Here is an 83,933-nt window from a genome sequence, read left to right on the forward strand (position 1 = left end):
CTGGAAACAGTGCCCCCTGGCAGCGATCTTCACCTTGGATATAGCGCATAAGAAAAATGCCCGCATCTTGCGATGCGGGCATTTTCTTGAACCGGAGAGCAGATTGCTAGGTTTTCACACAATCTGTGAAGGTGCCGTTTTTTTGCCTGCGGTTAGCGCAGCTCTGCCGGTCTATTGCCCAACGAAATAATAATCCTGCTTGCCCACCAGCATTTGTTTCAACACTTTCAAGGGCGCTGCCGGTTCAGTCTTACTGGCAACAAGCGCCACATGATTGGGCGACGCCGCGAGGAATTGATTGAGCTCATCTTCGGTCTGCAGACTCTTGAGCAGGCTCTGGGTGTAGAACACGGTAGCACCGGCTGTACGCTCGTTGGCCTGGAACAGCGCGACCTCTTGCCCGTTGGCCTGCATTGTCTGAATTTGCGTGGTCAGGGGCAGGAAGGACAGTTTGCGGTCAGCATGGGGCGCAGCCCACTGCGCCGCTGCCAGGTAGGCGCAGATCACCAGGCTCAACACGCCGATTGCCAACCCTCTACGGTGCCGGGCAAGCCTGCCAACGAACGTCGAGGCGCTGGCCTGCTCGCGCAGACGTTCGAACAACACTGCGGCATATTCGGCCGCCAGCACGGCAGCGGCCGGTGTCAGTGACATCAGGTACACCGTGCGTTTGCTGGACGCAAAGGTCAGCAACGTGAACTGTGCCAGCAACCAAAGGGTGAAGAACAACAGGTAGCGATTGCGCATCAGGCTTTTGCGAAAGTGCCAAAGGCCCAGATACACCAGAATGTTCCACGGCAGAAAAGCTTCGGGCAGCTTGGCCAGATAGTAGTAGAACGGTTCGTAGTGTCCGGCTTCCTCGAACGAGCCGCCGAAGCGCCCGATGCTGTTGGTCCACAGCACTTCTCCCAGCGCCTGCAAGCCGCCCTGTTGGTAGAGGAGGCAAAGCCAGATCGCCAAGGGGATCAGCCCGAGCAACGTCAGCAGGCCGGGGCGCAACCAGTCCGAGAGTTTGAGTCGTTTCTCGATCAAGCTTTCGGCCACCAGGTAGGAGAAGATCACCACCCCCGGCATGGCCAGCCCCAGAACACCCTTGCTCAAGGTCGCGATAGCGATGCCCAGTGCGAACAGCAACCAGGCAGCGCTGGCCGACTGTTGCTGCGCCTGTCGCCGGCTAGCCTGAAAAAACGCCAGCAATGCCATCGTCACACCAAGGCTGAGCAGCGCATCTTCGCCGACAGCCCGAACGTTGCTCCAATAACTGGCCATGGTCGCCAGCATGATGGCCGCGACCCAGGCGATGGTCGTCGGCCGGCCGAACTTGCGCAGCAGGGTGTACAGCAGCATCACGCTAAACAGTCCGGCGAAAACCGAGGCCAGCCGCACCGCCCAAGGCGTGCCACCAAACACACGGATGGCGCCGGCGTCGAGCCAGAGACTCAGTGGCGGTTTTTCCAAAAATGGCTCGCCAAACAACCGGGGTGTCACCCAGTCGTTATCCAGATGCATTTCCATCGCGATACCGGCGACTCGGGCTTCGGTGGAGCCTTGCAACTGGTGATTGCCAAGGGCGAAGAAGAACAGCAAGCAGACAAGCAGGAACAAGAGTGGGGCAGGGCGAGACATACGCTTCTGGCTACCAGTTGAAGGGATCGGGCCGAAGAACACTCAGGCAGTCCCAAAAGTATACGGAGCCAAGTCTTAACAAAACGTGAACGACTGGTGTGATGCTAAGGCAGGTGGTCGGCGGCAAAGTCGGCTTCTGAGCGGGCTTGCAGGCGTCCCTTGCGGCAAGCACGCTGAAAGCGCTCGAAGTCTCGCTCGTTCTGCTCGGTATAGGCCTGGGCATATTTGAACAACGCATCTGCAAGGGCGTCGCTCTTACCGATATAGCCGCTGATCTGCGCTGCGTCTCCTGAGGCTTTGGCATGCGCTCGGGCCAGGGCTCGGCCGCAGAGGCGGCCGTAGGCGGCGAACGTCTCACCGTCGAAAGTCTCCAGTTCTGCAGAGATTTTCATATCCCGTAACTGGCGCACATAGAAGTGGCGTCCATTCGGGTCTGTGGTCCAGCCGAGGAAAAGGTCACTGGCCGACTGCATCAAGCGCTGACCTTCAACCACTCGCTGGCCGTTATGACGCAGCCGCGACTTTGCTTTTACGTAGTCCGCAAGTACCGAGCGACGGGCCTCCTTGAACTGCAAAAACAGCGGTCGCTCCTGATCGTCGGTCAAAAGTGCGACCAGACAGCGCGTACCGATACTGCCCACACCAACCACTTTGAATGCCATGTCATGAACCTGAAAACGCGCCAACAGGTCACGACGATCCCCCTGCAGCGTGGCTCGGTAGTCGTGCATGAAGTTGTCGTAGAGCGGTCGCCAATCCTTCAAGCACGCCCAGTCATCATCGGCATCCAGCAGTGTCGTTTTGTTGTGCAGATGGAAGATTTCCGGGAGGTCATCACGAACCATCAAGTGACCCTGTTCATCGCGTTCGCTGATATTTGGCAGTAGCACGGCGTGGGTGCGTCGTTCGGCTTTTTCGATGGCGCGTTGCACGTGTTCCAGTGTGGTGCTGTTGGCACGGGCCTGGTCCAGCAGGTCGTCGTAATTGATGGAGTCGTACCAGACTTCCAGAGCACTTTGCTCAGCACAGTGGGCCATGGCCTGCTGATAGGCAGTGACCACGTGGCGACAGACACTTTCCTCTACGGTTGCGCCATGACGCAGATCGCGAGCCGCGATCAGAAAACTCGCCACCAAACGTTTGAGGTCCCATTCCCAAGGGCCTGGGTGGGTCTCGTCGAAGTCATTGACGCTGAACAGCAGGTTACGTTCCGGTGTTGCAAAACCACCAAAATTCATCAGGTGGCAATCGCCGCAAATCGGTGTCATCAGGCCCATGTCCTTCGTACCCGCAAGGTCATGGGCCTGCAGCAGTGCGTTGCCGCGATAGAACGTGAAAGGCGAGACCAGCATGCGTCCATAGCGCAGTTCGACCAGCGACTTGATTCGCCCTTCACTGGACGCTTCGATCAAGGGCAGCGGATCGCGATCGATATCTCCAGGCGTGGCCTGGGAAGTGCGGGGGCATTGCTTGCGAGCATCCTTGCCAAGCTTCAGACGATCTTTGAGGGTGGTCATGAGGTCCCTTTCGATGGCGTTTTTTGACTGAACTAAGAGCAGTGTAGGGTTCGCCTGAAAGCTAGCAGGAATCCTGATGTTAGCCAGCCATCCGAAACATGCTCATGCCGGGTCGGTTGCGTTTGGAGTGCCCGAAAATTTCTACCGCCTGGGCTGATGGGCGGAGGCTAAATGGTACTAATCTGTACCCTCTGTAACACTTTTGAGGTTTCTGCCGAGGCGTGAGGAGGGGTGTGTTTTCACTGCTGATTTCGCTGCTGTTGGCATTCCTGATCGGCTGGGTCTCGCAGCGCATGGGAATGTGCCTTGTCAATGCCAGCGCTCTGCTGCTCAATCGCCGCCCCACCTTGTTTGTTTCGCTGGTTTTCTGTGGTTTGTTCGGCCTGTTATTAGCCCCTGCCTACGGCCTTTTGGGCGTTAGCCAGCCACTGTTCACGCCGCAAGTCGCCCATCCGTTGCTGATTGGTGGCGGGCTCTTGTTTGGTATCGCTTCTGTGCTCAATGACGGCTGCAGCGTCGGTACCCTGACCAAGCTCGCCTGCGGCAACATCAATAAGGCCTTTACGGTTGTGGGGTGGGTGCTGGGGATTGTGCTGTGGTACACGCTGAACATGCTGCCTGAACACAAAATCATCTTGATGCCGTCAATTTCCAGTAGCCACTATTTGCTGACAATCGGCGTGGTGCTGATGGCTTTGCTTTTTCTTGTGTCTGTTCATGGCGACAAACATCTGGTTCTCTCCAGCATGCTCCTTGGCACACTGACCGGTGCTCTGTACACCTTCGAACCGCAGTGGACGCCCAGCGTGTTTTTCTACAACGTGTCGCAGATGTTCTGGATGCCCGAACAAAGCTTTATCAGCGGTCGTCGAATAGCCATATTCGTGATGCTGCTGGTGGGTATGTGCAGTTTTACCCTGTACCGCAACACCTTCAGCTACCAGCCGTTTGATCTTTCGAAGGCAAGCACTCATTTACTGTCCGGCATCTTGATGGGCATCGGCGCTTCAATGATGCTCGGAGGCAATGATTCGCAGATTCTGCTGGTTTTTCCCACGCTGAACCTCACATCAACCCTTCCTATTGCGTCTATTGCAATCGGCATTGTGCTGTCATTGCTGCTGAAGCGGCGCTTGGCCCGTTTGTAGTGTGTGCGAAAGGGGGTTAGTCGGTTGACGGTTCAACAGGCGAAAAAAAGCCCGCGGGAGAGCGGGCAAACCTTAGTGCTTTGAATGAGCGGTCGGGAATGTACACGGCAGGGACAGCCGAGGCGGTGAAGAAAAATTCATCTGACTCACTCAACGGAGTCGACATGTTCTACCGGGTAGCCGCCGACGGGCTGGTGCTGTTCCATCTGTTGTTCATTCTCTTCGTGCTGTGCGGCGGACTGCTGGTGCTCAAATGGCACCGCTTGTGGTGGTGGCACCTGCCTGCTGTAGCGTGGGGGGCGGCGGTCGAGGGCTTCCATTGGTCCTGTCCGCTGACAGGATGGGAAAACCAACTGCGTCTGACCGCAGGAGAAGCAGGCCATGGCGACAGTTTCATCGAGCATTATCTGTGGCCGCTGATTTATCCGACCGGGCTGACACCCGGCATACAGATATGGCTGGGCATTCTGGTGCTTTTGATCAATGTGCTCGTCTACCTGTTGCTGCTGAGGCAGTGGAAGTCGGGGCAGAGCGCCTAGACGGAGCACGTGGCGAAATTCTCCACAGTTCAAGGACTACTCAGCTGCTCGAATCGTCCGACGGTTTATCCGTCACGGTTAACGGGTCAATGCCCCAGTCCCCGTGCAAATACCAGTCATCGCCGATCATCTCGGCCGGATGCATCGTGCGATCGGAACCATTGCCACACGCCAGAGAACTCGCCGGACAGTACCTGTCGCAGCCCCAGCAGATACGCTCGGGATGCTTCGGGTGTATGGGGAAATTCTTGGCCATGCCGATCTCCAGGTAACGTGTAGGAGTGGCTCCAGCCTACAGAGCCTGTGCGGACATGCAGTTGATGCTGGTCAAGAATGGAGAATTTGCCGAGCCGGGTTAGACCACTACAGCCTGTCCCAAAATTACACTCTGGTTATAGAGACTGCCCCATAGGCTGAGCACGCACGGCTCAGCCCGGTTTCCTCGCCCCAATCAAGCACAAGGCAGAGCGATTGCTGGTCCATATTTTGCCTGCTGTGCCCATGGCTCAGTCGGTCACATCAGAGAGCGGTGGTTGATGTGATTTAGCCATCGCGGCTTTTGGCCGCCAAAGGATGAGCTACCATGGTTAAACCGCAATTTCCCAGGGAGAAAGCCATGCAGCGTTTGGCCAAGCCATCGGACTACATACTCCAGGATATGCAGGGCAAAAAAGTTTATATCCTTCCGTGGGAGCGAAGGTTTTGCCCGGGTAATCCTACGGATGAGCCCGAGCAAGGCACGCTGCTCTACAACAAATACATCCTGAGTTTCATTCATGGTGTGGTACCGCTCTCGCCAGGAGAACGGGTGATCAACATTGCGGAATGGTGTTTGGCAATGGCCGGAGAGCCCGCCAGGGCCTTGGCAGACGATTTGTCTGCGGCCTATCTAAGTCGGTACCGGTTTTTGCTCGAAGACTTATCAAAGCATGATGATGAGTCGAGGGAGTATCGAGGGCATTTAGCGTTTTGGTCTGACGAAATCAAAAAACTGCCGGCGAATACAGTGATGGCTTTGCGCGCCCGGGCTGCAGGCCTCGTGATGCGCTAACCCTTGTCGGTTAGCGAAATAAACTGGGGCAGGCCACGATTAATGGGGGGTTGACTCGATCATCCAACCAGAAACGTGGCCTGTACCCAATGTTCACCTTCATCATTAGAATCAGGCTGACTTGCTTATGACAGTAGCTCTTTCAGTGCTTCAGGTATCGCGATAACTTCTTTGGTCTCGGGTGAAATGCACACATGCGTCACATGTGCATTGAACGATAGCGCTTCATTCTTCAAAAAGCCCTCGACCAAAAATGTAAAAGAATGAACCCCGATGTTTTCGACGCTTACTTTTAGTGTTATTTCATCATCCCACGTTAGTGGTCGTAGAAATTCTAATGAAAACGCCCGCACGGGGGGCAATACATTAAACCCCATAAGGGTTCTTAGTCCCGGCCCCGCTAGCCAGACGTCAAGGGCGCTGTCTATCGCTTCGACTGCAAAGTAAGAGAATTTTGGTGTGTATACAACTCCCGCAGGATCGCAGTCGCCAAACAAAACTTTCCTCTTGATAAATACCGGGTTGGGCATCGCTCTAAACCTATTTATTTTTGGCGGAAGGGGACGATTATACAGGTTCGCTGCATACCAAAACCTCTAGCCCGTGTGTCCCGCATCCAACTCGGTGATCCAGGTAAAGGGTTTAAATGGATTTAAAACGGTGACGAACTTCGCGCCGGGAGATTAGTTTCAGACTTTAAATAACTGGGGGCAGAGCACCATTAATTAGCTCTCGGCATGATTACCTGTTTGCCCTTCATGCCTATAAGTCAGCTTTCCATCGCACCTCACCCCTCGTGTGCTTGAAGTGATGCTCCCAAAGTTTGACCCCCAAGCCGCCTGTCCGATCCAGCGAAAAACCACCGTCTAAGAAACCAGAAGCCATTCAGGATGAGACTGCTGCGTCTTACCGTCGGGAAGCGTGAAGTTCAATCTCTCGCCATCTGCCGGAATGCGTAAGCGTGATTCAATACCTGCGTGTCGTGCCGCATTGGCCAATGTATTGCGGGTCACAGGGCAATGGCTGAGCGCTTCCAGATGGTTGGCGATTACGAGACCCGGCGCCAGCCTGGTGAACTCGAGAGCTTCATCGACGCCCATGATGATGTCGCCTCCCAGATCGAATCGAGCACCGCCGGCAGGAATGACGCAAAGGTGTGGCCGATGCCGCGCCACGAACTCCCTGACGGTTGACGAAAGTACCGTATCTCCGGTGAGGTAGAGACTGGGTTCGCCCGGTATTTCGATCAAATACCCAACACCATGCTCCATCAGTTTACCTACCAGCCCACGTCCATGGGTGCTATGGACGGTTCGGATCTGGCCGCCGAAAAATGGATTCGGTTGCTCATGATTTTTCGGCAAAGATTTGACGTTCAATCCGCGATCGGTCAGGTAGTTGGCATCGTGTGGTGTGCAGATCACCGGGATTTGGGTCTCTCGTAACCACGTTATTGCTGCTCGATCGAGATGGTCGAAATGGCCTTTCTGGCAGTGGGTTATCAAGCAATGGGTTACCGATCCGAGCGCCTGCTCTGTCGATTCGGGTAATTCGACAATGGGGTTACGTTGTCTTGCGCGGAATACACGCAAGGGTGGCAGTCTGTTTTTAGGCGCGAGCATAGGATCGATCAGAATTCGATGAAGGCCGAATTCCACAATGATTGTCGCGTTGCGAAGTTGATGGATTTTCATGGCATAGCCTCTTGGAAGAGGCTTGATTGTGTCTCTGCGTTTAACGTCGGAGAATGGCGCATTCAGACATAATCAGTTCATTTTATGCCATGACCAAAATACTTCGAATCGGCTTGCTGCTTTTCCCGCGCTGCATGCCTGCAGGGTTGTTTGCATTTTCAGACCTGCTTAACGCAGCCAATCGGCAAGCGGGCCGTACGCTTTTTGAAACTCGCTTTGTCGCGTTGCAGACAGGGTTGATCGAGTGCGCTCAAGGCGTTTCGTTGCACGTGAGCGAAACACTTGAGCATGCTGAACTGGACGCGATTCTGGTGCCCGGTTTCTGGGCTGAATCTGCATCGCAGGTAGATGCGATGATCGACGAAAGCGGGGCCCTGATATCGGCGTTGGCGAGACGTGCCAACACGTTGATGCTCTGGAGTTATTGCAGTGGCGTAAGTCTCTTGGCGGCAAGCGGTGGGCTCAACGAGCAGTCTGCAACCGTGACGTGGTGGCTGGCAGAGACGATGTCCCGGCGCTTTAAAAAGGTGAAGTGGCAGACTGAGCAAAACTGCATTGTTAACGAACGTACCGCCACGGCATCTGGTGTGAATGGCCACCAGCCCATCGCCCAGGCATTGGTAGAGCGCTATGTCAGCACGGACGCGTTGCATCATCTGATTAAGTTAATGGTGCTCCCACGCCCCGTGCAGACCCATGGCATCTTTCAAGCCATGAGCATGATCGAGCAGCCCTCTGTGTTGTTGCGCAAGTTGCATGGGCTGGTCGAGCAACTGCCAGCGCAAGAGATAACAGTGCAGCGGTTGGCTGAACGACTCGGCATGGCTCAACGCACCCTCGCGCGCCAGGTGATGGGCCAAACCGGGGTTTCGATTGCAACCTATGCGCGCCGTATCAAACTGAATCAGGCCAGTGAGCGTCTCATTCTCACATCATCGTCGGTCAGCGCTATCTGCGCCGAGTTGGGATTCAGCAGCGATTCGAACATGCGGCGCATGTTCAAGGAACTGACGACATTGACGCCCCTGGAGTACAGGCAGCGGTTTGGGCGCTTATGAAGTTCTGTCACCTCTAATATGGGGCACCGGATGTATCACCCGTTCGACCATGAGGATGGTTAAGCTACCTTGTCAGAATGCAGTGTTTGGCTATCCATGGAAATTCGGACTGCGTCATGACGCCAGAACTCGCGATCGCAATCAAGAATCTGTCCATGTTGGTCATAGTTGACGCGAATGATCATTAACAGCGGACTGCCTTCTGGCAGATTGAGATAATTCGCCACGCTGGCTTGCGCTGCGGTCGGGTAAATATCAAAAGTGGCGCGGCCGCAATGGATGTCATAGTGTTTTCGGTAAATCAATGTCAGCGACTGAGTCAGATCCAGTTTCAATATATCCGGGAAAAACTCTGGTTTCAGATAATGTTCTACAAACATCACGGGGCGCCCATCGACTGAACGTAGGCGGCGTATACAGTGCAACATGCTTAACGGCAGCACCGCCAACTTCAGGCATAACTCCGGGCTCGCCAATTCCGTACTGGTCGAAATCACCTGTGTGAGCGCCTTGCGCCCCTGACTTTCGACCATCTGGTGGAACAGCGAATTTGTGAAGGGGTTGTACACCAGTCGGGGTGGGGTAACAAACCAGCCACGCCTGCTTTCCCGATAGATCGATCCTTCCGCTTCCATTCTTTGCAGGGCTTCTCTGAGCGTGATGCGGGTTGTGGAAAACAGCTCGCTCAGCTCTCGCTCGGGGGGGAGCTTGCTACCGGACGCCAGCGTGCCATCGATGATTTGCGTTGCCAAGGCTTGATAGATGGTGGCAGCTTGGGTGGTGATTTTTTCTGTCACGGTGATGGTCTGGATGATTTTTGAGCGCTGATATTATCCCAGTTCATGATTTCATTACCTTTACGACACTCAACTGACCCTCTTCGGGCACACCTCGCCCACTACCCCTCTGACGTTTGATCACCCGGAGCGGGTGCTCGACCTTCGTCCGCGTGTATGAGCGTGGCATCGACAGACGTTCCCTGGCGCAACGACAGCCCTTAGTGCAGCTCGATCAACGCCTGCAGGCCGCTCCAGGGCAGCACCTGTTCCATCTCGGTCAGGTGCTTAACGCATATTTCATCGGATTCGGGGACTGAGTCGGAACGTCCCAAGTGTCACATTTCGGTCATTTTTTATGGGTAGCATCCAGTTTCCGCCTCAATCTGGTCTATACCACAGGGCAATCCCATGAAAAAAATGCTGATTACGAGTTTGCTTGCAAGTGCCTTGTCGATTGCAGTTTCTAGTGCGTACGCGCAGCCGGACCTGGATGTTTTAGTTGCCGCAGCCAAAAAAGAAGGCGCGGTTAATAGCCTGGGGATGCCGGATAACTGGGCGAACTGGAAAGATACGTGGGCCCAGATCACGCAAAAATATGGCCTGGTACATCTGGATACCGACATGAGTTCGGGACAGGAAATCGCCAAATTCGAAGCTGAAAAATCGAACGCATCAGGCGACATTGGCGACGTTGGCCAATCTTTCGGCCCGATTGCCGTCAGGAAGGGCGTTACCCAGGCCTACAAGCCGACCAACTGGGACGATATTCCGGCTTGGGCCAAAGACGAAGACGGTCATTGGATAGTGGCTTACAGCGGGACCATTTCTTTCATCAGCAACAACAAGCTGGTCAAGAATCCGCCTAAGACATGGGGCGATTTGCTCAAAGGCAACTATAAGGTGACCGTAGGCGAAGTGGGCGTATCGGCGCAAGCCAATAGCGCTCTGCTGGCAGCGGCGATTGCCAATGGCGGCAACGAAAAAAATCTGCAACCTGCGTATCAGTTATTTGCCGAGCTGGCTAAACAAGGGCGGCTTTCCATGACCGATGCGAATATCGCCAACATGGAAAAAGGTGAAGTGGAAGTTGCGCTGTTATGGGACTTCACGTCATTAAGCTACCGCGACAAGATTGATCCATCCCAGTTCACGGTATCCATTCCCATGGACGGTAGCGTGAGCGCCGGCTATTCAACCCTCATCAACAAATACGCGCAGCATCCGAACGCCGCCAAACTGGCGCGTGAATACATTTTCAGCGATGCCGGCCAGATTAACCTGGCGCGTGGTTATGCGCGTCCGATTCGCACCAACGTCGTCCTGCCGAAGGATGTAACAGACAAGATGCTGTCGGCTGAGCAATACAGTAACGCCAAACCGATCCAGGATTTCGCCGCTTGGGAGACGACCACCAAGGCCATACCACGGCAGTGGCAAGAACAAGTCATGATTTATAACAAGTAATTCCACCCGCGTTAGTTTGCTTCTAAAAACCTACTGCGCGACTTAGGTCGTTCGCTAAGGTTTTTAGAGATGACCATTAGAACAGAGAGCAGGGCAATGGCCGCACTAAGGTTTTACTGCGGCCGTATCTCGCGCTCACTTATCAAAAACCATGTAACACGGAATTGCTAGCTGTATGACATCTGCATCGAAACCGCTGGCAATGCCAGTGACTATCAACACCCGGCATTACCCACGCTTTCGCCACTGGCGGGCGGCGCTGGTCCTGCTGCCTTTGTTATGTGTATTGGCGCTGTTTTCACTGGCACCGACAGCATGGCTGCTGATCAACAGCGTGCAGGTTGATGGCACATGGTCGCTGGCAAATTTCAGTGAGATCCTGCATTCCCCGTTTTATCGGCAGGCCTTTGGCAACAGCCTTTGGGTTTCCGTCTGCTCCAGCCTGATTGGATTAGCCGTCGCGCTGGTGGCCGCCGCTTCGTTGAAACGGGTGGATTGCGTTGTCCGCGACATGACGGTGGCATTCACCAATATGACCAGCAATCTAAGTGGGGTGTCATTGGCATTCGCCTTCATTATCGTGATGGGGACCAATGGCGCCGTGACATTGCTCTTGCGGCGATGGGGTTGGCTGACTGATTTTAATCTATACACGCAAACTGGGCTGACGCTGATTTACAGCTATTTCCAGATACCGCTAGCGGTACTGTTGCTCTATCCAGCCTTTGATGCGCTGCAAGACGATTGGCAAGAGGCGGCCTCTTTGCTGGGTGCCAGCCGTGCCAGTTACTGGCGCCTGGTTGCGTTGCCGGTGCTGCTGCCGGCGGTATTCGGCACTTTCATATTGTTGTTGGCTAATGCCATGGGGGCGTATGCCAGTGCGTATGCACTGATGACCTCTAACTACAACCTGGTCACCATCCGCATTTCCAGCCTGGTAGCTGGGGACATTTCTCTGGAACCGAATCTGGCGGCAGCACTGTCCGTGCTTCTGGTGGCGATGCTGGTGTTCGTGGCGATGGTCAACCAGTTCTTAATGAAGAGAAGCTACCATGCACACTAACCGTTATCACCAGTTCGTGCTGTATGGCTTGATGGCTCTACTCAGTATCCCTGTTCTGGCGACCCTGATTTATTCATTTTCCCAGCACTGGGGTGCAACGATATTACCCGACGGACTGACGTTCGACTGGTATCTCAAGTTGTGGCAAGAGCCACGCTTCTTGACCGCATTTAGTCACTCCCTGTTGATTGCACTGGGCACATTGGTCTTCAGCACAGTGGTTATCGTCCCTGCCACATTTGTCGTGTTCTATTATTTTCCGCACTTGGATCGTTGGATGAACATCCTGATTTTGATCCAGTTCGCGGTGCCACCTGTGGTGTCGTCGGTGGGCTTGTTGCAGATTTATGCCGACGGCCCGCTACCGCTGATCGGTACGCCGTGGGTACTGATAGGGTGTTATTTCACGATTGTTCTGCCGTTCATGTACCGGGCACTCGCCAACGGTCTGCAAGGGCTGAACGTGCGCGACCTGATGGATGCGGCGCATTTGCTAGGGGCAAGTACTCCCGCTGCTTTTTTACGGGTGGTCTTGCCGAATATCCGCAAAGGATTGATGGCCGCCTTGTTTCTCTCGTTCTCCTTCCTACTGGGCGAGTTCGTGTTCGCCAACATACTGGTTGGCAGCCGTTACGAAACCTTGAACGTCTATCTCTATTCCGTGCGCTCCACCAGCGGCCATTTTGTGAGTGCCGTGGTGATGAGTTATTTCATATTTACGCTGGGCGTGACCTGGGTTGCCACCCGCTTGAGTCGATAGGACTGTGCGATGAATTATCTTGAAATATCCAACTTGTCGAAGTACTTCGGCAAAGGCCCGGGCAAGACCCGCGTGTTTGACGACATCCATTTCAATATCAAGGAAGGCGAACTGGTGACCTTGCTCGGCCCCAGTGGCTGCGGCAAGTCGACCTTGTTGCGCTGTATCGCCGGTTTAACTGACGTCGATAGCGGCCAGATCCATGTGGCAGGAAATAACATTACCCATTTTGCTCCGCAAAAACGTGGCATCGGCATGGTATTCCAGAGTTATGCGTTGTTTCCGAATCTGACAGTGATGGGCAATATTGCCTTCGGCCTGAAAATGCAGGGCGTCTCTGTCGATGAAACTTTCCAGCGCGTGACCGACGCGGTGCGCCTGGTTGAATTGCAGGGGCACGAGAACAAATTCGTGAGTCAGCTCTCCGGCGGTCAGCGTCAGCGTGTCGCCCTGGCGCGGGCATTGGTGGTGCGGCCACGCATCTTGCTGCTGGATGAACCGCTGTCGGCACTGGATGCGCGCATCCGCAAGAACTTGCAGGAAGAGATCAGACGGATCCAGTCGCAGCTGAAACTGACGACCATTTTCGTGACCCACGATCAGGAAGAAGCGCTGATGCTGTCCGACCGCATCATTGTCATGGATGGCGGTCGCATCGTGCAGGAAGGCAGCGCCGAGACAATCTACACCCGTCCAGCCAATGGTTTTGTAGCGCGCTTTATGGGCAGCTACAACCTGCTGGATGCCAGCCAGGCGGAACAACTGCTTGGCCTGCACATACAAGGACAACTGGCAATCCGGCCGGAAGCGATCCATGTGGCGCAAGCCGGACGCAGCTATGGCCCACATCTGGGCACGCCATGCCGCGCCACGGTACGTCACCATCAACTGCTCGGCAACGTCATTCGTTACCACGTCGATGCGCAAGGCTGCTCATTGATGGTCGATATGCTCAATCGCAGTTCAGAATCCTTGCTACCGCCAGGCGCGCGGCTCGACCTGCTGTTCAATCGTGAAGAACTGCAGGAGGTCGCATGACGATTTTGGCTATTTTTGACATGGACGAGACCATTATCGATTGCGATAGCTCCAGTCTCTGGCTGCGCTATCTGGTGCAGCGCGGTGTGGCAGCAGCCGACATGCTGGTCACCGAGCAGGCGATGATGCAAGCCTATCATCTGGGCGAACTGTCCATGGCGCAGTACATGGACTTTACGCTCCAACCGTTGTCTGGAGTGGCCGTCAGCGAAGTGGAGCGATGGGCTGATGACTTTGTCGCCAGCATGATTTCCACCCGCATATTTCCAGCCGCGCGTCGGCAAATTGAGTGGCATCGCCAACAGGGAAACACGCTATTAATCATCTCGGCTACGGCTGACTTTATCGTCCGCCGTATCGCTGCCATGCTGGGCGTGAGCGAGGTGATCGCCATTGAGCTTGAACAGGTAGCAGGCAACTTCACCGGCGCGACTAAAGGGGTGCTCAGTTTTCGGGAAGGCAAGGTAGAGCGCTTGCAGGCGTGGCTGCAGGACCATGGCAACAGCTTGCAGGGCAGCTATGGCTACAGTGACTCGGTGAATGATTTGCCGCTATTGCACGCGGTCCAGCATGCGTGTGTCGTCAACCCCGCGCCAGCGCTAAAACAGGTATCCGACCAGCATCAATGGCGACAGTATGACTGGCAGTTGGCGCAACATGAGCACAGCGTTACGGGGCAGACCCAGGGGGCGGTATGCCGTTGATCCAGTTGCGTTTCGATGCATTATTGCGCCACAACGCAGCGGGACTGCCGGTACCTCAGCTAACCCCGGCGCTGGCGATCAAACTGCTTGAACGACTCGATAGCATGCGCTTGTTCGCCCATGCTTACCCCCAGCTGATGAAGCTGACCTATGGTACATACCGACCGATTGACCTGTTGGATTTCGCCTATCGTCATGAACTCGACGGCATCAGCATTCATCTACTGGATGGCGAAGAGCGCAGTCTTCAGCAGATGAGCGACGATCAACTGCGCATTGTCAGCCAAAGGGCCAAGGCGCTGGGGTTGGACATCCACCTGGAAATCAGTAGTACCCAAAAGGCGGATGTGGATCGGGTGGTTGAGGTGGCGCATGTTATGGGGGTGCAGAACATCCGCGTCTACTCGCGCTATGGAGGACGGCTTTCCGACGTTTTAGACACCATCGAATCGGACTTGCACTACCTCGCCAAACAAGCCGAACGGTATGACCTCTACATTGACTTTGAACAGCATGAAGAGCTGAAAAGTAGCGAGATTGTCACGCTGCTTGAGCGCATCAATCATCCGCGCCTGCACGCGCTGTTCGATTTCGGCAATATGATCAATGCCGCCGAACAACCGTTAACGGCTCTGAAAACCTTGGCTTCGCATATCCGGCAAGTGCACATGAAAGGTGTGCGTGTCGTTCCCGAGGAAAATGGAGTCGGTCACTATGGCGTGCTACAGGGCAGTGCCGAGGACGACCTGCCCAATGCCCGCATGTTGTTCGAGCTGTTGATGCTCGGAGAGAATGGACCCCAGGTCATCGCCTTTATCCTGGAGCAGGAAAACCACTATGTCGCCCCCGCATTCCGTCAAGTGGACGAGGACGAAGACCCCATTATTCCTTACCGAGAGATGAGTCAAACCTCACTGCCCGAAGGTTTTACGCTGGAGCAGATGATGGCCGAGGAGGAGCGTTGGGCAATCAACCAGATCGTTTATGTACGCGGTCTGCTGCAAGAGTTCAGATTGCTGGCAGAACTTGCGCTTCAGCAGGAGGGGGAGTCAGCGTCGCCCTGCCGGAATTTGCCATGAGCCGCCGTGGGGCTGCACTTCAGCGACCTCCCAAGCCATAGGGAAAATGCAGGAAATCGGGGACACCACGATTTATTTCGCATCTGCTTGATCGCTCAGGCCAGGGATCGTGGTCCGCCCCCTAATTACCTAAAATATCCTTCAACCCAAAAAATGGGCGACCCTGAGGTCACCCGTTTTTTATGACGCAATCTGTGCCTGCAATCGTCGCCCGATAACGTCCAGCAAATCACAGCCGTCACGCAACGGAATCGCCAGCACTCGAGCGAAGTCATGCAGCACCACCGCGTCGCTGCTGATTTCCTCGCGCATGGCGAGATTCTCCAGCAATTGAGTCACGGCGCTGATGCGGTAAGCGGCAGCGTCGTGCAACACGTCAAGGGGCGCTTCGGTGTCGATCAGCAGAGAGTGGAAATTGCTGTCGATGCCGGTGATGGGTATGTAGCGAGCCATGGCTAAACCTCTATTGGATAAACGAGCGTGACCACTTAGTGGCCGGATATTGGAGTGACCGCGGACGCCGTCGAATCGGACGTGTCGAGATGGTCCAACGCTCGGTTCACCAACAGCTCGCCCAGGACGATCAATTGCTGAATCGCCAGAGCCTTGTTGCGGCGCGAGCCTTCGAGCTCGAAGGCCAGGTCAGTGATCATCGCACTGAGCGAGGCGAGCGTTTCGGAGGCGTGGACCCATAAGGTTTCGGTGTCGACGTCGGGGGCAATGGTGAAGATATGGCTTATAGGGTTGGCGGGATTTGGGTTACGCAAAGGGTCACAGAGGGCACGTTGAGCGACCGTGGAGCGCTGAGCAGGATCGAGGGGATCTGAGGTGGAAAGGCTTGGGGTTTCGGGGGGATCGGGAGTGATCTTTTTCATGAGTGAAACTCCTTGATTAGTGGAGTCACCAGACATCGCTGCTAAACGAAAAGGGTGGCGACTGTACGCGGGTTAGCAGACCAGGAATCAAGGAACCCGGCGCACCCGAAGGTGCCCCCCGCACAGCCGCCATAATACGAAACAGCGGACACAAAAAAAGTGCCAACTGATCGAATAGCGGCACCTGCGTGCCTTGATATTAACCGAGCTGCTAAACCCGGTCGCTGATTTTGCAGCGACCCGCGAAGATTATCTTCGTGGGTCATCCTGCGCAAGTTCACCCAAGGCGCTATAGGTTGCAGGAAACGTCTGAAGCTCACAGATTACGATTAATTAGGTACCGGCATGATCATCCAATTATGGTCTGCATCCAGATGCCTCGACGCTTGCTTTCCATCACACCTCACTCGACTCCATCGTGTGCTTGAAGTGATGCTGCCAAAACTTGACCTCCAACCCGCCCGTCCGATCCAGCGACGAGCCCATCGTCAAATCCGTAATCAACGTCGGCTGCAACCCCGCATCAACCAGCGAAAACCCAGCCGCCAGACAGCATGTTTCAGTCTGAAGGCCGCACACGAGAACGCGATCCACGTTCAGGCTTTTCAGGTACTCGATGGTTTCAGGGGAGGGCACGTAGCCGTGTTTGATGAAGATGAGATCGGCTTGAACCAGTCAGTCGTCCTCTGGAGTGGGATGCCAGCCGTACGGGCCTCTTCGCGGGCAAGCCCCGCTCCTGCACGGGGATCACCTAAACCCCAGATGCAACAAAGCCCGCACAAGGCGGGCTTTGTTGATGCTTCGTTTGGTGGGCCGGGGTAATTTGAATCAGTTCAATAAGTTATTGACTTATAACATTAAATACAGTTTTAATTTTTAGTTGGAATACCAATTGGAATACTGCACTCCACTTGGCCACCCGTTTGCATTCGATCTGACCAGCACCCTTCATAACCATGTTTGGCAGTGAACTACCCATAGCTGCCGGCGGCGACAGGCAGAGATCGGCCAGAAGCTGTCGTTGGCGGAGAGCTTCTTTGGCACTGTTCACAATCAAATTTGTCTAGGAAAATATCCCTCCATTAACATGGCTGGGTTGACTGGTTGCGATAAGCGGGCCCGGGAACCCATAGAACCAGGGGGCTCGTAGTGGTCGACCAAACAGCAACCAACCGCCGAAAATGGGTCATATATAACGGAGACGCGGGCCCGAATTATTCCTTGCCCCACCTCTTCGGGAGTACCCGTTGTTTTTCTGGATGGCCCGCAAGGGCGTATGGCTTTCTAAGCTGCAAGTGCTGTTGTGCATCACCTATCGGCCGCCAGGAGGACAGGGTAGCGACCGCTTTTGGCTGATTGCTGATTATTTCCCTGTCAGAAATTAGCCAGAAGTTTGAACGATATGCTGGCGACTGTCTGAACAATTCGGGACTGGCTTTGTCAAAGAAGACGAGTTAGCTAAAGTACCTGATGGTGATGGAAAAGTTGTAGACTTCTAGGTTGGCGACGGTTATGCGAATATTTTGATCGATGCCAAAAGTGTTTAAATGGCGCAAAGCGGCATGGCGACTCTCAAACGAGGGAACGTGCGCAGAGCAACCAAAAAACGTCGATTATTAAAGCGGTTGAACAAGGCCATGAAGTTGCCACTCTACTCTCGCGGTTGGAGGGCAACCATTCGGTGATCCATTGGCCTTCGTCGAATTACTCCGTATAAACCTGACCGCATCGTTTATATTCCGTTGCCTCGAACGTTTTCTGCGCCTTCATATGTTCCTTATTATTGTCCTCAAGCTCGATCCTAAATCCGTGGTAAAGCCCGTGCTCATGGCGGTGGAATTGATACCACGCCTCATTCCGGTAGCCATATACTCGGTTACCAACCATGACGCCATTGCTAAGCACCTCTTGGGCCTCTGGCGGAGTCAGGTCCATGACACTGGCTATGCTTCCTTTGTTCATGGTTGGTTTTTTTTGGTGCTTGGGATTGTGCTCGAACACCCATACTTGCGCTCGGATTACCTCCTCGTCGCACACGTTGGCGATTTTCTTCTGTCCGAAGAGAGAGCTATTGACGGTAAAACTCTGACGGGTGGAAACTGCCGATTTTACGGCCGAAATGACTAGGGCCCCACAGGGCGCTTGTACAGCTGAATCAAAGCATGTTGTTTTTAAGCATTGCCCATTTTCATCAGTGATCGTGTGTTCGGGCAGTTCGTGATACAGCTTGTCAACAGGCCGGCGTAATAGCGTCGCCAGAATATATTGCGCGACTTCACCATACTGATGGTTATTGAGATAGCACGAGAGCAAGGTATGAACTGTGACGTCGGGCATAATTACTCTGCTCGGCAAATCTCGCGTTCGATAGGCTTTTCCGCCATGAGCTAGACTTATGGATGCGTCTACGGCCGTGGCAAGCATTTTGAGCAGTGATATTGATTCCACTTCATTTATAGCCTGACCTGCAATTGAAGCATCGTTGATGTATACCTTCATTAAAACAGCCTCAGCAAATCCTTCGGGGCTTGATCTAGGAAGCCTTCGTCCATATCAGACAATGCACCATCGTACTCAACGATAATTTCAGTAACTTCGCGACCATTAGCTGTTGCCCGTACCGAATTGATAGTCACTAAACCATCTGGGACTTTATTTTCTCTGATAAACACCCGAATGCCATTGATTATATGGTCACTATGCGTCTCAAGAATTACCTGAATGCCACAAACCGCCGCTTGGGTCAGGAACCCGGCTAATACGGACTGAGCGGCAGGGTGGAGGTGTACCTCCGGATTTTCGACTAGCAGAAAACCACCCTCACTCGTGCACAAAGCCGCCACAATGATGGGCATGACATAACTGATGCCGAACCCGGTGTTTACCGGCCGTACTGCTTGAGCGGTGCCCTGCGAGGCAAAGGTGTTAGAGACTTTATCCAAGCCTGTGTGCGAAGACACAACGATGTTGAAGTCGGGGCTAATCGTCTTCATCGCTTCTTTAAAGGCGATTTCAAGATTGATCTCTCGTTGCTCGTGCTCGCCATCCCCTATACCAGCACACACTTTTTTAGCCAAGCGTTGATTAGGAGCCGCACGGCCGCCACGGCGCATCAATTCTGCCACGGCGAATTGACCATATATGCCCACATCGAATATTTTCGAGTCGTAGTTGACGTCGTAGCTAATTTGTGGAGCTAAGCGGAGTGCACTGAGGTAGTTAAAGTCAGCATTGAACAACGGATGATCCAAAGAAGTAGGTGAGTCAAGCTCAATATGATAGGCCTCCATGTCGACTCCCTTGAGATCCGCAGAAAACACTGTGTCATCCACTTCTATTTCTAGTGCTTCACCCTTTGGGGTATGGTTGATAAGGTCTTTTGCGTGCCCCACAGAAAACAATTCGCCCATCATAGCTAAAACCTGTCCCGTCGACTGCTCAGGCTTGAAGCTTTGTCTGAGCAATAAAAGGCACTGTAGTGCTGTTGACTTGCCGGCCGAGTTGGCACCGGCAAACACCGTCATGGGGGAAAAGTTAAAATGGGTGTCGGAGAAGCATTTGACGTTCTTGACGTGCAGTGTTTTGAGCATCCTGACCTCAAAGCAAGTCATTAAAGAGCCTGCGGGTAGTGGGGTGTCTTAAGTAAGATTTTTCTTGACCTTGGTAAAGGTTCAAGCTGAAGGATTGTTTGTTGAGCACTTGAACACAGGCATAGAGCAGGGTATCGACGTGGATATGTTCGTCTGAGAATTCGTAGTGTTTATGTCGCGCTTTAGAAAAGCCGAAATTAACCCACAGAGGGTAGGAGGTTTTGTCGGTAATTTTAACGAGACAATCTTTGACCTCCATGTTCAGGGGGTCGTGTAACTGAGTGTTGTCATTGACAAAAAGCATGGCTTCATCGAGCAGGGATTCAATATCTCTTGACGACGGCAGCAAATGTCCACGCTTGAGCAGCACCATTGCCACAATTAATAAATATACGCGATCAACTTCGAAGGGGCGCTTGAACGAAATTTGAGTGTAGGAAGTATCGCTGTCTTGAAATCTAACTAATGATCTACATTCCTCCGTCAAATTGCGAAGAAATTTTCCGACCCTGGGGAATGCATAATTTCTTGCTATTTGAGCGATGAAGTTACGCTTTTCCAAGTTCAGCAGTTTGAAGAATTCGTATTTCAGTAGGGGGGCCGTATCATAGCTGATAATGCGCGCTTCGATAACGGTCCGATTAAGGAAGGCGCTAGCGAAACTAAATGGTAATTCACTGTAGTAACGGTTTTCTACGTCTGGGATTATTCTGCACCCAGTTAATGGGAATTTGTCTTTGGAAAAATCCATTAAGCACTCAAGAAGATGCGCACCTTCAAGTATGGTTAGTTCACTATAATGATTCTCTTCAAGCCAGATTTCCGGCACCGGTATTCCCAACAAAACGCTTTCGACTAGTTGGACTTTTAACGCCTTTGTCCAAGTACGGATATATTTGAACTCTGGATTTATGATTATTTCTTTTTCGTTGATTGAATGGATCACGTGACGGAGTGTAAAAGTCCGTGGGGTATACCTGAATCCCCCTTCTAAGTATCTGGCGTCGTTCATATGGTGGTCCAGCGCAAAATTTATGGCCGAGCATAACACGCCGAAATCAGCGCTTCCACGGCGTCCACGAGATGGATGCTTTTCTAGATTTGTGAAGGTCTACAGTCGCCAAAACAGTTTGCAGTTTCCCACGAGATTCAACAACACCTCTCCTTCGTTCATTTACTGCCGTCTGAGATTTGACGCGAAAGGAACGGACAAGCACGGCTACGGGCACAATTGCCAGGCGCCTGGTTAGGCTTGAGAGCATATTATTGCGTTAGATAGCCGCTCGGCGTTGTTGCGCAATTCAATGAGCTTTTCGTTTAACTCAACATCACCGGGGTTTCAGAAAAGATGCCATTGACATAGCGTTGACCCAGAATAAGATCATTTAGTGACTCAAAGGCCAGCAGCACTCGATCATGATGGGCTGCTATTGGCCGATTCTGTTGAAAAAGTAGCTCCCCTGACTGGCCTGCGGCAAAATCTCTTCATTGGCCGGAGGGGGATCACACAGCATGATGGGACAGTTATCGAGTGGGCAGGATCGGCTGTTTTACTCGTTCAACCTTGAAGATCACATTCCAGCCAATCACCTTCTGCGCAGCATTGATCGGTGTCTCGATCTGAGCGACCTGCGCCATTACCTCGCCGATTTCTATAGCCCGATTGGACGTCCGTCGATTGATCCTGAACTGATGATCCGCATGCTGATCGTCGGCTACTGCTACGGCATCCGCTCCGAACGGCGGTTGTGCGAAGAGGCCCATTTGAACCTGGCGTATCGCTGGTTCTGCCGGTTGAGCCTTGAAGATGAAGTCCCCAACCACTCGACCTTTTCCAAAAATCGACACGGTCGTTTTCGAGACAGTGATCTGTTTCGCTGGTTGTTCAATGAAGTGCTGCGTCGCTGCATGGACGCCGGTCTGGTCAAGGGCGAAGGCTTTGCCGTGGACGCCAGCATCATCAAAGCGGATGCGAGTCGGCAGCGCGGCGTACCGGGAGATGAACAGGTCAACTGGAGCGATCCATCCCTGACCACTCGCGCCGTGCGTGAGTATCTTGAGGCGCTCGATGAAGAGGCTCTGGCCGAAACGCTACCGAAGCGCCTGTCGCTGACGGATCCTCAGGCCCGTTGGACCGCTGCTCTAGGCGGCCCAGCTTTCTACGCTTACTCCACGAATTATCTGATCGATACCGAGCACGGCGTGATCATGGATGTGGAACCCACACCGGCTCATCGAACCGCAGAAGTCGAGAGCACCAAGACGATGATCGAACGGGTCGAAGCGCAGTTCGACATCAAGCCGGAGCGCCTCATTGGCGATACCGCTTACGGTACCGCGCCGATGCTGGCCTGGATGGTGGAGGAAAAAGACATCGAGCCGCATGTGCCGGTGTGGGACAAAACCGAGCGCAAGAACGACAGCTTTTCGAGTAACGATTTCCACTGGAATGAAGAGGCTGAGGAATACCGCTGCCCGGCCGGCAACCCATTGCGCAGCGAATGGCGAGCCTTCAAGAATGAGCGTTCACACGTCACCAAAGCCAACACCATCATCTTCCGATCCCGGCAGACCGATTGCGCTACGTGTCCGATGAAAGCCAAGTGCTGCCCGAACACTGCGTTCCGCAAGATCGCTCGCAGCGTCCATGAAGCCGCTCGCGATGTGGCTCGGCGCATTGCAGCAACACCGGCATATCAGCGCTCTCGCCACGAACGTAAAAAGGTCGAAATGTTGTTTGCCCACCTCAAGCGCATCCTGAAATTGGATCGCTTGCGACTACGTGGCATGAGCGGCGCGACCGATGAGTTCACACTGGCGGCTGCGGTACAGAACCTGCGTCGACTGGCCAAACTTACATCCCAAGGGCCGCCTGCCCCGGGATAGGTGCGCCTGCACTAAGCCAAAAACCTCAAATTAACCCAATAACAAAGCAACAATGGTCAACGAAGGGCCGAGAAACCACTCAATGTGGTGAGTAGGTTCTCTGGTGGTGGCCGTGCCTGAGTTCAGGTGATCTGAAAATCCGACTTTTTCAACAGAATCGGCCGATCTCTGCCTTCCACGACCGGCTGAAACCGACCCTAGGTAGTCATTCGGTTAATGGGCTGTTGAACAAGATGCGCCAACGTTGATCCAGCCCTCGACGAAGCTGTTAGCGCTACAGCCATTGGTAGGAAGCCCCGTGGACAAGCTGCCGTCGGGCCTTGTTCGAAAGCCATGGAAATCCAGACGCAAGACAAGCATCTGCAAGTGAGCAGCCATCGGCAAAGTCCTTGCTCGCAAGCCAGCCTCCTCTCTCTATTGCTGTACCCCAGGCGCGTCGCAGTTTTTCGAGGTCATTTGCGTCGAGTGATGGTGCAGATGATACAGACTCATAAAACTCCCAAGGCTGCTCCCAGCGATCAAACGCCTCTATTGCTGAAACCAGCTTGCGATACGAGTCCATAGCGGCACCTAAAGGTTAGCGAAGTGGGCATACGTGGGCGCCCGATTGAATGATTCGCTGCCGACCATTTCTCGCCAGCCTTGTCGCACAAATTACTGTTTCGCCATTGGCCTGTCCACGGGCCGCTTTTGGCCGTTTTCTTCCTGTCACGACTATTCAGTTTGGGTTGTTTTTTGCCATTGCGGCGGTGTTTTTCGAGCAGGTTTATCCGCAAGAGAATATCCACGCTGAGATAGATGAAGGCGGGCAAGTGAGACTGGGGGCTGCCTACCTACGACTAGTCGAGCTACCAATCAGCAATTGCCAGTCATTCCCTAATCGCTTCCAGACCAATAGAGCGGTGAGCCGATAGTAATACTGGGTGGCCTCGGAGTGATCTCTCAGGTGCTGAGTAAGAAACCAGCGCACATGCTTAAACTGCCAGGTCCAGGGATTATCTCGCTGCCATCGCTGTTGAATGGCCATTTGCATGACCCGAGCTTGCCGTAGATGGCGTTGCTGAGTGGCCTTCGAGCCGGTCAGTACGCCGCTCAGGAACAGCGCCATATCGAACGGTTTGGTCACGCTCGACCTCCAATGTAGGCCGAAACCACATCGATCCGGTTATGCCCCAGCTCAACGCTGATCTGTTGTCGCGCCTGTTGATCAAGGTAGCGGTCAATGCGATAGCAGTGACCACCATTGACCGGTGCGGCATGGCCAGTGAGTTGCTCGTAACGTTCGGAGGCGTAGGCCGCTCGCAGTTCATGAAAGCCCTTCAGCCCTTGTTCATGCAGCACTTCGCGGGCGGGGAGTACGGTCTGTTGCAGGAATGCGGCGTAGCTTTCGCCTCGTGCCAGCAAGTTGCGGCTGCGGGGCGGCGACGCATTTCGGGCGAGCTGTAGCGCCACCTTCACCTCTTCATTAGCATTGATCCATCGCGGCGCTGATGCCCCTGAGCGGCCGCCTTTGGTGCCGTCCTGGATGTTGATGCGACCGAAGTGCTCGGCTTCACGGTGGAGACGTGGCAGATCAGCGAGGATCGCTTCGCGCAGGCGCATACCGGTAGCTCGGGCCAACAGGACTATCGCGGCCACCCGCTCGTGTTGCTGTTCGCCAAGCGCCTCGAGTACTCGCCGCACCTGCTGGTGGTCTTGGCCATCCGGCGCGTGGGTGCGTACGCTCGAGCGCTGCTGTCCCAACGCCTGACTCGGGCTGGCGATTCTCACGTCTTGATCACCGCGCAGCGCGGCGAGGGTGCGGTTGACGCTGCTCAGGCGGTTCTGCGCGGTCGCGATGCAGAGTTCGCCTTGCTGGATCTGCTGGCGAAGGTAAGCGGCGTAGTCTTGCAGCGTCCATCGATCGATCTGACGCGCATCGTTGAAACCGGGGCCGTCCTCTGACCGACACCAACGCACGAACGCTTGCCAGCGATCGCTATGCGCTTTGACCGTAGCGAAGTGGCCGCCGGCAAACAGATCCTTGAGCGCTTGTGGGCCGGCGTAGCTCAGCTGGCGGCCATAGCCAAAGTTGCGACCCTCACGCCGACTGACCAAGGCCATCGTCATCACCGTTTTCGTTCGTTTGCAGAAAGAGCAGCAGGGCTTTCCAGTGAGGGCTGAGCCTGTCCATCTGCCGCCAGTGCGTCGGGCGGATCAGGAGGGCGTTCTCCTGGTGTTGCAGCAGTGCTCCTTCCTCACGCAGTTGCTCGATCAGTCGGGCGAGGTAGGCAGGGTCCAAGGGTGGTGTGGCGACAGCGGCGACAGTGGCGACAGCCCGCGTCGTTTCTGGCCTGGTGCGTGGCGACAGGGTGGCGACAGCGGCGGCGACACGCCGCGATTCTGGCTGCGGTTGATGTTGCGCCTGGTAGCGGCGCACCGCGTCATTGAGGCGAAACATGGCGGACCTCGAAAGTTTTTCCGTCGCGGCTGCTCAGCCAGCGATGAGTGATCAGTACGACCAATAAAGAGGCGGTATGGTCAGCGCTCTTGCGGGCAAAACGAGGGCCGTTGCGATTGACGTCGCGGATGGTGAAGTGGGTCCAGCCTTTCTGCACCAGCCAGCGCAGCAGCCGATCTGCTTCCTCGCGTCGGCTATTGACCGGCTCCTGTTCGGTCAGGCGCTGAATCTCGGCCAGGTAGTAATCCATCAACGTGGAGGCGCGTTGGATGTGTGCTTCATCCAACTGACTGGCCTCTTCAACCATGGCCAGTACACCTGCGATGCGCAGCACATTCGCCGCCGCCTTGCTCGCGACAGGCTGGACGCCGGCCAGCTCGCCGAACTCGCCCGACTGGCACTCGATGGTGTCGTGAATATCGATCCAGGCCCGTCGGGCCCGGGGAGTCAGCTCCAGCGTGGTGGGATTGAGTGAGCCATCCTGGTGAAGCAACCAGGGCTTTTGCAGCAGGGCGGTGATCCGCTGCTGGTAGCGCTGGACTTTGGCATCCCGGCTCAAGTCGATCGCCCTATAGAGCCGCTGGCCGGCCAGGCGCTCGGGCCAACTGATCAGACAACGGCCCAGGATGCCTTGGCCATTGATCACCGGGTTTTTGAAAAGTTGGTTGGCCAGGTAGGGTTGCAGCATCAGATGCAGGCTGAGGCGGCGGTCATAGGCCCGCAGGCTTTCTCCGGCCATGGACCGCGCCCGGTCGATCGGGCTGCCATCCCACAGCATCGACAAGGTGGTGATTGCCTTGAGCAGATTCTCTTTGCTCATGGTGCTGCTACCCAAGAATTGGCCACCTTCATCATTGAACAAACCCATGCTGGGCAAGCCATGGCACAGGCTTTTGACCAGGGCCTCGATGGTCGGTTCGGCAATGATCAGTCTTGGCGGTACCGGTTCGGACTGCTCACCGCCTTCCGCCTCCGCGTGTTTCTTTGCGGTTTTGGGCTTGGCCATGATGTTGCTGGCGGCGCGATAGGCTTTGAGCTTTTCCGCATACTGGGTCCACTGCTGTCGCTCCCAGTCGCGCGCCGCCTTCAGTGCCAGATGGTCCACCGCGCTTTTGCGATCACCCGAGGACGCCACCGTCAGTAGGTAAAGGGACAGCGGATAGGTTCGACCGTCGAGTTGGACATTGGCATGACTCTGGCTCACCAGGGCAGTAGTAGCCAGTACCGATTGAGCGGCCATGGCGCAGGGCACGCCGATCACCTCGGCCAGTCGTTCGACCGCAGGGCCCAACAGATCCCCTAGGGCTTCGACCGGGTACGGCAGTGGCGCCTGCTGGTATTCCAGCAAGGGTTGTGGTGGCTCGAACGCTTCACACAGTTGCATCGCCATTCTCCTGAGATGATCGACTTCGTCCTCACTCATCCCGCCACGGTTGCTGAGTGTTATCAGGGATCAAGGTCCCTGCGACCTGTGAGGTTTGTCCACTGACGCGGGACTGGCGGCTCTTTACGACCGAGAGCTTGGGCATCTCATGATCTGGCCTCCTGAACACCGATAGCGGTGGGCGGGTGGAGGCTGCACTGGCTGACGAGACCGGTGCCGCGAGATCCTGAGTCAGGTGAAGGCAGTGAGGCGATGACCGGGGCGTGCCTGACTGTCAGTCAGGTGCAGTCCATTCCTTGGGCTGCGGCACCATCATCGGCATCGCTGTGGCGAGTGAGCATTCGGTGTTTGTCACGCCGATTGTCACGAGGGGGAAAGCCGCAAAGCCCCATGCGAGCGGGGCTGCAGCAATGTGAGATGCGCCCGTCTCTTTAGGGGGCAAAGAGACGGGCAAAAGGTTGGCGCAAGAAATGGCCAAGCGGATAAGTTGCTGCAGAACAGCCAGGAGGGGGCATGAGTTGCCGCAGTGGGCATTCTGGAAGAAGTGGCATCCATCACATCGCTGTGACCGTGCGAGCCGCCGGACGCTAATCGCACTTGGGGAGAACCACCACGATGTGGCGTAGCCTCAAAGGTTCTGGCTACCTGGGTGCTGTCGAGGACAGTGCTTGTAAGGCTCTGGTGTAACGCTCGCTCTGCTCGCGGTCAACCGTATTTTTGGGACCACTGTTGCGCCAATCGGTAGCGCTGGAAGACCTTGGAAATCGCTGGCATTGCATGACCGGGTGGTCGTTCGTCGGTTTTTAATGTGAGCCCACGCGAGTGGGAATGCGGAGCCTTCCCGCTCGCGTGGGCTTGGCCGAGAAAGTCCCAAGAGAGAGGGTTGCAGCGGCGACAGTCGCCACTTCTGTCGCCATGCTGCAGACCAGGTATTACGTAGGTTGTCGCCGGTGTCGCCGCTGTCGCCAAATCAACCTTCACTCCATCTGGGGAGTCATTTTCGGTTACCGGCGGCGTCCGGTGAGCGCTCACCGTATCGGCACGACATTGCAGTTCCTGGTGTCGTTGATGGCAGTTGCCGACAGACTGCCCGTTGCTGCTTTTTGGATGTGCTCACTCCACCAAGTCATCATCGTACGTCGGCGCTCGATGTAGTCCGCTCGGTTGTAAGCGCTTCGGACTTCGTCCTTGTCGACATGCGCCAGCGCGACTTCGATCTGCTCCGAATCCCAGCCATACTCGTTCCGGATGGTGCTGGCTATGGCGCGCATGCCGCGGTTGACCAACCGGCCCTCGAAACCCATGCGTTTCAAGGCTATATTGGCGGTTTAGCTATTGCTGCTCTGGCAATCTACGAGTGGAACAGTTGTCAGTCGAATGCCGACAGCTCAAGTCTGAAAGTAGTTTCCCTCTGCGTGTCCTTGAACACTGCAGTAAACGGCGCACCGCCCGGAACCAAAAGCTGGCGTGACTTCAGGCAAAAGGGCAGCACCCATAATCGCAGACCCTTTATTTTAGGGAACTCGAATACTGATAGTGGCCGGTCGAATGCGGCCGTCTTGGGGTAAATCAGCACCACATCCCCCGTTCCATTCAGGTAGCTCTGGCCGTAAGCCTGCAACTGGTAGAAGTCGCCTTGCGCGAGGCCGTACTTGCTCGTGCCATTGGCCTTCAGTCCATCCAGCAGTTTCCACTTTGCGTCAAGGACCAGCAGATCCTTGTTGGTATCCCGGATCAAAAGATCTGGCTTTAGACAAAACCAGTTCTGCTCTCGATGGCGAACCATGTGATGACTGCGTGCTTGGGTTTTCAGGACAAGCGGCCGCACCAGTTGTTTCGCGAGATGCTTGGATACAAACGCTTCGAATACTGCCTCCATCGGGAACAGCAGCGACGGAGCATTGTTACCGCCGCTGCCTGTCAGGGGAGACTGATCGTCTAGGATCAACTTCGCCCAAGCCAACGCATCGCCGTAGTAACCCATGCCCCGATCGAGACGCACCTGCTGGAAATCGATCCGTGGCTGCGCTGATACTGGGACTTCTGCAAACACGAACTCCAACTCACGGGCCAGTTGCTGATGAGCCTGAGACGCCGACAGCATCAGCACTCGTCGCAAGGCGGCGTGTAGCAAGCGGTTTTCCGGGCGATCGATCGAAAACTCGTCGTGCTCTGTAAAGAATCGGTCCGCCCTATGTAGGTTTTGCCGCAGATGCGATGCCATCATCAGCTTGCCGCGAAGTGCAAACAGGTTGTCCTGCCGACAGGAGTAGTTGCTGCGCAACCCTCGTTTGACGATGTGCCCCACCGCAAGCAGAAATTCGGCAATAAAAACCTCCAGCAAGGGCATTCGTGCCGCCGAGAGCTTGGCGCTGTCTGTTTGAACGTGGCGGAAGCCTTGAAGACAGCAGAGCATCTCGATTAGAAGCTGGCGTGCCTCGATCGCACCGCCGCCTATCGCTTTGCCGACCTTGGGCAGCACCTCTATCTGGTAACCGTCCGGTGCACGGATCACTCCGACAAAACTGGTGACCTGAACGACACGATGCCCATGCCGCTGAGTCAGGCGCAGCCATTGCGCACCACTTTCATTGGTGGCCCGCAGGCATTGGCGCTCAAGCCATCCGTATACCTGGTCCGGGATTGTGTGCAAACCCTCGGAAGACGCGTCCCCAGATGTTCCTGCTATCAGTACGTCAAATTCGTAGATCGAGATACCACTCACGCGCCCCCCCACGATTTAGGTCGACAACGTATGGTAGATGCCAATGTAGGCGTCCGTATTAGAGAACGCAGCCTCCTGCACCGCGTAATGGCGCTTGGTGGAGTAGCTGTCCATGCCATGGTCGTTGCCGAACAGACGAGCTAAATCGTCCTCCTGATCTTGACCCTCTACAACAAAACGTGCGGCGGGGGATTTCTGGTTGTCCGCCAATACAAGACGGATCTTTTGCCAGTCCTCAAAAAAGTACTCTTCGAGCAGGGGCAGAATGCGGGTGCTGAACACTTGTTGCAATGCTACAAATCGTTCGTCCCCATCAGGCACTTGCGCCAACGGTGTGAAGTACGCATGGCCGATACAATGGTCGCGGTCGTAGAGCACCTCGATGCGCTGGTTTATGGCATCAAGCATGCGAGGCACATCGACCACCTGCTCGCCCAGGCTGACCCGAAGGCCTGCGAGCGGCGCACCTGGCTCATCGCGAGCGTCCGGCATCACCGACACAAACTCGAAACGGCGACGCAGCGCGGTATCCAGCAACGCAAGGGATCGGTCTGCCGTGTTCATTGTGCCGATAATGTCGACATTGGCTGGCACCGAAAAACTTTCGCCGGAATACGGCAAAGACACAGAAACGGCGTTCATAGCTCCTTCGCGTTTATCAGATTCGATCAAGGTGATCAGCTCGCCAAAGATTTTGCTGATGTTGCCTCGGTTGATCTCGTCAATCACCATCGCGAATTTCTGATCCGGTGCCAATCGTGCCTTCCTGCACAAATCCTTGAAGGCGCCCGCGCGGATCTCGTATTGGATTTCACCGGACTCTGCATTGCCATCGAGAACCGGTCGGAGCCCCTCCACGAACTCTTCGTAACCGTAAGATTGGTGGAAGGTGACGAAACTGTAGCGTTTGATGTATTCGGCTGAGGGTGGACCGGCATCGTACTCGTCCACTAGCCTTTTCAGGTCGGCTGCTGCGTCCTCCCAATCCCCAGCAAGTATCCAGGACGAATCCGGTAGTTTGTCGAACACTGCCGGCGCCATCCGTTTGCTCATCTTGACGGTTTTAGATGATTCAATCGTGTGGTACTGCAGGGCGCCCCAAACGGTGTTTCGCACATTCTTGTTCGCACTCTTTACGGCAGCAATAGCTTTCATGAACGGGTGATCAAGCAGTGTGTCGACACTCGCTTTCCCCCCCAGATGGTAGAGAGCCGCCGCAGCTGCTTCCCACCAGGTAAGGCTCACTGTTTTTTCGCCCACAAACTGATTTTGCCACTCTTCCTTGGATACGGAAGTCATGGCCTGCTCATACTCTCGCTTAAGCAGCTTCGATAACTCGTAGGTCTTCCCCGTGCCGGGTGGACCGTAGTAGATACGATTAATCGGGAACCTTACTGCATCAGAATCGAGCGTTTCGTCTTCGTCGGAATCATCGCCGTGCTCCACTGGATCGTCACGCAGTTGATCTGGCCACAGTCCCGGTCGCTCCGTTTCAAGTACCGTCCAGTCGTCGAGTAAGCCACGATCGGCTGAAAGGGCTGCTTCAATCTTCGAGACGAGTTCCTCCGTCAACGGTTCGCGGTGGAGCTTGGGTAGCGCACCCACCTCCCGTGTCCATGAGAGCTTCCGGGTCCGAGTGCCCCGAATGACGCCAAGCACACCGACCGCGCGCTCACTTCCGGGGTTTTTGCGGCCAAAGCGCACTTGGACGCCTTTGTTCATGTGCCACCAGTCCAGACCTGCCATGTGGACAGCTCGCGCTAATCGACAGAACAGCGCCTTGTCTTGTGGCGACCACGAGGCGCGGAAAGTCTGGAATGCAGGTTTACTATCGAAGTGCTTGAGGAGATCCTCGTCACTCAGTGTCATGCCCAGGTCCAGCTTGGTTACTACCTCGTCGTAGCGCAGCTTGAAGCTGCGGATCGCTTCAATACTCCACGTAATGAGCTGGTCCAGCGATTTTCCCAGACCATCGCCTGCGGGCAGTTTGGTAACAAAGGGGGATGAGTTGTTATAGGTGCCGCGCAGCGTTAGATAGGCTCTTCGCGTCCCATCCGATTCGTCCAGTCCGACGGTATCGATCTTGACCACGAAGCCGTCGTTGGCATCGATGCCTACGGTGTAGGCCAACTCCTTCGGCGCTTCGGGCGAAGGGTAGATTTTTGCCCAATTGTAGCCAGCGAAATTATTGCCTTGGTTGGTAGGCCGTTTGCGAATCTCTACGCGGCCCACAGGAAACAACTCAGCCTTAAGCTTGTTGGCCCACTCCTCTGTTACCTCATAGGCCTTTTTCAGATCATCGTAGGCGCGGTTTTGCTCGGGGTTTGATTCGTCACGCTTTTGTCCCATCCATTTGTTCAGCAGCTTGAAGTGGTCAGTGGTGAAATAGCCCGCCATGGTTCTCAGATCCCTTCGACATCAATTCCGTGTTCAGCCAACCAAGTCTTTCGCTGCGCGAAATCAGGCATGGCGCGCTCCACGCGTAACCAGAACGCGGGAGTGTGGTGCGGCTCGTGCAGGTGAGCCATTTCGTGTACCACCACGTATTCAGCAATACGTGTCGGTAATAGGATCGCCTTCCAGTGGAAGTACAGCCAGTCGCCCTTGCCACAGGAACCCCACCGATAACCCAGGTCTTGCACCTTCACGCCCGCTGGCCGCACCTCCATCCGCGATTGGCAGTCGGCCACTCGGCTCGATAGCCAGACCTTCGCACGTGTGCTGTACCATTGGATGAAGTGCGCGCGCGCGGTGGGTATGGCGTCACGGCGCATACAGAAGCGACCACCCGCGAGCTTCAGCGGCACATTCTGCTCCTCTACCACCTTCAACCGGTGGCTGCGCCCGAGGTACAGGAAACCCTCGCCGCCGACGAACTCCTTGTGCGGAATCTGGCGCTGCAAACGTTCCTTCTCAGCCATCTTGGTGTAGATCCAGAAGCGCTTCTCCAAGACAAATTCGCGCAGCTGAGCTTCGCTAACCTCCGGCGGAGCAGACAGAACCAAGTTACCACTGCGTTCTACCGTAATCTCCATCGTTCTGCGACGTTCGCTGCGTCGGATGGAGAACAACAAGTCGCCCACTTGGAGTACTGGTGATCTCGTAGATACGAGCATTGGATTACACCTACACCAGCTTGTCGTGGTTGGCGCGGGCCTGCTCCATCAGCTTGTCGGCCAGCACCCCGGCTTTGTCCGCATCCACCAGAGGCGGACGAAGGCGCATTAGATGGTCGAATAACTGGCCGTTCAGCTCGTCCTGTGCGGCGCGTTTGTGCGGACTCCAGATATTGCGGTTGCTCTGCAGTTCCTGAGCCAGAGATTCGACCAGCTCAACCGTCACATCCTTCAGGCGCAGCAACTCGGCTGCAGTTGGCGTCTGGCCAACACAAACGACATCAAGGACTGTGCGGAGGAACGGCGCGTAGTGTTCGGGCAAGTCGCTCGGCGTATCGGCACTTCCCACCTTGCCAGTGCGCAATTCGTCGATAATCTTCTGCAGTTGCGAGATCACCTCGTTCCACTTTTCACCTAGTGTTTTGAGAATGTCGTTCAAGTGCTCGGAGAGCTTGCGGTACAGCACCGGGTCTTCATCGGTGTGCTTACGGATGTGCGAGCGAATCGCGTGCTCCATCTCGGAAGCCTTGGCGCGGTCGTTTACGGCACGCGCAAGGTGTGTATCGAACTCCGCATCGGTCAGCTGAATCGGCGGGATCTTTGGGTCGATGCCCAGCGAGATCACATGGTCGTCGATCAGCTTACGAACCTTGGCACCCACATCCTTACCCAGTACCGGCGTGTCCTTGTAGCGATTGCGGGCGCGGGCATGGATGTACGCCAGGCGCTTGGCGTCTCCGGAATAAGGCAACCCCTCCGGTCGCGGCAGCACCGTGTCCAGTGACCCCAAGAAAGCCTTGAGCTTGACGACGAACTCGGCGCGCAACTTCTCGCTGCCCAATGCTTCAACGCAGGCTTCAGTGTCGTCCAGCGACTCTATACCGTGCTGGCGGAACAGGTCCACCACACGGAGGTGCCTGTCGCGCAGCACCGGCACTTCGTCTTTTAGACTGGCCAGCGCACCGTCCACGTCCTCATCAGCGTAGGCTGCCAGCGCCTCCTTCAAATGCTGTGCCACGCCGTAGTAATCCACCACGATGCCGCAGCGCTTGCCGAAGCCGGTACGGTTGACGCGGGCAATCGCCTGCAGCAACTCCGCCTCGCGGATCGGACGGTCGAGGTACATCACGCCTTCGATCGGCGCATCAAAGCCGGTGAGCAGCATCGACTTCACGACAAGGAAGGCCAGCGGGTCGGTCTTCTCCGGCTTGCCATTGAACAGCGGCTTCTTGAAGCGCTTGGTCAGTTGCTCATGCGCCGCACCGTCTGTCCATTGCTTCCACGCTGGGTCGTCATTGTTGCTGCCCGAAATGATGGGCGCGAATTCAATGTGCGCCAGTATGTCGCGGTACCGCCAGGCCTGCACCACCGCCTGCACGCTCAAAGGGCGTTGGCACAGGGCCTCGTCATCCAGGGCCTTGTCGTTGGGCGAGAGCACCTGCGCCTCGGCCAATAACTCATCGCGGGCTGACCGTAGCGCTTCAAAATAACGAATCGCCGCCAACCGACTGTACGCCACCACCTGCGCCTTGTAGCCGTTAGGCAGGATGTTGGTCACGTAGTGACGAATGATGTCGCGGGCCTTGTCGGCGATCAGCGCCGGGGCATCAAAGATGTGGCCTTTAGTGGCGTACTTTTTCTTGATCGCCTCCAGCTCTTCCGGGGAGTGCTGGCGGAACAGGTCTTCGAACAGTTCGTCCAGGCTGGCGCCGTCCTTGATCGCTCCGTTGGCAGTGCGGCCCTCGTAGAGCACCGGGACCGTCGCGCCGTCGGCCTCGGCTTCCTTGATGGTGTAGCGGTCAATGAACTCGCCAAAGATCTCATGGGTGCGCTTCTTGTCACCCATAATGATTGGAGTGCCGGTAAAGCCGATGCGCGCGCAGTTGGGCAGGCCCGCCAGCAGGTTGGCTTGCAGGTCGCCAGCCTGGGTGCGGTGCGCCTCGTCCACCAGCACTAGGATGCTGTCGTCTTCGTTCAGTACCTCAAATTTTTCTTCAGCCTTGTAGATGGCCTTGGACTCTTCCACTTTCGGTAAATCGTCCGCTGTCAGCGGCGCATCACCGGCGCTATCTGGGTCACGGTATTTCTGGATCGTGGCAAAGATCAGCCCCGGGCCCTTCCGCCGTGCCAGCGCTTTTATGCCCGCAGTGCTCTCTGCTACGTCCACCGCTTCGCCTGTCAGCGTGGCGGTCGCGGATAACTGGCCCTGCAAGTCTTTCCGGTCCGTGACAACGACTACCTTGAAGCGACGTAGTCGCGCGTCCGTACGCATCTTGCGAATCAGGAACACCATTGTCAGACTTTTGCCGGAGCCCTGAGTGTGCCAAATGATACCGCCGCGCTTGTCGTGTTCGCCGTGCTGCAGCCGCGTCTGTCCGGTCTTGAGGCGGGCAATTGCCCTGTTTACTGCCCGGTACTGCTGGTAGCGGCATACCGTTTTGATGGTCTGGCCGCCTGTCTGCATGAACAACATGAAGTTCTTCACAACATCCAGTAGATGCGAAGGCGAAAGCAATCCGGCGATCAAGCGCTCTTGCTCGGATAGAGCCGCCTTGCCTAGCGCCTGAGCCACCTCAATCTCGCTACCTGCGCCATCAGGGCCGACCACCGTCTTCCACTGAGCATAATGCTCAAAGGCTGCACCCACGCACCCCACGCGCGCCTCGTCATAACTGGTTGCCACCAGCAGCTGGTTGGTGGCAAATAACGCCTCGTTGCCCTCATTGTCGTCCACTTCAAGCGCAGCTTTGCGCTGGTTGGTGTAGCGCCGCAGTTGGTCCACCGCCTCGGTCAGCGGCTCGGGGACGGACGGGCTCTTACACTCCACCACCACCAGCGGGATGCCGTTCACCAGCAGCACCAGGTCGGGCACGATGAAGGCCTTGCCGCTGTTGAAGCCGGGCGGGCAATCGACGCGGTATTGGTTGATCACCGTGAAGCGGTTGTTGGCCGGGGATTCCCAGTCGATATAGCGAATCGTCTGACCCCGCCCGCCGTCCCATCCGGGCAGACCCTCCACCGTCAAGCCTCGGATCAACAAGGTGGTGGCCTTCTCGTTGGCTTCCATCAGCTTATGTGCGCCCAGGCGGGTGATGGCCGCCACGGCTTCGGATAACCGCGCATCGTCCAGCCAGGGGGCTCCATCAGCGCCGGAATTCAGCGCGCGCAACTGCTCGCGTAGCAACCCTTCCTGAATCACCTCGGCAAAACTGGTTCGACCCGTGACTGCTGGATCGTCGAGACTGCCTGCGTTATAGGCCCAACCGAGTGCCTGCAACTGGGCTACGAACGGTTTTTCGACGTCATCGAGTTCCCAGTTCATCAGGCGCTCCCTTTTTGTTGTGCAGCTTCGGCCAGCAATGGTGTGACGCGGACTCGGCCAGTGAGGAGATCGTCCATCAGGCCAGCCTTCAGCTCTCGCAGTTTGGCGGACTCGGAAGTCGCGTTCTGTAAGCGGTTGTCGATCTCATCCAAGCGCGTAGCAATCAGATCCTGTTCGGCACGAAGTGGCTTTGCCGTCACCAAACCCCGGATCGTTGGCAGGTTAATGCCTGCTTTTGCACCCGCATCGTTCAGCTTGCTGATGTAGGTTTGTGCAATTGGCCCAGCCAAGTAATGACCAATGAATCGCGAATTAACAACATCAAGGTCTGGGCGTACCAGAGCAATGTGCTGGTTGATGTACGCCTCGCCCAAACCATCAGGAACGACGCCGACGATACCCAGATCGGCCGTGATAGAAATTAGGATGTCGCCGGACTCTAGCCGTGTCCTCTGTCCATCCGCATTCCGAGGGGGGCGCACGTAGATCGTCGATTCGTAGCGAAAGTTGATGTGTTCACGCGTCAAGTTACCAATGCGAACGAACAGCGCACCGCTGTCAGCATAGAAGCGCGCCCAATCGCGCGAACCGCTGGTGACCGTCTTGGACAACGACTCAAGCGTGACCACATCCCACTCCTTCGGAATCCACCCAAGCGGCGACTCCTTGTAGAGATGCGGCGCCTCGGCCTGGGCCGGGCGCTGTTCGCCGTTGGCGGTTATTCCGCGCGTCAACAGGTCGTGCTGCAGCCCCTGCTTGACGGCCTTGAGCTTGGCGATGATCGCCTCGGTTTCGTAAATGGCAGTATCGAGGGCATCTATAACCAGTCCCATTGCTCGTTGGTCATCGATATGGGGGGTGGGTAGTCGACTCACACGCAACGGTGTGCGGTTTAACTCTAGTTGATTGGTTGAGCCAGCAAAGCAAAACCGCTCTAGATGCCTTTGAAGTGCTGGCATGCGGAGCACAGAGTTCAGCCACCGAGAATCAGCAAGGTCGGCCCGTGGCCGCATCACAGTGACGTGCCCATCAACAATAAAAGTACCGGGCGCATTGAAAACAACGGATCGACCAATAGTTCCAGTACCCGTCGAATTCAAAAGAACATCACCAGATTCTGGTCGAAGCACATTGCGCATTGCGCGGTGCGAATGGGGCCGTGCGAAGTTGGGAGCGAATCCTGTGGAAGCAACACAGCGCTGGCCGATCGCCAAGACTTCGCTGTATTCAACGTAGACTGGTGCCGTTCCGCGCGAAATCAAACTACATAGGCTATCGACCGATTGTATCGGCCAATCTGCTTCGTTTGGGATGTCGACGTTTAGTTCGGGTTCAGACATATCGCAACTCCTTCAAGAACCCCTGCAGTGCCTTTTCAGCTTTGTCACGCTTGCCCTCGATCTCGGTCAGCGTCACGCGGTACTTGTCCCACCAGTTCTCGTACGCAGTCACGATCTGCCTGCGCTGCGCAGCCATGTAGCGCTCAATAATGGCCTGCATGTCGTTGTGCAGAATTGTCAGCAGCAGGTCGTCGGCGGCTTCCGGTGTCAGCCCCTCAACCGCGGCGCCAATGTGTTGTTTGAAGTTGTCATTCTTGGCCTTGAGTTGTTTTTTTACGGAGGTAAGGTCCTTTCTCCAGGCTTTGAGCTGAGCTTCATCCACGACGCGTTCTTCGTCGGCTTCGTCATCTGCAGCCTCAGCGGCTTCGCCATCTCCCCCTTCTGCATCCTTGGGGCTGGTGGCCTTGATCTGGCTGTCCAGCTCGGCCTTTCTGGCCTCCAGTTCGGTGATGGTCTCGACGAAATCGCTCATCAGAAACTTGACCAGCTTGTGCTCCAGCGGGCTTTCTTTGCTGGCCTTATCTTCCAGCGCAGTGACGATGCTAGTGCGCCAGGCGTCGGCCACGCCCTTGGCGCCGCGCGCCATCAGGGTGAGGAAGTCGTACTTGGTCTGGTACCAGAAACCGGCAACGATGCCGCGCACCTGGAAGGGGTCGAGCAGACCGATAGCCTCCAGGCTTTGGCTGAAACTGGCCAGCAGGTCGTTGCGCAAAGCTACCAGGCTGGCGGCCTCGTCCATTTGCCCGGACAATGCAGTGATGCGTGCGCTGTGGGCTTGCCACCACTCCTCGAAGGCAGTGCGGATGGCCGTTTCCTTCGCAACCAGACCGGCATTGCATTCGATGGTCGGTTTGAGAGCCTGTCGTTTGTCGAGCACAGGCGCGAAGTCTAGATACTTGGCCTCACGCTCCACCAGCAGGTCCATCGGATTCAGGCCGTGGGCGCTGAACAATCCGGCTTTGTCGGCCACCTCGGCCTTTGGGATGCCGCCGACCAAATGGGCGCGCACGTCATGTGGCTCGGGCGGTGGGGAATTGTCGGCATAGCGGCGAATATTGAGGTTGTAGTCGTTTGCCTTGAGTGTGGCGTTGTCGACGATGGCCGAGAAACCGTCGATGGCACGAAACTCGTCGAAGGTGGTGACTATCTTTTCGATGTGCTCTGGCAGCAGGTAATTCTGTGCTCGGCCTTCGAAGAGTTCGCGGTCGGCATTAATAAACAATACCTTGCCTCGGCGTTCGGTGGGTTTGCCGCTGACGCGGTTGGCACCTTTCTGCACCCGCTGGCGCAATACCAGAATACAGGCCGGGATACCGGTGCCGTAGAACAGATTGGGGGCGACGCCGATGACGGCTTCGAGCAAGTCGTCCTCAATGATGCCTTTTCTGATGATTCTTTCTTCACCACCCCGGAACAGTACGCCGTGGGGCAGAACAGTGGCCACCATGCCACCGTCGCGCGTGACGGCCAGCATGTGTTGCAGGAACATCATGTCGGCCTTCTTGGCACCCAGCGGCACCTGGCCATAAGAGAAGCGCTCGGCTTCAAACTTGGGCTTCCAGGCGGGCTTGCCGTCAGCATCCTTTTCGGTATTGCCCCAGTGGATGGAAAACGGTGGATTGGTGAGCACGCGGTCGAAGTGCTTCAACTCGCCACCCTCAACGTGCTGGGGCTCGGCTAGGGTGTCCTCGTTATGCAGATCGGCGTTGCTGATGCCGTGCAGCAGCATGTTCATCTTGGCGATGGACCACACTGTGCCGTTGAACTCCTGGCCGAACAGGTTCGCCTTGCGGCCATCTTCGCCGTGCTCGTCGATGTATTCCTTTGCAGCGATCAGCATGCCGCCGGAACCACAGCAGGGATCGTAGATGTCGTGTTTGAGCTCGGGTTTGATGAGCCGCACCATCATCCGCACCACCGAGCGCGGCGTATAGAACTCGCCACCTTTTTTGCCCGCCGAATCGGCGAATTCGCCAATCAGGTATTCGTAAGCGGCACCCAGCAAGTCAGGGAACTCGAAGTCTTCGTTGCGCAGGCGAAACACACCAAAGTGCGTGATGAGCTGGCGTAGCTTGATGTCGGCGATCTTGCTCTGACCGACCTTGCGTGTGAAATCGATATGTTCAAGTACGTCGTACAGGCTGGTATTGGCTGTCTCGATACCGGTCAGCGCCTTATTCAGGAAGTCGCCGACGTTCTGATGTGCGTCGTTGAGCAAGAATTCGTAGCGTGACTGCGGAGGCACCCAGAACGAGCCCTCTATTTTGTACCAGCGCGAGATCTCGGAAGAGACCTGCGCCTGAACCTTGCTTTTACCACCTTCCATTTCAAGGCGAATCACTTCCTCGCGACGTTGCTCAAACATATCCGAGCAGCGCTTGAGGAACAGCATCCCGAAGATGTATTCCTTGAATTCTGAGGCATCCATCTTGCCGCGCAGAATGTCAGCGGCCTTAAACAGGTGGCGCTATAGTTGGGGTAGGGTCAAAGGCATTGGTCGATATCCAGACAGATCGTTGCTAGCCATCACACTGAGGCCATTTTCAGGTCGACAGTGTATTCGCAAAGGCGATTGCAATTCATGCCTAAACGAGACCTTGAGAAAAGTCACCATTTTCTCTGATGCGTCATTTTTCGGCCATACGCGCGTGAGGTGAGTCTTTAGCGTATCGGCACGACGTTGGCGTCCCTGATTTGATTGATCGCAGATGCCGACAGGCTACCCGTTGCGGCCTTCTGAATATGCTCACTCCACCAGGCCATCATCGGGCGTCTTCGCTCAATGTAGTCCGCACGGTTATAGGCGCTTCGGACTTCGTCTTTGTCGACATGGGCAAGAGCGACTTCGATCAGCTCGGGATCCCAGCCATGCTCATTCAGGATGGTGCTGGCCATTGAGCGCATGCCGTGGCTGACCAAGCGGTCCTGGAAGCCCATGCGTTTCAACGCCATATTGGCGGTCTGGCTGTTAGCGTGGGTGCGCGGGTTTCTATCTGCCGGGAACACATATTCCCTGTGACCGCTGTGGGACTTGAGAGTCTCCAGCAGCGCGAGTGCCTGGTCGGACAACGGGATGGTGTGCGGCCGACGTTTTTTCATGCGCTCCGGCGGGATGGTCCAGATGCGCTTGTCGAAGTCGATGTCTGCCCATCGGGTGGTCGCCGCTTCGGCAGGGCGGGTCATGGTGTGCAGCTGCCATTCGATCAGGCAACGGGTCGTCCGCTTGATGCTGGCGTTCGCGATTTCCATCATGAGCTCCGGAAGCTCATCAGGTGGTAGCGCGGCCATATTCTCTTTCTTAGGTTTCTTGAACACCGCTCGAATGCCGCTGAGAGGGTTGGCAAAGATCATTCCGGAGTTGACCCCGTAGGTCATGATTTCGTTAAGGCGCTGGCTCACTCGCTTAACCGTCTCAAGGCTGCCTTTGGCCTCAATCGGGCGAAGGAGCTTGATGACCATCGGGGCATTCACTTCCGATAACGGCGTTGATTTCATGCTTGGAAATACATGCAGTGTGAGCGAGCGCCAGATGTCTTCGGCATACGCTGGCGTGACGGAATCCTTCTTCAACTCGAACCAGGCGGTGGCCACGTTCTCGAAGGTGTGTTCCGTTTCCGCTCGTTTGGCTTCCTGCAGCTCATTGCGCTGAGCTTTTGGGTCGATGCCCTGTGCAAGCAGCTCTCTGGCCTCAACGGTTTTCTTCCTCGCTTGCGCAAGAGAAACCTCGGGATAAGAGCCGAGTGCCATGTTGATTCGATTCTTGGTGACGGGATGCCGGTAGTTGAAATTCCACTGCATCGAGCGATTGACCCTGACTCGCAGCTGGAGCCCGTCGCCATCCGTGAGGACGTAATCCTTGTCTTTCGGTTTGACCGCCTTGAGCTGGCGGTCGGAGAGGCGGGTGGTTTGAGCGCACATGAGAAGTACTCCATGACACCTTTTGGTATTCCCAAGATTAGCGCCGGGTAGCCGGGAATACCATTGGGAATACCAAACCGCGTGGAACTCAAAAAACCTGGAAAGCCCCCCGCAGCCCTGAAGCCCCCGTATTTACTGGAATTCAGGCACAAAAAAAGACGTCCGTGGACGTCTTTAGATGATGAAGTGGTGGAGCCGGGGGGATTTGAACCCCCGTCCGCCAGTACTCCGCTGTCGGTACTACATGCGTAGCCGTGTCTATTAAGTTAACCCTCAGCGACCCGACGGGCAGGGTGCTTTGGGCGAGTTGTGTAAGTTTTAGCCGCTTCGTCCACAACGTACTGCACGGCGATTCTGTTCTATATGACAATCACTTCGGGTTTACAGACATCCCCTAGTGATTGCTGGCGCCGAAGCGACCAGGAGGGGGGCTAAGGCAGCTTACGCTGCGAGAGCTTGCCCCTCGTAGTTTTCGTCATTGGCAACTATAAGTAGTTGCAACAGTGGATTTACGAGTTCTGTTACCAACTCGGCATGCACCTAGAGTTTCGCAACCGGCGTCGAATCCTAAACGGCCCCGAACCTGCTGTGCATAACCAGCAGGTATTCGCAGTGTACGCCAATGCGCGCGGCGAGTCGACCTTCTGTCGGTGCTTGCACGTGAGGGGCGCGCTGAATTGGCTCTGGCCCGGCGTTATTGGCTATTCATGTGACTTTGAATGTCCTGAAGCGCCTGCTGCGTCAGGGAAACACACTCTTTGTCATTGTTTGCGTTGTGGGCGGCCTTGGCTTGTTCGGTTTTGGTGATGACGACACCTTTGGTGGCAGCGTCCAACGTGGCAGCACTGGCCAGCTTGTTATTGACTGCTTGAAGGTTCATCACACATTGATCACTGTCGCTTGAAGCAAACGCGGGGGAGGCCAGCATTGTTGCGATGATGAGCAGTCCAGCCAGGGCGGAACGCTTCATGGGTGTCTCCTTGAACAGATGGGCTTTGAGCCACGCTCATTGGGGCTTTACAAATGGACTGTGACGGCGCACAAGGGTTCTGTTTTTGCGTGCTTTGACGCGAAAGAATTTTACAGGGAACGGGTGCTAAAAAGGGGCGAAAACGCCCCTTTATTCGTGCCGCCGTTTCAGACTGCTCTGGCTTGGGTGACCCGGTCCACGAGGTAGACCAGCCCGTGGTAATCGATCCCTCCGTGCTGAGTCAGACCAATTTCGCAGGTGCGACTGGTGGAGATACCTTCACTGCAATGCTGCACTGCATCCTTGAGTGTACGCAGCGAATGAGCATTCAGCTCAGGCGTGGTGAACCCCTTGTCACCGGCAAAGCCACAGCAGTGTATGCCCTCGGGAATGACCACGTTGTTGCTGCAACGGCGGGCCAGATCAATCAGTGCCTGGCTTTCCCCAAGGTGCTGAGTACTGCAGGTGACATGCACCGCGATCGGCTCTTCCTGGGGCGTGAAATCGAGTCTGTCCATCAAGTGCGTGCGGATAAAGCGCACCGGGTCGTACAGGTCCAGCCGCGCTTCGCCGAGGTCTTGTACCAGGCGCAAGGTGCAGGGGCTGGTGTCGCAGTAGATCGGATCAAGGCCGCCGCGACTGGCATGCAGCAATGCGCCGATCAGTTCCTGGCGCTTGTGTTCGGCCTGTTCCGCATAGCCTTTGGAGGCGAACGGTTGACCGCAGCAAAGGCTGTCCTGATTGTCCGGGAACACCACTTGGTAACCGGCCTTTTCCAGCAGGCTGCGGGTCTTGTCGTAGAGCGACATCTGCTCCTTGTCGCCCGCGGCGGGTCCCATGACTCGCGATACACAGGCCGCCAGATAGACCACCCGAGGACGTTGATCCGTCACCGCTGGACTGAAGCGAATCGCCCGCTCCGGTTGCGGCATGGCGTTGGTCCATTGCGGGACTTTGCCTTTGGACAGCCTGGTCAGCGCAGCAGAAATCTTCGCCAGCCGCGGCGCACCCAGCAACATGCGCGCACCGTTGGCGGCATGCAGGGTGAAGCGCGCGCCTTGTAGTGCGGTTTCAAAGTGCGCGCCCAGCCAGTCAGCGGTTTTTGTATGAGAGGCCGTGCGGCTGCGCAGCTTCTTCACCAGTTCGCCGGTGTTGATTCCCACTGGGCAACGTTGAGCACACAGACCGGTGGCTGCGCAGGTGTCGACGCCCTGATATTGGTAGGCTTCTTCCAGCTCCAAGGTATCAATGCCGGCGCGTTTTTTCGCCTGGATATCGCGCCAGATCACGATGCGCTGGCGTGGGCTCAGGGTCAGGCCTTTTGACGGGCAGACCGGTTCACAGAAGCCGCATTCGATGCACTTATCCACAATCTCGTCGGCGGCGGGTAGCGGCTTCAAGTGCTTGAGGTGGATTTGCGGATCTTCGCTGAGGACCACGTCCGGGTTGAGAATCCCGTTCGGATCGAGCAAACGCTTGAGCTGCCACATCAGTTGGTAAGCGTCGCTGCCCCATTCCAGTTCAACGAACGGCGCCATGTTGCGACCGGTGCCGTGTTCGGCTTTCAGCGAACCACCAAACTCCACGGCCACCAGTTGCGCGACGTCGTCCATGAAGGCCTGGTAGCGCGCAACTTCTTCGGCGCTGTTGAAGCCCTGGGTGAAGACAAAGTGCAGATTGCCTTCCAGCGCATGGCCGAACAGGATCGCTTCGTCGTAGTGATGTTTGTCGAACAGCTCGATCAAACGGTTCACGCCGATGGCCAGTTGTTCCACCGGGAAGGTCACGTCTTCGATGATTACCGTGGTGCCGGTTTTGCGCACCGCGCCGACGGCGGGGAAGGTGTCTTTGCGGATCGCCCAGAGCTTGGCGTTTTCTACAGGGTCTTCGGTGAAGTCGACCTGCTTTTCCACTGGGAACGAGACCAGCGAAGCCATGATCTGCGCCAGTTGCTCCTGCAGCAGATTTGATGTGGCGGCGCGAGATTCGATGAGCAAGGCGCACGCGTTGGCGGACAATTGCTGAACGAACGCCGGCATCCCCGGTTTGTCCTGCACCGAGCGCATGCTGCGGCGGTCGAGCAGTTCAACCGCCGAGACCGGTTGGTTTTTCAGTACGGTGACGGCGTTGCAGCAGGTCTCGACATCGGGGAACACGATCAGCGCCGAGGCTTTGTTCGGATGGTCGATGACGGTGTCGTAAGTCACTGCGCTGATGAAGCCGAGCGTGCCTTCGGAGCCCACCAGCAAGTGGCTGAGAATATCCAGTGGCTCGTCGAAGTCCACCAGGGCATTGAGCGACAGACCGGTGGTGTTTTTCAGACGATATTTGTGGCGGATCTTCGCGGCCAGTTCGGTGTTGGCGCGGGTCTCGCGGCTGAGGGTTGCCAGTCGTTCCAGCAGGTCAGCGTGAGTGTCACGGAAGTCCGCGACGCTGCTGGCGTCTTCGGTATCGACGCGGCTGCCATCGGCCAGCACCAGACGAATGCCGGCAAGAGTGTGATAGGTGTTTTGCGCAGTGCCGCAGCACATACCGCTGGCGTTGTTGGCGACGATGCCGCCTATTTTGCAGGCATTGATCGATGCCGGGTCCGGGCCGATCTTGCGCCCGAACGGTGCCAGCCAGGCATTCGCCTGAGCACCGATGACGCCCGGTTGCAGACGGATCTGCGTGCCTAGGCCACGAATTTCGCGACCGTTCCAGTTATCGCCAAGGACGATCAGCACCGAGTCGCTGATGGCCTGACCTGAGAGGCTGGTGCCCGCTGCGCGGAAGGTCACCGGGACCTGATCACGTTGCGCCAGTTTGAGCAGGGTGACCACTTCGTCTTCGGACTCGACGCGGATCACCAGTTTGGGAATCAATCGGTAGAAACTGGCGTCGGTGCCGAATGCGAGGGTCGAGAGTGGGTCGTCGAAGCGTCGATCCTGAGGAATCAGTTGCTGTGCATCACGCACAAAAGCGGCCGGTAGACTCATTGGTCCTCCAGGATCAGCACCACCAGGTCTTTCGGGCCGTGGGCGCCGTAAGCCAGGACTTGTTCGATGTCGGCAGTTTTCGACGGGCCGGATACCAACAAGGCATTGGTTGGCATGCCTTGGGCCCATTCGAATTGCTGCTGCACCTGATAGAAGTTGTCATGGATTTCGCTGGCCTTGAGCAGGGCGAAATGCACGGGGGGCACCAGGCTCATCAAGCGCGGTTCTTCGCGGGTCGGCCAGATGATCAGGCTGCCGGTGGCGGCGATCGCACCGAGGGTAGTGGTGAGGCTGGCCGGGGTGTCGTTGAACAATTCGGCTTTCCATTCTTCCACGGGGCGGTCGTAGGCTTTGAGTGTCGGCAGCGTAGGATTGTGTACCCAGTGCTCGGTTACGCGTTTGCCGTGAGGCGTCGTCGGTGCGATCAACAGGCTCGGCAGTTGGCGGTCATTCAGCAGTTGCGCGAGCAATTCTGGCCACGCCTGTTCGGACGTCAGATGAATTTCGGTGTGTACCGCTTCCATCTGTTTGCGCAGTTGGGCGATGCGTTGTTCCGGTGGATAAGTCCATGGCTCGGTCACCAGCGCTTCGTCGAAGTTGTCGGCCACCGGCGTGGTGCCGGTCAGGCTTTTGCGCAATTTGTTGAGGATGTTCTGCTTGGCGCTCATCAACGATCTCCCTGTTTGGCCAAGTGCTCGCGGGCCATGTCATGCAGTGAACGGGCGGCAGGTTTCGGTGCGCTGTGGTTTTGCGTCCAGGGGCCGACGTTGCTTGGCGTAAGGGCGCGCAAGCGGGTAGCGAAGAAAACGAACAGCCGATACAACGTCGGCGAGGCGTTGAGTCGGGCCCAGGCGTTCCAGATGAAACGCTCTTTGCGCGAATACTTACTGCCCTGGCCGCGCATCACTTGATGGGGGCTGTCAGGCGCTTTGACGTTTTCTTCGCGCAGGCGACGAAGTAACGCCGGGATCGGAATTTTTACCGGGCAGACTTCACCGCAGGCACCGCACAACGATGAGGCGCTCGGATGATCAGGGACTTTCGCCAGACCGACCATGTGCGGGGTGATGATTTTGCCGATCGGGCCAGGGTAGACCTCGCCATAGGCATGGCCGCCGATGCGGGTGTAGACCGGGCAATGGTTCATGCAGGCGCCGCAGCGGATGCAGTTCAAGGTCTGGCGCAGTTCACTGTCGGCAAAGGCCTGACTGCGGCCGTTGTCCAGCAGCACCAAATGCACTTCTTGCGGACCGTCGAGCTCATGAGCTTTGCGCGGGCCGGAGATCATGTTGACGTAAGTGGTGATCGGCTGGCCGAGGGCCGAGCGGGTCAGCAGCGAGAGCAGCGGCACCACGTCGCGCAGGTTCTCGACGACTTTCTCGATACCGGTAACGGCAATGTGCACAGGCGGTACGGTGGTGGACATGCGACCGTTGCCTTCGTTCTCCACCAGCAGCAGGGTGCCGGTTTCGGCCACGGCAAAGTTGACGCCGGAGACGCCGATGTCCGCTTCGAAGAATTTTTGCCGCAAGACTTTGCGACCGATCTGAATGAGTTGGTCTACGTCCTTGGTGTACTCCACGCCAAGTTTGTCGTGGAACAAGGACGCGACCTGACCGGCATTCTTGTGGATCGCCGGCATAATGATGTGTGAAGGCTTCTCGTGGTCGAGCTGGACGATATATTCGCCCATGTCCGACTCCAGGCATTCAATGCCTTGAGCTTCGAGGACATGGTTCATCTCCATCTCTTCGCTGACCATCGATTTGCCCTTGATCACTTGCCGCCCCTCGTGAGCGCGGATGATCGAGAGGACGATGCCATTGGCTTCGTCCACCGTTTCCGCCCAGTGCACTGTCACACCGTTGCGGATCAGGTTCTGTTCAAGTTGCTCGAGCAGGTCGGGCAACTTGGATAACGCACGAGCGCGGACGGCATTGCCGAGCGTTCGTAAATGTTCTCTTTCGTGAGCATCGCTGAACGACGCTGCACGTTTGCTCATCAGTGAATCCATCGCGCTGCGAAAGTTGTTTCGCAATTGCGTGTCGGCCAAAGCCTCGTGAGCCCGGGTGCGAAAATCATCCGACACGGAAGTGGTCGGTATCAGCTCCGGCGTGCTCATTTTGCACCTCCGGTACGCTGCCAGAGGAAGCTGGCCAGGTGTTGGCCGCGTAACGCTTCTTTCTGTTTCTCCAGTGAGCCGTTGATGTTCATCAAGCAACCGCAGTCGGCACTCAACACCTGGTGCGCGCCGGATTCCTTCAGCGCACGGGTCTTGTCCGCAACCATCGCACCGGAGATGTCTGGCATTCGGACGCTGAAAGTCCCGCCAAAGCCACAGCATTCACTTTCGTGGCTGTGTTCTACCCGCTCCACGTTGCTCAGTTGCGACAACAACTCACGTCCATGCAGATGGGTGTTCATTTCCCGTCGTGCCGAGCACGAGGTGTGCAGCGCCACTTTTACCGGTTGGCCGCTGTCCTTGAGCCGCACCTTGCAGACGAACAGCAAGAATTCTGCTAACTCGTAGGTCCGCGCCGCCAGGGCCTGAACCTGTTTCAACGTCTCCGGTTCGTCCTTGAACAAGTCGGCGTAGTGTTCACGCAACATTCCTGCGCATGAACCGGATGGCACCACTACCGGGTAATCCCCGGCGAACAGCGCCAGTTGTGAGCGCGCCACCTGCCGTGCCTGCTCGGTGTAACCCGAGGTGTAGGCCGGTTGCCCGCAGCAGCTTTGCCCTTGCGGATACTCGACACGAATGCCTTCGTGCTCGATCAGGTGAATCGCGTCCATCCCGGCTTCGGGATAGAACAAGTCAACCACACAGGTACCGAACAGATAGACCCTTTGCGGTTTCTCGCTCGGATACTGACGTGGTTCGGGCACTGGCGGTGCGACGCGGGTCGCGTTGGGCACGGCGTTGTAAAAAAGCTCGCTCATCAGGCGTGTCTCCGGGTGGTCCCGGTTATCCGTCTGGCGCAGCCGCTGAAATATAGAACCTGAAGCTTTCAGCCGCCTTGCAGACCGGGTTGTGAATAGCTGGCGCCGAAATCGTGGTCCGGCGCCGGTTTTTACCGTAACGCGTGTGGCGCTTAGTGCACCAGCATGCCGGTGAACCAGTAGGCCTGAGCCAGGGTGATCAGACCGACGATCGTGGCAAAGAATAGGCTGTGCTTGAGCGTGAAGCGGAACAGGTCGGATTCCTTGCCCACCAGGCCGGTCGCGGCACAGGCCACGGCGATCGATTGCGGCGAAATCATCTTGCCGGTCACGCCACCGCTGGTGTTCGCCGCGACCAGCAAGACGTCGCTGACGCCGATCTGGTGTGCGGTAGTCGCTTGCAGCGAGCTGAACAGTGCGTTGGACGAAGTGTCCGAACCGGTCAGAAATACGCCCAGCCAGCCGAGGAATGGCGAGAAGAACGGGAACGCAGCGCCGGTCGCGGCCAGCACCAAGGCCATGGTCGAAGACATGCCCGAGTAGTTGGTGACGAAGGCGAAGGCCAGCACCATACCGATGGACAGAATCGGCCAGCGCAGTTCGTAAAAGGTCTCCTTCAAAGTGGTCAGACCAGTTTTAATGTTGATCTTCAGGATCAGCATCGAGATCAGCGCGGAGAAGAAAATCGCCGTGCCGGTCGCGGAAATCGGATCGAGTTTGAACACCGCCGGCATCGCCGTCGGGGCAGTCACGATCGGTGCGATCTTGATCACCATTTGATCCAGATGCGGAATAGCGAAGTTGAACACCCAGCTATACATCGAACCACCTGCAGCGAACATGGCCTTGAACGGTTTCAGCGTCCAGATCGTGACCAGCACGGTGAGGATTAGAAACGGCGACCAGGCTTTGAAAATTTCCCCCAGGCTGTAAGGCGAAGCCACGGTGGTGCGCTTCTGGCCGAAACCACCGGCGCTGGCCACCACGGAAGCCGAAACGGCGCCGGTAATGTGTGCGCCTGCGGCGCGTTTCGGCTGCCAGACTTTCAGGAACAGGGTCAGGGACACCAGGCTGACCAGCGCCGAGGTGATGTCCGGCAGTTCGGGGCCGATGAAGTTCGAGGTGAAGTATTGGGTTACGGCGAAGCTCAAGCCCGCCACCAATGCCGCCGGCCAGGTTTCCTTGACGCCGCGCAGGCCGTCCATCATGAACACCAGCCAGAACGGAACAAACACCGACAACAGTGGCAGTTGGCGACCGGCCATGGCGCCGATCTTGAAGGCATCGATACCGGTCACTTGCCCGGCCACGATGATCGGAATCCCCAGTGCGCCGAATGCGACGGGCGCGGTGTTGGCGATCAGGCACAGGCCGGCGGCATACAGAGGGTTGAAGCCCAGGCCAACCAGCAGCGCAGCGGTAATGGCGACCGGCGCGCCGAACCCGGCGGCACCTTCAAGAAAGGCGCCAAAGCAGAAGCCGATCAGCAGCACTTGCAGGCGTTGGTCGTCGGTAATCGACAGCACTGAGCTGCGGATCACTTCGAACTGGCCGCTTTTGACCGTCAGTTTGTAGAGGAACACCGCAGCGACGATGATCCAGGCGATGGGCCACAGACCGTAGGCAAATCCGTAGCCAGCGGCTGCGAACGCCATGTCGACCGGCATCTGGAAGGCAAAGATCGCCACCAGGATAGCCAGCACCAGGGTAATGCTCCCGGCGACGTGTCCTTTGAGGCGGAACACGGCCAAGGCCAGGAAGAAAAATACGATGGGGATGACTGCCGCGAGAGCGGACAAGCCGAGACTGCCGAGCGGGCTGTAGAGCTGTTGCCAGGTTTGCATATGGGGTGGCCCCTAATTGTTGTTGGTCAGGCACTGGTCAGCGTTCTTGGTTAATTGGTAATACCAATTTACAATCGCTGTGGGCTAGGTTAAAAGCCTTATGAGCGATGTGTCAATTTGTCGCCCTAAAACTTTTGTCGAATGCGCTGCGCAAATGTTGTCTGATCGGGTCAATCAAGCGCTGTCTGGTAGGTGCTGGCGCGGCGCCAATAGGCCAGAATAGAGAGCCCGGCGAGTCGTCGGGATCGTGGAGAATGAGTTATGGGGTTTGATCAAATTCGTCAGCGCCGTTTGTCTGACGATATTGTCGAGCAGCTCGAGGGGATGATCCTCGAGGGCACGCTGAAGTCTGGCGAGCGGCTTCCGGCCGAGCGAGCGCTGGCCGAACAATTTGGTGTGTCCCGTCCTTCATTGCGTGAGGCGATCCAGAAACTGGCGGCCAAAGGGCTGCTGGTCAGTCGTCAGGGCGGTGGGAATTATGTGGTGGAGTCCCTGGGTTCGACCTTCAGCGATCCGCTGCTTCATCTGTTGGAAAGTAACCCCGAAGCGCAACGCGATTTGCTTGAGTTCCGGCATACCCTCGAAGCGTCCTGTGCTTATTACGCGGCATTGCGTGCGACCGAAGTCGATCGAGAACGATTGACTGCTGCGTTTGACGAATTGCAGGACTGCTATTCGCGCGCTGATGAAGTGAGCCGGCTGGAGGAGGGCGCGGCGGATGCGAAATTCCACCTGGCGATTGCCGAGGCCAGTCATAACGCGGTGTTGCTGCACACCATTCGCGGCCTGTTCGATTTGCTCAAACGTAACGTGGTGACCAACATCGGTGGCATGTACAAGCAGCGCACCGAAACCCGCGACATGCTGATCAGTCAGCACCGGGAATTGTATCTGGCGATTATCGAAGGGCGTGCGGAACAGGCGCGAGAAGTCTCCAGCCGACACATTCTGTATGTGCAGGAAGTGCTGGAAGAAGTGCGTCAGGAAGTGCAGCGCATGGCTCGGGCGGAGCGGCGCAAGGGGATGTAGAGCGAGAGTGGAGTTTACTGTGGCGAGGGAGCTTGCTCCCGCTGGGTCGCGAAGCGGCCCTAAAATCGTTCATCGCGATTCTTCAGGCAGAATGCATCCACAGGTTTACGACTACTGCGTAGCCGAGCGGGAGCAAGCTCCCTCGTCACAAAAGCTCGTTCATTCAGCAGGCAGGAAGATTAATCTTCCTTGCCTTTGCTCCGTACCGCACGCTGCAACTCACGATCGGAATCGCGTTCGCGCTCGGTGTGACGCTTGTCGTATTCCTTCTTGCCCTTGCCCAGAGCGATCTCGCACTTGATCAAGTGCTTGCTCCAGTAGAGCGCGAGGCAGACGCAGGCGTAACCCTTTTGCTGAACGGCGGCAAACAGCTTCTCCAGCTCGCGCTGGTTGAGCAGCAGTTTGCGACTGCGCGTAGGGTCGGCAATGACATGCGTACTGGCGGTGGTCAGGGGGGAGATATGGCTACCCAGCAGCCAGGCCTCGCCATCCTTGAGCAGCACATAACTGTCGACCAGTTGTGCCTTGCCCGCACGCAAACTCTTTACTTCCCAGCCGGCCAGGACCAGACCAGCCTCGAAACGAGTTTCGATGAAGTAATCGTGACGCGCCTTTTTATTTTGCGCGATGGTCCCTGTTGGGTGTTTCTTTTGCTTAGCCATAGGGGCGGCATTATAGGGAGTTGCACGCTTGTCGGCTACGGTGAAGCTGCGTGCTTGAGCACGTTGAGTGAATCCCGGACAATGCGCCCTCTTTTTTGATCGGTTGGGCGTGTTGACGATGTCGACAGACAAGGTTTCTGTCCACGGCGGATGGGCTAGCCGCTGGGTCTTTATACTCGCTGCGACCGGCTCGGCTGTGGGTTTGGGTAGTATCTGGAAATTCCCCTACATGGTCGGCGTCTATGGCGGCGGCGCGTTCGTGTTGGTGTTCCTGGCCTGTATCGCGCTGGTCGGCGTGCCAGTGATGCTGGCCGAAACCCTGATCGGTCGACGCGCCCGGCAAAGCCCGGCCAACGCCTTGAAGGCGCTGGCGCTAGAGGCCGGGCATTCTGGAAAGTGGTCCTGGGGCGCTTTTGCCGGGATGATCACGGCGTTGCTGATCCTGTCTTTCTATAGTGTGGTGGGCGGCTGGTCACTGGATTACATCATCGATATGGGGCGTGGCGACTTTCAGGGTGTCGCGGCGGACCAGGTTGGTGCGTATTTCGGTGGGGTGATTGCCGATCCTTGGCGCCTGACACTTTGGCACACGATTTTCATGCTGCTTTCGGCAGTGGTGATCGCAAAAGGTGTGGTCGCCGGGCTTGAGCGCAGCTTGCGGATCATGATGCCGCTGCTGTTCGTGATGATGGTGATCCTGTTGGGCTACAGCCTGACCACAGGGCACTTCATGGAGGGCGTGCATTTCATGTTCGACTTCCACCCGGACAAGTTGCTCGATGGCTTGCTGCCTGCCATGGGGCATGCGTTTTTCTCGCTGAGCGTCGGTGTCGGCTCGATCATGATCTATGGCGCTTATATGCCGAAGAACTCGTCAATCTCCGGGACTATTGTTGGCGTGGCGCTACTGGATACCTTTGTCTCGTTGCTGGCAGGTCTGGCCTTGTTTCCGATTGTATTCGCTGCAGGTCTGAACCCGAGTGAGGGGCCCGGGTTAATGTTCGTCAGCCTGCCATTCGCTTTTGGTAACGTGGCGTTCGGTCAACTGATGGGCGTTGTTTTCTTCATCCTGGTAGCAATCGCGGCCTGGAGTTCGGCGATTTCCCTGCTGGAGCCGATGGTGGCGTACCTGGTTGAACGGACTAAAATCCGCCGCGGCTGGGTGACTTTCTGGCTGGCGTTTATCTGCTGGTTCGTTGGATTGGGGACGGTGTTCTCCTTCAATATCTGGCAACAGGCCAAATTTTTCGTGAACGATGGCGCAGGTTTTCATCTCTACCAATGGGGTGCGGCAAGCGGTCTGGACTTCTTTGGCGTGATTGATTTCTTCACCTCGCGCATCATGCTGCCCCTAGGTGGTTTGTGTTTTGTGGTGTTTGCAGGTTGGGTGATGGGGCGTGACGCTGTGCGTGATGAGCTGTCGATCCGCAGTCCGTTTCTGTTCGCTCTGACCTTGTTCTTGATGCGCTATGTGGCGCCAATCGGCATTCTCGTAGTGTTTGCCGCCCAGCTGTGGAAGTGACGCTTACATGACGACCCATATTCAACGCTCCGCCCTGCTGCCTTATCCGGCGCAAGCGCTCTATGACTTGGTCAATGATGTCGCGCGTTACCCGGAATTTTTGCCTTGGTGCTCTTCAGCCGAGGTTCTGGAGGCCAGTGACGAGCACATGCGCGCCAGCCTTGCCGTTGCCAAAGGCGGGCTTAGTCAGCATTTCGTAACGAGCAACACCCTGGTCCCGGGGCATTCGATTGAAATGAACCTGGAAGAAGGCCCGTTCAATCAGTTGCATGGGGTCTGGGTATTCAAGCCGTTGGGGGAAAAGGCCTGCAAGATCAGTCTTGATCTGGCCTTTGACTATGCTGGCCCGATTGTCCGGGCAACCTTGGGGCCGTTGTTCAATCAAGCCGCCAATACCCTGGTCGATGCGTTCTGTCAGCGCGCCAAGCAGCTGCATGGTTGAGTCATTGATTGAGGTCGAAGTGGTGTATGCCGCTGTTGATCGTCAGGTATTACTCAAACTCGCGGTGCCAGCGGGCTCTACGTTGCGGGCGACCCTGCTGCGTTCGGGGATCGGTGCGCAGTTTCCCGAGCTGGATCTGATGAATTGTCCGCTGGGGATTTTTGGCAAAGTGGTGACTGATCCAGACAGTCGTGCGGTGCAGGCGGGGGATCGAATAGAGGTTTATCGTCCGCTTCTGGCTGATCCCAAAGAAGTCCGTCGATTGCGCGCAGCTAAAGCCGCGCAAGCCAAAGCACGGGATCAATAGTCCTTACTAAATGGCAGGCAACAAAAAGCCCGGACATGCCGGGCTTTTTGTTGTGTCGCAAATTATTGCGGCGAGGTTCCCAGTGGTTCTGGAGTCGGGACCGGAGTGGTTTCTACCTGGTCCACTTCCTTTTGGATCTTATCCAGCAGCGAGCCCGGCTTGACCGGTTTCTCTGGTTTTGGTTTCTCGACGTTTTCCGCAGGTGCAGGAGCAGTCACCTTGGTGCCGTTGTCCTTGCCAAGAATGGCTTCGTCACGGCTTACGCCAGGCCTGAAGTCACCCGACAGGCTGACGAGTTGGTCATTGGAATTGAAGATAATGCTGATACGTTCCTGTTGGCGTTCACCGCCGCCTGGTTGCAGGCTATATAAGTAATCCCAGCGATCGGCGTGGAACGTGTCGGTCAGCAGAGGGTTGCCCATGATAAACCGTACTTGCCGGCGGGTCATTCCCGGGCGTAACTGGTCTATCATGTCCTGCGTGACGACATTGCCCTGCTGGATGTCGATTTTGTAAACCCCGGGGAATGAACAACCGGCGAGTGCGAGCAGTCCCACGAGGGTGAAACTGGTTAGCAGGAGCTTGGTGTTTTGCATCGGTGGGCGACTTCCACTATCTTGGCTGGGACAACGTAAACCCCGATCATACCCGCATTAAGAGAAGCTGCGAAGCAGCATCCGCGAGAAAGCTGACCATGGTTGAAAATAGCGAACTACGTAAAGCCGGCCTTAAAGTGACCCTTCCACGGGTCAAAATTCTACAAATGCTCGATTCCGCCGAGCAGCGACACATGAGCGCCGAAGATGTTTACAAGGCGCTGATGGAAGCTGGTGAGGATGTTGGTTTGGCCACGGTTTACCGTGTTCTGACTCAGTTCGAAGCAGCTGGACTGGTGGTCCGTCATAATTTCGACGGCGGTCACGCGGTATTCGAGCTGGATGACGGCAAGCATCACGACCATATGGTCAACGTTGAGACCAGCGAAGTGATCGAATTCTTCGACGAAGAGATCGAGAAGCTTCAAAAGGCGATCGTTGAGAAGCATGGCTTCGAGATGGTGGATCACAATTTGGTGTTGTACGTACGCAAGAAAAAGTAAGCATGTCGCGCGGGGAACCGCGAAACGATCGAAGGCGACCCTAGGGTCGCCTTCGTGCTTTCCGCCGCCTTAAATTTTGGCGGTGACAACCATCTTTTTAGCGTGCGCCAAGGATTCCTTGGTGAGATCGATACCGCCCAGCATGCGCGCCACTTCCTCGACCCGTTCGGTTTTACCCAGCTTGGATACCGCAGTGTGAGTGGCATCGCTGCCGCGTACTTTGTGCACGAAAAGGTGTTGATGGCCTTGGGCGGCCACTTGCGGCAAGTGGGTGACTGTCAAAACCTGTCCGCGTTCGCCCAGCCGTCGCAGCAATTGACCAACAATTTCGGCGGTCGGTCCGCCAATGCCTACGTCCACTTCGTCGAATACCAGCGTTGGCACGCGAGAGGTTTGCGCGGTAATCACCTGGATTGCCAGGCTGATCCGTGAAAGCTCACCGCCTGACGCCACTTTGGCCAGCGCTTTGAGTGGTTGTCCGGGGTTGGCGCTGACCAGCAGTTCCACTTGTTCCAGGCCATTGGGCAGCAGTTCATTGCTGGTGTTGGGACGCAGCTCAATGGTGAAGCGCCCGCCGGGCATACCTAGACGCTGGATTTCTATTTCGACGGCACTGGCCAGGCTGCTCGCCGCTTGGTAGCGCAAATCGCTCAGCTCCCTGGCCTTCTCCTGATAATGCCGAGCGAATGAGGCCAACTCGTCGCCCAGTCGTTCAATGGATTCGTCATTGGCGTTCAGCGTTTCAACTTCATCCAGCAGCTTTTGCTGCATATCCGCGACTTCGGTGGGCTGGATACGGTGTTTGCGGGCTAGTGTGTAAATCGCATCGAGGCGTTCCTCAAGTTGCTGAAGGCGTGCCGGGTCGGCGTCAAAGTGATCGAGAAACCGATTCAGTTCGCCAACGGCTTCTTCAACCTGAATCTGCGCGCTCGTCAGCAAATTGGTGGCTTCGCCCAGGGCGCCCGCGGAATTGTTCACGCTCGATAGGCGGTTGAGGCTGGCCGTCAGGGCGTTAAGGACATTTCCTGAATCGCTTTCGCTGCACTGCTCGACAACTTGTCGGCAAATGCCCAGCAGGGTTTCTGCGTTGGTCAGGTTTTTGTGCTCTTGTTCCAGCTGCTCCAGCTCATTCTCACCAAGGCCGAGGTTTTCCAGCTCTTCGAGTTGATAGCTGAGTAGTTGATGTCGAGCGCGCTGTTCATCGCCGGAGTTGGAAAGATGCTCCAGCTCTTGGCGGGTCTGGCGCCAGCGCTGGGCGGCGAGTTGTACCTGGCGGGCCAGGTCCGTGGCGCCAGCATATTCGTCGAGCAGGCGGCGATGGGTATCGGTTTTCAGCAGGGACTGGTGTTCGTGCTGGCTGTGAATATCGATCAGCAATTCGCCGAGGGCTTTGAGGTCACCGAGCGGGCAGGGGGTGCCGTTGATATAGCCACGTGAGCGTCCCTCGGCAGTTATTACCCGGCGCAGAATGCACGGGCCGTCGTTGTCGAGGTCGCGCTCGGCCAGCCAGGCGCTGGCTTCTGGAATGTCCACCAGATCGAAGGTGGCCAGAATATCGGCCTTGTCCGCGCCAGGGCGAACTACGCCGCTGTCGGCGCGATCACCGAGGGTCAGGCCCAGAGCGTCGAGCATGATCGACTTGCCGGCGCCGGTTTCGCCTGTGATTACGCTCATCCCGCGATCCAGCTCCAGATCGAGATGTTCAACAATGGCGTAGTTATGTACAGACAGGTGCACCAGCATAGAGGCCGCTCCCAGGCTTTAGGTCTGGTTATTTATACAGTGTTTTGTTTCTGGCTGACAATGCCTTCCCTTAGCTCGATTTGCTTGAATAGTGATATTTTTTAGCTCACCCAGGAATGATGATGCCCGGGTGTTTTGAAGGGTTAATGGTTTTTGCCGCTCTGCCAGCCCTTGAACCTGAAAATTGCGACCCCATATACCGGGGCAGAAGCGCGAGTCGAGCTCGCGGACGAAATTGAAAGGAGAAATCTATGGCTGACGAACAGACGCTGGATACGCAAAATCTAGACGCCGATCAGGCTCCCGAGGCTTCGGGTGATGACCTGGTGGCTCGTGTGCAACTGCTCGAAGAGCAACTGGCTGGCGCCCATGATCAGGCTTTGCGTGTTGCGGCCGATCTGCAAAACGTCCGCCGTCGTGCCGAGCAGGACGTAGAAAAAGCCCACAAGTTCGCGCTGGAAAAATTTGCCAGCGATCTACTGCCGATCATCGACAGTCTGGAGCGTGGTCTGGAGTTGTCCAACCCGGACGACGAAAGCATCCGCCCGATGCGCGAAGGGATCGAGCTGACCCTGAAAATGTTCCAGGACACCCTGAAACGTTATCAGCTGGAGGCGATCGATCCTGAAGGTGAACCCTTCAATGCCTCGCAGCACCAGGCGATGGCCATGCAGGAAAGCGCCGACGTTGAGCCAAACAGCGTGCTCAAGGTGTTTCAAAAGGGTTATCAGCTTCATGGTCGCTTGCTGCGTCCGGCCATGGTTGTGGTCAGCAAGGCACCTGCGGCGGTTTCGCCTTCGATTGACGAGCAAGCTTGAAATTAGCCGCAAGGCCCCCATTTAGAAGTCAAGTGTTTAAGTGCTACCGCAGTTAGCCACCACTGCTGCGGCAACCAAATCCAAAGTTTAGGGAGAGTTAACATGGGCAAAATTATCGGTATCGACCTGGGGACCACTAACTCCTGTGTCTCCGTTCTTGAAAACGGCAAAGCTAAAGTCATCGAAAACGCCGAAGGCGCACGTACCACTCCTTCGATCATTGCCTATGCCAACGACGGTGAAATCCTGGTTGGCCAATCGGCCAAGCGTCAGGCTGTGACCAATCCGCACAACACCCTGTATGCGGTGAAGCGTTTGATCGGTCGTCGTTTCGAAGAAGAAGTCGTACAGAAAGACATTCAGATGGTCCCTTACAAGATCGTCAAGGCTGACAATGGTGACGCATGGGTCGAAGTCAACGGCCAGAAAATGTCTCCTCCTCAGATTTCGGCTGAAATTCTGAAGAAAATGAAGAAGACCGCCGAAGACTACCTCGGTGAGACCGTGACCGAAGCTGTGATCACCGTTCCGGCCTACTTCAACGACAGTCAGCGTCAGGCCACCAAAGACGCGGGTCGCATCGCGGGCCTGGACGTAAAACGTATCATCAACGAGCCGACTGCAGCCGCTCTGGCTTACGGTATGGACAAAGCCAAGGGCGATCACACTGTGATCGTTTATGACCTGGGTGGTGGTACTTTCGACGTTTCCGTGATCGAAATCGCTGAAGTTGATGGCGAGCACCAGTTCGAAGTGCTGTCCACCAACGGTGATACTTTCCTCGGCGGTGAAGACTTCGACATTCGTCTGATCGACTACCTCGTTGACGAATTCAAGAAAGAAAGCGGTATGAACCTCAAGGGTGACCCGCTGGCAATGCAGCGCCTGAAAGAAGCTGCTGAGAAGGCCAAGATCGAGCTGTCCTCCAGCCTGCAGACTGACGTCAACCTGCCGTACATCACTGCAGATGCGACCGGTCCTAAGCACTTGAACGTGAAAATCTCTCGCGCCAAGCTGGAAGCGCTGGTTGAAGACCTGGTTCAGCGCACTATCGAGCCTTGCCGTATTGCACTCAAGGATTCTGGTATCGACGTTGGCGCGATCAACGATGTAATCCTGGTCGGCGGTCAGACCCGTATGCCACTGGTTCAGAAGCTGGTAACCGAGTTCTTCGGTAAAGAAGCTCGTAAAGACGTTAACCCGGACGAAGCTGTAGCCATGGGTGCTGCTATTCAGGGTGCGGTCTTGGCTGGTGATGTGAAAGACGTTCTTCTGCTCGACGTCAGCCCGCTGACTCTGGGTATCGAAACCATGGGCGGCGTGATGACTGCGCTGATCGAGAAAAACACCACGATTCCTACCAAGAAATCCCAAGTGTTCTCGACTGCCGATGACAACCAGGGCGCAGTGACTATTCATGTACTGCAAGGTGAGCGTAAGCAAGCTGTGCAGAACAAGTCTTTGGGCAAGTTCGACCTGGCCGAGATTCCACCGGCTCCACGTGGCGTGCCGCAAATCGAAGTGACCTTCGACATTGATGCCAACGGCATCCTGCACGTAGGCGCCAAAGACAAGGCTACCGGCAAGACTCAGTCGATCGTGATCAAGGCCAACTCCGGTCTGTCCGAGGAAGAAATTCAGCAGATGATTCGCGATGCTGAAGTCAACGCTGACGAAGATCGCAAGTTCGAAGAGCTGGCCACTGCCCGTAACCAGGGTGATGCGCTGGTTCACTCGACTCGCAAAATGATCGCAGACGCTGGCGACAAAGTGACTGCTGAAGAGAAGACCGCGATCGAAGCTGCTCTGGTTGCACTTGAGGCCGCTGTTAAAGGCGACGACAAGGCTGCCATTGAAGCCAAGGTTGAAGAGCTGTCCAAGCTGTCGGCTCCAGTCGCTCAGAAAATGTACGCCGAGCAAGGTAATCCGGCAGACGCGGCGGCCAAGCCAGCTGAATCGGCTGAAAAGGCTGACGACGTTGTCGACGCTGAGTTTGAAGAAGTCAAAGACCACAAGTAAGTTAACTTTGGTCGGCCGGTTGACTGCGATTAAGCGGTGACTGGTAGGATGTCGCCGCGCGGGAGCTTGCTCCCGCGTTGGCGTGTCTGGAGTAAGTGATTTTTTACAGCATGCGACAACGTTCGGGTGCTGGCGGTACGGTCGGGATGCTCCTGCTTTTCGGTCGACATTACCGCGCACGCTGGCCAGGTTTCTGGCTGCAAATCAAAGACCAGGATCGTTGAATTGACGTGAGTTGGGTCCGGGCCTGTATTGGGGCTCAACGAGTTTGGCGAGGCTCAGGAGGGGTTTGCCGAACGTCCTTAAGAGTGCAAAGACTTATGGCAAAGCGTGACTATTACGAAGTGTTGGGTGTGGAGCGCGGCTCCAGCGAGACGGACCTGAAGAAGGCTTACCGTCGTCTGGCGATGAAGCACCACCCGGACCGTAATCCCGATGACAAAGCATCGGAAGATATGTTCAAAGAGGCCAACGAGGCCTATGAAGTGCTGTCCGATTCCAATAAGCGCGCTGCTTACGACCAGTACGGTCATGCAGGCGTCGACCCAAGCATGGGCGGCGGCGGTGCTGGTTTTGGTGGGCAGAACTTCTCGGACATCTTTGGTGATGTTTTCAGCGATTTCTTCGGTGGAGGTCGCGGTGGTTCTCGTGGCGGCGCTCAGCGCGGTAGCGACTTGCGTTACACGCTGGAGCTAAACCTGGAAGAAGCGGTGCGCGGCACGACCGTGAATATCCGTGTTCCGACACTGGTCAACTGCAAGCCTTGCGATGGTTCCGGCGCCAAGAAAGGCTCCGCGCCGATCACTTGCTCGACCTGTGGCGGTATTGGTCAGGTGCGGATGCAGCAGGGGTTCTTCTCGGTGCAGCAAACCTGCCCGCGTTGCCATGGCCAGGGCAAGGTCATTGCCGATCCATGCGACTCCTGCCATGGTCAAGGTCGTGTCGAAGAGTCCAAAACCCTGTCGGTAAAAGTGCCGTCTGGCGTTGACACGGGCGACCGTATTCGTCTGTCTGGCGAAGGTGAGGCGGGTGCTCAGGGTGGGCCGACTGGCGACCTGTACGTGGTCATCAATGTGCGCGAGCACGCGATCTTCCAGCGCGATGGCAAACATTTGTTCTGCGAAGTGCCGATCAGCTTCGTTGATGCGGCTCTGGGTGGCGAGCTGGAGATTCCGACCCTCGATGGCCGGGTCAAGCTGAAGATTCCTGAGGGTACGCAGACCGGTAAGCAGTTCCGGGTTCGCGGTAAGGGCGTCGCGCCGGTTCGTGGCGGTGGTGCAGGCGACTTGATGTGCCGCGTTGCGGTCGAGACGCCGGTCAACCTGAGTCGCCGTCAGCGTGAGTTGATGGAAGAGTTGCGCAGCTCCCTGGCAGATGACAATACTCATTCGCCAAAAACGACTGGTTGGTTCGAAGGCGTGAAGCGTTTCTTCGGCGACTTGTAAGGAGACAGGTATGCGACGTATAGCTGTGATGGGCGCTGCAGGGCGCATGGGCAAGACTTTGATCGAAGCCGTGCAGCAGACGCCGGGTGCGGGTCTGACGGCGGCTGTGGATCGTCCTGACAGCACGTTGGTCGGCGCCGATGCCGGTGAGCTGGCTGCGCTGGGTCGTATCGGTGTGCCGTTGTCGGGGGATCTGGAGCGAGTGGTCGACGAGTTCGACGTGCTGATCGATTTCACGCACCCAACCGTGACCCTGAAGAATCTGGCGTTCTGCCGCAAGGCAGGCAAGGCCATGATCATCGGCACCACAGGTTTCACTGTCGAAGAGAAACAGCTGCTGGCTGAGGCCGGTAAAGACATTCCGATCGTCTTTGCCGCCAACTTCAGCGTTGGCGTCAATCTTTGTCTGAAGCTACTCGACACTGCTGCGCGGGTGTTGGGTGATGACGTCGATATTGAAATCACTGAAGCGCATCACCGGCATAAGGTCGATGCTCCGTCCGGCACTGCGATGCGCATGGGCGAAGTGATTGCCGGCGCTTTGGGACGTGATCTCAAGGAAGTGGCGGTTTACGGTCGCGAAGGTCAGACGGGCGCTCGTGATCGGCAGACCATTGGTTTCGCCACCATTCGTGCGGGCGATATTGTCGGTGATCACACCGTGCTGTTCGCTGCTGATGGCGAGCGCGTCGAGATCACTCACAAGGCTTCCAGTCGCATGACGTTCGCCAAGGGTGCGGTACGTGCTGCGTTGTGGCTGGAGGGGCGTGAAGCCGGCCTGTACGATATGCAGGATGTGCTTGATCTGCGCTGAGATACATCCAAAACGGGGTTCGGGTAAGTGCTTGAGCCCTGTTTTATCCCGCTAAGCGATGTTCTGTCGCATTCCTCTGCCTTTAGGGCTCATTAGCGGTAGACCAAAAAAGCCTTTTTCTGTAAGCTACAGCTTTAGTGTGTCCACTAAAAGCGCGCAGATAATTCGACGAAGAAGCGGGGTGACGTGTCTATACGTCATTCCGCTTTTTTGCAACCTGCGATCGCCCTTTCAGGCTTTATTTACGGGAGGTCTTCTTGACTAAGCCAGCCATACTCGCCCTTGCTGATGGCAGCATTTTTCGCGGCGAAGCCATTGGAGCCGACGGTCAAACCGTTGGTGAGGTGGTGTTCAACACCGCCATGACCGGCTATCAGGAAATCCTTACCGATCCTTCCTATGCCCAACAGATCGTTACCCTGACCTACCCGCACATCGGCAACACCGGCACCACGCCGGAAGATGCCGAGTCTGATCGTGTCTGGTCGGCCGGCCTGGTTATTCGCGACCTGCCTCTGGTTGCGAGCAACTGGCGTAACACGATGTCCCTGTCCGATTACCTGAAAGCCAACAAAGTTGTGGCGATCGCTGGTATCGACACTCGCCGCCTGACACGCATCCTGCGTGAGAAAGGCGCGCAGAACGGCTGCATCATGGCCGGCGACAACATTTCCGATGAAGCAGCGATTGCCGCCGCGCGCGGTTTTCCTGGCCTCAAAGGTATGGATCTGGCGAAAGTCGTCAGCACCAAAGAAAGCTACGAGTGGCGCTCCACTGTCTGGGACTTGAAAACCGACAGTCACGCGACCATCGAAGCGTCTGAGCTGCCATACCATGTGGTTGCCTACGATTACGGCGTCAAGCTGAATATCTTGCGCATGCTGGTTGAGCGCGGTTGCCGTCTGACCGTTGTTCCGGCGCAAACCCCAGCCAGCGAAGTACTGGCCCTCAAGCCGGACGGCGTGTTCTTGTCCAACGGCCCTGGTGATCCGGAGCCTTGCGACTACGCGATCCAGGCGATCAAGGACATTCTCGAGACCGAGATTCCGGTATTCGGCATCTGCCTCGGCCACCAGCTGCTGGCCTTGGCCTCCGGCGCCAAGACCCTGAAAATGGGTCATGGCCACCATGGTGCCAACCACCCGGTTCAGGATCTGGACTCCGGCGTCGTGATGATCACCAGCCAGAACCACGGTTTTGCGGTGGATGAGTCGACTCTGCCGGGCAACGTCCGGGCGATTCACAAATCGTTGTTCGACGGTACCCTGCAAGGCATCGAGCGCACCGACAAGAGCGCGTTCAGCTTCCAGGGTCACCCTGAAGCCAGCCCTGGCCCGAACGACGTAGCGCCACTGTTTGATCGCTTCATCAACGAAATGGCCAAGCGACGCTAATCGCTCGCCCTGATGTGGCGAAGCCTGAGGGCGGTCCCGAAACCGGTGGCCCCCTCAAGGCTTCAGAGATTGAACAAGACGGCTTGCCGACTGACCTCCGGATTTGAGTGACAACTAATGCCAAAACGTACAGACATAAAAAGCATCCTGATTCTCGGTGCTGGCCCGATCGTTATCGGCCAGGCCTGTGAATTCGACTACTCCGGCGCCCAGGCCTGCAAAGCCCTGCGCGAGGAGGGTTATCGCGTTATCCTGGTGAACTCCAACCCAGCGACCATCATGACCGACCCGGACATGGCCGACGCGACCTACATCGAGCCGATCAAGTGGCAGACCGTTGCCAAAATCATCGAAAAAGAACGTCCTGACGCGCTGCTGCCTACCATGGGCGGCCAGACCGCTCTGAACTGCGCCCTGGACCTGGAGCGCGAAGGCGTTCTGGAGAAGTTCGGTGTGGAAATGATCGGCGCCAACGCCGACACCATCGACAAGGCTGAAGACCGTTCGCGTTTCGACAAGGCGATGAAGTCCATCGGTCTGGACTGCCCGCGTTCGGGTATCGCCCACAGCATGGAAGAGGCCAATGCGGTTCTCGAGAAGCTTGGCTTCCCGTGCATCATCCGTCCGTCCTTTACCATGGGCGGCACGGGTGGCGGTATCGCTTATAACCGTGAAGAGTTCGAAGAGATCTGCGCCCGTGGTCTGGACCTGTCGCCGACCAAAGAGCTGCTGATCGACGAATCGCTGATCGGCTGGAAAGAATACGAGATGGAGGTTGTCCGCGATAAGAAGGACAACTGCATCATCGTTTGCTCGATCGAAAACTTTGACCCAATGGGCGTGCACACCGGTGACTCGATTACTGTTGCTCCGGCACAAACCCTGACGGACAAGGAATACCAGATCATGCGTAACGCCTCATTGGCGGTACTGCGTGAGATCGGCGTTGAAACCGGTGGCTCCAACGTTCAGTTCGGTATCTGCCCGGACACTGGCCGTATGGTCGTGATCGAAATGAACCCGCGTGTATCCCGCTCCTCGGCACTGGCTTCGAAAGCCACTGGTTTCCCGATTGCGCGTATCGCTGCCAAGCTGGCGATCGGCTACACCCTGGACGAACTACAGAACGAAATCACCGGCGGCGCTACTCCTGCGTCCTTCGAGCCGTCCATCGACTACGTTGTGACCAAGCTGCCGCGCTTTGCTTTCGAAAAATTCCCGAAGGCGGATGCACGCCTGACGACTCAGATGAAGTCGGTTGGTGAAGTTATGGCCATTGGCCGGACTTTCCAGGAATCCCTGCAAAAAGCCCTTCGCGGTCTGGAAGTGGGCGTAAGCGGTCTTGATCCAAAGCTCGACCTGAGCAACCCGGAAAGCATGGCCGTGCTCAAGCGCGAGCTGACTGTGCCTGGTGCTGAGCGTATCTGGTACGTGGCTGACGCGTTCCGCGCGGGCATGACCGTTGAAGATATATTCGGCATGAATATGATTGACCCTTGGTTCCTGGTGCAGATCGAAGATCTGATCAAGGACGAAGAGAAGATCAAGACCATGGCTCTGTCTTCAATTGATCGCGATGCGATGTATCGCCTCAAGCGCAAGGGTTTCTCGGATGCGCGTCTGGCTGTGCTGCTGGGCGTTACCGAGAAAAACCTGCGTCGCCACCGTCACAAGCTGGAAGTGTTCCCGGTTTACAAGCGCGTTGATACTTGCGCAGCCGAGTTTGCTACCGACACTGCTTACATGTACTCGACCTACGAGGAAGAGTGCGAAGCCAACCCTTCGGATCGTGACAAGATCATGATTTTGGGCGGTGGTCCGAACCGTATTGGCCAAGGTATCGAGTTCGACTACTGCTGCGTTCACGCTGCGCTGGCGCTGCGTGCCGATGGTTACGAAACCATCATGGTCAACTGCAATCCGGAAACTGTTTCCACTGACTACGACACCTCGGACCGTCTGTACTTCGAGTCCGTAACCTTGGAAGACGTGCTGGAAATCGTTCGTGTCGAGAAGCCAAAAGGCGTGATCGTCCAGTACGGCGGCCAAACTCCGCTGAAGCTGGCTCGTGCTCTGGAAGAAGCTGGCGTGCCGATCATTGGTACCAGCCCTGACGCTATCGACCGTGCAGAGGACCGTGAGCGCTTCCAGCAAATGGTTGAGCGTCTGAATCTGCGTCAGCCGCCAAACGCTACTGTGCGCAGCGAAGACGAAGCCATTCGTGCCGCAGGTAAGATTGGTTACCCGCTGGTTGTTCGTCCTTCCTACGTGTTGGGCGGCCGCGCGATGGAAATCGTTTACGAAGAGGACGAGCTCAAGCGTTACCTGCGCGACGCAGTGAAAGTGTCCAACGACAGCCCGGTGCTGCTGGATCACTTCCTCAACTGTGCCATCGAGATGGATGTCGACGCAGTTTGCGACGGCACTGACGTGGTGATCGGCGCGATCATGCAGCACATCGAACAAGCTGGCGTGCATTCCGGTGACTCCGCTTGCTCGCTGCCGCCATACTCGTTGCCGGCTCACATCCAGGACGAAATGCGCGAGCAGGTCAAAAAGATGGCCCTCGAACTCGGCGTTGTCGGTTTGATGAACGTGCAGTTGGCGCTGCAAGGCGAAGATATCTACGTCATCGAAGTCAACCCGCGCGCTTCGCGTACCGTTCCATTCGTATCGAAGTGCATCGGTGTTTCCCTGGCGATGATCGCGGCTCGCGTCATGGCCGGTAAAACCCTGAAGGAAATCGGCTTCACCAAAGAAATCATCCCGAACTTCTACAGTGTGAAAGAGGCGGTGTTCCCATTCGCCAAATTCCCTGGTGTTGACCCGATCCTCGGCCCAGAGATGAAGTCCACTGGTGAAGTGATGGGCGTCGGCGACACCTTCGGTGAAGCGTTCGCTAAAGCCCAGATGGGTGCCAGCGAAGTGCTGCCGACGGGTGGCACTGCGTTCATCAGCGTGCGCGACGATGACAAGCCGTTGGTTGCAGGTGTAGCCCGTGATCTGATTAGCTTGGGCTTTGAAGTGGTCGCGACTGCCGGTACTGCCAAGATGATTGAGGCGGCAGGCCTGAAGGTGCGCCGTGTGAACAAGGTGACAGAAGGTCGTCCGCACGTGGTTGACATGATTAAGAATGACGAAGTCACGCTGATCATCAACACCACGGAGGGTCGTCAGTCGATCGCTGATTCCTATTCCATTCGTCGCAACGCCTTGCAGCACAAGATCTACTGCACTACCACCATTGCTGCTGGCGAAGCCATCTGTGAAGCGCTCAAGTTCGGTCCCGAGAAGACCGTGCGCCGCTTGCAGGATCTACACGCAGGATTGAAGGCATGATCAAATACCCAATGACCGTCCAGGGCGCAAAAGCCCTGGAAGAAGAGCACGCTCACCTGACCAAGGTCGTCCGTCCAAAGCTTAGCCAGGACATCGGTACGGCCCGCGAGCTGGGCGACTTGAAGGAAAACGCCGAATACCATGCGGCCCGCGAACAGCAGGGCATGGTCGAAGCGCGGATTCGTGATATCGAAGGTCGCATGCAAAACGCGGTGATCATCGACGTCACGACCATTCCTCACTCTGGCAAAGTGATTTTCGGCACCACCGTCGAAATCGCCAATGTCGAAACCGATGAGAGCGTGACGTATCACATCGTTGGTGAGGATGAGGCTGATTTCAAGTTGGGCAAGATTTCGGTCGGTTCGCCTCTCGCTCGCGCCTTGATTGCCAAGGAAGAGGGTGATGTGGTGGCGGTTAAAACGCCTGGCGGCGTTATCGAGTATGAGATTGTCGAAGTTCGTCACATCTAAAAGAAGGCGCCCGCTGCATGCGGGCGCCGTGCTCTGGCAGCTGACCCAGATGTTGTGGGTCGGAGGCGTGTGGCTGCTGCACATTGGTCTGCTGCCGGTGCTGGGTCAAATTGGCCTGGCGCCGCTGCTGATCGAAGAGATTGGAAGTATGCTGAGTGCGCTGCTGGTGGGATTTACAGTGGTGTGCGGGATTTTGCAGGTTCTGGTGCTGATACAGACCGAGGGCCTGAGGAGTCTGTGGCGGGATATTCGCGGGCAACTGCTGCTGTTGGTGCTGTATGCGTGCGCGATGTATTTCGTGGTGAGAGTCGGCTGGCCGGAAGCGGTTCGCTGGCAGTTGTTCAGCTATCTTGTTTTAGGTTTTTCCGGGCTTGTGCTGGTATTGCAGCCAGTGCCGGGGTGGAGCGGCAGGGTGCGCGAAGCACACCCTTGACCCTTGATATCACTTGAAGCGGTGGACGTTCGACAGTTGCTTGTTGACGCTGAAGTTCTTGCGATAAATCAACGCCATTTTGCCGATGACTTGCACCAGATCTGCCTTGCCAGCCTTGCACAACTCTGCAACGGCTCCCAGGCGAGATTCGCGTTCGAGGATGTTGAGCTTGATTTTTATCAGCTCGTGATCGCTCAAAGCGCGTTCAAGTTCGGCTAACACACCTTCAGTCAAACCGTTGTCAGCCACAGTCAAAACTGGTTTCAGATGGTGGCCAATGGATTTGTACTGTTTCTTCTGCTCTTGAGTGAGCGGCATAATCTGACCCCTGTGTCTGATCTTGTAAAAAGCGGCGGCCAGTTTACCCGAGCGAGTCCGGGACCGCCCAGTTAATCACGACCCGTTTTATTTTTGAGTTTATTTTTGAGGTGGCCCGTGGCCCGTTCCAAGACAAGTCATAACTGGCTGAAAGAACACTTCAACGACCCGTACGTCAAAATGGCGCAAAAAGATGGGTATCGTTCGCGCGCCAGCTACAAATTGCTGGAGATCCAGGAAAAGGACCGCCTTATTCGTCCTGGAATGAGCGTAATCGACCTCGGCGCAGCGCCAGGAGGGTGGTCGCAGGTGACCAGTCGTCTGATTGGTGGCCAAGGTCGGCTGATCGCATCCGACATCCTGGAAATGGACAGCATCCCTGATGTGACCTTCATTCAAGGGGATTTCACCGAAGATGCGGTACTGGCACAAATCCTCGAAGCGGTAGGTAATACACAAGTAGACCTTGTGATTTCCGATATGGCCCCCAATATGAGTGGATTGGCGGCTGTGGATATGCCACGTGCGATGTTCCTATGCGAATTGGCATTGGACCTTGCGGGTCGGGTTTTGCGCCCCGGTGGTGATTTTTTGATCAAGGTCTTCCAGGGTGAAGGCTTCGACGAGTACCACAAAGACATCCGCAAGCTGTTCGATAAGGTGCAGATGCGCAAGCCGCTGTCTTCCCGTGACAGGTCCCGCGAGCAGTATTTGCTGGGGCGCGGTTTTCGCGGAATCGAAGGTGCTGCGAGTGATGAGCGTTTGTAGTGCAGGGGCGATAGTTTTTTTCAATGGTGTCGTCTCGTGAACATAAGCGAATATTGTGTAGTCAAAGTTTCACAAAGGGTTACAGACAGCGCCTGCCAGAGCTGTAGGTAATGTAGTAAGTTAGGCCGGTGAATATCATGCGAAGCGCGCGCCAGTAGCGGAGCTTGCTTCAGAGGGTAGTTAATTGAACGATATGGCAAAGAATCTGATCCTGTGGTTGATCATTGCGGCTGTCCTGGTGACGGTGATGAACAACTTCTCCAGCCCTAACGAGCCGCAGACCCTCAACTATTCCGACTTCATCCAGCAAGTGAAGGATGGCAAGGTCGAGCGCGTAGCGGTTGATGGCTATGTGATTACCGGCAAGCGCAACGATGGCGACAGCTTCAAGACCATTCGTCCTGCGATTCAGGACAACGGTCTGATCGGCGATCTGGTGGATAACCACGTAGTCGTTGAAGGTAAACAGCCTGAACAGCAAAGCATCTGGACCCAGCTTCTGGTCGCAAGCTTCCCGATCCTGGTGATCATCGCCGTCTTCATGTTCTTCATGCGACAGATGCAGGGCGGTGCAGGCGGGAAGGGTGGACCGATGAGTTTCGGCAAGAGCAAGGCGCGCCTGCTATCCGAAGATCAAGTGAAAACCACTTTGGGTGACGTTGCTGGTTGCGATGAAGCCAAGGAAGAAGTTGGCGAACTCGTTGAGTTCTTGCGCGATCCGGGCAAGTTCCAGCGTCTTGGCGGCCGTATTCCTCGCGGTGTACTGATGGTCGGTCCTCCGGGTACCGGTAAAACCTTGCTGGCCAAAGCAATTGCCGGTGAAGCAAAGGTGCCGTTCTTCACCATTTCTGGTTCCGATTTCGTCGAGATGTTCGTCGGCGTAGGTGCCAGCCGTGTTCGCGATATGTTCGAACAGGCCAAGAAACACGCTCCATGCATCATCTTCATCGATGAAATCGACGCCGTCGGTCGCCACCGTGGCGCCGGTATGGGTGGTGGTCACGATGAGCGCGAGCAGACTCTCAACCAGTTGCTGGTAGAGATGGATGGTTTCGAGATGAATGACGGCATCATCGTCATCGCTGCAACTAACCGTCCTGATGTGCTTGACCCAGCATTGCTGCGTCCAGGCCGTTTCGACCGTCAAGTTGTCGTGGGGCTGCCGGATATTCGCGGTCGCGAACAGATTCTGAAAGTACACATGCGTAAAGTGCCGATGGGCGATGACGTCGCCCCGGCGGTAATCGCCCGTGGTACTCCTGGCTTTTCCGGTGCTGATCTGGCTAACCTGGTGAACGAGGCTTCGTTGTTTGCAGCTCGTACAGGTAAGCGCGTCGTAGAGATGAAAGAGTTCGAGCTGGCCAAAGACAAGATCATGATGGGCGCAGAGCGCAAATCCATGGTCATGTCCGAGAAAGAGAAGCAAAACACCGCCTACCACGAAGCGGGTCACGCTATCGTTGGTCGTGTTGTGCCTGAACATGATCCGGTCTACAAGGTTTCGATCATCCCTCGCGGTCGCGCGTTGGGTGTCACCATGTTCTTGCCGGAAGAAGATCGTTACAGTCTTTCCAAGCGTGCGTTGATCAGTCAGATCTGCTCGCTTTATGGCGGTCGTATTGCTGAAGAGATGACCCTGGGCTTCGATGGCGTCACCACGGGTGCCTCCAACGACATCATGCGTGCCAGTCAGATTGCGCGGAACATGGTTACGAAGTGGGGCCTGTCGGAAAAGCTTGGCCCTCTGATGTACGCTGAAGAAGAAGGCGAAGTGTTCCTGGGGCGCGGTGGCAGCCAGCACGCTAGTTTCTCGGGCGAGACCGCGAAGCTGATCGATTCTGAAGTGCGCAGCATCATTGACCAGTGCTACGGAACTGCCAAACAGATCCTTACGGACAATCGCGACAAGCTCGATGCGATGGCCGATGCCTTGATGAAGTACGAAACTATCGATGCTGAGCAGATCGATGACATCATGGCTGGCCGGACTCCACGTGAGCCTCGCGACTGGTCGGGCGGTACCGGTAATACCGGGACTCCTCCAGTAGTGCAGGGCGAGCGCCCGGAAACCCCAATCGGCGGTCCGGCTGCTGACGTCTAAGGTTTGAAATGACTTTTGCACAGTCCTCGACCCGGTTGCCTTGCGGCAACCGGGTTCTTGATTTGGCCCGCACGCACGTGATGGGCATTCTCAATGTCACTCCAGATTCCTTCTCCGATGGCGGGCGCTTCAGCCAGCTCGATGCGGCCTTGCGCCATGCTGAAGCGATGGTTGCGGCAGGTGCGACGCTGATTGATATCGGTGGCGAGTCAACCCGGCCGGGTGCGCGGGTGGTTTCGTCGATCGAAGAGCTTGAGCGCGTGGCGCCCATTGTCGAGCGAATTCATCGCGAACTTGATGTGATTATCTCGGTCGATACTTCGACGCCGGCAGTCATGCGTGAAAGTGCGCGACTGGGCGCGGGGCTGATCAACGACGTGCGCTCGCTGCGACGCGATGGAGCGCTCGATGCGGCGGCGGACACAGGTTTGCCGGTGTGTCTCATGCATATGCTCGGCGAGCCTGGTGATATGCAGGACAATCCACAGTATCAAAACGTGACAGCCGAGGTTGGCGAGTTTCTGGCCGAGCGTATGGCTCAATGCGCGACGGTTGGTATCCCTCCCGAGCGGATTATTCTTGATCCGGGTTTCGGTTTCGCGAAAAGCCTGCAGCACAATTTGAGTCTGTTCAAGCATATGGATGCGCTGCATGCCTTGGGGCGGCCCCTGTTGGTTGGGGTTTCGCGAAAGAGCATGATAGGTCTGGCGTTGAGTCGTCCGGTTGGAGAGCGACTGCATGGCGGTCTGGCTCTCGCAGCATTGGCCGTGGTCAAAGGTGCGCGGATTTTGCGCGTACATGATGTGGCTGAGACAGTGGATGTAGTGCGGATGATCGCAGCAGTAGAATCAGCCGAATAAGAATGATGGAGCACTTATGACTAAAAAATACTTTGGCACTGACGGCATTCGTGGTCGGGTAGGCGAATTTCCGATTACTCCGGATTTCATGCTCAAGCTCGGCTGGGCTGCGGGTATGGCGTTTCGCAGCATGGGTGCCTGTAAGGTGCTTGTGGGCAAGGATACGCGGATCTCCGGCTACATGTTCGAGTCTGCCCTGGAGGCCGGGTTGTCTGCTGCGGGGGCTGATGTGATGTTGTTGGGGCCGATGCCGACACCGGCTATCGCCTACCTGACTCGCACCTTCCAGGCTGAGGCCGGCATCGTCATCAGTGCTTCGCACAATCCGCACGACGACAATGGCATCAAATTCTTCTCCAGACAGGGCACCAAGCTGCCGGACGAAATCGAGCTGATGATCGAAGAGTTGCTCGATGCGCCGATGACGGTGGTCGAGTCGAGCAAGATCGGCAAGGTTTCACGGATCAACGACGCGTCCGGTCGCTATATCGAATTCTGTAAAAGCAGCGTGCCGACCGGTACCAGTTTTGCCGGTTTGAATATCGTCATCGATTGCGCTCACGGTGCTACCTATAAAGTGGCTCCTAGTGTCTTTCGTGAGCTGGGTGCACAGGTAACCGTGCTTTCCGCTCAGCCTAATGGCCTGAACATCAATGACAACTGCGGTTCGACCCATATGGGGCAATTGCAGGCTGCGGTGCTCGCCGAGCATGCTGACCTAGGTATTGCCTTTGACGGTGACGGCGATCGGGTGTTGATGGTCGATCATACGGGCGCGATAGTCGATGGCGATGAGTTGCTGTTTATCATCGCTCGTGATCTGCATGAGCGTAACCAGTTGCAGGGCGGCGTCGTAGGTACTCTGATGAGTAATCTGGGGTTGGAGCTGGCCTTGGCTGACCTGGGTATTCCGTTCGTGCGTGCCAATGTGGGTGACCGCTATGTGATTGCGGACCTGCTGGAGCGGAGCTGGCAGTTGGGTGGTGAGAACTCTGGTCATATCGTGTGCTTCCAGCACACCACTACCGGCGACGCTATTATTGCTGCGCTGCAAGTATTGATGGCCTTGAAAAGTCGTAACGATAGTCTTGCTCAATCCCGTCAGGCGTTGCGCAAGTGTCCTCAGGTTTTGGTCAATGTGCGCTTTTCTGGTGGCGTAAATCCGGTAGAGCATGCTGCCGTGAAAGCAGCTTGCGCCCGTGTTACAGCAGCTATGGCGGGTCGTGGACGGGTGCTTTTGCGCAAGTCCGGCACCGAGCCGCTGGTCCGTGTGATGGTCGAAGGTGATGACGAGGCGCAGGTTCGTGGCTATGCCGATGAGCTCGCAAAACTGGTTACTGAAGTTTGCGCCTGATTTCGGCTTGCCAGTGTTGATGCGGTTGGGTAACATCTGCGCCCACTTTGACCGACGAGGTACAGCATGCGTCGCCCTATGGTAGCTGGTAACTGGAAAATGCACGGTACCCGCGCCAGCGTCGCTGAGCTGATCAATGGCCTTCGTCATCTGGCCTTGCCGAGCGGTGTTGATGTCGCGGTATTCCCGCCTTGCTTGTTTATCAATCAGGTGATTGATGGCTTGGAAGGCAAGTCGATTTCGGTCGGCGCGCAGAATTCTGCGGTGGAATCCATGCAAGGTGCTTTGACTGGCGAGATTGCGCCAAGTCAGCTGGTGGATGCAGGTTGCTCCCTGGTGCTTGTGGGTCACTCTGAGCGTCGCCTGATCATGGGTGAGCGTGACGAGGTTCTGAATCGCAAGTTCGCTGCGGCGCAAGCATGTGGATTGATGCCAGTGTTGTGTGTAGGGGAGACCCTCGAGCAGCGTGAGGCCGGGAAGACCCTTGAGGTTGTCGGGCGTCAGCTGGGCAGCATCATCGAGGAGTTTGGTGTCGGTGTGTTTGCAAAGGCAGTAATCGCTTACGAGCCGGTCTGGGCCATTGGTACCGGGCTGACTGCATCACCGCAACAGGCGCAGGATGTGCACGCAGCCATCCGTGCACAGTTGGCGGCAGAAAATTCTGAAGTCGCACAAGGTGTGCGGCTTCTATACGGCGGCAGCGTGAAGGCGGCCAATGCGGTCGAACTGTTCGGCATGCCGGATATCGATGGGGGGCTCATTGGTGGAGCTTCCCTGAATGCAGATGAGTTCGGTGCGATCTGTCGCGCCGCGGGAAACTGAGAAAATGCTGGAAACAGTCGTAGTCGTTTTTCATCTGTTGGGTGCTCTGGGCGTTGTTGCTCTGGTATTGCTGCAACAGGGTAAAGGTGCGGATGCTGGCGCGTCTTTCGGAGCAGGTGCTTCAAATACTGTGTTCGGAAGCCAAGGTTCCTCTACCTTTCTTAGTAAGTTTACTGCTATACTTGCCGCAGGTTTCTTCATGACCAGCTTAGGGTTAGGTTACTTTGCTAAAGAGAAAGCTCATGAGCTGACTCAGGTAGGTTTGCCAAATCCAGCAGTGTTGGAAGTTCCAAAGCAAAAACCGGCTTCTGATGATGTTCCGGTGCTTCAAGAGCAAAAGTCGGCAACCAATGCGACTGACGTACCTCCAGCTCAAGAGCAAAAGTAAGAAGGGTTTCACGCTGTAACGTTGTATTGCCGAGGTGGTGGAATTGGTAGACACGCAACCTTGAGGTGGTTGTGCCCATAGGGTGTAGGGGTTCGAGTCCCCTTCTCGGTACCAATTATCAGGAGAGCCCGCTGTTGCGGGCTTTCTTGTAGGTGGAGGTTAGATTGACCCTGCAAGGGATCAGTCGTATACTTCCGCCCCAGCTTTGTCGCGGGGTGGAGCAGTCTGGTAGCTCGTCGGGCTCATAACCCGAAGGTCGTCGGTTCAAATCCGGCCCCCGCAACCAGTTTAAGGAGCCCCTTTTAAGGGGCTTTTTGTTAGCTGGACACTTTCAACGCCGCTGTTCGACGGCGTTTCAAGGATGGGCGTTTCGCCCATTTTTTTATTTTGCATAGCATGCACATACATGCACGAGGGGGTTCAGGTGTCGAGCAAGCTAGAAGAGTTGCAGGCCTTGCTGGCCCCGGTGGTCGTGGCCCTTGGCTATGAATGCTGGGGTATTGAGTTTTCGGCTCAAGGTCGCCACTCAATGTTGCGCGTTTATATCGATAAAGAGGGCGGTGTGCTGGTGGACGATTGTGCCATCGTCAGCCGTCAGATCAGCGGCGTGTTGGATGTTGAAGATCCTATCGCCGTTGAATACACCCTTGAAGTTTCCTCGCCTGGCATGGAACGCCCACTGTTCACTATTGAGCAGTTTGCAAAATTTGCCGGTGAGCAAGTGAAGATCAAGCTGCGCTCGCCCTTTGAAGGTCGACGCAACTTTCAAGGCCTTCTGCGCGGCGTAGAAGAGCAGGACATCGTGGTGCAGGTTGAAGATCATGAGTTTCTGTTGCCGATCGATATGATCGACAAGGCCAACATTATTCCCAGTTTTGACTGAGACGCGGATCCCGCGGATCCAATGGCTTGCGAAAGGCGAGGCGTACGATGAGCAAAGAAGTACTGCTGGTTGTTGAGTCGGTATCCAATGAAAAGGGCGTACCGGCAAACGTTATTTTTGAAGCGCTGGAGCTGGCTCTGGCCACTGCTACCAAAAAGCGTTTCGAAGACGAAGTTGACCTGCGTGTGGAAATTAACCGCCATACCGGTGCCTATGAAACCTTCCGTCGCTGGGCGGTAGTCGAAGAAGCAGATCTGGACGATCCGGCTGTCGAGATGTGGGTTGAGCAGGCTCAGGAAACCCAGCCTGGCGCTAAAGCTGGCGACATCGTTGAAGTAAAAATCGACTCGATCGAATTTGGCCGCATCGCTGCACAGACCGCCAAACAGGTCATTGTGCAGAAAGTCCGCGAAGCCGAGCGTGCTCAAGTCGTTGATGCCTATCGCGAGCGTCTGGGGGAAATCATCTCCGGCACCGTGAAGAAAGTGACTCGCGATAACGTGATCGTCGATCTGGGCAACAATGCTGAAGCGTTGCTGGCTCGTGAAGACATTATCTCCCGCGAGACTTTCCGTGTTGGCGTCCGTCTTCGTGCGCTGCTCAAGGAAATCCGCACCGAGAACCGCGGTCCTCAGCTGATCCTGTCGCGTACAGCGCCGGAAATGCTGATCGAACTGTTCCGCATTGAAGTGCCGGAAATTGCCGAAGGCCTGATCGAAGTGATGGCAGCATCCCGCGATCCGGGTTCTCGTGCCAAAATTGCAGTCCGCTCCAAAGACAAACGCATCGACCCGCAAGGCGCCTGCATTGGCATGCGCGGTTCGCGCGTCCAGGCAGTGTCTGGCGAGTTGGGTGGTGAGCGTGTGGACATCGTCCTGTGGGACGACAACCCGGCGCAGTTCGTGATCAACGCCATGTCACCGGCTGAAGTTGCGGCAATTATCGTTGACGAAGATGCCCATGCAATGGACATCGCCGTTGGCGCAGACAATCTTGCTCAGGCCATCGGTCGCGGTGGTCAGAACGTGCGTCTGGCTAGCCAGTTGACTGGCTGGACCCTGAACGTGATGACCGAATCGGACATCCAGGCTAAGCAGCAAGCAGAAACCGGTGACATCCTGCGCAACTTCATCGACGAGCTGGAAGTCGACGAAGATCTGGCACAGGTACTGGTTGATGAAGGCTTCACCAGCCTGGAAGAGATTGCCTACGTACCGTTGGAAGAAATGCTCAACATTGACGGCTTTGATGAAGAGACCGTCAACGAGCTTCGCGCTCGCGCCAAGGATCGTTTGTTGACTAAAGCCATCGCTACTGAGGAAAAGCTGGCAGACGCCCATCCGGCCGAAGACCTGCTCTCGCTTGAGGGTATGGACAAGGATTTGGCGATGGAACTGGCGGTGCGCGGCGTAATTACCCGCGAAGACCTGGCCGAGCAGTCTATTGACGACCTGCTCGACATCGACGGCATTGACGATGATCGTGCCGGCAAGTTGATCATGGCCGCCCGAGCCCATTGGTTCGAGTAATTAGGCGCGGCCTGAGGAGAGAAGTGCATGACGCAAGTCACGGTGAAACAACTGGCCGATGAGGTCAAAACACCGGTAGAGCGCCTGTTGCAGCAGATGCGTGAGGCAGGTCTGCCGCACACCGCCGCCGAGCAAGATGTGACCGACAGTGAGAAGCAGGCTCTGCTGACTCACTTGAAAAGCAGCCACAAGGCGAAAGTGGAAGAACCGCGCAAGATCACTTTGCAGCGTAAAACCACCAGCACCCTGCGTGTTGCTGGCAGCAAAAGTATCAGCGTTGAAGTACGCAAGAAGAAAGTCTTCGTACAGCGCAGCCCGGAAGAAATCGAAGCCGAGCGCAAACGCGAACAGGAAGAACGTCGCGCAGTAGAAAATGCTGCTCGTCAGAAGGCTGAAGAAGAAGCCAAGCGTCGCGCCGAAGAAGAAGCGCGTCGCCAGCCTGCTACTGCGCAATCGTCTGCAAATGACGCTGTTGTTGCGCCTGTTGCTGTTGCTGTCGCTGCACCTGTGCATGAAGCGCCTGTTGTGGCTGCTGCACCAGTTGCCGACGCTCGCAAGAGAGATGAGCAACGTCGCCCGGACAAACCACGCAGTGATGACAGCAGTCGTCGCGGCGATGGCGAGCGCAAAAGCAATGCCCCGCATCGTGCAACCGTTAAAGAGAAGGCTCCGGCTCCACGCGTTGCCCCTCGTACTACTGACGAAGAAAGCGATAGCTTCCGTCGTGGTGGTCGTGGCAAGGCCAAGCTGAAGAAACGCAACGCCCACGGTTTCCAGAGCCCAACCGGCCCAGTGGTTCGTGACGTACAAATCGGCGAGACGATCACTGTTGGCGAATTGGCCCAGCAGATGTCGGTCAAGGCTGCTGAAGTCATCAAGTTCATGTTCAAAATGGGCACTCCGGCGACCATCAACCAGGTACTCGATCAGGAAACTGCTCAACTGGTTGCTGAAGAGCTGGGCCACAAAGTGACCCTGGTCAGCGACACCGCCCTGGAAGATTCCCTGGCAGAATCGCTGAAGTTTGAAGGTGAGGCTTTCTCCCGTGCGCCAGTCGTGACCGTAATGGGCCACGTTGACCATGGTAAGACTTCTCTGCTCGACTACATCCGTCGTGCCAAGGTAGCTGCTGGCGAAGCCGGCGGTATCACCCAGCACATCGGTGCTTACCACGTTGAAACCGAACGCGGCATGGTCACCTTCCTCGACACCCCTGGTCACGCTGCGTTTACTGCAATGCGTGCTCGTGGTGCCAAGGCGACCGACATCGTGATTCTGGTAGTAGCGGCGGACGACGGCGTAATGCCGCAGACCATCGAAGCTGTTCAGCATGCTAAAGCCGCCGGTGTTCCGCTGGTTGTTGCTGTGAACAAAATCGACAAGCCGGGTGCCGATCTCGATCGCATTCGTAGTGAGCTGTCTGTCCACGGTGTTACGTCCGAAGAATGGGGTGGTGATACTCCGTTCGTTTCAGTCTCCGCGAAAATGGGTACTGGCGTTGACGACCTGCTGGAAGCTGTCTTGCTGCAAGCCGAAGTTCTCGAACTGACAGCAACCCCGTCCGCTCCTGGTCGTGGCGTAGTGGTTGAATCGCGTCTCGACAAAGGTCGTGGTCCGGTTGCAACCGTTCTGGTTTCTGACGGTACTCTGCGTCAAGGCGACATGGTCCTGGTGGGTTCGAACTTCGGCCGTATCCGGGCGATGCTTGACGAAAACGGCAAGCCGATCAAAGAAGCCGGTCCGTCGATTCCAGTCGAGATTCTCGGTCTGGATGGCACACCGGAAGCTGGCGACGAACTGAGCGTAATGACTGACGAGAAGAAGGCGCGCGAAGTTGCCTTGTTCCGTCAAGGCAAGTTCCGCGAAGTCAAACTGGCTCGTGCTCACGCTGGCAAGCTGGAAAATATCTTCGAGAACATGGGTCAGGAAGAGAAGAAGACGCTTAACATCGTCCTCAAATCTGACGTCCGCGGTTCTCTGGAAGCTTTGCAGGGCGCTCTCGGCGGCCTGGGTAACGATGAAGTGCAAGTGCGCGTAGTCGGTGGCGGTGTCGGTGGTATCACCGAGAGCGACGCTAACCTGGCACTGGCCTCCAACGCTGTACTGTTCGGTTTCAACGTGCGTGCCGATGCTGGCGCTCGCAAGATCGTCGAGCAGGAAGGTCTGGATATGCGTTACTACAACGTGATCTACGACATCATCGAAGACGTCAAGAAAGCCCTTACCGGCATGCTTGGCAGCGATGTTCGGGAGAATATCCTGGGTATTGCTGAAGTCCGCGACGTGTTCCGTTCGCCGAAGTTCGGTGCGATCGCCGGCTGTATGGTTCTGGAAGGTGTGGTTCACCGCAACCGTCCGATCCGTGTGCTGCGCGAAGACATCGTTATTTTCGAAGGCGAACTTGAGTCCCTGCGCCGCTTCAAGGACGATATGTCCGAAGTGCGTGCCGGCATGGAATGCGGTATCGGCGTCAAGAGCTACAACGACGTCAAGGCCGGTGACAAGATCGAAGTCTTCGAGAAGGTCCAGGTTGCTCGCAGCCTCTAAGTCGCGAGCTTCAAGAGCCATGATGGGTCAATGCATGCAAATGCGCTGCGCTCACACGAGACTCTAAACGCAACGCCCGGTCCGGCTTCTGCCAGGCCGGGCGTTTGCCGCTTTCAGACCACACGGGTTTCACCGTGGGTCAGTGACAGGTAACAAGACATGGCAAAAGAATATAGCCGTACCCAACGTATCGGCGATCAGATGCAGCGTGAGCTGGCACAACTGATCCGTCGTGAAGTCAAAGACCCGCGCGTCGGTCTGGTCACCATCACGGCTGTTGAAGTCAGCCGTGACGTCGGTCACGCCAAGATTTTCATTACCGTGATGGGCCAGGACAATGCTGACGACATCGCCCAGAGCATCAAGGTGCTCAACTCGGCCGCCGGTTTCCTGCGTATGCAGCTGGCCCGAGAGATGAAGTTGCGCAGCGTTCCACAGTTGCACTTCCACTACGACGAAAGCGTCGTGCGTGGTGCTCACCTTTCGGCGTTGATCGAACGCGCCGTGGCTGAGGACAATCAGCATCCGGTAGCTGCTGATCTAGAAGACGCCAAGGAGTAATCGGTGGCTCAGGTCAAACGTATCCGTCGTAACGTCAGCGGCATCATCCTGCTCGACAAGCCGTTGGGGTTCACCTCCAACGCAGCGCTGCAGAAAGTCCGCTGGTTGCTCAATGCCGAGAAGGCCGGGCACACCGGCAGCCTTGATCCGCTTGCCACTGGGGTGTTGCCGCTGTGCTTTGGTGAAGCCACCAAGTTCTCGCAATACTTGCTCGATTCGGACAAGGCATATGAAACCTTGATGCAATTGGGCAAGACCACCACCACGGCAGACGCCGAAGGTGAGGTTTTGCAGACGCGGGAAGTGACCGTCGGTCGCTCCGATATCGAAGCTGCTTTACCGAGTTTTCGCGGTCAAATCAGTCAGATACCTCCGATGTACTCGGCCCTCAAGCGTGATGGCCAGCCGCTTTACAAGTTAGCCCGTGCAGGTGAAGTGGTGGAGCGTGAACCGCGTTCTGTTACTATTGCGCGCTTGGAATTGCTTGCGTTCGAGGGCGATACTGCCCGGCTTGCGGTGGATTGCAGCAAAGGCACCTATATCCGGACCCTTGTGGAGGATATCGGTGAGCAGCTCGGCTGTGGCGCTTACGTTGCTGAATTGCGACGTACCCAGGCCGGGCCGTTCACGCTGGCCCAGACGGTCACGCTGGAAGAGTTGGAAGCGGTACATGCCGAGGGCGGCAACGAGGCGGTTGATCGCTTCCTGATGCCATCGGACAGCGGCCTGCTGGATTGGCCACTGTTGCAGTTTTCGGAGCACAGCTCGTTCTATTGGCTCAACGGCCAACCGGTACGAGCCCCGGATGCACCGAAGTTCGGCATGGTACGGGTACAGGATCACAACGGTCGCTTCATCGGTATCGGTGAAGTGAGCGAAGACGGGCGCATCGCGCCGCGTCGACTGATTCGGTCAGAATGACCGAACGAGGGTGGCTGTTAACAGGCACGGTCACTACTCATTTTTAGATACAGGGATTTGTCCCTGGCCTGTTGAAGCTGTTTCTTTGAAACAGTTTCCTGATAAAAGGATTGCCTCATGGCTCTCGACGTTCAAGAAAAAGCTCAAATCGTAGCTGACTACCAGCAAGCTGTTGGTGACACTGGTTCGCCAGAAGTGCAAGTTGCACTGCTGACCCACAACATCAACAAACTGCAAGGTCACTTCAAGGCCAACGGTAAAGATCACCACTCCCGTCGTGGTCTGATCCGCATGGTAAACCAGCGTCGTAAGCTGCTGGACTACCTGAAAGGCAAGGACGTGAGCCGTTACAGCGCTCTGATCGCTCGCCTGGGTCTGCGTCGCTAATAAGCGATTGCGCTAGAGGTTGGTTGTCTGTCGTACGTCAGTGGGTTTCCCGCTGGCGCATGGCAGGCTCCCAGCCTCAAGTTTTATCTGGATACACGTTTTACCCTGGACAGGCGTTGGGCCGATTCCCGACATTGCCCAAGAATTTCGCAAGAAGACAAATTCCCCAAGAGCCACAAAGAAGGTAGGACACCGTGAACCCGGTAATCAAAAAATTCCAGTTCGGTCAGTCGACCGTTACCCTCGAGACTGGCCGTATCGCCCGTCAGGCCTCCGGCGCAGTATTGGTCACCGTTGACGACGACGTCAGCGTGTTGGTGACTGTAGTCGGTGCTAAACAAGCAGATCCAGGCAAGGGCTTCTTCCCTCTGTCTGTTCACTACCAGGAAAAGACTTACGCTGCCGGTAAGATCCCTGGCGGTTTCTTCAAGCGTGAAGGCCGTCCTTCCGAGAAAGAAACCCTGACTTCGCGACTGATCGACCGTCCGATCCGTCCTCTGTTCCCAGAAGGTTTCATGAACGAAGTGCAGGTTGTCTGCACCGTCGTTTCCACCAGCAAGAAAACCGATCCGGACATCGCTGCGATGATCGGTACTTCGGCTGCGCTGGCCATCTCCGGCATTCCTTTCGATGGCCCGATCGGCGCTGCCCGCGTGGCGTTCCACGAAAGCACCGGCTACCTGCTGAACCCGACTTACGAGCAACTCAAGGCTTCGAGCCTGGACATGGTCGTTGCCGGTACTTCGGAAGCGGTATTGATGGTTGAATCGGAAGCCAAAGAGCTGACCGAAGACCAGATGCTGGGCGCTGTACTGTTCGCCCACGACGAATTCCAGGTTGTTATCCAGGCTGTCAAAGAACTGGCTGCCGAAGCTGCCAAACCAACCTGGGACTGGCAGCCAAAGCCAGAAGCCACTGCTCTGCTGGGCGCCATCCGCGCAGAATTCGGCGAAGCGATCTCCCAGGCTTACACCATCACCGTCAAGCACGAGCGTTATGCACGTCTGGGCGAGTTGCGTGACCAGATCGTTGCCAAGCTGTCGGGCGAGGAAGGTCAGCCTTCTTCGAGCGATGTCAAAGCTGCATTCGGCGAAATCGAATACCGCACCGTTCGCGAAAACATCGTTAACGGCAAGCCGCGTATCGATGGCCGTGACACCCGCACCGTACGTCCGCTGAACATCGAAGTCGGTGTTCTGCCGAAGACCCACGGTTCGGCTCTGTTCACCCGTGGCGAAACTCAGGCTCTGGTAGTCGCGACTCTGGGTACTGCCCGTGACGCACAGCTGCTGGACACCCTGGAAGGCGAGAAAAAAGACCCGTTCATGCTGCACTACAATTTCCCTCCGTTCTCGGTAGGCGAGTGTGGTCGCATGGGCGGTGCTGGTCGTCGTGAAATCGGTCACGGCCGTCTGGCTCGTCGCTCGGTCCAGGCCATGCTGCCTGCTGCTGACGTGTTCCCGTACACCATCCGTGTCGTATCGGAAATCACCGAGTCCAACGGTTCCAGCTCCATGGCTTCGGTCTGCGGTGCTTCCCTGGCTCTGATGGACGCTGGTGTGCCGATGAAGGCACCAGTTGCCGGTATCGCCATGGGTCTGGTTAAAGAGGGCGAGAAGTTCGCCGTCCTGACCGACATCCTGGGTGACGAAGACCACTTGGGCGACATGGACTTCAAAGTAGCCGGTACCGCCAAAGGTGTTACCGCGCTGCAGATGGACATCAAGATCAAAGGCATCACCGAAGAAATCATGGAAATCGCTCTGGGCCAAGCCCTGGAAGCGCGCCTGAACATCCTCGGCCAGATGAACCAGATCATTGGTCAATCGCGTACCGAACTGTCGGAAAACGCTCCGACCATGATCGCGATGAAAATCGACACCGACAAAATCCGTGATGTCATCGGTAAAGGCGGCGCGACCATTCGTGCGATCTGTGAAGAGACCAAAGCTTCGATCGACATCGAAGACGACGGTTCGATCAAGATCTTCGGCGAAACCAAGGAAGCTGCAGAAGCTGCTCGTCAGCGCGTTCTGGGTATCACCGCTGAAGCTGAAATCGGCAAGATCTACGTCGGTAAGGTCGAGCGCATCGTTGACTTCGGTGCCTTCGTCAACATCCTGCCGGGCAAGGACGGTCTGGTTCACATCTCCATGCTGAGCGACGCTCGCGTTGAGAAAGTGACCGACATTCTGAAAGAAGGTCAGGAAGTGGAAGTATTGGTACTGGACGTGGACAACCGCGGCCGTATCAAGCTGTCCATCAAAGACGTAGCAGCAGCCAAGGCATCGGGCGTTTAATACTCCCCACGCTTGACCGCTTCAACGTTGTAAAAGATGCCCCGTAGCGAAAGCTATGGGGTATTTTTTTGTCTGCTGAAAATTGAGTGGCCTCAGCGAGTTGCCTGACCCGAAAGTCGGTGCTAGGTTTAGCCCAGCGCCGGTGTAGCTCAGTCGGTAGAGCAGCGCACTCGTAACGCGAAGGTCGTAGGTTCGATTCCTATCTCCGGCACCAGCAACACCTGTTTTCAAATGATCCCGAATGGTTCTGAAGGCCAGATAAACCGGGCTGTAAACGGTTTTTTGCGTCAGAGAGATCCTTGATGATCCAGATCCATCTTCCATTCCCCTGATCAGAGAGAACGAAATGACTGTTAAAGAGCTAACACAAGAAGCCAGGCACGAAGAGGCCCTCAAGAAGTACATTCTTGATGCGCCCGAGCTGATGGAAGAGATCAAGAACCTGAGTGCTGACGATCAGAAAGATCAGATTCAGTGGGCGTTCGAGGACGAGGCTGAAGCGCAGGGCTTGCAGCCCTGGGAGCTGACGCTCAAGTACACCTCAACACCGGAAGAATACGAAACGGCACGCCTTGCGTTGCACAAGGAAGCGGCCGAAGTGTTGGGTGTCGAGTGGGAAGAGTACTGCGAGATGAACAATCTGGTGGTTTGATGCGAACGCCAGCCTCATTGAGGCTGGCGTTTTGCTTGTGCGCCAGGCATGGCGCGTTGCGCGTAAGCGCAACCAGTTTGGCTGTGGTGGCCACGCTGGTGACTTGGAGGTGAAAGTCCTCTACACACCCGGCAAGGGGAAGTGTTAGCCAG

Annotated in this window: 71 protein-coding genes, 3 tRNA genes, 1 other RNA gene and 2 pseudogenes; 42 read left to right on the forward strand and 35 right to left on the reverse strand. The window is 56.3% G+C overall.

The genetic code is table 11. The features are described from left to right. Window positions 1–190 (forward strand): hypothetical protein (locus tag ACN1C3_RS26855; protein WP_419118765.1); only part of this gene is annotated, 190 nt, incomplete at its 5' end. Here ACN1C3_RS26855 and ACN1C3_RS26860 read toward each other — a convergent pair. Beyond that, window positions 172–1,626: an ArnT family glycosyltransferase gene (locus tag ACN1C3_RS26860; RefSeq protein WP_419118766.1), complete on the reverse strand. Its 1,455-nt coding sequence runs from the start codon at window positions 1,624–1,626 to the stop codon at window positions 172–174. The genes ACN1C3_RS26855 and ACN1C3_RS26860 overlap by 19 nt on opposite strands. A 104-nt stretch (window positions 1,627–1,730) precedes the next feature. Next, a complete protein-coding gene (locus ACN1C3_RS26865; protein WP_419118767.1) occupies window positions 1,731–3,143 on the reverse strand; it encodes a DUF2252 domain-containing protein in 1,413 nt (470 codons plus the stop codon). Window positions 3,144–3,376: 233 nt separating this feature from the next. Between ACN1C3_RS26865 and ACN1C3_RS26870 the strand changes: the two genes are divergently transcribed. Next, window positions 3,377–4,291: a YeeE/YedE thiosulfate transporter family protein gene (locus ACN1C3_RS26870; protein ID WP_419118768.1), complete on the forward strand. Its 915-nt coding sequence runs from the start codon at window positions 3,377–3,379 to the stop codon at window positions 4,289–4,291. 164 nt (window positions 4,292–4,455) lie between these two features. Next, window positions 4,456–4,830: a DUF2784 domain-containing protein gene (locus ACN1C3_RS26875; RefSeq protein WP_419118769.1), complete on the forward strand. Its 375-nt coding sequence runs from the start codon at window positions 4,456–4,458 to the stop codon at window positions 4,828–4,830. A gap of 40 nt (window positions 4,831–4,870) precedes the next feature. Here ACN1C3_RS26875 and ACN1C3_RS26880 read toward each other — a convergent pair whose 3' ends face one another. After that, the gene (locus ACN1C3_RS26880; RefSeq protein ID WP_419118770.1) at window positions 4,871–5,086 is read right to left on the reverse strand and encodes a DUF3079 domain-containing protein; all 216 of its coding nucleotides are present in this window, start codon (window positions 5,084–5,086) and stop codon (window positions 4,871–4,873) included. Window positions 5,087–5,413: 327 nt separating this feature from the next. Between ACN1C3_RS26880 and ACN1C3_RS26885 the strand changes: the two genes are divergently transcribed. After that, on the forward strand, window positions 5,414–5,881 hold the full coding sequence (locus ACN1C3_RS26885; protein WP_419118771.1) for a hypothetical protein: 468 nt from the start codon (window positions 5,414–5,416) through the stop codon (window positions 5,879–5,881). A 125-nt stretch (window positions 5,882–6,006) separates the two neighbouring features. Here the strand turns inward: ACN1C3_RS26885 and ACN1C3_RS26890 are convergent, their stop codons facing one another. Together ACN1C3_RS26890 and ACN1C3_RS26895 are read right to left on the reverse strand one after the other, a co-directional pair. Further along, window positions 6,007–6,411, reverse strand: coding sequence for an acyl-CoA thioesterase (locus ACN1C3_RS26890; RefSeq protein ID WP_419118772.1), 405 nt, complete (start codon window positions 6,409–6,411; stop codon window positions 6,007–6,009). 336 nt (window positions 6,412–6,747) lie between these two features. Next, window positions 6,748–7,575: an MBL fold metallo-hydrolase gene (locus ACN1C3_RS26895; protein WP_419118773.1), complete on the reverse strand. Its 828-nt coding sequence runs from the start codon at window positions 7,573–7,575 to the stop codon at window positions 6,748–6,750. Between the two features lie 53 nt (window positions 7,576–7,628). On the opposite strand from ACN1C3_RS26895, the gene ACN1C3_RS26900 reads away from it, so the two are divergent. After that, window positions 7,629–8,633, forward strand: a complete 1,005-nt coding sequence (locus tag ACN1C3_RS26900) for a GlxA family transcriptional regulator (protein ID WP_419118774.1) — start codon at window positions 7,629–7,631, stop codon at window positions 8,631–8,633. Window positions 8,634–8,692: 59 nt separating this feature from the next. On the opposite strand, the gene ACN1C3_RS26905 is transcribed toward ACN1C3_RS26900, so the two are convergent. Next, window positions 8,693–9,430 (reverse strand): UTRA domain-containing protein, encoded by a 738-nt coding sequence (locus ACN1C3_RS26905; protein ID WP_419118775.1) that lies wholly within the window; start codon window positions 9,428–9,430, stop codon window positions 8,693–8,695. 390 nt (window positions 9,431–9,820) lie between these two features. Between ACN1C3_RS26905 and ACN1C3_RS26910 the strand changes: the two genes are divergently transcribed. From ACN1C3_RS26910 to ACN1C3_RS26935, 6 genes are all read left to right on the forward strand, one after another. Then, on the forward strand, window positions 9,821–10,876 hold the full coding sequence (locus tag ACN1C3_RS26910; RefSeq protein ID WP_419118776.1) for an ABC transporter substrate-binding protein: 1,056 nt from the start codon (window positions 9,821–9,823) through the stop codon (window positions 10,874–10,876). 202 nt (window positions 10,877–11,078) lie between these two features. Further along, window positions 11,079–11,939, forward strand: a complete 861-nt coding sequence (locus ACN1C3_RS26915; protein ID WP_419118828.1) for an ABC transporter permease — start codon at window positions 11,079–11,081, stop codon at window positions 11,937–11,939. After that, the gene (locus ACN1C3_RS26920) at window positions 11,929–12,699 is read left to right on the forward strand and encodes an ABC transporter permease (RefSeq protein WP_419118777.1); all 771 of its coding nucleotides are present in this window, start codon (window positions 11,929–11,931) and stop codon (window positions 12,697–12,699) included. Before ACN1C3_RS26915 ends, ACN1C3_RS26920 begins: the two co-directional genes overlap by 11 nt. A gap of 9 nt (window positions 12,700–12,708) precedes the next feature. Further along, on the forward strand, window positions 12,709–13,737 hold the full coding sequence (locus tag ACN1C3_RS26925) for an ABC transporter ATP-binding protein (RefSeq protein WP_419118778.1): 1,029 nt from the start codon (window positions 12,709–12,711) through the stop codon (window positions 13,735–13,737). Further along, entirely contained in the window at window positions 13,734–14,441 is a 708-nt protein-coding gene (locus ACN1C3_RS26930) for an HAD family hydrolase (RefSeq protein WP_419118779.1), read from the forward strand. The genes ACN1C3_RS26925 and ACN1C3_RS26930 overlap by 4 nt, the downstream gene beginning before the upstream one ends. Then, the gene (locus tag ACN1C3_RS26935; RefSeq protein ID WP_419118780.1) at window positions 14,432–15,520 is read left to right on the forward strand and encodes a sugar phosphate isomerase/epimerase family protein; all 1,089 of its coding nucleotides are present in this window, start codon (window positions 14,432–14,434) and stop codon (window positions 15,518–15,520) included. Before ACN1C3_RS26930 ends, ACN1C3_RS26935 begins: the two co-directional genes overlap by 10 nt. 180 nt (window positions 15,521–15,700) lie before the next feature. Here ACN1C3_RS26935 and ACN1C3_RS26940 read toward each other — a convergent pair whose 3' ends face one another. From ACN1C3_RS26940 to ACN1C3_RS26965, 6 genes and pseudogenes are all read right to left on the reverse strand, one after another. Further along, the gene (locus ACN1C3_RS26940) at window positions 15,701–15,973 is read right to left on the reverse strand and encodes a hypothetical protein (RefSeq protein ID WP_419118781.1); all 273 of its coding nucleotides are present in this window, start codon (window positions 15,971–15,973) and stop codon (window positions 15,701–15,703) included. A gap of 35 nt (window positions 15,974–16,008) precedes the next feature. Further along, the gene (locus tag ACN1C3_RS26945; protein ID WP_419118782.1) at window positions 16,009–16,395 is read right to left on the reverse strand and encodes a DUF6124 family protein; all 387 of its coding nucleotides are present in this window, start codon (window positions 16,393–16,395) and stop codon (window positions 16,009–16,011) included. Between the two features lie 396 nt (window positions 16,396–16,791). Beyond that, window positions 16,792–17,100: pseudogene (locus tag ACN1C3_RS26950) on the reverse strand (isochorismatase family protein); the annotation flags it as partial. Window positions 17,101–18,099: 999 nt separating this feature from the next. Continuing rightward, on the reverse strand, window positions 18,100–18,894 hold the full coding sequence (locus tag ACN1C3_RS26955; protein WP_419118783.1) for a hypothetical protein: 795 nt from the start codon (window positions 18,892–18,894) through the stop codon (window positions 18,100–18,102). Then, entirely contained in the window at window positions 18,894–19,985 is a 1,092-nt protein-coding gene (locus ACN1C3_RS26960) for an AAA family ATPase (RefSeq protein ID WP_419118784.1), read from the reverse strand. The genes ACN1C3_RS26955 and ACN1C3_RS26960 overlap by 1 nt, the downstream gene beginning before the upstream one ends. A 7-nt stretch (window positions 19,986–19,992) precedes the next feature. Further along, window positions 19,993–20,997 (reverse strand): hypothetical protein, encoded by a 1,005-nt coding sequence (locus ACN1C3_RS26965; protein WP_419118785.1) that lies wholly within the window; start codon window positions 20,995–20,997, stop codon window positions 19,993–19,995. A 500-nt stretch (window positions 20,998–21,497) separates the two neighbouring features. Between ACN1C3_RS26965 and ACN1C3_RS26970 the strand changes: the two genes are divergently transcribed. Further along, window positions 21,498–22,871 (forward strand): transposase, encoded by a 1,374-nt coding sequence (locus ACN1C3_RS26970; RefSeq protein WP_419118786.1) that lies wholly within the window; start codon window positions 21,498–21,500, stop codon window positions 22,869–22,871. A gap of 829 nt (window positions 22,872–23,700) precedes the next feature. On the opposite strand, the gene ACN1C3_RS26975 is transcribed toward ACN1C3_RS26970, so the two are convergent. From ACN1C3_RS26975 to ACN1C3_RS27065, 19 genes and pseudogenes are all read right to left on the reverse strand, one after another. After that, window positions 23,701–23,997 (reverse strand): hypothetical protein, encoded by a 297-nt coding sequence (locus ACN1C3_RS26975; protein ID WP_419118787.1) that lies wholly within the window; start codon window positions 23,995–23,997, stop codon window positions 23,701–23,703. Then, window positions 23,994–24,974 carry an integrase domain-containing protein gene (locus ACN1C3_RS26980; protein WP_419118829.1) on the reverse strand — a complete coding sequence of 327 codons (981 nt, stop codon included), beginning with the start codon at window positions 24,972–24,974 and terminating at the stop codon, window positions 23,994–23,996. The genes ACN1C3_RS26975 and ACN1C3_RS26980 overlap by 4 nt, the downstream gene beginning before the upstream one ends. Further along, complete coding sequence (locus tag ACN1C3_RS26985; RefSeq protein ID WP_419118788.1) at window positions 24,952–25,311, reverse strand: hypothetical protein; 360 nt, start codon at window positions 25,309–25,311, stop codon at window positions 24,952–24,954. Before ACN1C3_RS26985 ends, ACN1C3_RS26980 begins: the two co-directional genes overlap by 23 nt. Next, window positions 25,295–26,695, reverse strand: coding sequence for a YfjI family protein (locus ACN1C3_RS26990; RefSeq protein WP_419118789.1), 1,401 nt, complete (start codon window positions 26,693–26,695; stop codon window positions 25,295–25,297). Before ACN1C3_RS26990 ends, ACN1C3_RS26985 begins: the two co-directional genes overlap by 17 nt. 1,028 nt (window positions 26,696–27,723) lie before the next feature. Then, window positions 27,724–28,023, reverse strand: a pseudogene (locus ACN1C3_RS26995) (integrase); the annotation flags it as partial. A 41-nt stretch (window positions 28,024–28,064) separates the two neighbouring features. Further along, window positions 28,065–29,420, reverse strand: a complete 1,356-nt coding sequence (locus ACN1C3_RS27000; protein ID WP_419118790.1) for an McrC family protein — start codon at window positions 29,418–29,420, stop codon at window positions 28,065–28,067. A 15-nt stretch (window positions 29,421–29,435) separates the two neighbouring features. Continuing rightward, on the reverse strand, window positions 29,436–31,817 hold the full coding sequence (locus ACN1C3_RS27005; RefSeq protein WP_419118791.1) for an AAA family ATPase: 2,382 nt from the start codon (window positions 31,815–31,817) through the stop codon (window positions 29,436–29,438). A gap of 5 nt (window positions 31,818–31,822) precedes the next feature. Continuing rightward, window positions 31,823–32,536, reverse strand: a complete 714-nt coding sequence (locus ACN1C3_RS27010) for a M48 family metallopeptidase (RefSeq protein ID WP_419118792.1) — start codon at window positions 32,534–32,536, stop codon at window positions 31,823–31,825. Window positions 32,537–32,546: 10 nt separating this feature from the next. Beyond that, complete coding sequence (locus ACN1C3_RS27015; RefSeq protein WP_419118793.1) at window positions 32,547–35,858, reverse strand: type I restriction endonuclease subunit R; 3,312 nt, start codon at window positions 35,856–35,858, stop codon at window positions 32,547–32,549. Further along, window positions 35,858–37,198: a restriction endonuclease subunit S gene (locus tag ACN1C3_RS27020; RefSeq protein WP_419118794.1), complete on the reverse strand. Its 1,341-nt coding sequence runs from the start codon at window positions 37,196–37,198 to the stop codon at window positions 35,858–35,860. The genes ACN1C3_RS27015 and ACN1C3_RS27020 overlap by 1 nt, the downstream gene beginning before the upstream one ends. Beyond that, window positions 37,191–39,659, reverse strand: coding sequence for an N-6 DNA methylase (locus tag ACN1C3_RS27025; protein WP_419118830.1), 2,469 nt, complete (start codon window positions 39,657–39,659; stop codon window positions 37,191–37,193). Before ACN1C3_RS27025 ends, ACN1C3_RS27020 begins: the two co-directional genes overlap by 8 nt. Before the next feature lie 200 nt (window positions 39,660–39,859). Further along, a complete protein-coding gene (locus tag ACN1C3_RS27030) occupies window positions 39,860–41,116 on the reverse strand; it encodes an integrase domain-containing protein (protein ID WP_419118795.1) in 1,257 nt (418 codons plus the stop codon). 187 nt (window positions 41,117–41,303) lie between these two features. Further along, window positions 41,304–41,695, reverse strand: a transfer-messenger RNA (tmRNA) gene (ssrA, locus tag ACN1C3_RS27035). Window positions 41,696–41,810: 115 nt separating this feature from the next. Beyond that, window positions 41,811–42,086, reverse strand: a complete 276-nt coding sequence (locus ACN1C3_RS27040; RefSeq protein WP_419118796.1) for a hypothetical protein — start codon at window positions 42,084–42,086, stop codon at window positions 41,811–41,813. A gap of 167 nt (window positions 42,087–42,253) precedes the next feature. Further along, a complete protein-coding gene (locus tag ACN1C3_RS27045; RefSeq protein ID WP_419118797.1) occupies window positions 42,254–45,064 on the reverse strand; it encodes an FAD-binding and (Fe-S)-binding domain-containing protein in 2,811 nt (936 codons plus the stop codon). Next, window positions 45,061–45,732: a LutC/YkgG family protein gene (locus ACN1C3_RS27050; RefSeq protein ID WP_419118798.1), complete on the reverse strand. Its 672-nt coding sequence runs from the start codon at window positions 45,730–45,732 to the stop codon at window positions 45,061–45,063. Before ACN1C3_RS27050 ends, ACN1C3_RS27045 begins: the two co-directional genes overlap by 4 nt. Further along, complete coding sequence (locus ACN1C3_RS27055) at window positions 45,732–47,186, reverse strand: LutB/LldF family L-lactate oxidation iron-sulfur protein (RefSeq protein ID WP_419118799.1); 1,455 nt, start codon at window positions 47,184–47,186, stop codon at window positions 45,732–45,734. The genes ACN1C3_RS27050 and ACN1C3_RS27055 overlap by 1 nt, the downstream gene beginning before the upstream one ends. Then, complete coding sequence (locus ACN1C3_RS27060; protein WP_419118800.1) at window positions 47,183–48,007, reverse strand: (Fe-S)-binding protein; 825 nt, start codon at window positions 48,005–48,007, stop codon at window positions 47,183–47,185. Before ACN1C3_RS27060 ends, ACN1C3_RS27055 begins: the two co-directional genes overlap by 4 nt. Before the next feature lie 152 nt (window positions 48,008–48,159). Continuing rightward, the gene (locus tag ACN1C3_RS27065; RefSeq protein WP_419118801.1) at window positions 48,160–49,851 is read right to left on the reverse strand and encodes a lactate permease LctP family transporter; all 1,692 of its coding nucleotides are present in this window, start codon (window positions 49,849–49,851) and stop codon (window positions 48,160–48,162) included. A 261-nt stretch (window positions 49,852–50,112) separates the two neighbouring features. Here ACN1C3_RS27065 and ACN1C3_RS27070 point away from each other — a divergent pair, with 261 nt between their 5' ends. After that, window positions 50,113–50,880, forward strand: a complete 768-nt coding sequence (locus ACN1C3_RS27070; RefSeq protein WP_419118802.1) for an FCD domain-containing protein — start codon at window positions 50,113–50,115, stop codon at window positions 50,878–50,880. A gap of 179 nt (window positions 50,881–51,059) precedes the next feature. On the opposite strand, the gene smpB is transcribed toward ACN1C3_RS27070, so the two are convergent. After that, the gene (gene smpB / locus ACN1C3_RS27075) at window positions 51,060–51,542 is read right to left on the reverse strand and encodes an SsrA-binding protein SmpB (RefSeq protein ID WP_419118803.1); all 483 of its coding nucleotides are present in this window, start codon (window positions 51,540–51,542) and stop codon (window positions 51,060–51,062) included. Between the two features lie 118 nt (window positions 51,543–51,660). Between smpB and ACN1C3_RS27080 the strand changes: the two genes are divergently transcribed. Genes ACN1C3_RS27080 through ACN1C3_RS27090 form a run of 3 tightly spaced genes read left to right on the forward strand, consistent with a single transcriptional unit; the run spans window position 51,661 to window position 53,813 of the window. Continuing rightward, the gene (locus tag ACN1C3_RS27080; RefSeq protein ID WP_419118804.1) at window positions 51,661–53,064 is read left to right on the forward strand and encodes a sodium-dependent transporter; all 1,404 of its coding nucleotides are present in this window, start codon (window positions 51,661–51,663) and stop codon (window positions 53,062–53,064) included. A 7-nt stretch (window positions 53,065–53,071) separates the two neighbouring features. Beyond that, window positions 53,072–53,506: a type II toxin-antitoxin system RatA family toxin gene (locus tag ACN1C3_RS27085; protein ID WP_419118805.1), complete on the forward strand. Its 435-nt coding sequence runs from the start codon at window positions 53,072–53,074 to the stop codon at window positions 53,504–53,506. Continuing rightward, the gene (locus ACN1C3_RS27090) at window positions 53,499–53,813 is read left to right on the forward strand and encodes an RnfH family protein (protein WP_419118806.1); all 315 of its coding nucleotides are present in this window, start codon (window positions 53,499–53,501) and stop codon (window positions 53,811–53,813) included. The genes ACN1C3_RS27085 and ACN1C3_RS27090 overlap by 8 nt, the downstream gene beginning before the upstream one ends. A 62-nt stretch (window positions 53,814–53,875) precedes the next feature. On the opposite strand, the gene ACN1C3_RS27095 is transcribed toward ACN1C3_RS27090, so the two are convergent. Continuing rightward, complete coding sequence (locus ACN1C3_RS27095; RefSeq protein ID WP_419118807.1) at window positions 53,876–54,409, reverse strand: outer membrane protein assembly factor BamE; 534 nt, start codon at window positions 54,407–54,409, stop codon at window positions 53,876–53,878. 98 nt (window positions 54,410–54,507) lie between these two features. On the opposite strand from ACN1C3_RS27095, the gene fur reads away from it, so the two are divergent. Next, on the forward strand, window positions 54,508–54,912 hold the full coding sequence (fur, locus tag ACN1C3_RS27100) for a ferric iron uptake transcriptional regulator (protein ID WP_150641005.1): 405 nt from the start codon (window positions 54,508–54,510) through the stop codon (window positions 54,910–54,912). 69 nt (window positions 54,913–54,981) lie between these two features. Here the strand turns inward: fur and recN are convergent, their stop codons facing one another. Continuing rightward, on the reverse strand, window positions 54,982–56,655 hold the full coding sequence (gene recN, locus ACN1C3_RS27105) for a DNA repair protein RecN (protein WP_419118808.1): 1,674 nt from the start codon (window positions 56,653–56,655) through the stop codon (window positions 54,982–54,984). 251 nt (window positions 56,656–56,906) lie between these two features. On the opposite strand from recN, the gene grpE reads away from it, so the two are divergent. The 8 genes from grpE to ACN1C3_RS27145 all read left to right on the forward strand — a co-directional run bounded on the left by grpE (window position 56,907) and on the right by ACN1C3_RS27145 (window position 67,390). Then, complete coding sequence (gene grpE, locus ACN1C3_RS27110) at window positions 56,907–57,473, forward strand: nucleotide exchange factor GrpE (protein WP_419118809.1); 567 nt, start codon at window positions 56,907–56,909, stop codon at window positions 57,471–57,473. A 102-nt stretch (window positions 57,474–57,575) separates the two neighbouring features. Next, on the forward strand, window positions 57,576–59,492 hold the full coding sequence (dnaK, locus tag ACN1C3_RS27115) for a molecular chaperone DnaK (protein WP_419118810.1): 1,917 nt from the start codon (window positions 57,576–57,578) through the stop codon (window positions 59,490–59,492). A 320-nt stretch (window positions 59,493–59,812) separates the two neighbouring features. After that, entirely contained in the window at window positions 59,813–60,937 is a 1,125-nt protein-coding gene (dnaJ, locus tag ACN1C3_RS27120) for a molecular chaperone DnaJ (protein ID WP_419118811.1), read from the forward strand. Between the two features lie 10 nt (window positions 60,938–60,947). Continuing rightward, complete coding sequence (dapB, locus tag ACN1C3_RS27125; protein ID WP_419118812.1) at window positions 60,948–61,751, forward strand: 4-hydroxy-tetrahydrodipicolinate reductase; 804 nt, start codon at window positions 60,948–60,950, stop codon at window positions 61,749–61,751. Between the two features lie 257 nt (window positions 61,752–62,008). Then, window positions 62,009–63,145 (forward strand): glutamine-hydrolyzing carbamoyl-phosphate synthase small subunit, encoded by a 1,137-nt coding sequence (gene carA, locus ACN1C3_RS27130; protein WP_419118813.1) that lies wholly within the window; start codon window positions 62,009–62,011, stop codon window positions 63,143–63,145. Window positions 63,146–63,262: 117 nt separating this feature from the next. Next, complete coding sequence (carB, locus tag ACN1C3_RS27135) at window positions 63,263–66,484, forward strand: carbamoyl-phosphate synthase large subunit (protein WP_419118814.1); 3,222 nt, start codon at window positions 63,263–63,265, stop codon at window positions 66,482–66,484. Continuing rightward, on the forward strand, window positions 66,481–66,957 hold the full coding sequence (gene greA, locus ACN1C3_RS27140; protein ID WP_419118815.1) for a transcription elongation factor GreA: 477 nt from the start codon (window positions 66,481–66,483) through the stop codon (window positions 66,955–66,957). Before carB ends, greA begins: the two co-directional genes overlap by 4 nt. Further along, a complete protein-coding gene (locus ACN1C3_RS27145) occupies window positions 66,929–67,390 on the forward strand; it encodes an MFS transporter (RefSeq protein WP_419118831.1) in 462 nt (153 codons plus the stop codon). Before greA ends, ACN1C3_RS27145 begins: the two co-directional genes overlap by 29 nt. A gap of 9 nt (window positions 67,391–67,399) precedes the next feature. Here ACN1C3_RS27145 and ACN1C3_RS27150 read toward each other — a convergent pair whose 3' ends face one another. Next, window positions 67,400–67,708, reverse strand: coding sequence for a YhbY family RNA-binding protein (locus ACN1C3_RS27150; RefSeq protein WP_150804686.1), 309 nt, complete (start codon window positions 67,706–67,708; stop codon window positions 67,400–67,402). A gap of 117 nt (window positions 67,709–67,825) precedes the next feature. Between ACN1C3_RS27150 and rlmE the strand changes: the two genes are divergently transcribed. The 17 genes from rlmE to ACN1C3_RS27235 all read left to right on the forward strand — a co-directional run bounded on the left by rlmE (window position 67,826) and on the right by ACN1C3_RS27235 (window position 83,781). Then, complete coding sequence (gene rlmE, locus ACN1C3_RS27155) at window positions 67,826–68,476, forward strand: 23S rRNA (uridine(2552)-2'-O)-methyltransferase RlmE (RefSeq protein ID WP_419118816.1); 651 nt, start codon at window positions 67,826–67,828, stop codon at window positions 68,474–68,476. 193 nt (window positions 68,477–68,669) lie between these two features. Further along, window positions 68,670–70,577 carry an ATP-dependent zinc metalloprotease FtsH gene (gene ftsH, locus ACN1C3_RS27160; protein ID WP_419118817.1) on the forward strand — a complete coding sequence of 636 codons (1,908 nt, stop codon included), beginning with the start codon at window positions 68,670–68,672 and terminating at the stop codon, window positions 70,575–70,577. A gap of 8 nt (window positions 70,578–70,585) precedes the next feature. Next, window positions 70,586–71,437, forward strand: a complete 852-nt coding sequence (folP, locus tag ACN1C3_RS27165) for a dihydropteroate synthase (protein ID WP_419118818.1) — start codon at window positions 70,586–70,588, stop codon at window positions 71,435–71,437. A gap of 16 nt (window positions 71,438–71,453) precedes the next feature. After that, entirely contained in the window at window positions 71,454–72,791 is a 1,338-nt protein-coding gene (gene glmM / locus ACN1C3_RS27170) for a phosphoglucosamine mutase (protein WP_419118819.1), read from the forward strand. Between the two features lie 66 nt (window positions 72,792–72,857). After that, window positions 72,858–73,613 carry a triose-phosphate isomerase gene (tpiA, locus tag ACN1C3_RS27175; protein WP_419118820.1) on the forward strand — a complete coding sequence of 252 codons (756 nt, stop codon included), beginning with the start codon at window positions 72,858–72,860 and terminating at the stop codon, window positions 73,611–73,613. 4 nt (window positions 73,614–73,617) lie between these two features. Continuing rightward, window positions 73,618–74,001 carry a preprotein translocase subunit SecG gene (gene secG / locus ACN1C3_RS27180; protein ID WP_419118821.1) on the forward strand — a complete coding sequence of 128 codons (384 nt, stop codon included), beginning with the start codon at window positions 73,618–73,620 and terminating at the stop codon, window positions 73,999–74,001. Window positions 74,002–74,029: 28 nt separating this feature from the next. Beyond that, window positions 74,030–74,115 (forward strand) — tRNA-Leu (locus ACN1C3_RS27185). Between the two features lie 95 nt (window positions 74,116–74,210). Continuing rightward, a tRNA-Met gene (locus ACN1C3_RS27190) sits at window positions 74,211–74,287 on the forward strand. Between the two features lie 138 nt (window positions 74,288–74,425). Continuing rightward, window positions 74,426–74,884 carry a ribosome maturation factor RimP gene (gene rimP, locus ACN1C3_RS27195; RefSeq protein WP_419118832.1) on the forward strand — a complete coding sequence of 153 codons (459 nt, stop codon included), beginning with the start codon at window positions 74,426–74,428 and terminating at the stop codon, window positions 74,882–74,884. Window positions 74,885–74,931: 47 nt separating this feature from the next. Next, entirely contained in the window at window positions 74,932–76,413 is a 1,482-nt protein-coding gene (nusA, locus tag ACN1C3_RS27200) for a transcription termination factor NusA (protein WP_419118822.1), read from the forward strand. A gap of 27 nt (window positions 76,414–76,440) precedes the next feature. Then, on the forward strand, window positions 76,441–78,960 hold the full coding sequence (infB, locus tag ACN1C3_RS27205) for a translation initiation factor IF-2 (protein WP_419118823.1): 2,520 nt from the start codon (window positions 76,441–76,443) through the stop codon (window positions 78,958–78,960). 159 nt (window positions 78,961–79,119) lie between these two features. After that, the gene (gene rbfA, locus ACN1C3_RS27210) at window positions 79,120–79,521 is read left to right on the forward strand and encodes a 30S ribosome-binding factor RbfA (RefSeq protein ID WP_419118824.1); all 402 of its coding nucleotides are present in this window, start codon (window positions 79,120–79,122) and stop codon (window positions 79,519–79,521) included. A 3-nt stretch (window positions 79,522–79,524) separates the two neighbouring features. Further along, window positions 79,525–80,442, forward strand: a complete 918-nt coding sequence (gene truB, locus ACN1C3_RS27215; RefSeq protein ID WP_419118825.1) for a tRNA pseudouridine(55) synthase TruB — start codon at window positions 79,525–79,527, stop codon at window positions 80,440–80,442. 117 nt (window positions 80,443–80,559) lie between these two features. Continuing rightward, window positions 80,560–80,829, forward strand: a complete 270-nt coding sequence (rpsO, locus tag ACN1C3_RS27220) for a 30S ribosomal protein S15 (protein ID WP_003197723.1) — start codon at window positions 80,560–80,562, stop codon at window positions 80,827–80,829. 194 nt (window positions 80,830–81,023) lie between these two features. Next, window positions 81,024–83,129, forward strand: a complete 2,106-nt coding sequence (pnp, locus tag ACN1C3_RS27225; RefSeq protein ID WP_419118826.1) for a polyribonucleotide nucleotidyltransferase — start codon at window positions 81,024–81,026, stop codon at window positions 83,127–83,129. A gap of 138 nt (window positions 83,130–83,267) precedes the next feature. Continuing rightward, window positions 83,268–83,343 (forward strand) — tRNA-Thr (locus tag ACN1C3_RS27230). A gap of 132 nt (window positions 83,344–83,475) precedes the next feature. Further along, the gene (locus tag ACN1C3_RS27235; protein WP_419118827.1) at window positions 83,476–83,781 is read left to right on the forward strand and encodes a DUF6388 family protein; all 306 of its coding nucleotides are present in this window, start codon (window positions 83,476–83,478) and stop codon (window positions 83,779–83,781) included. Window positions 83,782–83,933: the final 152 nt, after the last annotated feature.

This window comes from Pseudomonas sp. H11T01, assembly GCF_048515765.1.
Lineage (GTDB): Bacteria > Pseudomonadota > Gammaproteobacteria > Pseudomonadales > Pseudomonadaceae > Aquipseudomonas.

What these genes read in the sequence shown, in the direction of transcription:
- ACN1C3_RS26860 (WP_419118766.1), bottom strand. Translation starts at nt 1,626, where the DNA reads ATGTCTCGCCCTGCCCCACTCTTGTTCCTGCTTGTCTGCTTGCTGTTC.
- ACN1C3_RS26865 (WP_419118767.1), bottom strand. Translation starts at nt 3,143, where the DNA reads ATGACCACCCTCAAAGATCGTCTGAAGCTTGGCAAGGATGCTCGCAAG.
- ACN1C3_RS26875 (WP_419118769.1), top strand. Translation starts at nt 4,456, where the DNA reads ATGTTCTACCGGGTAGCCGCCGACGGGCTGGTGCTGTTCCATCTGTTG.
- ACN1C3_RS26880 (WP_419118770.1), bottom strand. Translation starts at nt 5,086, where the DNA reads ATGGCCAAGAATTTCCCCATACACCCGAAGCATCCCGAGCGTATCTGC.
- ACN1C3_RS26885 (WP_419118771.1), top strand. Translation starts at nt 5,414, where the DNA reads ATGGTTAAACCGCAATTTCCCAGGGAGAAAGCCATGCAGCGTTTGGCC.
- ACN1C3_RS26890 (WP_419118772.1), bottom strand. Translation starts at nt 6,411, where the DNA reads ATGCCCAACCCGGTATTTATCAAGAGGAAAGTTTTGTTTGGCGACTGC.
- ACN1C3_RS26895 (WP_419118773.1), bottom strand. Translation starts at nt 7,575, where the DNA reads ATGAAAATCCATCAACTTCGCAACGCGACAATCATTGTGGAATTCGGC.
- ACN1C3_RS26900 (WP_419118774.1), top strand. Translation starts at nt 7,629, where the DNA reads ATGGCGCATTCAGACATAATCAGTTCATTTTATGCCATGACCAAAATA.
- ACN1C3_RS26910 (WP_419118776.1), top strand. Translation starts at nt 9,821, where the DNA reads ATGAAAAAAATGCTGATTACGAGTTTGCTTGCAAGTGCCTTGTCGATT.
- ACN1C3_RS26915 (WP_419118828.1), top strand. Translation starts at nt 11,079, where the DNA reads ATGCCAGTGACTATCAACACCCGGCATTACCCACGCTTTCGCCACTGG.
- ACN1C3_RS26920 (WP_419118777.1), top strand. Translation starts at nt 11,929, where the DNA reads ATGCACACTAACCGTTATCACCAGTTCGTGCTGTATGGCTTGATGGCT.
- ACN1C3_RS26925 (WP_419118778.1), top strand. Translation starts at nt 12,709, where the DNA reads ATGAATTATCTTGAAATATCCAACTTGTCGAAGTACTTCGGCAAAGGC.
- ACN1C3_RS26930 (WP_419118779.1), top strand. Translation starts at nt 13,734, where the DNA reads ATGACGATTTTGGCTATTTTTGACATGGACGAGACCATTATCGATTGC.
- ACN1C3_RS26935 (WP_419118780.1), top strand. Translation starts at nt 14,432, where the DNA reads ATGCCGTTGATCCAGTTGCGTTTCGATGCATTATTGCGCCACAACGCA.
- ACN1C3_RS26940 (WP_419118781.1), bottom strand. Translation starts at nt 15,973, where the DNA reads ATGGCTCGCTACATACCCATCACCGGCATCGACAGCAATTTCCACTCT.
- ACN1C3_RS26945 (WP_419118782.1), bottom strand. Translation starts at nt 16,395, where the DNA reads ATGAAAAAGATCACTCCCGATCCCCCCGAAACCCCAAGCCTTTCCACC.
- ACN1C3_RS26955 (WP_419118783.1), bottom strand. Translation starts at nt 18,894, where the DNA reads ATGAAGGTATACATCAACGATGCTTCAATTGCAGGTCAGGCTATAAAT.
- ACN1C3_RS26960 (WP_419118784.1), bottom strand. Translation starts at nt 19,985, where the DNA reads ATGCTCAAAACACTGCACGTCAAGAACGTCAAATGCTTCTCCGACACC.
- ACN1C3_RS26965 (WP_419118785.1), bottom strand. Translation starts at nt 20,997, where the DNA reads ATGAACGACGCCAGATACTTAGAAGGGGGATTCAGGTATACCCCACGG.
- ACN1C3_RS26970 (WP_419118786.1), top strand. Translation starts at nt 21,498, where the DNA reads ATGATGGGACAGTTATCGAGTGGGCAGGATCGGCTGTTTTACTCGTTC.
- ACN1C3_RS26980 (WP_419118829.1), bottom strand. Translation starts at nt 24,974, where the DNA reads ATGGCCTTGGTCAGTCGGCGTGAGGGTCGCAACTTTGGCTATGGCCGC.
- ACN1C3_RS26985 (WP_419118788.1), bottom strand. Translation starts at nt 25,311, where the DNA reads ATGTTTCGCCTCAATGACGCGGTGCGCCGCTACCAGGCGCAACATCAA.
- ACN1C3_RS26990 (WP_419118789.1), bottom strand. Translation starts at nt 26,695, where the DNA reads ATGCAACTGTGTGAAGCGTTCGAGCCACCACAACCCTTGCTGGAATAC.
- ACN1C3_RS27005 (WP_419118791.1), bottom strand. Translation starts at nt 31,817, where the DNA reads ATGGCGGGCTATTTCACCACTGACCACTTCAAGCTGCTGAACAAATGG.
- ACN1C3_RS27010 (WP_419118792.1), bottom strand. Translation starts at nt 32,536, where the DNA reads ATGCTCGTATCTACGAGATCACCAGTACTCCAAGTGGGCGACTTGTTG.
- ACN1C3_RS27015 (WP_419118793.1), bottom strand. Translation starts at nt 35,858, where the DNA reads ATGAACTGGGAACTCGATGACGTCGAAAAACCGTTCGTAGCCCAGTTG.
- ACN1C3_RS27020 (WP_419118794.1), bottom strand. Translation starts at nt 37,198, where the DNA reads ATGTCTGAACCCGAACTAAACGTCGACATCCCAAACGAAGCAGATTGG.
- ACN1C3_RS27030 (WP_419118795.1), bottom strand. Translation starts at nt 41,116, where the DNA reads ATGTGCGCTCAAACCACCCGCCTCTCCGACCGCCAGCTCAAGGCGGTC.
- ACN1C3_RS27040 (WP_419118796.1), bottom strand. Translation starts at nt 42,086, where the DNA reads ATGAAGCGTTCCGCCCTGGCTGGACTGCTCATCATCGCAACAATGCTG.
- ACN1C3_RS27045 (WP_419118797.1), bottom strand. Translation starts at nt 45,064, where the DNA reads ATGAGTCTACCGGCCGCTTTTGTGCGTGATGCACAGCAACTGATTCCT.
- ACN1C3_RS27050 (WP_419118798.1), bottom strand. Translation starts at nt 45,732, where the DNA reads ATGAGCGCCAAGCAGAACATCCTCAACAAATTGCGCAAAAGCCTGACC.
- ACN1C3_RS27055 (WP_419118799.1), bottom strand. Translation starts at nt 47,186, where the DNA reads ATGAGCACGCCGGAGCTGATACCGACCACTTCCGTGTCGGATGATTTT.
- ACN1C3_RS27060 (WP_419118800.1), bottom strand. Translation starts at nt 48,007, where the DNA reads ATGAGCGAGCTTTTTTACAACGCCGTGCCCAACGCGACCCGCGTCGCA.
- ACN1C3_RS27065 (WP_419118801.1), bottom strand. Translation starts at nt 49,851, where the DNA reads ATGCAAACCTGGCAACAGCTCTACAGCCCGCTCGGCAGTCTCGGCTTG.
- ACN1C3_RS27070 (WP_419118802.1), top strand. Translation starts at nt 50,113, where the DNA reads ATGGGGTTTGATCAAATTCGTCAGCGCCGTTTGTCTGACGATATTGTC.
- smpB (WP_419118803.1), bottom strand. Translation starts at nt 51,542, where the DNA reads ATGGCTAAGCAAAAGAAACACCCAACAGGGACCATCGCGCAAAATAAA.
- ACN1C3_RS27080 (WP_419118804.1), top strand. Translation starts at nt 51,661, where the DNA reads ATGTCGACAGACAAGGTTTCTGTCCACGGCGGATGGGCTAGCCGCTGG.
- ACN1C3_RS27085 (WP_419118805.1), top strand. Translation starts at nt 53,072, where the DNA reads ATGACGACCCATATTCAACGCTCCGCCCTGCTGCCTTATCCGGCGCAA.
- ACN1C3_RS27090 (WP_419118806.1), top strand. Translation starts at nt 53,499, where the DNA reads ATGGTTGAGTCATTGATTGAGGTCGAAGTGGTGTATGCCGCTGTTGAT.
- ACN1C3_RS27095 (WP_419118807.1), bottom strand. Translation starts at nt 54,409, where the DNA reads ATGCAAAACACCAAGCTCCTGCTAACCAGTTTCACCCTCGTGGGACTG.
- fur (WP_150641005.1), top strand. Translation starts at nt 54,508, where the DNA reads ATGGTTGAAAATAGCGAACTACGTAAAGCCGGCCTTAAAGTGACCCTT.
- recN (WP_419118808.1), bottom strand. Translation starts at nt 56,655, where the DNA reads ATGCTGGTGCACCTGTCTGTACATAACTACGCCATTGTTGAACATCTC.
- grpE (WP_419118809.1), top strand. Translation starts at nt 56,907, where the DNA reads ATGGCTGACGAACAGACGCTGGATACGCAAAATCTAGACGCCGATCAG.
- dnaK (WP_419118810.1), top strand. Translation starts at nt 57,576, where the DNA reads ATGGGCAAAATTATCGGTATCGACCTGGGGACCACTAACTCCTGTGTC.
- dnaJ (WP_419118811.1), top strand. Translation starts at nt 59,813, where the DNA reads ATGGCAAAGCGTGACTATTACGAAGTGTTGGGTGTGGAGCGCGGCTCC.
- dapB (WP_419118812.1), top strand. Translation starts at nt 60,948, where the DNA reads ATGCGACGTATAGCTGTGATGGGCGCTGCAGGGCGCATGGGCAAGACT.
- carB (WP_419118814.1), top strand. Translation starts at nt 63,263, where the DNA reads ATGCCAAAACGTACAGACATAAAAAGCATCCTGATTCTCGGTGCTGGC.
- greA (WP_419118815.1), top strand. Translation starts at nt 66,481, where the DNA reads ATGATCAAATACCCAATGACCGTCCAGGGCGCAAAAGCCCTGGAAGAA.
- ACN1C3_RS27145 (WP_419118831.1), top strand. Translation starts at nt 66,929, where the DNA reads ATGAGATTGTCGAAGTTCGTCACATCTAAAAGAAGGCGCCCGCTGCAT.
- ACN1C3_RS27150 (WP_150804686.1), bottom strand. Translation starts at nt 67,708, where the DNA reads ATGCCGCTCACTCAAGAGCAGAAGAAACAGTACAAATCCATTGGCCAC.
- ftsH (WP_419118817.1), top strand. Translation starts at nt 68,670, where the DNA reads ATGGCAAAGAATCTGATCCTGTGGTTGATCATTGCGGCTGTCCTGGTG.
- folP (WP_419118818.1), top strand. Translation starts at nt 70,586, where the DNA reads ATGACTTTTGCACAGTCCTCGACCCGGTTGCCTTGCGGCAACCGGGTT.
- glmM (WP_419118819.1), top strand. Translation starts at nt 71,454, where the DNA reads ATGACTAAAAAATACTTTGGCACTGACGGCATTCGTGGTCGGGTAGGC.
- tpiA (WP_419118820.1), top strand. Translation starts at nt 72,858, where the DNA reads ATGCGTCGCCCTATGGTAGCTGGTAACTGGAAAATGCACGGTACCCGC.
- secG (WP_419118821.1), top strand. Translation starts at nt 73,618, where the DNA reads ATGCTGGAAACAGTCGTAGTCGTTTTTCATCTGTTGGGTGCTCTGGGC.
- nusA (WP_419118822.1), top strand. Translation starts at nt 74,932, where the DNA reads ATGAGCAAAGAAGTACTGCTGGTTGTTGAGTCGGTATCCAATGAAAAG.
- infB (WP_419118823.1), top strand. Translation starts at nt 76,441, where the DNA reads ATGACGCAAGTCACGGTGAAACAACTGGCCGATGAGGTCAAAACACCG.
- rbfA (WP_419118824.1), top strand. Translation starts at nt 79,120, where the DNA reads ATGGCAAAAGAATATAGCCGTACCCAACGTATCGGCGATCAGATGCAG.
- rpsO (WP_003197723.1), top strand. Translation starts at nt 80,560, where the DNA reads ATGGCTCTCGACGTTCAAGAAAAAGCTCAAATCGTAGCTGACTACCAG.
- ACN1C3_RS27235 (WP_419118827.1), top strand. Translation starts at nt 83,476, where the DNA reads ATGACTGTTAAAGAGCTAACACAAGAAGCCAGGCACGAAGAGGCCCTC.